122 protein-coding genes, 1 tRNA gene, 1 other RNA gene and 1 riboswitch (2 of these 125 only partly in view) are annotated in these 109,886 nt (G+C 58.8%); of the genes, 50 read left to right on the top strand and 74 right to left on the bottom strand.

Annotation, left to right across the window (positions count from 1 at the left end; genetic code table 11):
- The 5 genes in view from murE to mraZ are tightly spaced (at most 3 nt apart) and all read right to left on the bottom strand, a layout consistent with a single transcriptional unit that may run on beyond the window.
- Window positions 1-676 carry the start of a UDP-N-acetylmuramoyl-L-alanyl-D-glutamate--2,6-diaminopimelate ligase gene (gene murE, locus I6L40_RS04465; protein WP_216995408.1) on the bottom strand. The gene continues 809 nt to the left of window position 1, outside the view, so 676 of the gene's 1,485 nt are visible here — the first part of the coding sequence; its start codon is at window positions 674-676; its stop codon lies beyond the left edge, outside the window.
- Window positions 657-2,411, bottom strand: a complete 1,755-nt coding sequence (locus I6L40_RS04460) for a penicillin-binding transpeptidase domain-containing protein (RefSeq protein WP_033115391.1) — start codon at window positions 2,409-2,411, stop codon at window positions 657-659. Before I6L40_RS04460 ends, murE begins: the two co-directional genes overlap by 20 nt.
- Complete coding sequence (ftsL, locus tag I6L40_RS04455) at window positions 2,408-2,722, bottom strand: cell division protein FtsL (protein WP_005341708.1); 315 nt, start codon at window positions 2,720-2,722, stop codon at window positions 2,408-2,410. The genes I6L40_RS04460 and ftsL overlap by 4 nt, the downstream gene beginning before the upstream one ends.
- 3 nt (window positions 2,723-2,725) lie before the next feature.
- Complete coding sequence (rsmH, locus tag I6L40_RS04450; RefSeq protein ID WP_071913386.1) at window positions 2,726-3,664, bottom strand: 16S rRNA (cytosine(1402)-N(4))-methyltransferase RsmH; 939 nt, start codon at window positions 3,662-3,664, stop codon at window positions 2,726-2,728.
- Window positions 3,665-4,123: a division/cell wall cluster transcriptional repressor MraZ gene (mraZ, locus tag I6L40_RS04445; RefSeq protein ID WP_033115394.1), complete on the bottom strand. Its 459-nt coding sequence runs from the start codon at window positions 4,121-4,123 to the stop codon at window positions 3,665-3,667.
- A 159-nt stretch (window positions 4,124-4,282) separates the two neighbouring features.
- Between mraZ and I6L40_RS04440 the strand changes: the two genes are divergently transcribed.
- Both I6L40_RS04440 and I6L40_RS04435 read left to right on the top strand, forming a co-directional pair.
- Window positions 4,283-4,603, top strand: a complete 321-nt coding sequence (locus I6L40_RS04440; RefSeq protein ID WP_185430657.1) for a hypothetical protein — start codon at window positions 4,283-4,285, stop codon at window positions 4,601-4,603.
- 164 nt (window positions 4,604-4,767) lie between these two features.
- Window positions 4,768-5,778 carry a lytic transglycosylase domain-containing protein gene (locus tag I6L40_RS04435; protein ID WP_239693833.1) on the top strand — a complete coding sequence of 337 codons (1,011 nt, stop codon included), beginning with the start codon at window positions 4,768-4,770 and terminating at the stop codon, window positions 5,776-5,778.
- Between the two features lie 380 nt (window positions 5,779-6,158).
- On the opposite strand, the gene lafU is transcribed toward I6L40_RS04435, so the two are convergent.
- The 9 genes from lafU to lafA form a co-directional block, all read right to left on the bottom strand.
- Window positions 6,159-7,106, bottom strand: a complete 948-nt coding sequence (lafU, locus tag I6L40_RS04430) for a lateral flagellar motor protein LafU (RefSeq protein ID WP_071913382.1) — start codon at window positions 7,104-7,106, stop codon at window positions 6,159-6,161.
- The gene (lafT, locus tag I6L40_RS04425; RefSeq protein ID WP_216995038.1) at window positions 7,106-7,963 is read right to left on the bottom strand and encodes a lateral flagellar motor stator protein LafT; all 858 of its coding nucleotides are present in this window, start codon (window positions 7,961-7,963) and stop codon (window positions 7,106-7,108) included. Before lafT ends, lafU begins: the two co-directional genes overlap by 1 nt.
- A gap of 47 nt (window positions 7,964-8,010) precedes the next feature.
- The gene (gene lafS / locus I6L40_RS04420; protein WP_216995037.1) at window positions 8,011-8,721 is read right to left on the bottom strand and encodes a lateral flagellar system RNA polymerase sigma factor LafS; all 711 of its coding nucleotides are present in this window, start codon (window positions 8,719-8,721) and stop codon (window positions 8,011-8,013) included.
- 7 nt (window positions 8,722-8,728) lie between these two features.
- Window positions 8,729-9,187, bottom strand: coding sequence for a lateral flagellar basal body-associated protein LafF (lafF, locus tag I6L40_RS04415; protein ID WP_042030211.1), 459 nt, complete (start codon window positions 9,185-9,187; stop codon window positions 8,729-8,731).
- A gap of 35 nt (window positions 9,188-9,222) precedes the next feature.
- Window positions 9,223-10,311, bottom strand: coding sequence for a flagellar hook-length control protein FliK (locus I6L40_RS04410; RefSeq protein WP_302054911.1), 1,089 nt, complete (start codon window positions 10,309-10,311; stop codon window positions 9,223-9,225).
- Complete coding sequence (locus I6L40_RS04405) at window positions 10,308-10,646, bottom strand: LafX (RefSeq protein ID WP_156853730.1); 339 nt, start codon at window positions 10,644-10,646, stop codon at window positions 10,308-10,310. The genes I6L40_RS04410 and I6L40_RS04405 overlap by 4 nt, the downstream gene beginning before the upstream one ends.
- Window positions 10,647-10,767: 121 nt before the next feature.
- Window positions 10,768-11,160: a lateral flagellar export chaperone LafC gene (gene lafC, locus I6L40_RS04400; protein ID WP_043851611.1), complete on the bottom strand. Its 393-nt coding sequence runs from the start codon at window positions 11,158-11,160 to the stop codon at window positions 10,768-10,770.
- Between the two features lie 46 nt (window positions 11,161-11,206).
- Window positions 11,207-12,490, bottom strand: coding sequence for a lateral flagellar capping protein LafB (gene lafB / locus I6L40_RS04395; RefSeq protein ID WP_071913441.1), 1,284 nt, complete (start codon window positions 12,488-12,490; stop codon window positions 11,207-11,209).
- 113 nt (window positions 12,491-12,603) lie between these two features.
- Window positions 12,604-13,470 (bottom strand): lateral flagellin LafA, encoded by an 867-nt coding sequence (lafA, locus tag I6L40_RS04390; RefSeq protein WP_071913369.1) that lies wholly within the window; start codon window positions 13,468-13,470, stop codon window positions 12,604-12,606.
- A gap of 156 nt (window positions 13,471-13,626) precedes the next feature.
- Here lafA and fliB point away from each other — a divergent pair, with 156 nt between their 5' ends.
- On the top strand, window positions 13,627-14,835 hold the full coding sequence (gene fliB, locus I6L40_RS04385) for a flagellin lysine-N-methylase (protein ID WP_338430059.1): 1,209 nt from the start codon (window positions 13,627-13,629) through the stop codon (window positions 14,833-14,835).
- Between the two features lie 70 nt (window positions 14,836-14,905).
- Here fliB and I6L40_RS04380 read toward each other — a convergent pair whose 3' ends face one another.
- From I6L40_RS04380 to lfgB, 12 genes are all read right to left on the bottom strand, one after another.
- Window positions 14,906-15,907, bottom strand: coding sequence for a hypothetical protein (locus tag I6L40_RS04380; RefSeq protein WP_071913366.1), 1,002 nt, complete (start codon window positions 15,905-15,907; stop codon window positions 14,906-14,908).
- A gap of 21 nt (window positions 15,908-15,928) precedes the next feature.
- On the bottom strand, window positions 15,929-16,828 hold the full coding sequence (gene lfgL, locus I6L40_RS04375) for a lateral flagellar hook-associated protein LfgL (RefSeq protein ID WP_041210158.1): 900 nt from the start codon (window positions 16,826-16,828) through the stop codon (window positions 15,929-15,931).
- Between the two features lie 10 nt (window positions 16,829-16,838).
- Entirely contained in the window at window positions 16,839-18,158 is a 1,320-nt protein-coding gene (gene lfgK / locus I6L40_RS04370) for a lateral flagellar hook-associated protein LfgK (protein ID WP_216995035.1), read from the bottom strand.
- Window positions 18,158-18,556, bottom strand: a complete 399-nt coding sequence (locus tag I6L40_RS04365) for a rod-binding protein (protein ID WP_042030092.1) — start codon at window positions 18,554-18,556, stop codon at window positions 18,158-18,160. The genes lfgK and I6L40_RS04365 overlap by 1 nt, the downstream gene beginning before the upstream one ends.
- Before the next feature lie 8 nt (window positions 18,557-18,564).
- A complete protein-coding gene (gene fgIL, locus I6L40_RS04360; protein ID WP_071913361.1) occupies window positions 18,565-19,671 on the bottom strand; it encodes a lateral flagellar basal body P-ring FlgIL in 1,107 nt (368 codons plus the stop codon).
- An 8-nt stretch (window positions 19,672-19,679) separates the two neighbouring features.
- Complete coding sequence (gene flgH, locus I6L40_RS04355; protein ID WP_033115411.1) at window positions 19,680-20,351, bottom strand: flagellar basal body L-ring protein FlgH; 672 nt, start codon at window positions 20,349-20,351, stop codon at window positions 19,680-19,682.
- Window positions 20,351-21,136: a lateral flagellar basal-body rod protein LfgG gene (lfgG, locus tag I6L40_RS04350; RefSeq protein ID WP_033115412.1), complete on the bottom strand. Its 786-nt coding sequence runs from the start codon at window positions 21,134-21,136 to the stop codon at window positions 20,351-20,353. The genes flgH and lfgG overlap by 1 nt, the downstream gene beginning before the upstream one ends.
- 82 nt (window positions 21,137-21,218) lie before the next feature.
- Window positions 21,219-21,953: a lateral flagellar basal-body rod protein LfgF gene (lfgF, locus tag I6L40_RS04345; protein ID WP_216995034.1), complete on the bottom strand. Its 735-nt coding sequence runs from the start codon at window positions 21,951-21,953 to the stop codon at window positions 21,219-21,221.
- A 10-nt stretch (window positions 21,954-21,963) separates the two neighbouring features.
- Complete coding sequence (gene flgEL, locus I6L40_RS04340; protein WP_041210154.1) at window positions 21,964-23,172, bottom strand: lateral flagellar hook protein FlgEL; 1,209 nt, start codon at window positions 23,170-23,172, stop codon at window positions 21,964-21,966.
- Between the two features lie 18 nt (window positions 23,173-23,190).
- Window positions 23,191-23,898 (bottom strand): flagellar hook assembly protein FlgD, encoded by a 708-nt coding sequence (locus tag I6L40_RS04335; protein WP_041210153.1) that lies wholly within the window; start codon window positions 23,896-23,898, stop codon window positions 23,191-23,193.
- A gap of 3 nt (window positions 23,899-23,901) precedes the next feature.
- Window positions 23,902-24,327, bottom strand: coding sequence for a lateral flagellar basal body rod protein FlgCL (flgCL, locus tag I6L40_RS04330; RefSeq protein WP_033115416.1), 426 nt, complete (start codon window positions 24,325-24,327; stop codon window positions 23,902-23,904).
- 2 nt (window positions 24,328-24,329) lie between these two features.
- Complete coding sequence (lfgB, locus tag I6L40_RS04325; protein ID WP_041210152.1) at window positions 24,330-24,719, bottom strand: lateral flagellar basal body rod protein LfgB; 390 nt, start codon at window positions 24,717-24,719, stop codon at window positions 24,330-24,332.
- A gap of 60 nt (window positions 24,720-24,779) precedes the next feature.
- Here lfgB and lfgA point away from each other — a divergent pair, with 60 nt between their 5' ends.
- The 3 genes from lfgA to lfgN all read left to right on the top strand — a co-directional run bounded on the left by lfgA (window position 24,780) and on the right by lfgN (window position 26,364).
- Window positions 24,780-25,571 (top strand): lateral flagellar basal body P-ring formation protein LfgA, encoded by a 792-nt coding sequence (lfgA, locus tag I6L40_RS04320; RefSeq protein WP_071913359.1) that lies wholly within the window; start codon window positions 24,780-24,782, stop codon window positions 25,569-25,571.
- A 77-nt stretch (window positions 25,572-25,648) separates the two neighbouring features.
- Window positions 25,649-25,924 (top strand): flagellar biosynthesis anti-sigma factor FlgM, encoded by a 276-nt coding sequence (gene flgM, locus I6L40_RS04315; protein ID WP_033115419.1) that lies wholly within the window; start codon window positions 25,649-25,651, stop codon window positions 25,922-25,924.
- Entirely contained in the window at window positions 25,921-26,364 is a 444-nt protein-coding gene (lfgN, locus tag I6L40_RS04310; protein WP_071913357.1) for a lateral flagellar protein LfgN, read from the top strand. The genes flgM and lfgN overlap by 4 nt, the downstream gene beginning before the upstream one ends.
- On the opposite strand, the gene lfiJ is transcribed toward lfgN, so the two are convergent.
- The 16 genes from lfiJ to rsmI form a co-directional block, all read right to left on the bottom strand.
- Window positions 26,361-26,780 (bottom strand): lateral flagellar protein LfiJ, encoded by a 420-nt coding sequence (gene lfiJ, locus I6L40_RS04305; RefSeq protein WP_041210149.1) that lies wholly within the window; start codon window positions 26,778-26,780, stop codon window positions 26,361-26,363. The two genes, lfgN and lfiJ, sit on opposite strands and share 4 nt — an antisense overlap.
- A 12-nt stretch (window positions 26,781-26,792) precedes the next feature.
- Window positions 26,793-28,121: a lateral flagellar FliI-like assembly ATPase LfiI gene (lfiI, locus tag I6L40_RS04300; protein ID WP_041210148.1), complete on the bottom strand. Its 1,329-nt coding sequence runs from the start codon at window positions 28,119-28,121 to the stop codon at window positions 26,793-26,795.
- A complete protein-coding gene (gene lfiH, locus I6L40_RS04295; RefSeq protein ID WP_071913355.1) occupies window positions 28,114-28,806 on the bottom strand; it encodes a lateral flagellar assembly protein FliH in 693 nt (230 codons plus the stop codon). The genes lfiI and lfiH overlap by 8 nt, the downstream gene beginning before the upstream one ends.
- A 12-nt stretch (window positions 28,807-28,818) precedes the next feature.
- A complete protein-coding gene (gene fliGL, locus I6L40_RS04290; RefSeq protein ID WP_033115424.1) occupies window positions 28,819-29,847 on the bottom strand; it encodes a lateral flagellar motor switch protein FliGL in 1,029 nt (342 codons plus the stop codon).
- Entirely contained in the window at window positions 29,834-31,582 is a 1,749-nt protein-coding gene (fliFL, locus tag I6L40_RS04285) for a lateral flagellar M-ring protein FliFL (protein ID WP_071913440.1), read from the bottom strand. The genes fliGL and fliFL overlap by 14 nt, the downstream gene beginning before the upstream one ends.
- A gap of 17 nt (window positions 31,583-31,599) precedes the next feature.
- Window positions 31,600-31,926 (bottom strand): lateral flagellar hook-basal body complex protein LfiE, encoded by a 327-nt coding sequence (lfiE, locus tag I6L40_RS04280; protein ID WP_082035417.1) that lies wholly within the window; start codon window positions 31,924-31,926, stop codon window positions 31,600-31,602.
- Window positions 31,927-31,937: 11 nt separating this feature from the next.
- The gene (lafK, locus tag I6L40_RS04275) at window positions 31,938-33,200 is read right to left on the bottom strand and encodes a lateral flagellar response regulator transcription factor LafK (protein ID WP_269747690.1); all 1,263 of its coding nucleotides are present in this window, start codon (window positions 33,198-33,200) and stop codon (window positions 31,938-31,940) included.
- Between the two features lie 249 nt (window positions 33,201-33,449).
- A riboswitch (cyclic di-GMP riboswitch) is annotated at window positions 33,450-33,537 on the bottom strand.
- A 197-nt stretch (window positions 33,538-33,734) separates the two neighbouring features.
- Complete coding sequence (lfhA, locus tag I6L40_RS04270) at window positions 33,735-35,810, bottom strand: lateral flagellar biosynthesis protein LfhA (protein WP_033115427.1); 2,076 nt, start codon at window positions 35,808-35,810, stop codon at window positions 33,735-33,737.
- 3 nt (window positions 35,811-35,813) lie between these two features.
- Window positions 35,814-36,950 (bottom strand): flagellar biosynthesis protein FlhB, encoded by a 1,137-nt coding sequence (gene flhB / locus I6L40_RS04265; RefSeq protein ID WP_071913351.1) that lies wholly within the window; start codon window positions 36,948-36,950, stop codon window positions 35,814-35,816.
- Window positions 36,947-37,729, bottom strand: coding sequence for a lateral flagellar biosynthetic protein LfiR (gene lfiR / locus I6L40_RS04260; protein ID WP_071913349.1), 783 nt, complete (start codon window positions 37,727-37,729; stop codon window positions 36,947-36,949). Before lfiR ends, flhB begins: the two co-directional genes overlap by 4 nt.
- On the bottom strand, window positions 37,726-37,995 hold the full coding sequence (gene lfiQ, locus I6L40_RS04255; protein WP_041210142.1) for a lateral flagellar biosynthetic protein LfiQ: 270 nt from the start codon (window positions 37,993-37,995) through the stop codon (window positions 37,726-37,728). The genes lfiR and lfiQ overlap by 4 nt, the downstream gene beginning before the upstream one ends.
- A 1-nt stretch (window position 37,996) precedes the next feature.
- Complete coding sequence (gene fliP, locus I6L40_RS04250) at window positions 37,997-38,731, bottom strand: flagellar type III secretion system pore protein FliP (protein WP_033115431.1); 735 nt, start codon at window positions 38,729-38,731, stop codon at window positions 37,997-37,999.
- Complete coding sequence (gene lfiN, locus I6L40_RS04245; RefSeq protein WP_033115432.1) at window positions 38,731-39,108, bottom strand: lateral flagellar motor switch protein LfiN; 378 nt, start codon at window positions 39,106-39,108, stop codon at window positions 38,731-38,733. The genes fliP and lfiN overlap by 1 nt, the downstream gene beginning before the upstream one ends.
- Before the next feature lie 8 nt (window positions 39,109-39,116).
- Complete coding sequence (gene lfiM / locus I6L40_RS04240) at window positions 39,117-39,989, bottom strand: lateral flagellar motor switch protein LfiM (RefSeq protein WP_192849747.1); 873 nt, start codon at window positions 39,987-39,989, stop codon at window positions 39,117-39,119.
- A gap of 225 nt (window positions 39,990-40,214) precedes the next feature.
- An RNA gene (gene rnpB / locus I6L40_RS04235) (RNase P RNA component class A) lies at window positions 40,215-40,601 on the bottom strand.
- A gap of 62 nt (window positions 40,602-40,663) precedes the next feature.
- Window positions 40,664-41,497: a 16S rRNA (cytidine(1402)-2'-O)-methyltransferase gene (gene rsmI, locus I6L40_RS04230; RefSeq protein ID WP_071913347.1), complete on the bottom strand. Its 834-nt coding sequence runs from the start codon at window positions 41,495-41,497 to the stop codon at window positions 40,664-40,666.
- A 199-nt stretch (window positions 41,498-41,696) separates the two neighbouring features.
- On the opposite strand from rsmI, the gene I6L40_RS04225 reads away from it, so the two are divergent.
- The 4 genes from I6L40_RS04225 to dolP are packed head-to-tail and all read left to right on the top strand — an operon-like array spanning window position 41,697 to window position 44,983.
- Window positions 41,697-43,487: a penicillin-binding protein activator gene (locus tag I6L40_RS04225; RefSeq protein WP_071913345.1), complete on the top strand. Its 1,791-nt coding sequence runs from the start codon at window positions 41,697-41,699 to the stop codon at window positions 43,485-43,487.
- Entirely contained in the window at window positions 43,429-43,800 is a 372-nt protein-coding gene (locus I6L40_RS04220) for a YraN family protein (RefSeq protein ID WP_071913343.1), read from the top strand. The genes I6L40_RS04225 and I6L40_RS04220 overlap by 59 nt, the downstream gene beginning before the upstream one ends.
- Window positions 43,801-43,809: 9 nt before the next feature.
- Complete coding sequence (locus I6L40_RS04215; RefSeq protein ID WP_005336275.1) at window positions 43,810-44,400, top strand: SIS domain-containing protein; 591 nt, start codon at window positions 43,810-43,812, stop codon at window positions 44,398-44,400.
- A gap of 4 nt (window positions 44,401-44,404) precedes the next feature.
- Entirely contained in the window at window positions 44,405-44,983 is a 579-nt protein-coding gene (gene dolP, locus I6L40_RS04210) for a division/outer membrane stress-associated lipid-binding lipoprotein (RefSeq protein ID WP_033115436.1), read from the top strand.
- Between the two features lie 47 nt (window positions 44,984-45,030).
- On the opposite strand, the gene I6L40_RS04205 is transcribed toward dolP, so the two are convergent.
- From I6L40_RS04205 to zapE, 8 genes are all read right to left on the bottom strand, one after another.
- Window positions 45,031-45,456 carry a ClpXP protease specificity-enhancing factor gene (locus I6L40_RS04205; RefSeq protein ID WP_033115437.1) on the bottom strand — a complete coding sequence of 142 codons (426 nt, stop codon included), beginning with the start codon at window positions 45,454-45,456 and terminating at the stop codon, window positions 45,031-45,033.
- Window positions 45,453-46,082, bottom strand: a complete 630-nt coding sequence (gene sspA, locus I6L40_RS04200) for a stringent starvation protein SspA (protein ID WP_033115438.1) — start codon at window positions 46,080-46,082, stop codon at window positions 45,453-45,455. Before sspA ends, I6L40_RS04205 begins: the two co-directional genes overlap by 4 nt.
- An 88-nt stretch (window positions 46,083-46,170) precedes the next feature.
- Entirely contained in the window at window positions 46,171-46,905 is a 735-nt protein-coding gene (locus I6L40_RS04195; protein WP_033115439.1) for a cytochrome c1, read from the bottom strand.
- Window positions 46,902-48,119: a cytochrome bc complex cytochrome b subunit gene (locus I6L40_RS04190; RefSeq protein WP_041210137.1), complete on the bottom strand. Its 1,218-nt coding sequence runs from the start codon at window positions 48,117-48,119 to the stop codon at window positions 46,902-46,904. The genes I6L40_RS04195 and I6L40_RS04190 overlap by 4 nt, the downstream gene beginning before the upstream one ends.
- Before the next feature lie 2 nt (window positions 48,120-48,121).
- A complete protein-coding gene (gene petA, locus I6L40_RS04185; protein ID WP_041210136.1) occupies window positions 48,122-48,712 on the bottom strand; it encodes a ubiquinol-cytochrome c reductase iron-sulfur subunit in 591 nt (196 codons plus the stop codon).
- Window positions 48,713-49,006: 294 nt separating this feature from the next.
- The gene (gene rpsI, locus I6L40_RS04180) at window positions 49,007-49,399 is read right to left on the bottom strand and encodes a 30S ribosomal protein S9 (protein ID WP_005336286.1); all 393 of its coding nucleotides are present in this window, start codon (window positions 49,397-49,399) and stop codon (window positions 49,007-49,009) included.
- 15 nt (window positions 49,400-49,414) lie between these two features.
- Window positions 49,415-49,843, bottom strand: coding sequence for a 50S ribosomal protein L13 (gene rplM / locus I6L40_RS04175; RefSeq protein WP_005341737.1), 429 nt, complete (start codon window positions 49,841-49,843; stop codon window positions 49,415-49,417).
- Window positions 49,844-50,109: 266 nt separating this feature from the next.
- Window positions 50,110-51,204, bottom strand: a complete 1,095-nt coding sequence (gene zapE / locus I6L40_RS04170) for a cell division protein ZapE (protein ID WP_071913341.1) — start codon at window positions 51,202-51,204, stop codon at window positions 50,110-50,112.
- 140 nt (window positions 51,205-51,344) lie between these two features.
- Here zapE and I6L40_RS04165 point away from each other — a divergent pair, with 140 nt between their 5' ends.
- The 12 genes from I6L40_RS04165 to I6L40_RS04110 all read left to right on the top strand — a co-directional run bounded on the left by I6L40_RS04165 (window position 51,345) and on the right by I6L40_RS04110 (window position 62,232).
- Window positions 51,345-51,713, top strand: a complete 369-nt coding sequence (locus I6L40_RS04165) for a YhcB family protein (RefSeq protein ID WP_071913339.1) — start codon at window positions 51,345-51,347, stop codon at window positions 51,711-51,713.
- A gap of 90 nt (window positions 51,714-51,803) precedes the next feature.
- Window positions 51,804-53,165: a Do family serine endopeptidase gene (locus I6L40_RS04160; protein ID WP_041210133.1), complete on the top strand. Its 1,362-nt coding sequence runs from the start codon at window positions 51,804-51,806 to the stop codon at window positions 53,163-53,165.
- An 89-nt stretch (window positions 53,166-53,254) separates the two neighbouring features.
- Window positions 53,255-54,376, top strand: a complete 1,122-nt coding sequence (gene degS, locus I6L40_RS04155) for an outer membrane-stress sensor serine endopeptidase DegS (RefSeq protein ID WP_139393890.1) — start codon at window positions 53,255-53,257, stop codon at window positions 54,374-54,376.
- 320 nt (window positions 54,377-54,696) lie between these two features.
- Window positions 54,697-55,059 (top strand): transcriptional regulator, encoded by a 363-nt coding sequence (locus tag I6L40_RS04150; protein WP_042030112.1) that lies wholly within the window; start codon window positions 54,697-54,699, stop codon window positions 55,057-55,059.
- Entirely contained in the window at window positions 55,060-55,425 is a 366-nt protein-coding gene (locus I6L40_RS04145; protein WP_033115447.1) for an SFCGS family glycine-rich protein, read from the top strand.
- Window positions 55,425-55,721, top strand: a complete 297-nt coding sequence (locus I6L40_RS04140; RefSeq protein ID WP_033115448.1) for a DUF4312 family protein — start codon at window positions 55,425-55,427, stop codon at window positions 55,719-55,721. The genes I6L40_RS04145 and I6L40_RS04140 overlap by 1 nt, the downstream gene beginning before the upstream one ends.
- A 39-nt stretch (window positions 55,722-55,760) precedes the next feature.
- Window positions 55,761-56,537, top strand: a complete 777-nt coding sequence (locus I6L40_RS04135; RefSeq protein WP_005341754.1) for a DUF4311 domain-containing protein — start codon at window positions 55,761-55,763, stop codon at window positions 56,535-56,537.
- Between the two features lie 11 nt (window positions 56,538-56,548).
- On the top strand, window positions 56,549-57,199 hold the full coding sequence (locus I6L40_RS04130; protein WP_005355144.1) for a DUF4310 family protein: 651 nt from the start codon (window positions 56,549-56,551) through the stop codon (window positions 57,197-57,199).
- Between the two features lie 42 nt (window positions 57,200-57,241).
- Window positions 57,242-58,381: an amidohydrolase/deacetylase family metallohydrolase gene (locus I6L40_RS04125; RefSeq protein ID WP_216995033.1), complete on the top strand. Its 1,140-nt coding sequence runs from the start codon at window positions 57,242-57,244 to the stop codon at window positions 58,379-58,381.
- A complete protein-coding gene (locus I6L40_RS04120; RefSeq protein ID WP_182926379.1) occupies window positions 58,365-59,480 on the top strand; it encodes a DgaE family pyridoxal phosphate-dependent ammonia lyase in 1,116 nt (371 codons plus the stop codon). Before I6L40_RS04125 ends, I6L40_RS04120 begins: the two co-directional genes overlap by 17 nt.
- Complete coding sequence (locus tag I6L40_RS04115) at window positions 59,480-60,220, top strand: KDGP aldolase family protein (RefSeq protein WP_201968057.1); 741 nt, start codon at window positions 59,480-59,482, stop codon at window positions 60,218-60,220. The genes I6L40_RS04120 and I6L40_RS04115 overlap by 1 nt, the downstream gene beginning before the upstream one ends.
- A 107-nt stretch (window positions 60,221-60,327) precedes the next feature.
- Complete coding sequence (locus I6L40_RS04110; protein WP_216995032.1) at window positions 60,328-62,232, top strand: transcription antiterminator; 1,905 nt, start codon at window positions 60,328-60,330, stop codon at window positions 62,230-62,232.
- Between the two features lie 9 nt (window positions 62,233-62,241).
- Here the strand turns inward: I6L40_RS04110 and npr are convergent, their stop codons facing one another.
- The 10 genes from npr to I6L40_RS04060 all read right to left on the bottom strand — a co-directional run bounded on the left by npr (window position 62,242) and on the right by I6L40_RS04060 (window position 69,057).
- Window positions 62,242-62,514, bottom strand: a complete 273-nt coding sequence (gene npr / locus I6L40_RS04105) for a PTS phosphocarrier protein NPr (RefSeq protein ID WP_033115454.1) — start codon at window positions 62,512-62,514, stop codon at window positions 62,242-62,244.
- 20 nt (window positions 62,515-62,534) lie between these two features.
- Entirely contained in the window at window positions 62,535-63,401 is an 867-nt protein-coding gene (gene rapZ, locus I6L40_RS04100; protein WP_071913325.1) for an RNase adapter RapZ, read from the bottom strand.
- A 45-nt stretch (window positions 63,402-63,446) separates the two neighbouring features.
- Window positions 63,447-63,893: a PTS IIA-like nitrogen regulatory protein PtsN gene (gene ptsN / locus I6L40_RS04095; RefSeq protein ID WP_005336322.1), complete on the bottom strand. Its 447-nt coding sequence runs from the start codon at window positions 63,891-63,893 to the stop codon at window positions 63,447-63,449.
- Between the two features lie 2 nt (window positions 63,894-63,895).
- Window positions 63,896-64,183 carry a ribosome hibernation promoting factor gene (gene hpf / locus I6L40_RS04090; RefSeq protein WP_005336323.1) on the bottom strand — a complete coding sequence of 96 codons (288 nt, stop codon included), beginning with the start codon at window positions 64,181-64,183 and terminating at the stop codon, window positions 63,896-63,898.
- 21 nt (window positions 64,184-64,204) lie between these two features.
- A complete protein-coding gene (locus I6L40_RS04085) occupies window positions 64,205-65,644 on the bottom strand; it encodes an RNA polymerase factor sigma-54 (RefSeq protein ID WP_071913324.1) in 1,440 nt (479 codons plus the stop codon).
- 63 nt (window positions 65,645-65,707) lie between these two features.
- Window positions 65,708-66,433 (bottom strand): LPS export ABC transporter ATP-binding protein, encoded by a 726-nt coding sequence (lptB, locus tag I6L40_RS04080; RefSeq protein WP_033115458.1) that lies wholly within the window; start codon window positions 66,431-66,433, stop codon window positions 65,708-65,710.
- Window positions 66,434-66,436: 3 nt separating this feature from the next.
- Complete coding sequence (lptA, locus tag I6L40_RS04075) at window positions 66,437-66,964, bottom strand: lipopolysaccharide transport periplasmic protein LptA (protein WP_041210123.1); 528 nt, start codon at window positions 66,962-66,964, stop codon at window positions 66,437-66,439.
- A complete protein-coding gene (gene lptC / locus I6L40_RS04070; protein WP_071913323.1) occupies window positions 66,951-67,511 on the bottom strand; it encodes an LPS export ABC transporter periplasmic protein LptC in 561 nt (186 codons plus the stop codon). The genes lptA and lptC overlap by 14 nt, the downstream gene beginning before the upstream one ends.
- On the bottom strand, window positions 67,508-68,062 hold the full coding sequence (gene kdsC / locus I6L40_RS04065; RefSeq protein ID WP_033115461.1) for a 3-deoxy-manno-octulosonate-8-phosphatase KdsC: 555 nt from the start codon (window positions 68,060-68,062) through the stop codon (window positions 67,508-67,510). The genes lptC and kdsC overlap by 4 nt, the downstream gene beginning before the upstream one ends.
- Window positions 68,062-69,057: a KpsF/GutQ family sugar-phosphate isomerase gene (locus I6L40_RS04060; RefSeq protein ID WP_041210120.1), complete on the bottom strand. Its 996-nt coding sequence runs from the start codon at window positions 69,055-69,057 to the stop codon at window positions 68,062-68,064. The genes kdsC and I6L40_RS04060 overlap by 1 nt, the downstream gene beginning before the upstream one ends.
- A 207-nt stretch (window positions 69,058-69,264) precedes the next feature.
- Here I6L40_RS04060 and mlaF point away from each other — a divergent pair, with 207 nt between their 5' ends.
- The 7 genes from mlaF to murA are packed head-to-tail and all read left to right on the top strand — an operon-like array spanning window position 69,265 to window position 73,789.
- Window positions 69,265-70,065, top strand: coding sequence for a phospholipid ABC transporter ATP-binding protein MlaF (gene mlaF, locus I6L40_RS04055; RefSeq protein WP_216995031.1), 801 nt, complete (start codon window positions 69,265-69,267; stop codon window positions 70,063-70,065).
- Window positions 70,065-70,844: a lipid asymmetry maintenance ABC transporter permease subunit MlaE gene (mlaE, locus tag I6L40_RS04050; protein WP_033115464.1), complete on the top strand. Its 780-nt coding sequence runs from the start codon at window positions 70,065-70,067 to the stop codon at window positions 70,842-70,844. Before mlaF ends, mlaE begins: the two co-directional genes overlap by 1 nt.
- A gap of 7 nt (window positions 70,845-70,851) precedes the next feature.
- Window positions 70,852-71,352, top strand: coding sequence for an outer membrane lipid asymmetry maintenance protein MlaD (gene mlaD / locus I6L40_RS04045; RefSeq protein WP_033115465.1), 501 nt, complete (start codon window positions 70,852-70,854; stop codon window positions 71,350-71,352).
- A 2-nt stretch (window positions 71,353-71,354) separates the two neighbouring features.
- Window positions 71,355-71,987, top strand: a complete 633-nt coding sequence (mlaC, locus tag I6L40_RS04040) for a phospholipid-binding protein MlaC (protein WP_216995030.1) — start codon at window positions 71,355-71,357, stop codon at window positions 71,985-71,987.
- Window positions 71,984-72,256 (top strand): lipid asymmetry maintenance protein MlaB, encoded by a 273-nt coding sequence (locus I6L40_RS04035; protein WP_216995029.1) that lies wholly within the window; start codon window positions 71,984-71,986, stop codon window positions 72,254-72,256. Before mlaC ends, I6L40_RS04035 begins: the two co-directional genes overlap by 4 nt.
- On the top strand, window positions 72,256-72,513 hold the full coding sequence (gene ibaG / locus I6L40_RS04030; RefSeq protein ID WP_033115468.1) for a BolA family iron metabolism protein IbaG: 258 nt from the start codon (window positions 72,256-72,258) through the stop codon (window positions 72,511-72,513). The genes I6L40_RS04035 and ibaG overlap by 1 nt, the downstream gene beginning before the upstream one ends.
- A 19-nt stretch (window positions 72,514-72,532) precedes the next feature.
- Window positions 72,533-73,789, top strand: a complete 1,257-nt coding sequence (gene murA, locus I6L40_RS04025) for a UDP-N-acetylglucosamine 1-carboxyvinyltransferase (RefSeq protein ID WP_216995028.1) — start codon at window positions 72,533-72,535, stop codon at window positions 73,787-73,789.
- Window positions 73,790-73,876: 87 nt separating this feature from the next.
- Here the strand turns inward: murA and pmbA are convergent, their stop codons facing one another.
- A complete protein-coding gene (gene pmbA / locus I6L40_RS04020) occupies window positions 73,877-75,220 on the bottom strand; it encodes a metalloprotease PmbA (protein ID WP_216995027.1) in 1,344 nt (447 codons plus the stop codon).
- A 113-nt stretch (window positions 75,221-75,333) separates the two neighbouring features.
- Between pmbA and yjgA the strand changes: the two genes are divergently transcribed.
- Window positions 75,334-75,858, top strand: a complete 525-nt coding sequence (gene yjgA, locus I6L40_RS04015) for a ribosome biogenesis factor YjgA (RefSeq protein WP_041210114.1) — start codon at window positions 75,334-75,336, stop codon at window positions 75,856-75,858.
- A 394-nt stretch (window positions 75,859-76,252) separates the two neighbouring features.
- Complete coding sequence (locus I6L40_RS04010; RefSeq protein ID WP_216995026.1) at window positions 76,253-77,035, top strand: gamma-glutamyl-gamma-aminobutyrate hydrolase family protein; 783 nt, start codon at window positions 76,253-76,255, stop codon at window positions 77,033-77,035.
- Here the strand turns inward: I6L40_RS04010 and I6L40_RS04005 are convergent, their stop codons facing one another.
- The gene (locus I6L40_RS04005; RefSeq protein ID WP_041210163.1) at window positions 77,036-77,419 is read right to left on the bottom strand and encodes a hypothetical protein; all 384 of its coding nucleotides are present in this window, start codon (window positions 77,417-77,419) and stop codon (window positions 77,036-77,038) included.
- 143 nt (window positions 77,420-77,562) lie between these two features.
- Between I6L40_RS04005 and I6L40_RS04000 the strand changes: the two genes are divergently transcribed.
- On the top strand, window positions 77,563-79,089 hold the full coding sequence (locus I6L40_RS04000; protein ID WP_033115474.1) for a cyclic nucleotide-binding domain-containing protein: 1,527 nt from the start codon (window positions 77,563-77,565) through the stop codon (window positions 79,087-79,089).
- A 75-nt stretch (window positions 79,090-79,164) separates the two neighbouring features.
- Here I6L40_RS04000 and I6L40_RS03995 read toward each other — a convergent pair whose 3' ends face one another.
- The 6 genes from I6L40_RS03995 to I6L40_RS03970 form a co-directional block, all read right to left on the bottom strand.
- The gene (locus I6L40_RS03995; RefSeq protein ID WP_209297336.1) at window positions 79,165-79,875 is read right to left on the bottom strand and encodes an HAD-IA family hydrolase; all 711 of its coding nucleotides are present in this window, start codon (window positions 79,873-79,875) and stop codon (window positions 79,165-79,167) included.
- A 33-nt stretch (window positions 79,876-79,908) separates the two neighbouring features.
- Entirely contained in the window at window positions 79,909-80,874 is a 966-nt protein-coding gene (gene xerC / locus I6L40_RS03990; protein ID WP_071913308.1) for a tyrosine recombinase XerC, read from the bottom strand.
- Window positions 80,867-81,547 carry a DUF484 family protein gene (locus I6L40_RS03985; RefSeq protein ID WP_041210109.1) on the bottom strand — a complete coding sequence of 227 codons (681 nt, stop codon included), beginning with the start codon at window positions 81,545-81,547 and terminating at the stop codon, window positions 80,867-80,869. Before I6L40_RS03985 ends, xerC begins: the two co-directional genes overlap by 8 nt.
- 100 nt (window positions 81,548-81,647) lie before the next feature.
- On the bottom strand, window positions 81,648-82,478 hold the full coding sequence (gene dapF, locus I6L40_RS03980; RefSeq protein ID WP_033115478.1) for a diaminopimelate epimerase: 831 nt from the start codon (window positions 82,476-82,478) through the stop codon (window positions 81,648-81,650).
- Window positions 82,479-82,527: 49 nt separating this feature from the next.
- The gene (lysA, locus tag I6L40_RS03975) at window positions 82,528-83,778 is read right to left on the bottom strand and encodes a diaminopimelate decarboxylase (RefSeq protein WP_071913306.1); all 1,251 of its coding nucleotides are present in this window, start codon (window positions 83,776-83,778) and stop codon (window positions 82,528-82,530) included.
- A gap of 32 nt (window positions 83,779-83,810) precedes the next feature.
- On the bottom strand, window positions 83,811-83,987 hold the full coding sequence (locus I6L40_RS03970) for a lipoprotein (RefSeq protein WP_071913304.1): 177 nt from the start codon (window positions 83,985-83,987) through the stop codon (window positions 83,811-83,813).
- Between the two features lie 73 nt (window positions 83,988-84,060).
- Between I6L40_RS03970 and cyaY the strand changes: the two genes are divergently transcribed.
- Window positions 84,061-84,375: an iron donor protein CyaY gene (cyaY, locus tag I6L40_RS03965; RefSeq protein ID WP_033115480.1), complete on the top strand. Its 315-nt coding sequence runs from the start codon at window positions 84,061-84,063 to the stop codon at window positions 84,373-84,375.
- Window positions 84,372-85,025 (top strand): alpha/beta hydrolase, encoded by a 654-nt coding sequence (locus tag I6L40_RS03960; protein WP_071913302.1) that lies wholly within the window; start codon window positions 84,372-84,374, stop codon window positions 85,023-85,025. The genes cyaY and I6L40_RS03960 overlap by 4 nt, the downstream gene beginning before the upstream one ends.
- Window positions 85,026-85,100: 75 nt before the next feature.
- Here I6L40_RS03960 and I6L40_RS03955 read toward each other — a convergent pair whose 3' ends face one another.
- A complete protein-coding gene (locus tag I6L40_RS03955; RefSeq protein WP_043850949.1) occupies window positions 85,101-87,620 on the bottom strand; it encodes a class I adenylate cyclase in 2,520 nt (839 codons plus the stop codon).
- 323 nt (window positions 87,621-87,943) lie between these two features.
- Here I6L40_RS03955 and hemC point away from each other — a divergent pair, with 323 nt between their 5' ends.
- The 4 genes from hemC to I6L40_RS03935 are packed head-to-tail and all read left to right on the top strand — an operon-like array spanning window position 87,944 to window position 91,823.
- Window positions 87,944-88,873: a hydroxymethylbilane synthase gene (hemC, locus tag I6L40_RS03950; protein ID WP_143241798.1), complete on the top strand. Its 930-nt coding sequence runs from the start codon at window positions 87,944-87,946 to the stop codon at window positions 88,871-88,873.
- Window positions 88,870-89,604 (top strand): uroporphyrinogen-III synthase, encoded by a 735-nt coding sequence (locus tag I6L40_RS03945; protein WP_071913296.1) that lies wholly within the window; start codon window positions 88,870-88,872, stop codon window positions 89,602-89,604. Before hemC ends, I6L40_RS03945 begins: the two co-directional genes overlap by 4 nt.
- Entirely contained in the window at window positions 89,601-90,650 is a 1,050-nt protein-coding gene (locus I6L40_RS03940; protein WP_033115485.1) for a uroporphyrinogen-III C-methyltransferase, read from the top strand. The genes I6L40_RS03945 and I6L40_RS03940 overlap by 4 nt, the downstream gene beginning before the upstream one ends.
- Window positions 90,651-90,659: 9 nt before the next feature.
- Window positions 90,660-91,823, top strand: a complete 1,164-nt coding sequence (locus I6L40_RS03935) for a heme biosynthesis HemY N-terminal domain-containing protein (RefSeq protein WP_216995025.1) — start codon at window positions 90,660-90,662, stop codon at window positions 91,821-91,823.
- A 76-nt stretch (window positions 91,824-91,899) separates the two neighbouring features.
- On the opposite strand, the gene I6L40_RS03930 is transcribed toward I6L40_RS03935, so the two are convergent.
- Window positions 91,900-92,151 carry a YkgJ family cysteine cluster protein gene (locus I6L40_RS03930; protein ID WP_033115487.1) on the bottom strand — a complete coding sequence of 84 codons (252 nt, stop codon included), beginning with the start codon at window positions 92,149-92,151 and terminating at the stop codon, window positions 91,900-91,902.
- A 153-nt stretch (window positions 92,152-92,304) separates the two neighbouring features.
- Window positions 92,305-93,315 (bottom strand): class II fructose-bisphosphatase, encoded by a 1,011-nt coding sequence (gene glpX / locus I6L40_RS03925; RefSeq protein WP_071913290.1) that lies wholly within the window; start codon window positions 93,313-93,315, stop codon window positions 92,305-92,307.
- A gap of 218 nt (window positions 93,316-93,533) precedes the next feature.
- Here glpX and I6L40_RS03920 point away from each other — a divergent pair, with 218 nt between their 5' ends.
- From I6L40_RS03920 to I6L40_RS03885, 8 genes are all read left to right on the top strand, one after another.
- The gene (locus I6L40_RS03920; protein WP_216995024.1) at window positions 93,534-94,595 is read left to right on the top strand and encodes a porin; all 1,062 of its coding nucleotides are present in this window, start codon (window positions 93,534-93,536) and stop codon (window positions 94,593-94,595) included.
- Window positions 94,596-94,711: 116 nt separating this feature from the next.
- The gene (locus tag I6L40_RS03915; protein WP_216995023.1) at window positions 94,712-95,614 is read left to right on the top strand and encodes an ABC transporter substrate-binding protein; all 903 of its coding nucleotides are present in this window, start codon (window positions 94,712-94,714) and stop codon (window positions 95,612-95,614) included.
- Window positions 95,615-95,706: 92 nt separating this feature from the next.
- On the top strand, window positions 95,707-96,546 hold the full coding sequence (locus I6L40_RS03910; RefSeq protein ID WP_198037994.1) for a DMT family transporter: 840 nt from the start codon (window positions 95,707-95,709) through the stop codon (window positions 96,544-96,546).
- Window positions 96,547-96,960: 414 nt separating this feature from the next.
- The gene (gene yjeM, locus I6L40_RS03905; protein ID WP_216995022.1) at window positions 96,961-98,427 is read left to right on the top strand and encodes a glutamate/gamma-aminobutyrate family transporter YjeM; all 1,467 of its coding nucleotides are present in this window, start codon (window positions 96,961-96,963) and stop codon (window positions 98,425-98,427) included.
- Window positions 98,428-98,662: 235 nt separating this feature from the next.
- On the top strand, window positions 98,663-99,565 hold the full coding sequence (locus I6L40_RS03900) for a serine hydrolase (RefSeq protein ID WP_041210094.1): 903 nt from the start codon (window positions 98,663-98,665) through the stop codon (window positions 99,563-99,565).
- A gap of 226 nt (window positions 99,566-99,791) precedes the next feature.
- Window positions 99,792-100,829, top strand: a complete 1,038-nt coding sequence (locus tag I6L40_RS03895; RefSeq protein WP_216995021.1) for an acyltransferase — start codon at window positions 99,792-99,794, stop codon at window positions 100,827-100,829.
- Between the two features lie 217 nt (window positions 100,830-101,046).
- The gene (locus I6L40_RS03890) at window positions 101,047-103,089 is read left to right on the top strand and encodes a TonB-dependent siderophore receptor (protein ID WP_071913279.1); all 2,043 of its coding nucleotides are present in this window, start codon (window positions 101,047-101,049) and stop codon (window positions 103,087-103,089) included.
- Window positions 103,090-103,153: 64 nt separating this feature from the next.
- Window positions 103,154-103,777, top strand: coding sequence for a PepSY-associated TM helix domain-containing protein (locus I6L40_RS03885; RefSeq protein ID WP_041210161.1), 624 nt, complete (start codon window positions 103,154-103,156; stop codon window positions 103,775-103,777).
- Between the two features lie 202 nt (window positions 103,778-103,979).
- Here the strand turns inward: I6L40_RS03885 and I6L40_RS03880 are convergent.
- Window positions 103,980-104,065 (bottom strand) — tRNA-Leu (locus tag I6L40_RS03880).
- Between the two features lie 143 nt (window positions 104,066-104,208).
- On the opposite strand from I6L40_RS03880, the gene I6L40_RS03875 reads away from it, so the two are divergent.
- Complete coding sequence (locus I6L40_RS03875; RefSeq protein WP_071913277.1) at window positions 104,209-104,742, top strand: RDD family protein; 534 nt, start codon at window positions 104,209-104,211, stop codon at window positions 104,740-104,742.
- A gap of 61 nt (window positions 104,743-104,803) precedes the next feature.
- On the opposite strand, the gene lptG is transcribed toward I6L40_RS03875, so the two are convergent.
- A complete protein-coding gene (gene lptG / locus I6L40_RS03870) occupies window positions 104,804-105,874 on the bottom strand; it encodes an LPS export ABC transporter permease LptG (RefSeq protein ID WP_033115497.1) in 1,071 nt (356 codons plus the stop codon).
- A 25-nt stretch (window positions 105,875-105,899) separates the two neighbouring features.
- A complete protein-coding gene (lptF, locus tag I6L40_RS03865) occupies window positions 105,900-107,012 on the bottom strand; it encodes an LPS export ABC transporter permease LptF (protein ID WP_216995020.1) in 1,113 nt (370 codons plus the stop codon).
- Between the two features lie 172 nt (window positions 107,013-107,184).
- Here lptF and pepA point away from each other — a divergent pair, with 172 nt between their 5' ends.
- The 3 genes from pepA to I6L40_RS03850 all read left to right on the top strand — a co-directional run.
- Window positions 107,185-108,693: a leucyl aminopeptidase gene (gene pepA, locus I6L40_RS03860; RefSeq protein ID WP_033115499.1), complete on the top strand. Its 1,509-nt coding sequence runs from the start codon at window positions 107,185-107,187 to the stop codon at window positions 108,691-108,693.
- A 175-nt stretch (window positions 108,694-108,868) separates the two neighbouring features.
- Window positions 108,869-109,324 (top strand): DNA polymerase III subunit chi, encoded by a 456-nt coding sequence (locus I6L40_RS03855; protein ID WP_156853806.1) that lies wholly within the window; start codon window positions 108,869-108,871, stop codon window positions 109,322-109,324.
- A gap of 65 nt (window positions 109,325-109,389) precedes the next feature.
- A protein-coding gene (locus tag I6L40_RS03850) for a valine--tRNA ligase (RefSeq protein ID WP_216995019.1) crosses the window boundary here: on the top strand, window positions 109,390-109,886 show its 5' portion. The gene runs 2,356 nt beyond the window's last position; only the first 497 of its 2,853 coding nucleotides appear in the window; the start codon lies at window positions 109,390-109,392; its stop codon lies beyond the right edge, outside the window.

Raw genomic sequence — 109,886 nt, 5'->3', positions numbered from 1 at the left:
GCAACAGTTGCTCCTTGGCGGCGCCATAGGCCTCCATGGTGCCGTGGTAGTCGAGGTGATCCCGACTCAGGTTGGTGAAGACCGCGGCAGCAAACGGCAAGGCTGCAACCCGATGCTGCACCAGACCGTGGCTGGAGACCTCCATCGCCACCAGATCCGCCCCCTGCTCTTGCAGGGCAGCCAGATTGGCTTGCACCTGAACGGCGCTGCCAGTGGTGTTTTCCGCTTCGATCAGGTTGCCAAACAGACCGTTACCTATGGTGCCCATCACGCCAGCCTTGCCACCCAGCAGGGTGCGCCAGTTGGCGACCAGCAGCGCTGTAGTGCTCTTGCCGTTGGTCCCTGTGATCCCCACCAGCTCCAGTTTTTTGGCTGGCTGATCGTAGAAATAGCCTGCGAGGGCGGAGAGATGAGCAGGCAAATCGCGCATTCCGATGCAGGGAACGGAAACCGCTGGCGCGATAAATTCACCGTCCTCCTCAAACACAACAGCGGTCGCCCCCTGAGCCACCGCCTGTTCGATAAACCGTCTGCCGTCCACCTGATGGCCGCGAATGGCCACGAAGAGAGAGCCGGGGCCGACCCGCCGGCTATCCAGCTGGATATCGGTCAGGGCAAGCGCCGGCGCCGTAATGCCGAAGGGGCGCAGTAATGAATCAAGTGCGCGGTGCAACAGGAGCCTCCGTACTGGCGAGTTTGGTGGGTACCGAAGGGGGTACCGCATCCGGACGAATATTGAAGAGTTGCAGTACCCCGCCCATGGCCTCTGCAAACGGCGGGGTCGCCACGGCGCCACCATAGTAGGCGCTGCCTTTTGGCTCGTTGATTACCACCACCATGACAAAACGGGGATCACTGGCCGGGGCGAAGCCGGCAAACCAGGCCATGTAATCCTTGCCATAGCCACCTGCGACGGCAACCTTGGCGGTACCACTCTTGCCACCCACCCGGTAGCCCGGGATCTTGGCCTTGGGAATGGCATTGTCGACCACGTATTCCAGCGCCTGCAGCATGGCGGAGGCGTTGTTGTGGTCGATAACCTGCTCACCCTTGGGCGGCGTGGTGACCTTGACGATGGAGATGGGCACCCGCTTGCCCTTGTTGGCCAGGGTGGCGTAGGCGGAAGCCAGTTGCAGCGGGGTAACCCGCAGACCATAACCAAATGAAAGGGTCGCCCGCTCGATATCGGACCAGCGGCGACGCTGGGGCAGCATGCCGCTGCTCTCGCCCATCAGGCCGCTACCGGTATCCATGCCGAAGCCAAACATGCTGAGGGTGTTGATCATCTCTTGCGCCGGCATCCGCAGCGCGATGCGCGACATACCGATGTTGGAGGAGTAGCGCAGAATGTCGTAGAGGTTGGTCGCCCGGTGGATACTGACGTCCTTGATCTGCTTTGCGCCGATAAAGAGCGGCCCGCCCTGAATGAAGTCTTTCCAGCTGGTGACACCGGCTTGCAAGGCACTGAGCAAAATCAATGGTTTGACAGTGGAGCCCGGCTCGTAGGTATCGGTGACCACCCGGTTGCGCACCCGGAAGCTCTGATACTGACCGCGGTTGTTCGGGTTGTAGGAGGGTGTGTTGACCATAGCGAGCACTTCGCCGGTCTTGATATCCAGCATCACCATGGAGCCAGATGTCGCCTTGTTCTCGTCGGTGGCCCGCTTGAGCGCACGATAAGCCAGCGCCTGTACCCGTTGATCGATACTGAGCTGCAGATCGTTGGCGTTCTTGCCCTCCTTGACGATGCCAAGGCGTTCGATGACCCGCCCCTGACGATCCTTGCGCACCCGCATCTCGCCCGGTGTTGCGGTCAGCCACTCGTCATAGCTACGCTCGATACCTTCGATACCGTGGCCATCGATGTTGGTCACCCCAACCAGATGGGCACTGATCTCGCCGGTCGGATAGAAACGGCGCGACTCGGGACGCAGATAGACACCACCCAGCTTGAGCCCCTTGATATATTCCGAAACGGCAGGGGTTACCTGACGCTGCAGATAGACAAAACGCTTGCTGGGATTGGCAATCCGTTGTTTGAGGGTATTTATGTCGATCTTGAGCACGGCAGAGAGCGCCATCCAGGCTCGCTCGTTGTGAATCGCGCCAGACTCGTGCACCGTCTTGGGGTCTGCCCAGACCGCTTCGACCGGCACGGATACCGCCAGCTGTTCACCGTTGCGATCGGTGATCATGCCGCGCACCGCCTGAGTGGAGGTGGTACGCAGGGAGCGCATGTCCCCCTCCTGGCGCAGGCGGTCAGGGTTGATCACCTGGATCCAGGCCAGACGCAGAATCAGCCCAACAAATGCGATGCCGATGAATACGACCAGCGTGCGAAAGCGCCACGGATAGATCGAGGGCGCTTTGACGTTCGCTTTGGCAGCTTTGGCTGTAGCCTTGCGTTTCATGGCAGGGTAATTACCTTCTCGGTGGTCACCAGAGGGCGACCCATTTGTAACTTATCCATCGCCAGAGTGGCCACCCGGGAGTGTTCCGCCAGGGTGCCCTGCTCCAGCAGGAGGTGACGCCATTCGATATTGAGGCGATCCTCTTCGGCCATCAGGTCGTTCTGTTTGGCAGTCAGGCCGCGCGTCATGTTGGTCACCAGGATCACGGCAAATGCAGTCACCAGCACGGCGACTGACAACAGGATCTGCAGCTTGTGCCGCCAGAGATCCGCAACGATCTCCTTGGCAAGGTGGACACGCACTTCGCTCATCGCTTACTCCGCCAGACGCTCGGCGACCCGCAGAACAGAGCTGCGCGACCGGGTGTTTTCCGACACTTCATGATCAGAAGGCTTGAGAGCCTTGCCGACCGACTTCAATTTGCGACCGCCAGCCAGCTGGGCCTCGGTCAACGGAATGCCATAGGGTACTTCCGGCCCCTTCTCGTGCTTGCGAATAAAATGCTTCACCAAGCGGTCTTCCAGCGAATGGAAGCTGATCACCGACAGACGACCGTGCGGAGCCAGCACCTCCAGCGCGCCGTTGAGCGCGGTCTCGATCTCGTCCAGCTCACTGTTGATGTAGATGCGGATAGCCTGGAAGCTGCGGGTCGCCGCATGCTTGCCCTTCTCCTTGCTCGGATTGACCCGGGCAATCATCTCGGCCAGCTGGCGGGTGCGCACGTAAGGCTCGGTAACCCGGTCGTGCACGATGGCGCGGGCAATCTTCTTGGCAAAACGCTCCTCACCGAAGGTCTTCAATACCCAGGCGATATCGTCTACATCAGCCTTGGCCAGCCACTCGGCGGCGCTCTGACCGGAAGTGGGATCCATCCGCATATCGAGCGGACCGTCTTTCATAAAGCTGAAGCCACGTTCGGCATCATCCAGCTGGGGAGATGAAACCCCCAGATCGAGCAGGAAACCATCCACCTTGCCCAGCAAACCGCGCTCGCTCAGATAACTGGTAATACCGGAGAAGGGGCCATGCACAATCTCGAAACGCGGATCCTGGATCTTGGCGGCCTCGGCGATCGCCTGCGGATCGCGATCGATGGCGATCAAACGGCCGTTAGGGCCAAGGTGTTGCAGGATCAGACGAGAATGACCACCACGGCCAAAAGTGCCATCGACATAGATACCGTCCGGCTTGATGGCCAGACCTTCGACGGCTTCGTGCAGCAGCACTGTGATGTGTTCAGCGGCTTGGGTCATTTATAAAGAGAAATCCTGTAGTCGTGGTGAGCTTGCCCAATCGTCCCCGGGCAGACCCAAGATGTCGTCATTGACCTGTTGCTGCCAGCGGGCTTCATCCCACAGCTCAAATTTGTTGAGCTGGCCCACCAGCATGATCTTCTTGTCCAGCCCCGCATGGTTGCGCAGTGGCTGGCTGAGCAGCAGACGGCCATTGCCATCCAGCTCGCATTCGGTTGCATGCCCGAGCAACAGCCGCTGCAAACGGCGTTCGGCGGGATTCATGCTGGAAAGGGTCTTGAGCTTGCGTTCGACCTCTTCCCACTCGTTCAGGGGGTAAAGCAGCAGACAGGGGTGGGCAATATCGATGGTGCAGACCAGCTGGCCGTCGCTTTCATCGCGCAGCCAGTCACGAAACTTGGTCGGAATCGCCAGTCGCCCTTTGCTGTCCAGGCTGATGGCGTGAGCGCCACGCAACAAATTTCTGTCCCTGAAGGTGAGTAAACGGGCGAATCGCCCCTTTTAAAACCACTTTGATCCACTTTTCCCCACCTTGAAGTTTAAGGACGTGGAGGGGGCTTTTCAAGCAAGGAGATCGGCCAGAGGGTACATATTGACGCAGCATTTGCGGGTTACGGATTGAGTGGGTTGATTTTCCACGAGTTATTTGTGGCGACAGAAAATACGATTAATAAAAAAGCTGTAGGTGAGCAGTTACTATCTGGGAGAGATGATGAAACGGAACAGCACAACGGCGCAGAGCAAAATACTGACGCAGATCACCGGATAGATGATATAGCCATCTTTGGAACGGCGGGCACGCAAAGAGACCAGATGACAAAGCAGCAGGTTGTAAATTATCAGCAGCGTAGTCAGCAGGATATTGACGGCAAAGGTCAGCTCGTGGGCAAACGCGATGTAAAGCCCCATGAGAATAAAATTGGCGAGGATCAGATATAGCAAAAACTTCTGGATTGCTTTACCTGCATTTGGGCTCTTTTTTACTCGTGTTATCATGCTTGCCACGTCCTGGATTACACATGATCAGACGACCCTAAATTCAGAAAACTGTTGAGATACATGATGTTTTTATTATTGTGCGATCCTTGTTCAACAAATTCACAATGACCAGGTTCATTTTCTTTTTACTAAGCGCGATGTTAATAACATCTACATCTTGTCACGCTTATAACAATTATCAATGGCAAACCGGCTTCCCTCCCCCGATACGTGGAGAGGGGGCCGAGCTGGTTAGTCAACAGCAAGCCTTTCTGCTTGCCCAGCGCCCCTATCTGCAACAACGTCTTGCCGAAACCCAACCCATCATCCGCTGGATCTCGGAACAGGTGCAGGAACGCAAACTTCCGCCCCTGCTGGCTTTTGTCCCTTTGCTGGAAAGCAGCTACCGCCTCGATGTTGTCTCTGCCGCTGGCGCAGCAGGCCCCTGGCAACTCATGCCCGATACGGCCAGGCGCTTTGCCGTGCCTATCAATAGTTCATTCGATGGCCGTTATTCACTGCCATTGGCAACCGACGCAGCTCTGACTTACCTTGGCTGGCTCTCTCGTTTCTTTGGCGGGGACTGGTTGCTGGCGCTGGCTGCTTATAACGCTGGAGAAGGGCGAGTGCTGAATGCGGTATTGAAAGCTGGCACCCGAAATATCTGGGCTCTGGATCTGCCGGCGGAAACCCGGGTTTACGTTGCCCGCTTTATTGCCCTTGCCAGAGTGCTCGACATGGCAAGCACCCACCATTTCCAGTTGCCGCCATGGAAAAGTGGCAACGACCTGAAGGTTTTTCGCAATCCGGAAGGCTGTTCGCTGCCTGCCTGGGCTCAGGCCAAAGGTGTATCCATGAATGACGCCAGCCGCTGGAATCCGGCATGGCAGCTCCCGGTACCGGCAGGAATAACCAATTGCCCGGTTGTTTACAGCAAAGCAAAAGCCCCGGTCACGACACCACAGCGGAGCAGCGGCAAGCTCATCTTCAAAGCTGTTTCACTCGAGAGCCTGCATGACCCGCTGCTGCTGAAGACAGCCAGAGGTCTTGATATGAGCCGTGGTGAGCTCAGGCTGGAACGTCAGCCAGATCCTCTTGGGATGACTCTGAAGCGGCCGTTGATTGCGGTACCCTGAAGCTGTGCCGCCAATGGCTCAATACCGGCGCAAGGTCAATTTGCTCCGGATGTGACCAGCGCGCCCCATAAAAACAGAGATGCTGGCCAATGGGACGGCGATGGGTGATGCGGCATGTCAGTGTAATGCGTGGCAACAGAGAAAGGGTTACTGTCTCGGGCAAAATGAATCGGGCAGGAGCAAGAAAGCCCACCCCACCCGGCCCGATATCCTTGATGACGGCCCGGCCAATGCTCTTGTCAAACAGCAAACCGGATATCAACAGGCGAGCTGCAATACCACAACTCTGCGATTCGAAGGGTGTAGCGCCATCATGGAGATACCAGCGAGGCACCTTTCTTCTCGGGTCATTGTGTGCGGTATGGAACAGAAACTCTGTTTCAGGGGCGTCCATTAACTGTCTTTTCCTTGGCTTGAGTGGCTGCTGCTTTGGTCTCGGCACTGAACAGCTGCTCCAGATTCTGTTCCGCTCTGGTCGTCATAATCAGCAACTCGATACGACGGTTCCGGCTACCCTGGGGATTTTCGCTATCTTCCAGCATGGTGTCAGACATGGCCACTACCTGAGCAATACGCTCTGGCGGCATGCCCCCCGCCAGCAACACCCGTCTCGCCATCATGGCGCGATCCGATGAAAGCTCCCAGTTGCTGTAGTTTTCACCCGCGAAAGGGGTGCTGTCGGTATGACCCGAGATCATGACCCGGTTTTCCACCCGCTGAAAAATCGGGGCAAGCGCCATCAGCATATGACGAAAGAAGGGGCTAATACGGGCACTGCCGCGGCTATACATTTCGCGATCGGCGTCATCACGGATCAGGATGCGCAAACCTTGCGGCACAATCTGAATCTCCAGATTGTTCTTGGCCTGCATTTGCTCCGCAAGATTACCGATAAACCCGGCAAGCTGCTTCATCTGATGCTCACCTTCCAGCTTGCCGACCAGTAGCTGCTCGTACCCACCACCGGGCCCCTCAGAAAAGATGCTCTGATTGCGATCCATATGTCTGGGGGTCAGCTGTCCCTTCTGATTAAACTTGGGATTGAGCTCATCGATGACCGAAGGATTGCCGCCCAGATCGACCGGATAGGGGCTATTGCGGATATCAAACGGGTTGGCCTCGTTATCCATGATGCTGTAATCGCGCAAGCGGCTGGCTACCATCTCCCGCTCCTCCTGGTTGGAGACCGCCAGGATCCAGAGCACCATGAAAAAGGCCATCATGGCCAGAGTAAAGTCGGCAAATGCCACTTTCCACGCCCCTCCGCTTTTGGGGGAGCTGTTACGCCTCTGCTGGCGCTTGACGATGATCTGTTCGTGGTTGCGCATTACATCGCCCTGTTGGTCACCCAGTCTTCCAGTTCCAGGAAGCTGGGTTTGACATCAGGTTCGAGAATCTTCCGGCCGGAATCGACCGCCAGCAGAGGCGTCTTGCCACGTAGCTGGGCAATCAGAATGGATTTGATGCACATCAGCAGACCGACCCGGCGTTTGACCATCTCTTCCATGGCGTTGCTGATGGGTTCGAGCAGACAGTAGCAGAGGAAAATACCGATAAAGGTACCCACCAACGCCGCCGCCACATGCACCCCGATATTGCTCAGAGGGCCATCGAGTTGCTGCATGGTGATAATGATCCCCATGACAGCCGCCAAAATACCGAAGCCGGGGCAAGCCTCGCCGGTTTTGTGAAGTGCATGGGCAGGCTTGAGCATATCCTCCTCAATCGCCATGATCTCCTGCTCCAGGATGGTATCGAGCTCATGAGGAGTGATCTTGCCCATCCCCAGCAGACGAAGGTTGTCGATGATAAAACCGAGTAACTGGGGATCTTCCGAAACTTGCGGATACATCAGAAACACCGAGCTTTGCTGGGGGTTTTCAATATGCTCGTCCAGCGCTTTCATCCCCTTGTTGCGCGTCTCCTCCAGCAGTTGGTGCATCAGCGTCAGCAACTCGCGATAGACCTCGCGCTCTTCCTTGTTGGGCTTGAAGCACATCTTCAATTGCGCCCACATCTCGTGCATCACCTCTTTCGAGTTGCCAAGAAACATGGAACCAGCAGCAGCACCCACAATAATGATCAGCTCGGCTGGCTGCCATAAAGCCGCAAGGTTGCCACCTGCCATCATGAAGCCACCCAGCACGCATATTAATATGACGCCGATGCCAATCTGTTTTTGCATGAATGCTCCCGAATTCTACAACCACCCCCACGAATCATGGGGCACTACTATATGGAGTCGACCAATCGCTGCTTGAGCTGAAGTACACATTGCTTGTGCAATTGGCAAACCCGCGACTCGGTCAGCCCCAGCACCAGCGCAATCTCTTTCATATTCAGCTCCTGCTGATAGTAGAGAGAGAGCAGCAGCTGTTCCCGCTTGTCGAGGAGAGTCAGCGCCTTGCTGATGGTCATGGCCATATCGACATCATCAGATTCAGTTGCAGGCGCCCTTCCACCGTTCTCCAGCCACTCTTCAAGGCTCTGCAAAGCCTCAGCCTGGCTGGCATACGCCAGCTGGCGTACCTCTTCGATGGTGCAGTTCAACGCAGCGGCAAGCTCTTGTTCGGTTGGCGCCCGGCCCAACCGGTTATGCAGGTCTCGCTGGACTTGATTGTGGCTATGTACCTGCTGGCGCAGTTGACGAGGCCGCCAGTCGAGTCGACGCAATTCATCGAGCATGGCGCCCCGGATCCGCTTGAAGGCATAGCTCTCGAACTGGACATCCGGTTCGCTACCGTAACGACGCCAAGCCTCCAGCAACCCCATCATGCCGACCTGCTCCATATCCTCCTGATCAAAGCTGGCGGAAACCTGGCTGCGCAGGTGGCTGGCTGCTCGCTTAACCAGCGGCAGATAGCGGGTCAGAATGGCCTGCTCGCCGGTACGGGGCGGAGAAGAAGTGAACTCGTGAGGGGCATCCCAGTCGACATCGATCATATCTGTCTTATTGCACCAGAACCTTGGTGATCAGCACTTCGTCGAGGTAGGTCTTGTAACCGTAACCTTGCAAGGTGGTGACCAGTTTGGCGAGCAGGGAACCCTGCAAAGAGGTGATATTCTGCAGCTCTTTTTTCACGTCATCGTGGGTACGGTGACTGAAATACTGCACCATGGCGTTCCGGATAAGTGGTGTCAGCTCGTTCAACGTGTTCAGATGCGCCTTGTTGTGAGTCACCAGAGCCAGCTCAAGTACCAGATAGTGAGACTCAACCCCGCCATCGAGACTGATGACGAAGCGCTCCATCGGCTTGAACAACGGGGTGGCACTCAACTCTGGCTTGGGCTCTTCAAGACCGAGCCAGACCGCAATGGTATCGCGCTTGAGATAGGCACCATAAGCAAGCACAAGCAACAGGCAAAGAGCCATGACAACCAACATTAACCACTTCATGATACGGCGCATCATTTTGATTTCACTCTCGATTTAGCCGGTTTAGGTCACACCAGGGTGTTGAGCCATGCACGCTCATCCTGCCCGGCAGTTTCAAATTCATCTTGCCATTGGCGACGGCCCGCCAGGATTTTCTCCTGTTGCCACTTTCCTTGCGCATCGCCTTGTCCCCCGCCCTGCCCGACGTTGACTTCAACTCCACCGGCATGGTGAGGAGCCAAACTCATGCGCAACCGCTCCATCGACTGGATCAGCGCGTCCCTAACAGCCGGGTTGGTCACATTGAGTTGAACATTGAGCCGGTCACCCTCGACCCGAACAGTCAGTTCGAGTCGACCCAGCTCGGGAGGGTCCAGGCGAATATGAGCCTGCTTGATCTGCTGGTTCACCTGCAGCTCGACCTTGTCCTTGAGCACATCGACCAGCTGCTGCCCCCACTGCACCTGGGTTTCAGGCAGTTTGACCGGAGCCCACTGATACTCGGCAACTTTCGGTGCAGGCACTGATATCTGATTGCTCACAATACCTTTGAGGTCAGGAACACCAGACTCCCGTTCCCCTGCACGCTCAACACCCAGCAGGCTCTGCAAGCTGGCTATCGTCTTCTCGCGTATGGCTGCGTCATCACTGCGCGCCGAGGGACGAGCCAGCATTGAACTGGAAAAATCAGTAGCTGCGCGATCGACTCGCTCCTTGTTGCCAGAGACAGGCGTCTCCATGACAGGCTGACTCTTGTCCGTTTCCGGCTGCTTGTACGCAGATAGCGCCCGCAGGGCGGCAGAGACAGAGGGTGTGCTACCCTGCACATCCTCGCCGGACTCTACATTGCCAGCAGTGGCAGCAGCCGCGTCGGAAGAGACGATTGCAGCTCTCGTGCTGGCTTCATGCAAAAGGAATGGGGGAGGCATATTACTGAATGCGTCCAGCCGAGCCGCAACATTATCAGCGACCTCGTCCGGTTCATCCTGTTCTACTTCTTCCTTTACTTCTTCGGTCGCAGGAGCAAAAGCTCCCTCTTCCAGCAACAGGTCAAGTGGTGGAAATAATCCCCCCTGATCCTCCGGCTGACGAGCAAGACGGGTAAAACCGCTCTGTTCTGGAATCGCCAATGCCTCGGGACCGGAAAACTGAATCATGCCCACTCCTGCACCTCTCCGTATGCTTGCAAACCTTCTCTCTTCCGGGACAGCTCCTGCCATTCGCGCTCACGCAAGGTCACCTCTTGCCGGCACAGCTGTTGTGCCTCTTGATGCCAACTGCGAACCTGCGCTCGCGCAGCAGACAATGAGGCCCACAGCTCAGGCTCTTTGGCCATGAGCTCGGCAAATCTGGCCAGCTTGCTATCGGATAAACGAACGGCATCCCACTGACCGGCATGAGCCTGCTGCAAAATCAGGCGGCCCAGGCCAAGCAGTTGACGCTGGCGTTTATCCAGCTCGGCTGGAAGGTGGGTTGACCCAATCAGTGGCATGCTATTGCTCCCAAAGAAAACAGCTCAGCCAACTAGCAAGGAGCAGGCCATATATGGAACTCGGGTATTTCGGAGCGCACTGGCGGTTTTCGCCTGCATGAGAGGAAGAGGGACTTCCGCCTTAGCGCGGATGACGCGCCATCGCTTCCCAGCCCTCTTTCAGCTCCAGCAGGATGCGGCGCACTTCGGTAAAACCGGCAATATCGTTGGAGACGCTGATCTCGAACAGACGCTGACCGCAGTAGTCATAGAGACGATGCAGATTGCTAGCGAGTTCACCGCCCTTCTCCATGTCCAGTGCGCTGTCGAGCCCCCCCAGGATCTGCAAACACTTGCTGATTGCCTGTCCTTTGCGTTCAAACTGACGGGCTTGAATATGCCCCTCTGCTCTGGCCATTTCGTCGAGCAGGCCATCCATCAGCATCAACACCAACTGATGTGGATCCGCACTCGCAGCCTTGGCCTGAGTTGCCGCAAACTGGTAGGCATCATAGCCATCTTGATGTTCAAACATGTAAAACTCGCTTGCTCCGGATGAGGCAGCCAAATAGCAAGACCCCTTACAGGTTGCCCATGGTCTGCATCATCTGATTCATGGTGGTAAATTGGTTGAGGTAGCGCTTATACGCGGAATTCATACGGCGATCCAGCGCTTCCATTCGCTCATTCACCCGCTTTTCACCGGCCTCCAAGCTGCTTTTGCGTCCTTTGAGAGCACCATCACGTTTGGTATAGGGATCCAGAGAATCACTCATCCGTTTGAGCAGACCGTTATCCCCCATCAATGCCTTGCCCAGCAGCTCGGGATCCTTCTCCAGCGCCTTGTTGAAGTCAGTCTCGCTGAAAGAGAGCTTGCCTGTTTTGTCAGTCTTTATGCCTAGGCTACCCAGACTAAGTCCGTTGGGCAGATCGCGCACACTGTTGGCAAGCGCGCTTTTGAGGCTGCGGACACCACTATCGGAAGATAGCGCCCCGGGAGCCTTGGGATCGCTGGACGTCATCTTGGCCAGTTCGTCGACCAGCTCGTTATAGCTGTCTACAAACTTCTTGAGAGAGCCGGTCACCGCCTCTTTATCCTGTTCGACAGTCACCTGCAGAGGAGCATCACCGCTTTTCTGGGCCTTGGTAAGTTGGAGGGTCAGGCCATCGACCACATTTTCAATCTTGTTACTGGCCGAGGTGATAGTTAAGGGATTGTCTCCCCCCATCTGCAACTCGGCATCCTGAGCTTTGGTTATCTCGCTCTTGTTGGTAACAGCGATACCCAAAGACGAGTTCAAATCACCGCTGTAATTCACAGTGATAGCATTCTCTTTACCACTATCCTTGCTGGTCAACACCATATTGACCTTGCCGTCGGTCCTAACCAGTGTGGCTTTAACACCAGGGTTATCCTTGGCATTATTGATATGGGAAACCAGATCCTTCACTGTCGACCCAGCAGGTAGGGTGGCCAGATCGATATCCACACTCTTGCCTTTGACCGTCAAAGAGAATACGCCATCTGCAGGCAGAGGAGTGGTTTCGCTATCCAAGCTCAGGCCAACCTGATGAGACTGAGCGAGTTGCTTAACGAAGAAGTTGTATTGACCGGAGCTGGCCTTGCCATTGCTCGTCACCGTCATGATCCCTTCCTGAGACATAACCGCCTTCTGGGCTTGCAGGTTGGATGCTTTGTTCAGATCCTTGAGCATGGTCTGAAAACTCGACAGCTTGGTCGTGAGCGTGCTGATTGCACTCTGTTGTCCCTTGATACTGTCCATCTGCTTTTTCAGCAGCTTGTCCATATTCTGGCGCTCGATAGCTACCAGTTGCATTGCCATGCTGGCCGGATCTACTTGCATCATTACACCCTTATTCTGTGGCATGCCTGTTGGAAAATACTTTATAAGCCCTTTCCAACCAACACGTATCGACTAAACAAAAGGCCGCCCGACAAGGGCGGCCAAACAACCTGTTAACGCAGCAGGGAAGTGACCATGCCGGTCATCTGGTTGGAGTTGGACAGCACAGACATGCCAGCCTGCATCAACATCTGGTTTTTGGTCATGTTGGTGCTCTCCTGAGCGAAGTCGGCATCCATGATTCGGCCGTTCGCCATGTCAGTGTTCTCTTTCATATTGGAGAGGTTGTTGACGGTGTGCTCCAGACGGTTGATGTTGGCACCGAAAGAAGAACGAGCTTGTCCAATATCTGCCAACAAATCGTCCATCTTCTTGATCTGACCCTGCATACCCGCTTGGCCCAAATCAGTCTTTTCTGCATCTTTCAAATCTGTATCTGCAGCATCGGTGATCTTTTTATTAACACCGTCTTTCACGATCTTGGACACGTCTACATCCAGCTTCTCTGCTGCAGTGCCGCCAATCTGGAATGTAACCTTGCCAGCACCAAACTTCCCTGCATCGGCGATAATTGCTTCGCCAGCAAAAGTAGTATTGTCCCGAATGTTTTTCAGCTCGGCTGACAGCTCTTTCATCTCGGCACCAATCGCAAGACGGTCTTTATCGTTAGTTGTACCGTTAGCCCCCTGAGTCGCCAAATCCTTCATACGCTGAACAATGTTGGTCATCTCGTCCATCGCACCTTCAGCAGTCTGCATCATGGAAACAGCATCCTGAGCATTGCGCATGCCAACCTTCTGGCCATTTGACTGTGCCTGAAGACGGGTAGCCATCTGCAGACCAGCTGCGTCATCGGCTGCAGAGTTAATGCGCAAACCGGTGCCCAGACGCTGCATGGCAGTGCCCAGCATCTTGTTGGTGGAGTTCAGTTGGTTTTGAGTGGTCAGAGAAGCAAAATTGGTATGAATGGACAAGCCCATGATCTATTCCTCGAGTTAAATGCTGCACAGCAGCTTGTTAGGTTGACATCAGATATAGACGACCTCTTTGCCGCTAAAATTAAATTCTATTGAGCATATTTCTATCTTTTGGCCGCTCTCATTACTGAATATCCTCGCCACATCCATTCATACGGCATGCGAATTGCTTCAAGTCGTCACCCTTCACTATCGGAAAGCGACATGACTGCATTTCTATATACCCCTCGGTTTGTCACGCAATTTCAATGCATTGGAGATGGCTGCAAAGACAACTGCTGTCATAGCTGGACCATCAGTATTGATAAAGCGACGTTCCGCAGTTACGAAAAACACCCGGATCCCGTAATACGGTCGTTGAGCAAACAACACATCCGCAAAGTTAAGAACAGCAGTGAACAATGGGGGGTCATAAAGCTTGACGAGCAGGATGCCTGCCCTTTTCTTGACGAAAAGCGATTGTGTCAGATCCACGGCAAGGCAGGGCCTGATGCACTGAGCCAGACTTGCAAGACCTACCCCAGAACCCAAACCCGGCTCGCCAACCAGCTCAAGAAATCGCTGGTTCTCTCCTGCCCCGAGGTTTGTCGGCACCTGTTGCTAGACCCAATGGCAATGCAGACTGAGGAGACCCAGCTCAGGCAGCCTCTCCCCTTTACCACCCCGCCATCCACTGCCATGGCAACCTTGCATAGTCTTAGCCTCCACGTCCTGACAGCCACCGATCTCCCGGTCGAACTGCGCCTATGGCTCATCGGATTACTGCTTCATCGGGATGCAACCTCCTTGTCGCACGAAGCATTTCTCGAACAGGTTGCGGTAATGGCCAAGCAGGGTGAGCTCTACGCCATGTTCGAACAACTGCCCTCCATACCCACATTGCAGTGGTGGGGGCTGAGAACAATTACCCATCAGCTGGTTGCATATTCACAGGGAAGACGTGGCCGCCAGACCATGCAATGCTGCCTCGACAAAATAAATCTGGTACTAGAGGGCGTTTATGACGAAGGCAAGCTGGCATTGTTGCAACAAACCTGGAACAACAAGGTAGCTCCCTTTCTGGCAACCAGGCCTCACATTCTCAACAACTACCTGCTCTATTACGTCTACAACAACAACTTCCCACTGCAGCAGACCACCCCGTTCCAGGCCTATCAGCTCCTGGTGATCGATTACTTCCTGCTGCGCAACTACCTCTGTCTGCTGGCCATGGACAAGGAGTTGGAAGAACAGGATGTCATCGATCTTTTCTACAGCTATCACACCATACGCCAGCACAACCGGAACTTTCTCAAGACTATAGAAGAGGGACTCAGTGCCTCCGGTTTTTCCTCCGATCTCACTCTGTACGCCTTGCTGAAACCCTGAAAAAAGAGACCGCCAGCATGTTGCTGGCGGTCTCTTTTTTCATCTTGGCGTTGATGTAGCGCGTCGCCCTTTACGTCAGAAGTGCTACCACATTCTGGCGCGATACATTGGCCTGAGCCAGCAGACCAGACATGGTTCCCATGAAACCGCCATCCTTTAGCTGTTCACTGAGCTTGCCCTGAAGCTGCTCAAGCTCCTGCTGCTTCATGTTCTGGCTACGCGCCTTGACCCGATCGAGCTGCTTGACCATCCGCTGGCGGAACTGCTTCAGCTCCCGTACGGATTGTTCGATTTCCCCAAGCAATCTTCTCAGGCGCTGTTGCTCCTGTCGCAACTCCCCCTTGTCGATACCTTCGCCCAGCTGGGTCAACTGCCCTGGTTTTGCCTTGAATTGTACCGGAACAGGGTTTCCGGCCGGAATGCGAATGCCTTCCCCACTAAGCAGAACAGGCTCGTCCAGTTTGCGCCGATGCAACTCCGGAACGCTCAGTTCCAGCTTGCCCAACTCGTTGAGACGCGCCTGAATGTGCTCTTTGCGCAGCGCCCGATCGAGCCTGGATGCGACATCTGCCTCATTGGCTCCTGCGGGCAGGGTCACCTCGACGGCACTGGCGGTTTGCGGGAAAGAGAACACCAGACGCTCGGCACTTGCCTTGGGACTTAGCAGATCGAGCCGATCGGCACTGTAATGAACCCGGCTCTCGGCGGCCGAGGTCAACAGGCGCGGCTTCAACTCCGAGGTCAGGGGGGCCTGTGGTCGGGTGAGCTTGTCTTCCAGCTGCTTGAGACGGGTCACCAGATCACCGCCGGCCTCACGATGCTGACCCAGCTGTTGTTCCAGCCGTTTCAACTCGCCCCAGACCTGGCTCAATGCCAGCTCACCACCTTGAGCGTGGGCAATCCGCTGCTGGGCTGTCCCGATCAGTGCCCAGCGGTCGAGCCGGACAATATTGGGCTGGCGCTCAACTTTTTTTGCCGGTCTGGATGTGTCCTGAGCAGTCAAGCGTCCGTGCAGCCGGGGCTGAGCGGGCGTCTCGGCCACACCGCCCGGACGGGTTTGCTGAATCTGCATCATGACTCCTTGCGCCTGACGTTATGGCATGTAGTTGAAGAGGCTCAATCCGTTGACCTTGGCAAATGCCTGTTGCTGCACTTGCAAGGCCATCAGCACATGGGCCTGCTGGGTAACAGCACTGGCATAGTCGAGGGACTCTATCTGATTGCTCACTTCCTTGCTATAGGTCCCCTTCTCGGTATGCCCCTCATCGACCTGATCAAGCAGGTTCATGCGAGCGCCGATGGTACTCACCATCTGGCTGATATCGTCCTGCAGCACCTTGCTGCGATCCAGCATGCTGCGCGCCTGATCGGCCGCATCGGGTGCTCCGCTCTCAATCGCGGCAACCATGGTATCGAGCTGCTTGAAGAAATCACCGTTATCGATGAACAGCTTGTCTGCCGTCTGGTTAAGACCGACCGTGACCCCCTTGGCGATGCTGACCTCACGCACCAGAGCATCACCCTGATAGACGTAATCACCGCTGGCATTTTTCACGAGTGTGGTCTGATTGACCTGGCTACCCGCAAACAGGCTGGAGCCACTCTCGTTGCGTGCATTGGCCAGATCGAACAGCCCCTCCTTGATGACTCCGACTTCAGTCGCGATGGCGCGGCGATCATCTTCTGACAAGGAGCCGGTTGCCGCAGTCTGGGTCAGTTCGCGCAGCCGCATCAACATATTGGTCATGGACTCCAGCTGGATTTCACCCTGAGAGAGCTGGCTTTTAGCGTTGGCGATGTTCTTCTGATACTGCTCCATCGCCACCTGCTCTTTCTTGAGTCCAAGCAGTTGCACGCTGCCCACCGGATCATCCGAAGGCTGCAGAATGCGCTTGTTTGAGGAGATCTGGCGATCGAGGCGAGCATACTCGCCGAAACCGTATTGCAGGTTATCGAGCATGCTGAGCTGGATCTGGTTGGTACTGATGCGCATGGTCACTCCGTCAGAACATGTTCAGGATGGAATTGAAGAGCTGATCCGAGGTACTAATCACCTTGGCATTGGCCTGATAGACCTTGGTGTATGCCATGATTTTGATCCCCTCTTCATCGGTGTTGACCCCGCTGACACTGCTCAGCTTGGTAGCCAGCTGCTTCTCCATATTGGCATCAGCCTGCATGGTCGCCTTGGCCTGTCCGCTCTGCACCGCTATCCGGCCAAGCAGGGCGCTGTAGGCGTCATACTGGCCATCTTTGATGGTGATGATCTCCTGCAGATTGCGGTTGTCGCCCTGCCCGCCCCCGGCCTTGGCAAAAGCGAGATGATCGCCGGTAAAGCCATCGGCAATCTTCAGGGTCCCGGAAGGGTTGAGCGGGTCGTAACTGAACAGGGGTTTGCCCGGGTCACCATTAAGGTCAACACCACCGGCCTGCTTGGCATTGAAGTCGTCGGCCAGTTTCTTTGCCATCTGGTTGAGTTCGTCGCGCAGCGGGCGCAGCACATTGGCACGGTAATCCATCACCCCGGCCAGAGTACCGCCATGCAGAGCGGGTACTTCGAAGGTCTGCGGGCCAAAACTGAGGCTGAGCTTGTCACCGGCCAGCGAGAGCGTACTGCTGCTGCCAGCCAGTACCAGCGGCTGCCCCTGAGGCAGACTTAGCGAGAAAGAACCATCGCTCTGCCGGTTGACCCTCACTTCCATATAAGCGGAAAGCTCGCGCACGATCTGCTCACGACTGTCTTCCAGAGCCGATGTATTGACCCCCTTGGAGGCCTGCTCGCTGATCTGCGTATTGAGTTCGGCAACCTGCTTGAGATAGCTGTTGACCTGAGAAACCGTGCTGTTCAGCTGATCGTCGATCTGCTTCTCCTGGGTCATCATGCTCTCGTTCAACTGACCATAGCGGTTCGCCAACGCGCCGGCAGAGCTCACTATCTGGCTACGCTGGGCCGGTGTTTCCGGGCTGTCGAGGGCTGCGCTCAGTGAGGCGAAGAAGCTGTCCAGCCCCTTGGCGATGTTCATCGACTCGCTGCCCAGAAGCTGCTCGGTGGTATTGATGTACTGATGGAACGAGTAGGAGGCCCCGGTCGCAGAGCGGCTGCGCCAATGCTGGGAAACCAGATACTCATCCGTGATCCTGCGAACACCGGTTACCTCTACCCCCTGGCCATTATCCAGCCGGCCAAAACCCGACAGGCTGCCCATCATGGCCTCCTGACGGCTATAGCCGATGGTATTGACGTTGGCGATATTCTGGGCGGTCACATTCAACGCGATCTGTGCCGCGTTGAGTCCGCTAAAACCGATATTGAGCAGAGACATCAGTCACCTTTCCTCATTTTTGCCGTGTTCAGAGGCTGACTGAAGGCAGCCAGGGTCTGTGATTCTGAAGCGACCGCCTGGTCGGCATTCTTTAATGTCGGTGCCAACTGACTGACCATCTGCTCTTTAAGGCCGATCCCGCCGCGCTTGACCAGGCTCATCGCCAGCTGGCTGTCATACATATCGCGATAGAGATCCTGCCCCTTGATGAGCTTGTCATCCTCATCCTGCAGGGCATCACTGGCCGAGCGCATATGCTTGAGCACGGTCTGCAGAAAGCTCACTTCGAACTGACCGGCTACGGCATCGAGCGCGGCACGCTGATCCGGGTTGCTCTTGATCTGCTGAAGTTCATTGAGATCCTGATAGAAACCAGGTTCCGAAGTTATTCGGGTCATAGAGATCCTTAGATGACCACCAGCTCTCCCTCGAGGGCACCAGCCTCATCGAGCGCCTGCAAAATGGCCATAACATCATCGGGCGTAGCCCCAAGCGAGTTGACGGCCTTGACGATCACCTCAAGAGAAGTGCCATCAGGCCAGACAAACATGTTGTTTCGTTCGCGATCCACCTGGATCTTCGAGTTGGGGGTCGTGGTGGTCTGTCCGTTGGAGAAGGCATTGGGCTGGCTGACGGTCTGGCTCTCGCCAATGGTCACCGTCAGGCTGCCGTGGCTGACCGCCGCCTTGTGCACCTTGACCCCCTGCCCCATTACCACGGTACCAGTACGGCTGTTGAACACAACCTTGGGTCGCTCCTGCCCCATGTCGACCTGCACGTCCTGCAGCAATGCCATGAACGAGATGCGCTGGCTTTCGTCACGGGGGGCTGCAATCTGAATGCGTCCGGCACTGACCGCTTTGGCAACCGGCCCCAGCTGGTGATTGATGGCCCGCTCCACATTGCGGGCCGTCTTGAAGTTGGGCTGATGCAGATTGAGCGTCACTTCAGGTTTGTCGGCAAAATTGCTGGCCACTTCCCGCTCAATGATGGCGCCATTGGGAATGATCCCCGCCGTCGGTACGTTGATGGTCACCGAAGAGCCGGACTGCCCCTCGGCCTTGATCCCGGCCACCACCAGATTGCCCTGGGCCACCGCATACACTTCACCATCGATACCACGCAAGGGAGTCAACAACAGCGAGCCGCCACGCAGACTCTTGGCATCGCCAATCGAGGTGACGGTTACATCCACCAGCTGCCCCTTGCCAGCCAGTGCCGGCAGGGTTGCCTGCACAGATACCGCAGCGACGTTCTTGAGCTTGGGATCGATATCATCCGGCAGTTGCACGCCAAACTGCTTGAGCATGTTGGCCATCGACTGACCGGTAAACTTCACCTGGCTCTTGTCGCCGGTGCCGGACAAACCCACCACCAGACCGTAACCAACCAGCTGGTTGGTTCGCATCCCCTGCACGTCGGCAATATCAAGCAGTGACCGCTTGGCGGCAGGAGCGGCATTCGCCCACCATGGCAGGCAGAGGCAAAGCAGGGCGATAACCCATCTGTTCATGTAAGACCTCAAAACGGTGCAAATGCGGAGCTGAAGAAGCGCCCCAGCCAACCCATCTGGTTGCTGTCGGCAAGCGCACCACGGCCGGCATAAGTGATGCGGGCATCGGCGATGCGCTGGGACGAGATGCGGTTGCTCTGGTCGATATCCTCAACCCGCACCATGCCGCCCAGACGGATATACTCATCACCCTGATTGAGACGGATCCACTTCTCGCCACGGATACCGAGCACGCCGTTGGGCATCACTTCGGCCACCGTCACCGTGATGGAACCGGCCAGGGTATTCTGCTGGCTGGATGTCGCTCCACCATCAAAATCCCGGTCGGCACTGAGGGTTGCCCCCCAGTCAGGACGCAGTTTGCCACCGATGGAAGGGGCTGGCACATTCATGCTGCTGTTCTTGCTCATGCTGGTGTTGGCTTTCTTGCTCGACTGGGTACGCTCTTCCAGCACCACGGTCAGAATGTCACCGATACGATAGGCGCGACGATCCTGAAACAGGGTCATCATGTAGTCGCCACGATAGAGACTGCCATCTTCCCCCCGGGCCGAGGCAGACTGCATGGGCCGTGAAGGCGCCCACTTCTCCTCGCCCGGCTCCGGAGCCTTGAGCTCATAGGTCGCGCATCCACCCAGCAACAGCACGACCCACAGGTAACGCCACATCATCTTCATCATCACAGCGCTTGAGTGACAAACTTGAGCATCTGGTCGGCGGAAGAGACCACCTTGGCATTCATCTCGTAGGCTCGCTGGGTGGTGATCATGTCCACCATCTCCTCCACCACGTTGACGTTGGAGCTCTCCAGCGTGAACTGCTTGATGGCCCCCATCGCCTCTTCGCCGGGCACCCCTTCGATGGCTTCACCGGATGCACCGGTCGCGCGATAGAGGTTGCCACCGAGCGCCTCGAGACCGGCCGGGTTGGAGAAGTTGGTCAGGGTGATGCGTCCCAGCTCCACATTTTCCTGCTGACCCGGCAAGGTGGCACTCACGGTACCATCGGTACCGATAGAGATCTTGGTAGCGTTGTCCGGGATCTGGATCTGCGGCTGCATCGGCAGACCATCGGCATTGACCAGCATCCCTTCCGCATTGCGATGCCACTGACCATTGCGGGTGTAGGCGGTCTCGCCATCGGGGCGCTCGACACTGAAGAAGCCGGCGCCGACCACGGCCATATCCAGCTCCTGGTTGGTGTTCTGGAACTGACCCGGGGTAAAGACCTTCTGGGTACCGACCACACGCACACCGTTACCCATCTGGATGCCGATGGGCGAGAGGTTCTGCTGATCCTGTTGTGCCCCCGGCTGACGCTGCACCTGATAGAACAGATCTTCAAAGGCAACCCGATCACGCTTGAAACCAACCGTGTTGACGTTGGCCAGGTTGTTGGAAATGCTGGCCATCTTGGCATCTTGGGCCGACAGACCCGTTTTGCTTACCCAAAGTGCTGCATGCATCTTTGTCTCTCCACCTGATTCATTCGGATGCCGAAGCACCTCTCAGCGGGACGATGCACCAAACTGCTCGTCCCGTTCATGATTAACCCTGACCGGAAATCAGCCGGGCTCCTTGTCTGGCCTGCTCGTCCGCTGTCTTCATCAGCTTGACCTGCAGCTCGAAGTTGCGGGTCAGCGACATGCTGCTGATCAGCTCGTCAACCGCATTCACGTTCGCCCCCTCCAGAAAACCGGAAGCCAGTACGACCTGCTCGCTGGTCTCGGCATCCCCCCCCTGTCGCAGGCGGAAGAGGCCATCCTGCCCCTTGACCAGCTCGGCGGGATCCGGGTTGACCAGCTTGAGGCGTCCCACGTCGAGACGGGCACCGCCGCCGGGCGGCGTGATGCTGAGCGAACCATCCTTGCCAAAACTGAGATCCCGATAGGCAGGAAGTACCATTTCCCCACCATCGCCCAGCACGGGGCGACCGTTGAGGGTCAACAGCCCGTCTGCATCGCTCTCCAGATTGCCGGCCCGGGTGTAGGCCTCTTTGCCATCTGCGGTCTGCACCGTGATAAAGCCTTCACCGCGAATGGCCACGTCCAGCCTGCGCCCGGTCTGCATCAGCGCGCCCGGCTTGAAGTCGGTGCCGGCCATCTCTTCGCGAGCCATGACCCGGCTGGGGTAACCATCACCGCTCAGGGCATAGGCCGACACCCGCTCGAAGTCAGCACGAAAGCCGGCGGTGTTGACGTTGGCCAGGTTATTGGCCCGGATTTGCTGGGCCATCAGGGTATGTTGCGCCCCTGACATGGCGGTATAGATAAGCTTTTCCACGGGTCAGCCCTTAGAAGGAGTTGAAGAGAACCTGGGTCATCTTGTCAGCTGAGCTGATGGTCTTGGCGTTGGCCTGATAGTTGCGCTGGGAGGTCATCAGGCTGACCAGCTCACCGGTCAGGTCGACGTTGGAGCTCTCGTAGGCCCCAGCAGTCAGCTGACCCATGGTGCCGGTTCCCGGCGCCCCCAGCACCGGTTGACCCGAGCTGAAGGACTGCTGCCAGGTGGTGTTGTTGGTCTGCAGCAGACCGTTGGGATTGGCGAAGTTCGCCATCACCACCTGACCCTGCTTCAGGCTCTGGCCGTTGGTAAAGGTGGCGAAGACGCCGCCATCGGCATCAACCCGTACACCGGTCAAATCGCCCGCGGTATAGCCGTTGGACTGGTTGCGAGTGGCATTGAAATCGGAGGCGTACTGACTGACTCGGCTCATATCCAGTTGCAGAGCAATTGGAGAGGCGCCCGCGGGTGCCAGCGCCAAATTGGCTGGAATGGTCGAAGCCCCCGTATCCAGCTTGCCATCAGCGGTGAATTTCATCGTGGCCCCGCCAGCAGGGGTGATATCAGTGCCATTGAATGTGTAATGCACGGCCCACTCATTGGGTGCCGTTTTGACAAAATACTGGGTGACGGTGTGCTCAACCCCGAGCGAGTCATAGACCTTGCTGGACTGTGAATAACTAAAAGTTTCCGATTTCTTAGGATCAAAATTGTAAGGAGGTTTGGTATCAATCACACTGGCATCAGCCTTCAGATTGGCGACGAACTCCAGCTTGTCGGATGCCTTGGCAGGCAGGCTGCCGGCTTTGACCTGAATGTCACCGATCACGCCGGATTGCAGCTCACCGGCATCATTGGTGGTATAGCCCTGCAAACGGGTACCGTTGGCGGTCGTAAGGTAGTTGTTCGGGTCACGCTGGAACATGCCGGCTCTGGTGTAGGAGGTCTGGCCGTTGCTGTCCTTGAGCACGAAGAAACCGCTGCCGGAGATGGCCAGATCCAGACCACGGCCGGTACGCATCACGTCGCCATTGCGGTCAAAGTTCTGGGATACGTTGTTCATCTCCACCCCGCCCGCCTGACCGCCACCATAAATGGCAGCAAACTCGGCACGGCTGGACTTGAAGCCTGCGGTACTGGCGTTGGCCACGTTGTTGCTGATAACGCTCAATTCCTGGTTTACGGCGCGCAGGCCGCTCAATCCGATACTGAAAGACACAATTTCGCTCCTGTTTGATTACGCCGATTTGCCGAACTGAATGGCACTGAAGAGGGGGACGTCACCCACGCCAGCGACCTGCAACATGATCTCGCCGGTGCCGGGCAGGGTGACGCGATCCACCTTGCTGGCGACATAGTTTTTGGACGTGGTGGCAACTCCGTTTAGGGATGCCTTGACCTCGAAGCTGTACTCGCCGGCCGGCAGCTCCGGCAGCTCATAATCCAGCCCGCCAGCCTTGCTTTCCCCCCAGCTCTTGGTCGCCACCAGGGTGCCATGCTCGTCATACACCTTGAGCTCGACCTGATCGGCTGCGCCCGCCAGCTCGACCTGACCGCGAATGGCTTTGTCATCGCTCTTGGTCAGGGTCTTGCTCGGTACCATCACCTCTTTATCGATAAGGTCGGTACTCTGCAGGACCTGCTGGGTATCCATCATGTTGATGGACTTCTGCTGCAGCAGTTTCAGGCTCTCGACCCCTTCCACCATGCTGAACTGGGCCAGCTGGGTGACATATTGGGCGCCATCCAGCGGGTTGGTGGGATCCTGGTTCTGGATCTGGGCCACCATCATCTGCAGAAATTCGTTGCGCAGTTGCATGCCGCTCTGGGCACTCTGGCCAGTGGCAGAGCCCGCCGCCGCATTGTTGGGGGCGATATCCGGAGTGGCAGAGCGCTGGCTGGCACCGCGGGCCGTATCAAGGGTGCTTACCTGAGGCAGACTCACGGCTTAGACCCCCTGACCAAGACGCAGCAGACCTTGCTGCATGCTGTTGATGCGATTGATCACCTCGACCGAGGTTTCGAAGCCGCGGGAGGCACTCATCATGTCGGCCATCTCCTCCACCGCATTGACGTTGGAGTAGTAAACAAAACCGTCTTTATCGGCGATCGGGTTGGTCGGTTCGAGACGCTTCTCGACCTGACGATCGGACTGCACTATGCCGGCGATCTGAACCTGTGCAGACCCAAGCGCCTCTGCATCCTGCACGCGCTGGTAGAGAGTGGAGAAAACCGGCTTGATGGCGCGAAACGCGGCATCTTCACTGCCGGCGGCACTGTCCACGTTCGCCAGGTTGGAGGCGACGGTATCGAGTCGCACGGTTTGCGCCCGCATGGCACTGCCGGCGATGTCATAGATTCGGTTGAACGACATGATTAACGCCCCTCGATCGCTTTGGCGATCCCGGTGATTTTCATATTCAGGAAGGTCAGGCTGGTCTGGAAATCCGTGGCATTGTTGGCAAACTTGCTCTGCTCGACGCTGAGCTCAGCGGTATTGCCATCCATGGATGCCTGATAGGGGATGCGATAGAGCGGATGCTGCATATCGTCAGCCATGGTGCCCTGACTGATGGCAGCGCTCTCATCGCCTGCCGCAACTTGCTGTGCGACACGGCCAAGAATCGTCTTATAATCGACGTCCCGGGCCAGATAGCCAGGGGTATCCACATTGGCCAGATTCCCGGCCAGAATACGCGCCCGGTCAGCCCGGATATCAAGGGCATAAGGGTGTACGCCAAGAGCGCTGTCAAATGAGATACTCATGCTTCATCCTTTTATGAATCAGTCAGACCGGTGCACTCGTTATCAAGACTCATGCCAATCATGAAGATCCCTTATTTGCGCCGGATGCAGCGCTGCCCCTGGCTGACCACATTGATAAAAGGGGAAGTACCGTTTCCCGTATGGAAGCGATCAGGCCTCTTCTGGCTGCTGATGCTGGCAAGCCCGCTGCACGCTGAACCCGGCGAACTGTCGCAACAGGTCGGTGCCCGCCTCAGGGAGGATGCAAGTCAGACCCTGCATGCCTACCTGCAACAACAGGGCTGGGCAATCCCGGAGGTGGACTATCAGGTGTGGATCTCTCCGGCGGTGGAACACCTTCCTCCCTGCCAGCAAGAGATCCGCTTGCAGGCGGGGGGCCAATATCGCCAGCCGTGGGGTCGTCGCCCCTACCTGGTCGAGTGTGCCAACCCCTCCTGGCAACTGAGAGCCCGGGTCGAGGTCACGCTCATGCTGCCAGTCTGGATGACGGCCCGGGAGATCCGGAAAGGCCAGACCATTCAGGCAGCGGACCTCGTCGAGGAATCGCTGGATGTCAGCAGACTGCAGCGAGGCTTCATTCCCGTCTCCGAGTCGCTGACAGGCAGCAAGGCCAATCGCAATCTCAGGATGGGGCAGTTGATTGGCGAACTGGACCTGCAGAAGGCCTGGGCGGTGAAGGAGGGTGAAGGGGTGTTGATCCGGGCCGGTCAGGGCGGATTCTCGGCCACAACCCGCGGCACGGCATTGGCAAGCGGCGCCATCGGCGATGGCATCAAGGTACGCAACAGCAGCTCAGGCAAAGAGATCCAGGCCTGGGTCATCGCAAAAGGGGAAGTCGAAACCCGTTTTTGAACCCGTATAAGGGTTTTTATTCAAGTTAGGCCGACCTTGGGTCGCTTTGCAGAGATAGACCACCAGGAATTGACGTTATGAAAATCACACGCACCGACCCGCTCTACGTTCAGACCCAGTTGCAACGCAAGCAGGATGGCGCGCCAGCCCAAGTCGAGGCGCGCGCTACCAAGGCTGACGCCCAGATCAGCAGCACGGCACAGGTTGTCAATCAGGCGAGAGCCCAGCTTGCTACCACATCCGACGTGGATATGGAAAAAGTGAACCGGATCCGTCAGGCCATCAGCGAAGGAAAACTGGAGCTCGATATGGATGCACTGGGTCAGGCCATTCTGGACATGCATCGCCGATGAGCATGGAGCCGAAACAGCGGATCAAGGAGCTGATCCTGGGCATCCAGCAAGATTGCAGCCGCTACGCCGAGCTGCAGAGCCTGTTGCTGCGCCAGCACAGCTTGCTGGCAGCGCACGATGTCGATGGGCTGGCAACCCACAACCAGCAGCAGACAAGGCTGATGGCCGATGTGCAAAAACAGGCGCAGCAACGTTGCCACCATCTGCTCGCTCTGGGACTGAAACCGGATGAAAAGGGGATGGCGACCCTGATTGCCAAACTGCCTGCCACCATGCAGCCAAAAGTCTCTAGCCAGTGGCAACAACTCGAACTGCTGTTGCAGCAGTGTCTGCGCCAGAACGATCTCAACGGTCGTCTGCTGGCTGGGCAGATAGAGACCATCAACACGCTGCTGGGTCAGGATCATGCTTACGGCCAGCTGGAGCGTTTTCCCGACTAGTTCCCCTCTTTGAGTTGACGGTGGCGCAAGCCGGAAAGCTCGTCGAGCTGGCGCTGATCCCGCAGCTCCCGCTGCTGGCTGATGGCTCGCTCACGCTTGTCCAGCAGGTGCTCCAGCCCCTTGACCCGGCCAAACTGCCTGACCACCTCCCCTTCATGGCGCTCCAGATCGAGCTTGGCAAGTGCCGATTGCTGAACCTGATGGGCCAGCAGATGACGCAACTGGCGATCCATCTGCTGCTTGTTCTGCCACAGCAAGGGATGGAAAGTGGCCGAACCGGGACTCAACGAGCCGATCACCTCCTGCAACCGCAAGGCTCTCTGCTCTTCCCTTATCGCCTCTTCCCGCAAACGCTGACGCTCCTTGCCGAGCGCCTCCAGCGCCTCCTGCTGCAAGCCGAGATAGGATTTCAACATGGCGACCTCTGATTACCTGCCCAGAACCTGCTTGAGCCCAGCCACGACCTGAGCCAGCGGGGTCTCTTCATGGATCCCCTGCTGCAGGAAGGCGGCAATGGCCGGGTAACGTTGTACCGCTTCGTCCATCTGGGGATCTGCCCCCGGTTGATAGCCACCGAGCGGCAGCAATTCACGCACCTGCTGATAGCGCCCCCACAACTGACGCAAGGTGACCGCCAGCTGCTGCCAGTCAGTCGGCACCACTTGCGGCATCACCCGGCTCACCGAAGCGCCGATGTCGATGGCCGGGTAGTGTCCCTCTTCCGCCAGACGACGGGTCAGCACTATGTGACCATCCAGAATGGCACGGGCCGAGTCGACCACCGGGTCCTGCTGATCATCCCCTTCCGCCAACACGGTGTAAAAGGCACTCAGGCTGCCATCAGGGTGGGTACCGTTGCCGGCCCGTTCCACCAGCTGGGTCAGCATGCTGAACACCGATGGCGGGTAGCCGCGCGTCGCCGGCGGCTCACCGATAGCCAGTGCGATTTCGCGCTGGGCCTGGGCGTAGCGGGTGAGGGAGTCCATCAATAGCAGTACATCCTGGCCCCGCTCACGAAAATATTCGGCAAGACGATGGCAGAGCTGGGCGGCACGCAACCGCATCAGAGGAGATTGATCCGCAGGAGCGGCCACCACCACCGAGCGGGCCAGACCTTCCGCACCGAGACTGTGTTCGATGAACTCGCGGACTTCACGACCCCGTTCACCAATCAGCCCCACGATGACGATCTGTGCCGTGGTGTTGCGGGTCATCATGCCGAGCAACATGCTCTTGCCCACGCCGGAACCGGCAAACAGGCCCAGTCGCTGCCCCTTGCCAACCGTCAGCAAGCCATTGATGGCACGGATACCCACATCAAGAGGTTCACGGATCGGCGTGCGCAATAGCGGATTGGGCGGAGAAGAGAAGAGCGCAACGCGCTCCCCCTCGTCACGAAGAGGACGGCCATCCAGCGGCTGCAACAGACCATCGACAACCCGCCCCAGCAGATGCTCGCCGACCCTGATTGTCTCTTCGCCATCGATTGGCAGCACCCGGGCTCCGGCATAAAGCCCTCCCATGGGCTGCAGTGGCATCAGATAGGAGATCTCCCGGTTGAAACCCACCACCTCTGCCAACAGAGACTCGCCGGATGCCGTATCGACCCGGCAGCGCTGCCCCATCACCAGCTGGCAGCCGATTACCTCAAGGGTCAGCCCCGTTACGCGAACCAGTCGGCCATAGCGGCGAAAACCGGGCACCTCGTCAAAGCAGTCGAGCGCCGAGGTGAGCGCCTGTTGCAGAGCTTCATGCATGCTGCGGCAGTTCCAGCGTGCTGTTCAGCTGCTCGATGCAGGAGGCAAGGCGCTCGCCGGTATTGACCTCGATCACCGCAGCCCGAGTCTCGATGCGGGCATCGCCAATGGCCAGATTGGGGTCTACCTGCAACGGCCACCCTTCGCAACGGGTGACTCCCTGTTCGGCCAGACGCTGGCGATCCCCCTCATTGAGATAGATGACCAGCTCTTCCGAAGCGGTAGGCAGAGTCGCCAGCGCCTGTTCCACCTGATTGAGTACCTGCTGGGGATTGAGAGTAAATTCGGCCTGGATAACCCGCTTGGCCACCTGGGCCACCAGCTGGGCAATCAGCGCTTTCTGCTCCTGCATCTTTACCCGGGTCAGGGATTCCCACTGCTCCTGCAGCTTGGCAAAGGGCACCATGGCCTGATCGAAAGAGGCGCGCCCCTCCGCCAACCCCTGAGCGAAGCCGCGGGTTTGTCCCTGCTGCAGCCCCTTGGCCTCCCCTTCCACCAGACCGCTGGTCAGTCCCTGCTGATATCCGGATTGATACCCTTCGTCGTGACCTTGCTCCAGCCCCTGCTGATAACCAAACTCGAACTGCTCCTGCTGACTCTGGGCCTCTTCCCCGCTCTGCCCCAAGGCCGGAAAGCGGTAGAGCCGGGTCGGGCCGGGCATCAACTTGCGCACATAGTGACTCATCAATGCCCCCTGTTAGCTGACCGTCGGTTCTTCGAACAGCTGGAACTCGATCTCGCCCTGCTCCACCAATTCGCGGACCAGTTGCATGATCTCCTCTCGGGCCTGCTCGACCTTGCGCAGGGAGACGCTGCCCTGATGCTGGATCTGATCTTCCAGTGCCTGAGCCATCCGCTTCGGCATGGCGCCGAGCACCACCTTGCGGAAACTGGTCTCGGTATTCTTGAGGGCCAGCGCCAGCAGCTCGCTCGGGATCTCCTGCACCAGACGCTGCAGTGTTTCGTCGCTCTGGCGACGCAACGTCATGAAGTCGAACATGTTCTTTTCGATTTCCAGCGCCATGTCACCATCGTGTTCACGCAGCAGCGAGAGCATCTGCTCCTTGTCGCCCTGATAGCGGTTGAGGATATCGGCAACCTGCCGCACGCCATTCACCTTGGCTCCGGACTGGTCAGCAACATAGGCCAGACAGCGATCCAGCGTCAGCCTGAGTTCACCCAGAACATGCTCGCTGACGCTGCTGAGGCTGGCGACCCGCACCAGCAGATCGTCGTGCACCGAGCCGGGCAGCTCATCCAGTACCGCGGAAGCGGTCTGGGGTGGCAGGAACGCCAGCAGCACCGCCTGCATCTGCGGGTGCTCATTGCGGAAGAAACGGGCCAGCACATCGGCAGGTACCCACTGCAACCGCTGGATATCCTGACTCATCACATCACCGTAGAGGCTGTCGAGCAGGCTGCGGGAGAGACGCTGACCAAGGGCCAGGTCGAGAGTCTGTTCCAGATATTCGCGGGAGGCGCTGCCGATCCCGCTCTGTTCACGATACTGGTTGAAGAACTGCTGCAAGGTCCATCGGGCTTCCATCGAACTGACGCCGGAGAGACCCGCCATCTTGGAGATAAGGCGCTGCACTTCATCGCGGGAGAGCTTTTGCATCACCTTGGCAGCAGCCTCAGTCCCCATGCTCAACAGCAGGATGGCCGCTTTCTCAAGGTTGTCGATATCGATATCGACGGCTTTCTGGTTCAGGTTAACGTTGTTCATTGCCACTTACCCATGCTCTCACCACTTCCGCTACCCGAGCGGTATCTTTGTCAACCAGCAACTGCAGATGCTTGAGTTGTACTTCCAGCTCGGAACCCGGCTCCGGCAATGCCTCCAGATCCAGAGAAGAGAAGTGCGGCTCCCGCTCGTTGTCGGAACGGATCAGACCATTGCTCATCGGCGGCGCCGTCAGGGCAACATCATCATCCCGCCGCATGGAGAGACCCACGGTCGGCTCCAGCTCATCATCCAGCTCGTCAGAGAGCGTCTCTTCATCCGGCGCCTGCTGGGTGCGAACCAGATGCTTCACCAACGGGCGGATACCGAAGAAGACCAGCGTCAGGCCAAGCAGACCGCCCACCAGATAACGGAGCGAATCCTGCCAGTAAGGGGTTTCCCACCAGCTCGATTCGGGCGGAGCAATCGGCGCAGCGCCGGTGAAGTCGAACACTTGCAGGCTGATCTGGTCTCCACGAGACTCATCAAAGCCCACCGAACGCTCGACCATCTGCCGGATCTGCGCCAGCTGCTCATCATTCCAGCCACCTTTCGGGGCGCTCTGATGATTGAGCAGTACGGAGACGTTCATCTTCTCGAGCCGCCCCTGCTGATAGCGGGTGTGTACTATGGTGCGGCTGTTTTCGTACTGCTTGCTGACCTCCTGCCGCTCGGTGCGGGAGTCATTTTTCTGATTTTCCGTGGTGGCTGCCGTGGTCTGATTCTGGGTCGCAGGATCACTTTTGGGCGCCGTTTCGGGAGGACGATTGGACAGAGCGCCGGGGATACCCAGTGCCAGCGCATCGATGGTTTTGTCCGATTTGCTCGACTCCTTGGTCACCACCCCTTGTGGATCCAGCTGCTGCTGGGTCTCCTCCACCGCATTGAAGTTGACGTCTGCGGCGATCTGCACCCGGAAGTTGCCGGTGCCCAGCATGGGATAGAGCATGTCGCTGGCACGCTGACGAATGTACTGCTCCAGCTTGCGCACATACTCCATCTGCTGCACGCTCTGCTTGCCAAACCCGGCCTTGTCGCCGAGTTCGGCACTCAACAGCTGGCCAGCCTGATCGACAATGGTGACCGCTCCCGGTTTCATGCCGGAGATACTGCCTGCCACCAGGTTGGCAATGGCCTCGACCTGGCCGGGCTCCATGGCCTGACCGGGCTGCAGATCGAGCATGACGGATGCACTTGGCTTCTCCTCGTCACGACCGACAAAGAGAGTGCGTTTGGGAATGGCGAGATGGACGCGGGCACTGCGCACCGCATCCAGCGAAATGATGGTGCGCGCCAGTTCGCCTTCCAGCGCATGGCGATAGCGGGCTCCTTCCATAAACTCACTGGTGCCAAGGCCGGTGACATTGTCCAGCCCCTCCAGACCCGCCGGCATGGCCGCTCTCACCCCTCTGGCCGCCAAGGCCATACGAACATGAGCCAGCTGACTCTCCGGCACCAGGATCTGGCCAGAGCTCTTCTCCAGCCGGAACGGCACCTGCTCCTTCTCCAACATCTCCATGATGTTGGCGGTATCGTAGAGCTCCTGCTTGCCGTACAGGGGGACGTAGTTTTTGCTGGACGTCCACAGAATGACGACGATTGTGCCGGCAACGATGGCAGCCAGCAGAGCAATAGTGAGGATCGATTTATTGTCACGGGAGAGGCTGCGCCAGTTGCGAAGGCCCTCCTGCACGCGTGTTCTGAAGGAATCCGAAGCCCCTTGCGGGGACGTTACCAGTTCAGTCATCACTTACCTCAGAGCGGCATGCGCATAATGTCGTCAAAACCGGTCATCAGCTTGTTGCGCACCTGCATCAGGGCTGAAAAGCTGAGACCCGCTTTCTGACTGGCCACCATGGCCCCGACCAGATCATCGCTCTGGCCGGCATCAACAGCCGTCATCATGGCTGAAGCCATGTTCTGCTGCTCGTTGACTCTGCCGACAACGTCGCGCATGGCGTCGCTGAATGACACATTCGAGAGATCATTGGATTCGATGGAAGGAGCCTGAGTGGCAACTCGTTGCATCTCCTGCATCTGCTGCAGAAGCGTTGCCTGTGATGACATCATTTCAATCTTCACGCCGTTATCCCTTAGTTTTGAAGCTGCTGCTCGATATCAATGCCCTGCTCACGCATCGCCGCCAGCTTGTATCTCAGAGCCCGGGTGGTCATCCCGAGCGCTTCTGCCGTGCGGGTACGATGGCCACGGAAGCGGCGCAAGGTCTCTAGTACAAATTGAAATTCTGCGTGCCGACGCGTCTCGCTCAACCCTTCCGGGGCGGAAAGGACTTCCGCCAATCCATGTTCGGGTTCCGCGACATAGCTGGGCAGCATCAAATCGACCGCTTGAATATGCAATCCGCGAGCCATGATTAATGAACGTTGAATGACGTTATCGAGCTCCCTGACGTTGCCCGGCCACTGATAAGCCAGCAGTTGCTTGCGGGCACTCTCGCTCAGGCGATACCCCTGCTGGGGCGCATAGCGTTCGATGAAATATTCAGCCAGCGGCAATATGTCGTCGGGACGCTCGCGCAGTGCTGGCCAGTTCATCGGCAACACATCGAGGCGATAGAAGAGGTCTTCCCTGAACTGGCCGGCAGCCACCAGGGTGCGCAGATCCTTGTTGCTGGCGGCGATGATCCGCACATCCAGCGCGATGGTCTGATGGCTACCGAGGCGCTCCACCTCACGCTCCTGCAAAACCCGCAACAACTTTGCCTGCAGTGACAGGGGCAACTCGGAGATTTCGTCGAGCATCAGGGTTCCGCCCTGCGCCTGCTCGAACTTGCCGGGCTGCGAACCCGTTGCGCCGGTGAAGGCCCCCTTGTTGTGGCCAAACAGAATGGATTCGAGCATGGACTCGGGAATGGCGGCGCAGTTGATGGCGACAAACGGCTTGTGAGCACGGCTGGACATCTCGTGGATGTAACGCGCCAGACGCTCCTTGCCCGTTCCCGACTCACCTCCGATAAGAATGGTGGCTGCCGTTTTGGCTGCCCGGCGAGCAAGCTGCAACACTTGCAGGCTCATGGTCGAGACGGCGATCAGGTCTGGAATGGCCTGCCGCAGACGCAGTGCCCCCTTCACCACATCCAGCATCTGCTGCCCCCCGAAGGGCTTGATGATGTAGTCAATGGCACCGGCCCGCATCGCTTCTGCCGCAAGATAGGCCTGACGCTCATTAACCAGGATCACGCAATCAATGCCGCTAAAATCATGCACCAATTGAGGACCTACTTCGGTCATGAGATCCATGTCGAGCAGGATTAAATCAACGGAACGACTGCCGAGAATTAATTTCGACTTGCGAATAGAGTCACAGCGGGAAACAGCATATCCCTGTGCTGCCAATATTCCTTCAATATCGTTCCCATCGGCCATAGATGAGCTGATTAACAATAAATGGGGATCTTTCCCAAGACTGGCCGGTCTTGAGCTTTTTTTGATAGATACATCCGAAAGCATATGAACCCGAACCCGTGATTGTGGATAAAACAATCAACAGAACTGAAATGCCGAAATAAAAGACGCACAGGTACGCTGGCGCTTCTAACGAGCACCTAGATCAAACCAGTGTTATATCAAGGCGGTAACAATGGCCTTGGCAACCCCGCTATCATGAGCATTCCTGCTTTTAGACCGGAGGCTTTGCGTCCTGACTTTTCAGTTCAGTTTGCCTTTTTCATGCGACTGCCCGTATTTGGACAAGACAGCACCAAATTAGTGGTGACTGCTGAGTGACACATGTGAATTGTTATATTTGTTATTTATCTTTGACGACCGAATGCGTCAAAAACAGTCACATCATAACGGCTTACAATTACAATTCAAGTAGATAGGCGGAATATATTCTTCCCATTTGCCTATTAACATGGCAGCCCTGTTTCAGCCTAGCGTGCCAATAACCTCCACTCTCAACTCTTCCGGTATTTCATTATATGAGAGCACTTTGAGACCTTTTGCAAAAGATCGGGCATAACGCGCGATCAAGGGTCTAAGTTGCGGCATCACGACCAGTACCGGGGCATATCCTTGCTGCTGCAGCTGCTCTTTAACCAGCGGCATATTTTGCTGCAACTGTGCCAGCAGTTGCGGATCAACCGGAAAACTGTCCAGCTGGATTTTCCCCTGCTGCTGCGACTGGTTCATGGCCGCCAGCAAGGTCTGCTCAAGGCGGTCATCGAGCGTGAAGGTGGCAAGCACATCACGGCTGCCAATCGCCTGTCTCACAATCTGGCGCTTCAAGGCACAACGAACATCGGAAGCAAGCAGCACGGGATCCTTGGTCAGCTCGCTGGCATCAAGCAGGGTCGTCGCCACCGTGCGTATATCGGTCAGGCTGACCTGTTCCTTTAGCAATTGCCGAAAAACTCGCAACTGCTGCATCTGGGTCAGGGCCAGATTGAGCTCCTCCGCCAGACGGGGCGACTGGGCTGCAAGATGTTGCCCCAGCTTGCCCACCTCGTCATGACCAAAGAGGGCATCAAGCTGTTCACGCAGCAGCTTGCTGGCGTGGGTCGCGATCACCGTTGCCGAATCAACCACCGAATAACCCAGATTGAGGGCTTTGGCTTTGTTTTCCGGTGAAATCCAGACTGCGCTCATACCATATGCAGGATCCTGGGTCAGCTCCCCATCCAGCGAACCATAGGTCTCGCCGCTGCTGATGGCCATCAGACGCTGGCAATCAACATTGCCGGACGCCAGTGCCACACCGGAGAGCTTGATCCGGTACTGATCGGGTTGCAGCTGCAAATTGTCGCGAACCCGGATCTCGGGCAGCAGAAAACCGTACTGCTCCGATAGGGTTTTGCGAATACCGCGCACCCGGGCCAGCAGCTCGGCGCCTTTGTCAGCTTCCGCCAGCGGCACCAACCGATAGCCCAGTTCGATAGCAACGGTATCGACCGGCGGCAGATCCTGCCACTCCAGCCCTTGTGGTTCCGGCTGGGCAATCTGGCGGGCCAGCTCCTGCGCGGCATCCAGATCCGGGGTATTGACCGCCCGCTTGCTCACGCTCCAGCCAGTCCAGGCCAGCACGGCGGCAAAGCTGAGGAAGGCCAGCATCGGCATGCCCGGCACCAGCCCCAGTACCAGCATGATGGCAGCGGCAGTGTAGATGACGCGGGGGGAAGCAAGGATCTGGTCACCCACCTGATCCGCCATCTCACCTTCATCGCTGACCCGGGTCACAATGATGGCGGCAGCGGTAGACATCAGCAGCGAGGGGATCTGGGCCACCAGACCGTCACCGATGGTCAGCAGGGCATAGCGCTGGAAGGCTTCGGCAACCGGCAGGGCATGCTGGAAAATACCGATGGCAAGGCCGCCCACCAGGTTGATGATAAGCACCAGCATGCCGGCAATCGCATCACCGCGCACAAACTTGGAGGCACCATCCATCGCCCCGTAGAAGTCGGCTTCACGGGCAATCTCGTCCCGTCGTGCCCGCGCCTGGTGCTGATCCATTGTGCCGGCATTGAGGTCAGCATCGATGGCCATCTGCTTGCCCGGCATCGCATCCAGGGTAAAGCGGGCAGACACCTCGGAGATCCGCTCCCCACCCTTGGTGATCACCACAAAGTTGATGATCATCAGGATCACGAAGACCACCAGACCCACGACATAGTTGCCGCCGATCACCACCTCGCCAAACGCCTGAATCACCTTGCCCGCCGCTTCATGGCCCTCATGGCCATGCAGCAGCACCACGCGGGTCGAGGCCACGTTGAGCGACAGCCGCATCAGGGTTGCCACCAGCAACACCGTGGGGAAGACGGAGAAGTCGAGAGGGCGACGCGCCGATACGGAGACCAGCAGCACCAGTACCGCCAACACAATGTTGAAGGTAAAGAGGGCATCCAGCAGCCAGCCCGGCAGCGGCAATATCATCATGGCCAGAATGGCCAGCAGCATCATCGGGATCGCGGTATAGGATTGGGTCAATACACGCCAGTTCACAACTTACCTCTCAGGTTGACGTAATTCGGGCGGCACATGCAAAGGAGCAAGCGGGTTTGGCTTTCGCCCCTTGCCGGCCTGATACGCCCTCAACTGCAATACATGATTCAAGACATAAGCCACCGCGGTATAGAGACCCGCCGGCACTTCCTGATCTATCCGGGTGGAGTAGTAGATGGCACGAGTCAGCTCCGGCAGACTCATCACCATCTTGTCGTGCTGTTTGGCCACCTGACGGATCCGCTCAGCCATGCCATCCACCCCCTTGGCAATCACGAACGGGGCATTGGCACGCAGGGGATCATATTTGATGGCCACCGCGTAGTGAGTCGGGTTGACGATGATCACATCAGCCTGTGGTACGCGCTGCTCGATACGGGCGCGAGCCAGCATGGCCTGCACCTGACGGATCCGAGCCTTGATTTCCGGGCGACCTTCGCTGTTCTTGTGCTCATCCTTGACCTCCTGCTTGGTCATCCGCAACTGCTTGTTCAGCGACCAGCGCTGATAGGGCACATCCAGCACGGCGATCAGCATCTGCACGCCACCAAGCAAGATGAATGCCTGAGATAGGATCCGCAGCGCCTGCTCCATGGCGGCCTGGGGTGGCATCCGATTCATCATCAGCAACGTGGGCCACTGATGCTGGAGCAGCAGCGCCAGCGTAGAGCCAATCAGCAGAATTTTCAGTACCGACTTCAGCAGCTCCATCAGGCTGTGGCTCGAGAACATCCGCTTGAGCCCCTTGAGTGGGTTCAGCTTCTCGGCACTGGGGAAGATCTTCTTCCAGGTCAGTACCATGCCCCCCGGCAACGAGCTGAGCAGGACCAGCATCAGAGCCAGAAAAGCAAACAGCGGCAGCAGCACCCACAACATGTTGAGCAAGGCTTCCGCCGTCCAGTGCACCATCATTTGCGGATCCCTGGCTCCTTGCCAGTCGAACCGTTGTGGCCGTTTCATCAACTCGGCGAAGAAGCGACCAAAGCTGGGCACCATCCACTGCATGGCAAAGCCGCCGAGCAGCAATAGGCCCGCCGAACTGAGCTCCTTGGAGCGCGCGATCTGACCCTCTTCCCGTGCCTTGCGCAGTTTTTGGGAAGAGGCCTCTTCGGTTTTATCCTGGGCGCTGTTCTGGCTCATGAGGGGGTCAGGGCTCTCAGTTGTTCCAGCACGTGAGTCACCAGCTCAAGGTAACGGGAAGGGACTCCGCTGATTGAGATAGCCATGGTGAGCAGCCCGAGCAGCAGCGTCATGGGGAAACCAAGCGAGAAGATGTTCAGCGAAGGGGCCGTCCGATTCATGACGCCAAAGGTCAGGTTGACCATCAACATGGCAACCACGGCAGGCAGGGTGAGGATCAGTGCCGCGCCGATACACCAGCCGAACAGACCGACCACCCCTTTCATGTCGAGCAGGTCGAGGGAAGAGCCGGGTGGCCAGCTGCGCAGGCTCTGCACCAGCACATCCAGCGTCACCAGATGGCCATTCAGACCAAGAAACAGCAGTGAGCAGAAGACCAGCATCAACTGGCTGACGATGGGCGCGGTGTCACCATTGCTGGGGTCATTCATCACCGCCATCGCCAACCCCATCTGCATGGAGAGGATCTGGCCAGCCATGGTCATGATCATGAACAGCATCTGGACGCAGAGCCCGAACAGCAGCCCGAACAGCAGCTGCTCAACAGCCAATACCAGAGCACCGGTGCTGAAGGGGTCAACGACAGGCATTCCCTTGAGCATGGGGGCAATCAGCAGGCTGACGATCAGCGCCAGCAGCAGACGAACTTGTGGCGGCACCCGACCGTCACCGAATACCGGCATGACCCAGAAGGCGGAACCAATCCGCAGAAATGGCCACCACCACTGCCCCAGCCAGGCCGTCAGATCGGCAGCACTGAGGGACAAGAGGGAGTTCATCCGATGAGTCCGGGTATCTTCAAAAACAAGTCGTGGAACAGGGTTGTGATCTGCGATAGCAGCCAGTTTCCGGTGAAGATGAGTGTCATCAGGGTCACCAGAAAACGGGGTAAAAAGCTGAGGGTCTGCTCCTGGATCTGGGTCGCCGCCTGAAACACACTGACGACCAAACCCACAATCAGCCCCGGCACAATCAGCACGGAGACCATCACCACGACGAGATTGACGGCGCCGCCAACCAGCGCCACGCTCTGCTCCGGCGTCATGTCAGCCTCCTCCACCAAAACTGGCGGCAAGGGTTCCGACCGTCATCGACCAGCCATCGACCAGTACAAAAACCATCAGCTTGAATGGCAAGGAGATGATCAGCGGCGAGAGCATCATCATCCCCATCGCCATCAGCACGCTGGCCACCACCAGATCGATCACCAGAAACGGAATAAACAGCATAAAGCCGATCTGAAATGCGGTATTCAACTCACTCAATACAAACGCAGGCAACAGCACCCCGAAAGGCACATCCTTCTTGGCCACCGTTGTTGGTTCACCGGAGATGCGCAGCATCTGTTCCAGATCCGGCTCGCGGGTCTGCGCCAGCATAAAGGTACGCAGCGGTTTCTCTGCGCGAGCAACCCCTTCCGACAAGGTGATCTCATCCCTGTCAAACGGGACAAAAGCATTCTGGTATATGTCGGTCCAGACCGGACGCATGATAACCAGAGTCAGGATGAGGCTGATCCCGATCAGCACCCGGTTGGGAGGACTCTGCTGCAAACCGAGCGCCTGCCGCAAGATGGCCAGCACTATGATGATCCGGGTAAAACTGGTCATCATCAGCAACAGGGTTGGCAACAACCCCAGCACAGTCATGAAGAAGAGGATCTGCAACTTGATGTTGTAATCCTCGCCACCTGCAGCCCCCGGAGCGACCGAGAACAGGGTCATGTCAGCCCCCCAGCCAGGCAGGGAGAAGAGCAGCAGGGTCAGCAGCAGGTAACGCATCAGTCGTCCATGCCACCCAGCAGTTTGGCATCGATTACATCAACCAGACGCAAGCCATACTTGCCGTTGACGACGACCACTTCCCCCTTGGCAAGCAGGCGGCCATTGACCCGAACATCCAGCGGCTCGCCCGCCAGTTTGTCCAGCTCAATCACGGCGCCCTCTTCTACCCGCATCAGGTCACCCAGAGGCACTTCGGTACTGGCAACCTCGAGGGTCACCTTGACCGGGATCTGGCGGAAGAAAGAGAGATCCCGCTGCTTGCTGCTACTGGTCGGCGCCATGTAGTCGGCGGCACTGGGCATGCTGATATCGTCACCAAACAGTTGATCCAGTCCATCCAGATCCAGCGGGTCATTCATATTGTGCTCGCTCATGATTCGATTTACTCCTCTACCACAGTCGCAACCTGGTAGACCAGACTGCCTTTATGTTCTGCTATGCGCCCGTTGAAGCAGGGGCGGTTACCAATCAGGGCGGGCACCATCTCCGGCAGATCCAGCGACAGCACATCTCCCACCTTGAGGCACTCCAGATCGGCCAGCGTCATCGACAGCTGCCCCATGACCACCCGCAGCCGGACCGGAACATGGCTCAATACCTGTTCCAGCTCTCCCTCGGGCAAGGCAATCCCTTCCTGAGAGTCGGATTCTTCGGACGGAAGCAACCACATCTGCCACTGGTGGGTGCAATTGCCGGCTTGCAGGGTGGCACGGGTAGTCCACAGCTGACGGGTCGGCATGGCATCCTGCGGGATGATATTGATCTGCCACTCCAGATCTCCCAGCCCGAGGCAGGAGCACCAGATATCGACCTGATAGTGACAGAGTCTTTGCAGTAGGCGCTGTTCCGTATCAGTCACCCCTTTACCGGCAGGAAGTGCCTCCTCTTTCTGATGGAGCGTGCCACCAAAAAAGAGGACGGCCAGACGGTAGATCACCAGAGGAGAGATGGAAAAATAGACTGCGCGCTGGGGATCAACCCGGGAGGTGGCCTCGACCCAGAGTTGTGGCTCGGCAACATCGGCGACGCTGGAGGCGGTGAACTCGCCATAGGCCAGCTCGCAATCAGCACTGTTGAAAAGTTGGGCCATGCAGCCGGCGACCTGCAGAGAAAAGGTGCTCAACTGGGCGTTAACCTGCTTGAGACGAGTGCGGTTTACCCGATCGATACCCAGCAGATCATAACGAGGAAGGGCTTTGCCTTGCTCGGCTCCGAGCAGGCGGGAAGGTGTGTGCACTGCACCGCTTGATGACATTAAAAATCCACCCTGACCATTTCATCTTCCCTTGCCGTCAGCCCCTTCGGTGGGGGATGCAGCATGATAGATACAACTCATCCAACCGGGTCATAGCGACCAAAAAGAGGCCGAACTTTATTACAAATTCAAAAATGCTGCCACGCGCCACATCATGTTGTGACATGTAAAAAATCCCGGTGCCGCTAAGCACCGGGATTTATCGTGACGGGTCACGCAGAATTGGGTCGGAGTCGGCCTGTAAGCCGGGTTCTGTACCGGGTTGCCCCGGGTAGCAATCATTCCTCTAGGCCAGCAATCGCTCGCTGGCTCAAGCAACCTACCCGCCCCCAACGCGGGCCGCGCCAATAGGGGCCTATTTGGTCTTGCTTCGGGTGGAGTTTACCGTGCCACGAACTGTTGCCAGTCGCGCGGTGCGCTCTTACCGCACCCTTTCACCCTTACCTGATCCCTTGCGGGCCATCGGCGGTCTGCTCTCTGTTGCACTGGTCGTAGGCTCGCGCCCCCCAGGCGTTACCTGGCACCCTGCCCTGTGAAGCCCGGACTTTCCTCCCCTCCGCCCGTCTGTCCCGAGGGACACAACGACGAAGCAGCGATTGCCCAGCCAACTCCGAGGCGCGGATTATAGCCTCGTGATGCGGGCGGGGTAAACCGGCAATTCCCGTTTACGGCAATTAATAGTGCTCGAGACCGTACTTGTAGAGGGCATTCTTCTTCACGCCGTGGATCTCGGCGGTCAGTGCGGCTGCTTTTTTGAGCGGCAACTCGGCAACCAGCAGACCCAGAGTACGGATCGCCTCGGCCGGCAGTTCCTCTTCCTCTTTGTTGGCGCCGGCAACCACCAGCACGATTTCGCCGCGGCAGCGGTTTTCATCTTCGCCAAGCCAGGTCAACATCTCGGAAGCGGGCAAGCCGTGGATGGATTCGAACGTTTTGGTCAGCTCACGGCACACAACCACCTGACGCTCGCCAAGGATGCGAGCGATCGCTTCCACCGTATCCTGCACCCGGCGCGGGGATTCGTAGAACACCAGCGAACGTGTATCTTCGATAACGGCTTGCAGGCGATCATCACGCCCTTTGCTCTTGGCCGGCAGGAAACCTTCGAAAGCAAACCGGTCGGTGGGCAGGCCAGCAGCGCTGAGCGCCGTGATGGCGGCACAGGGGCCTGGCAGTGGCACCACCTTGACCCCGGCTTCGCGACAGCGGGTGACCAGATGATAACCGGGGTCGCTGATGAGCGGGGTACCCGCATCGGAGACCAGAGCGACACTCTTGCCCTCTTTGATCCGGCCGATCAGCACATCGGCTTTCTGCTGCTCGTTGTGATCGTGCAGCGCGAAGGTCGGCACCGAGATTTGGTAGTGGCTGAGCAGAATGCCGGTGTGGCGGGTATCTTCGGCGGCGACCAGGTCGACGCTGCGCAGAATATCCAGCGCACGCTGGGTGATGTCAGCCAGATTGCCGATCGGAGTGGGAACTATATACAGGGTTGGGATGTCACTCATGGGATCTCCGAGTGCCCCGACAATTGTGTCGCCATATTGCCCCGTTTACACTATGGGGAATTTCAACACTGGTCGGGGAATGAACTTGAACCGGGTTACAAAGCAGCTAAGTGTATCACGACTCTTCGGCATCCTACTCGCGGCAATCCTGCTGGCCGCCTGTGCGTCGGAGCCCAATCAACCTTCGGGGCAGTCTGGCATGCCGTCAGCCTTCTCGGATTTGACCAAGAATGCCCAGTGGTATCTGGAGCAAGTCGATCCCGCCAAACCGGCAGAAGCCTTTACCTGGCAGATGCTGGCAGCACGCAGCTATCTGGCGCTCGGTCAGGCCAAACCGGCCTCGGCACTGTTCCAGCAATTGCAAAAGCAGGCCAAGGAGCCAGCCCAGAAGGCGCAGTTGCAGCTGCTGCAAGCCCACCTGCTGCTGGCACAAGGCCATGCCAATCAGGCGCTGATCCTGCTGGAGGGCAAGCCTGAGGTTGCGCTGGATGCCGATACCCAGAAGGATTGGTATCGTCAGCGCGTGGTACTGCAGCTCGACATCAACAACAAATTTGGTGCCGCCAAGTCCCTGATTGCGCTGGAGCCCTACCTCAACCAGAGCGAGCAGGCTACCAACCATCAGCAGATCTGGTCGCTGCTCAAGAGCATGACCCCTTCCACCCTGCAGGCGCTGGAAGAGGCACCGGCCCCTGACGTAACCACCGGCTGGCTGCGTCTGGCGGCACTGGTCAACGAGTTCGGTGCCCAGCCCAATCTGCTGGCGCGCCAGCTGGCAGGCTGGAAGCGCGACTTCCCCAACCATCCGGCCCAGAAAGACATGCCGGCGGGCCTTGGCGATCTGACTGCCACTGCTGCCAGCACCTCGGTGCAGCAGATTGCGGTGCTGCTCCCCCTATCCGGTAATCTGGAGCCGCAGGGCGCCGCCATCCGCAACGGTATGCTGATGTCCTACAAGGAGAATCAGGGTCAATTTACCCTGAACTTCTACGACACCCAGAGCAAACCGACCATCGACCTCTACAAGCAGGCGATTCAGGAAGGGGCGGACATGATCATCGGCCCGCTGCTCAAAGACCGGGTCGAGGAGCTGCTCAAGGCCAACCCGACTGTGCCGGTTCTGGCGCTCAACGAGCTGGACAAGCCGATCGTCAACGACAGCACCTACTACTTCTCCCTCTCTGCCGCAGCAGATGCCGCGCAGGCTGCTCAGTACCTCTATACCCAGGGCTATCGCAAGCCGCTGCTGATCGCCGCCCAGGGGCGTATCGGCTACAGCAGCATCAAGGCCTTTGAACAGGCCTGGGCAACCGTGAGCCAGGATAAGCCGGTAGTCGCCACCTTTGGCGGTCGCAACGAAGTTCAAGGCATGGTTAAAAACGCTCTGAGCGGCCGTTCTACTGCCCGTGCCGGCCAGGTTGTCCAGCTTTCCGACGCCGCACCGCGCAGCATTGATGTGGTCTACATCGTGGCCAACCCGCTGGAAACCCGGATGATCAAGCCCTACGTGGATGTCTCCGTCAATCCGATGGGCAGCCTGCCAATCTTCACCGGCCCGCGCGGCTATGACAGCGCTGCGACCGAAGTGACCTCCGAACTCAACGGCATGCGTATCGCCGATATGCCGCTGCTGCTCGGTGGTTACGAGAAGCAGCGCGAGCAAATTGCCCTGCTCTGGCCGCAGACCCAGGGCGACCTGCTGCGCCTGTTTGCCATGGGCTACGACGCCGTTGCACTGGCGGAAAATCTGCAACAGATGCGCAAAGTAGGCGGCATGCAGCAGTCCGGCATGAGTGGCCAGCTGAGCGTCGATGCCCAGGGCAATATCGTGCGGATGCTGAGCTGGGCCACCTACCAGAACGGCAAGCTGGTCGACGAGAATGCAGTCCAGCAGCTGGAGGAGCCAGCCAATGAAGGAGCTGTTAGCACGGATGCGCCAGCAATTGCAGAACCTGTTCCCGCTCCCGTCGAACAAGGGACAGCACTTTGAGCTAGTGGCTGAACGCTGGCTGCAGGCCCAGGGTCTGCAGCCGGTGACCCGCAACTACCGCTGCCGGGGTGGCGAAATCGATCTCATCATGCACCAGGGCCAGACCCTGGTGTTTGTTGAGGTGAGGTACCGGGCCTCTGCCAGCCATGGTGGAGCAGCCAGTTCGGTCACCCGGGCAAAACAGCGCAAGATCATGCTGGCAGCGCGCCACTATTTGAAGCAACATGCCATCAACGAGGCCAGCCAGGCCTGCCGATTCGATGTGATCGCGTTCGAGGGGGACCAGCCAGACTGGATCCGGAACGCATTTTAAGAGGACCCTATGACAGACCGCATCAAAGAGAACTACACCGAAAGCATCCAGACCAAGATTGCAGCCGCCGAGGCGCTGCCGGATGCCATCCATACTGCAGCCCAGATGATCACCATCTGCCTGCTCAATGGCCACAAGGTGCTGGCATGCGGTAACGGTCCTTCTGCCGCACTGGCGCAGCTGTTTATCTCCGAGCTGGTCAACTGCTACGAAACCCAGCGCCCCTCCCTGCCCGGCATGGCGCTGACCCCCGACATGGCGACCATCAGCGCCATTGCCACCGATCACGGCTTTGAAGAAGTCTACGCCAAGCAGATCCGCGCACTGGGTCAGCCGGGTGACATTCTGGTGGTGATCACCACCTCGGGTCACAGCCGCAGCCTGATCAAGGCGGCGGAAGCTGCGCTCTCCCGCGACATGACCATAGTGGTACTCAGTGGTGGTGACGGTGGCGAGATGGCCGGCCTGCTGGGCCCGAACGATGTGGAGATCCGCGTACCATCCGCCCGTCGGCCTCGCATTCTGGAAGTGAACCTGTTGACCCTGCACTGCCTGTGTGATCTCATCGACCAGACTCTTTTCCCGCAACAGGAAGATTGAAACCATGAACAAGCAGATCCTCATTCTTGGCCTGCTGGCCGGTTCCCTGCTGCTGCAAGGCTGTGCGGCTGTAGTAGTTGGCGGCGCAGCCGGTACTGCCAAGGCCTCCGGCGATCGCCGTACCCTGGGCGCTCAGTGGGATGATCAGGCCATCGAGCTCAAAGCAGCCAACCTGCTGGCCGACAACAAACCGCTCAGCGCGGCCAGCAAAATTAGCGTCTACAGCAACAATGGCCGCGTGTTGCTGGTCGGCCAGACACCTTCTGACGTGTACAAACTGGAGGCAGGCAAAATCGTCGGCCGCATCGAAGGGGTTCGCCACGTCTATAACGAGTTGCGCCTAGGTCAACCAGCCAGCTTCACCACCCGCAGCAATGACTCCTGGATCACCTCCAAGGTGAAAGCCGATATGTTCGGCACCAAGAACTTTGACAGCACCAAGGTGAAGGTCGTGACCGAAGATAGCGAGGTATTCCTGATCGGTCTGGTTACGCGCCAGGAGGGGGAACAAGCCGTCGAGATCGCTCGCCACGTCAACGGCGTTAAGCGCGTAATCAAAGCCTTCGAGTACGCTCAGAACTGATGATGCGAAGCGGATATAAAAAAACGCAGCCAACCGGCTGCGTTTTTTTATTTGATAACTTTCAGGGTCGGACGACCGCTTGGACGCGGCGGTTCCGGCTCTGGCTCCACCGGCGCCTCGGCCTGCTCCAGCCAGATGTCATAGCCAGGCTCGGGCGGGAACATGGTGCCCACACCGTTTTCCCTGGCATGAATGGCCAGCACGGCCGCCATCGGGATGTAAACCTGCTGGGAGACACCGCCAAAGCGGGCACTGAAGCTGATCGCTTCGTTATCCATGTGATACTGCACCACGGCACGTGGCGCTATGTTCAGCACAATCTGCCCATCCTGAGCGAACTGCATCGGTACCATCACATGGGGGATGTTGACGTTGACCACCAGATGGGGGGTCAGGTCATTGTCCAGCAACCAGTCATAAAACGCCCGTAACAAGTACGGGCGGCTCGGGGTCATTGTCGGTTCCATGCTCATACGCCGGCACGGATCTCGCGCTCGGCCTCGGTCAGAGAAGCCTGGAAGGACTCACGCTCGAACAGACGAACCATGTAGGCCTTCAGCTCTTTGGCACCACGACCGGTCAGGTCGATGCCAAGGCTCGGCAGACGCCACAACAGCGGGGCCATGTAGCAATCCACCAGACCAAACTCTTCGCTCATGAAGTAGGGCATCTCACCGAAGATCGGGGCGATGGCCAGCAGGTTGTCCCGCAGCTCGTTGCGCGCAGCATCGGCATCGGTGCCAGCCATGATCTTGTCGGCCAGCGAGTACCAGTCCAGCTCGATACGGTGCATCATCAGACGGCTGTTACCACGGGCTACCGGGTAGACAGGCATCAGGGGCGGATGCGGGAAACGCTCGTCCAGATACTCCATGATGATGCGCGAGGTGTAGAGTGCCAGCTCGCGATCAACCAGGGTCGGTACAGAGTTGTAGGGGTTCAGCTCAGCCAGTTCATCCGGCAAGTTGGCAGGGTCAACCTGGCAAATATCCACGCTAACACCCTTCTCCGCCAGGACAATACGCACCTGATGGCTGAACATATCGTTGGCACCGGAAAACAGCGTCATTACCGAACGCTTATTGGCAGCTACAGCCATTGAACCCTCCCGTCATTTAAAAGCAGAAACGGCAATGAAGCCTCTATGGTCTTCATTGCCGTGCATTATATTACCCGGATCTGGTCGCTTAGTGAACGTCGCGCCAGAATTCCTTCTTCAACAGCACAGTGAAGATGAAGAAGATCACGATGAAACCAAGTACCCAGAAGCCCATGCGTTCGCGCTCCTGTTTGACCGGTTCAGCCGAGTAGACCAAGAAGTTTACCAGATCCAGCACCGTCTGATCATACTCTTCGTTATTCATTTCACCATTGCCGTCAGATTTGATGCTGACAACCTGCTGGGTCTCGACTCCATCGACCGTGTGGGTGGCGAACTCGGCGCGCGGAGTGCCCTGCAGCGGCTCCAGCACGTGCGGCATGCCCACGGACGGGAACACCACGTTGTTCACGCCAAACGGACGGGTCGGATCCACGTAGAACGAGCGCAGATAGGTGTAGATCCAGTCCGCACCACGCACACGGGCAACCAGCGTCAGATCGGGTGGCGCCGCACCAAACCACTTGGCCGCATCCTTGTCGTGCACCGAGTTTTCCATCAGGTCACCGATCTTGGCGCCGTTGACGATGAGATTGGACGCCATCAGATCGGCCGGGATCCCCAGATCCTCGGCCACCCGGTTGTAACGCTGATACTGGGTGCTGTGGCACCCGAAGCAGTAGTTCATGAACGTGGCCGCACCACGCTGCAGTGACGCCTTGTCACTCAGGTCGTAGTTGGCCTTATCCAGATGCACGGCTCCGGTATTGGCAAACACCAGAGATGGCAGCAGGGTCAGCACTGCAAATATTATTTTTTTCATTTAAATGTCACCCTTTCTGGCAGCGGCTTGGTGCTTTCGTTCTTGCTATAGAAGAACAGCAGGACAAAGAAACCGAAGTAACCCAAGGTACACACCTGAGCGATCAGGGTCAGGGTCGGGGTCGACGGCAGCACCCCCAGAACACCCAGGATGATGAAGCAGACCACGAACTGGGCGATGTTCAGCTTGTGCAGCTTGCTGCGATAGCGCACCGAACGCACCTTGCAGCGATCCAGCCAGGGCAGCAGGAACAGCACCACGATGGAGAGACCCATCATGATAACGCCCAGCAGCTTGTCGGGTACGGCACGCAAAATCGCGTAGAAGGGAGTGAAGTACCACACAGGCGCAATGTGGGCCGGGGTCTTCAGGCCGTTGGCCACTTCAAAGTTCGGCTTCTCGAGGAAGTAACCCCACATGTCCGGTTTGAAGAAGATGATGGCGCAGAAGAAGAACAGGAAGCCGGCGACGCCGATCATGTCCTTGACGGTGAAGTAAGGGTGGAATGCCACCGCATCCAGCGGCCAGCCGTTCTCGTCCTTGTGCTTCTTGATGTCGATGCCGTCCGGGTTGTTGGAGCCCACTTCATGCAGCGCCAGGATGTGCATTGCAACCAGCATCACCAGCACCAGCGGCAACGCAATGACGTGCAGCGCGAAGAAGCGGTTCAGGGTGGCGCCGGAGATGACGTAGTCACCGCGGATCCACAGAGTCAGATCGTCGCCGATAACCGGAATGGCACCGAACAGCGAGATGATGACCTGAGCCCCCCAGAAGGACATCTGACCCCACGGCAGCAGATAGCCCATGAAGGCTTCCGCCATCAGGCAGAGGAAGATCAGCATGCCGAAGATCCAGAGCAGCTCGCGCGGCTTCTGGTAGGAGCCGTAGATCATGCCGCGGAACATGTGCAGATAGACCACGATGAAGAACGCAGATGCGCCGGTTGAGTGCATGTAGCGCAGCAGCCAGCCGTAATCCACATCCCGCATGATGTACTCGACGGAGGCAAAGGCGCCTTCCGCAGAGGGGTTGTAGTTCATGGTCAGCCAGATACCGGTGATGATCTGGTTGACCAGCACCAGCATGGCGAGGGAGCCGAAAAAGTACCAGAAGTTCAGGTTTTTCGGTGCCGGATACTTGGCCATGTGGTCGTTGTACATGGCAGTGAGCGGGAACCGGTAGTCGATCCAGCCCATCAGTTTGCTCAACATGATCAGGCCTCCTTGCCGTCGGCACCGACCAGGATGGTGGTGTCGTTGATGAATTTGTATGGCGGAATGACCAGATTCAGTGGTGCAGGCACCCCCTGGAATACCCGGCCAGCCATATCGAACTTGGAGCCATGGCACGGGCAGAAGAAGCCGGATGTGACCCCTTGCACCTGCTCGCCAAAGCTGTCCGGCAAATAGGAAGGCGAACACCCGAGGTGGGTGCAGATGCCAACCGCCACGAAGATTTCCGGCTTGATGGATCTATACCCGTTGTGGGCATAGTCAGGCTGTTGCGGCTCTTCGGATGAGGGATCCCGCAGCTTGTCGTCATGCGCAGAGAGCGCATCCAGCGTCTGCTTGGTGCGGTTCACCACCCAGACCGGCTTGCCTCGCCACTCGACACGGATGAGCTGACCCGGTTCCAACTTGCTGATATCGACTTCAACCGGGGCACCAGCGGCTTTGGCCTTGGCACTCGGGTTCCATGATTTTATAAACGGCACTGCGGTAAACGCAGCTCCTACCCCGCCAACGGCAACCGTTGACCAGGTAAGAAATCTGCGGCGACCGGTATCAACTGGCGCATTGCTCATCCAAAAACTCTCCCATGTGGACTCCGCACATTCTTATTGTGTCCCTGTTCCCCTTTTCCCGTGACAACAGCGGCGGAAGCTGGAGTTACAATTGCCACAGAAAAACCGAGGAAATTTTAAAGAAAAGATAACAACTTGACAAGAAAGAGAGGTAGTCCCAGAAAACAATAAATATACAATTTTTTGTCTTTTGTGACGTATGGTTAGCATTGCGGCAGGAAAGATCACCAATAAAAAAAGCCTGGCAGTTGCCAGGCTTTTTTGACACTCGAAAGAGTGAGTACCAGAAGCGAATTAACGCTTGGAGTACTGCGGACGCTTACGAGCTTTGTGCAGACCGACTTTCTTACGCTCAACCTTACGGGCATCACGAGTAACAAAGCCAGCTTTACGCAGTTCGGAACGCAGGGTTTCGTCGTACTGCATCAGAGCACGAGTGATACCGTGGCGGATCGCACCAGCTTGACCGGAGATGCCACCACCGTTAACGGTGATGTACAGATCCAGTTTCTCGGTCATCTCAACCAGTTCCAGCGGCTGACGAACTACCATGCGGGCAGTCGGACGGCCGAAGTACTGCTCCAGGGAGCGCTGGTTGATTACGATCTTACCGCTACCCGCTTTGATAAATACGCGAGCAGTGGAGCTTTTGCGACGGCCGGTACCGTAGTATTGATTTTCTGCCATGTTGCCAGTTCCCGATTAGATATCCAGTACTTGAGGTTGCTGAGCAGCGTGAGCGTGCTCGGCGCCTGCGTAAACTTTCAGTTTACGGAACATGGCACGGCCCAGAGGACCTTTCGGCAGCATGCCTTTAACAGCAGCTTCGATTACCATTTCCGGTTTACGCTGAATCAGCTTGTCGAAGCTGATGGACTTGATACCACCCGGGAAACCGGAGTGAGCGTGGTACATTTTGTCGGTAGTTTTCTTACCGGTAACACGTACCTTCTCAGCGTTTACAACGATGATGTAATCACCGGTGTCAACGTGCGGAGTGTATTCAGCTTTGTGCTTACCACGCAGACGAGCAGCGATCTCGGTTGCGATACGACCCAGAGTTTTACCTTCTGCGTCCACAATGTACCAGTCACGTTTTACGGTTTCTGGCTTGGCAACGAAAGTTTTCATTAAGTTAAACCCAATTACCTGTTACAGACCCAATTGTTTATGGGGGCTCTCCCACAAACAACAAACGATGGCCTACCTGTACCCCTTCGAATACAAGTAAAGCTTAAAGTGTTGCTGTCTTATCGACAGCTGTAACGTGGGCCGGGCGATTATAAGTGAAGTTGCCTTAAATATCACCTGCTAATTTCACTGCCATGAAGCTAGCAAATGTCGCCCGGCCCTACCTGCCGCAGATGCCCATCCGACTGGCAGGCGCGGTATTGTGACTAAGGAAGGTGCACTCTGGCAAGGTATTCGTGCGATTGCATTTCCTGAAGCCGTGAAAGACAGCGCTGGAATTCGAAATTCAGCAGCCCTTCACCATAGAGTTCCGTCATGGGCACGGCGGCCGACATGATGAGTTTGACATGCCGTTCATAGAACTCGTCGACCATGGCAATGAAGCGGCGAGCCGCGTCATCCGTGCCTCTGCCCATTGGTTGAACATTGGCCAGCAACACGGTGTGGAACAGCCGGGCCAACTCGATATAGTCGTTCTGGGAGCGGGGAGTACAGCAAAGTTGCTCGAAATCCATATAGAGCACCCCTTCTCCCATCCCCAGCGACGTCAGTTGACGATGATTGACCTCGAAACGCCCCCCGGAGGCCTCGTGCCCCCCGGTTAATTGCTGAAAATAGCGATCGAGATTCGTTTTTGCCTGCAGATCCAGCGGGCAGTGATAAATCTCGGCCTGCTCCAGTGTACGCAGGCGATAGTCGATGCCACCGTCCACGTTAAGTATTTCGCAATGGCGCTCGATAAGCTCGATAGCTGGCAGAAAACGGGCTCGCTGCAAGCCGTTGCGGTAAAGATCCTTTGGCGGAATGTTTGAGGTTGCCACCAATACGACTCCGTGACCGAACAACTCCTGAAACAGCGTGCCCAACAACATGGCATCTGTAATGTCCGAGACGAAAAATTCGTCGAAGCAGATGATGTCCGTCTCGCCGGCCAGCTTGGCAGCGACCAGCTTGAGCGGGTCAGCCTGACCGCTCAACGCCTTGAGTTCATCGTGGATCCGTTGCATGAAGCGATGGAAGTGACAGCGCATTTTGCGCGTCCCCGGCAGGCTGTCGAAAAAAGTATCCATCAGCCAGGTCTTGCCTCTGCCCACTCCACCCCACATATAGATCCCCAGGATGGGCTCCTGCACCCTGGGCTTTTGCAACCAGCCAAACAGCCCGCGGGATCTGGTCGGAGTCGGGCGATGCAGCAAATCCTGATAGAGTCGCTCCAGCCTGCTGATGGCCATCCCCTGAGCGGGGTCGGCATGTACGCCGGGTCGTAGCAGGTCCTGCTGGTATTTTTGCTGCGGTGTCATCCTTGAGGGCCTCTCCAACTCCCTGAATAGAGGACAAAATGGTATCACGCCCTCAGGACGCACGGTATAGTGCCATCAAGGCATGGCGGCTCATCCAGCCGCATGAACACACACTGTTTTAGCTGTAACAAGGAGCATCTATGAGTCTGTCAATTGGGATCCTGCTGGCTGTCGCAGCCTTGATCGTCGGTATCATCATCGGCCGTTTTTCGGTTCGCAGCCGTGACGCCGGTCGTCTGGAACAGGAGCTGAAAAAGGCCCATAAAGAGCTCGAAAACTATCAGGGCCAGATCAATACCCACTTTGCCGACAGTGCGGCACTGATGGAGCAGCTGGCCGAGCAGTATCAAACCCTCTATCGCCACATGGCAGAGCAAAGCAAGTTCCTGGCCAAGGCTCAGGAGCCGCTGTTCCGCGAAGTCCTGGTGGAAGAAGAGACCAAGACCGAAGCCGAGCCGGGCGTGCCGCCTCGCGACTATGCCGGCGCCTCTTCCGGTCTGCTCAAGTAAGCGGGTCAGTCCCTTGCGGAACTAATCGGGAACGTCTGTGGTCTGACCTTGACGATTGCAATGCAACTTTTTCTGGGAGCTGTTTTTCATATGCGTAAACCTCTTTCCATGCTCAGTGTGCTAGCCCTCAGTGTCGGTATCGCCATGTCTGCGGCCCCTGCTCAGGCTGCACTGCCTTCCCTGTTAGGCTCCAACCAGGAGATGCCGAGTCTGGCACCTGTTCTGGAGCAGGTCACTCCGGCCGTGGTCAACATTTCTGTCTCTGGCAAGAAAGTGACCCGTCAGCGCCTGCCCGAGCAGTTTCGCTTCTTCTTTGGCCCCAACATGCCTGACGAACAGGTGAGCGAGCAGCCCTTCCAGGCGCTCGGCTCCGGCGTCATCATCGATGCCAAGAAGGGCTACGTGATCACCAACGCCCACGTGGTTCACGAGGCGGACGAGATCAAGGTCAACCTGAAAGATGGTCGCGAGTATGCGGCCAAGAAGATCGGTGAGGACAAACAGTCCGACATCGCTCTGCTGCAAATCAAGGCGGAAGATCTGGTGCAGATCAAGTTCGCCGACTCCGACGAGCTGCGGGTCGGTGACTATGCGCTGGCCATCGGCAACCCCTTTGGTCTGGGTCAGACCGTTACCTCCGGTATTGTCAGTGCGCTGGGCCGTAGCGGCCTCAACATCGAAAATCTGGAGAACTTCATCCAGACCGATGCGGCCATCAACTCCGGTAACTCCGGCGGCGCCCTGCTCAACCTGCGTGGCGAGCTGATCGGTATCAACACCGCCATTCTGGGCCCCAACGGTGGCAACATCGGCATCGGCTTCGCCATCCCCTCCAACATGGTGCGGGATCTGGCCGACCAGATCGTCAAGTACGGTGAAGTACGTCGTGGCCAGCTGGGTATTACCGGCACCGAGCTCACCTCCGACATCGCCAAGACCTTCGGTTACAACAAGAAGGATGGCGCCTTCGTCAACCAGGTGATGCCGGACTCTGCGGCCGACAAGGCGGGCATCAAGGCGGGCGATATCATCGTCAGCATTGATGGCAAGCCGGTTCGCTCCTTCGGCGAGCTGCGTGCCAAGATCGCCACCATGGGCGCCGGTAAGCAGGTCGAGCTGGGGCTGATCCGTGATGGCAAGGCCCAGAGCGCCAAGGTCACCCTGAAGCAGGCCGATGACAGCGAAGTGCGCGCCAGCGCCCTGCACCCGGCACTGGAAGGGGCAAAGTTGAGCACCACTACCGACCCGGTCTCCGGTGTCGCGGTGGCCGATATCGACCCCCGCTCCGCAGCAGCCGCTTCCGGCCTGCAGAAGGGCGATATCATCATCGGGGTCAACCGGGTGCGCATCAACACCCTGGGTGAACTGACCAAAGCGCTCAAGAGCAAGCCGGACGTACTGGCCCTCAACATCCAGCGCGGCGACTCTTCCCTCTATCTGGTAATCCGTTAATCCCCCATCACCCGCGGCACTCGCCGCGGGTGATTTTTATCCATTGATAGTGTTATTCTCTGCCCGCAGCCAGCACGGATGAGAATGACATGAAAATCCCCTCTTTAGTCAGTTACTTGGGCAAGTCTATCGGTTTCGGTTTGACCGTCGCCGCACTGCTGTTGCTGCTGTTTCCCAATTTCCGTGGCGGGGCTCAACTGCCCGGCCTGATCACCAATGCCCGCGAACTGAGTTTCTCTTACGCCGCTCACCGCGCCGGCCCGGCAGTCGTCAACATCTATACCCGCAGCTTTGCCTCCAATCAGGGCAATCGCGGACAGCTGCAGCCACAGGGGCTGGGCTCAGGCGTCATCATGAACCAGCGCGGCTATGTGCTGACCAACTACCACGTCATCGCCGATGCCGATCAGATCATCGTCGCCCTGCAGGATGGCCGCGTCTTCAGCGCCGAACTGGTCGGCACCGATCAGCTCACCGATCTGGCGGTGCTCTACATCGAATCGGACAACCTGCCGGTGATCCCGCAGGACCAGAACAACCAGCCCGAGGTGGGCGATGTGGTACTTGCCATCGGCAACCCCTACAACGTCGGCCAGACCATCACCCAGGGGATCATCAGTGCCACCGGTCGCACCGGTCTCTCCAGCATGGGGCCGGACAGCAATGGCCGGCAGGATCTGCTGCAAACCGATGCCGCCATCAATGCCGGCAACTCGGGGGGGGCACTGGTCAACGGCCGGGGCGATCTGGTGGGCATCAACACCGCCACCTATCACCTCAACGGCAATCAGGAGAGCTACGGCATCAGCTTCGCCATCCCCTACCGGCTGGCCAAGCGGATCATGGACGAGCTGATCGCCAACGGCCGCGTCATTCGCGGCTATCTCGGCATCTCCAGCGTCGAGATCAACCCCATCGTCGCCCGCATGATGAATCTGGGTGAACTGCGCGGCCTCATCGTCGAGAGTCTGGATCCGGTCGGTCCAGCGGCCAAAGGCGGCCTGCAACGGGGTGACGTGCTGCTCAAGATCAACGGTGAAGCGATCACCGGGGTACGTGCCGCCATGGACAAGATCGTCGAGAGTCGCCCCGGCACCAAGCTCTCCATCTCGGTCTTCCGCGATGGCAAGCCGCTCGAGGTGGTAGTGACCATCGAAGAGGATCTGCGCTACCAGAACCGGGCTGCCGCCAGCTCGGCAGGCGCCAGCTAACCTCGACCTCATCTCATCGTTCAGGGGCGGGCAACCGCCCTTTTTCTTGCCTGCTGTTTCATAAATACGCCCCGCCTGCGTGAGGCGATTCACACTTTTCGCCAAGGCTCAGCTGCCAGCTGAAAACGGAAAAGTGCGCCGCTGCTCACACTAATCCAGCCTCGTTCAGACCTTTTTTACTCTCTTTTGCCAATAAAGGGCCCGTTTTGAACCCGAATGACTGGAATTTCCGCTTCGAATCGGAAAAAAGCTGCCTCCTCTCTCCATCCGTGTCGGCTTAGGGTAGAACCATCCCTTCTGCCAGCCTTGGAGAGCAGACATTGCAAACAGAGACCCACGACCAGACCCTGACCCCGGACAGCCCGGCGCTGCTGCGCCAGACCGACCAGATCCTGGCACGCATTCATATTCTGCTGGGCGATCAGGGTATCCGCCCCAACGAGGTACAGCAGCAGATGCTGGCCTCCCACGTCAAAGCCATGGTGTGGCGATCCCACAGCGGCGAACCGCTGCCGGAAGTTGACCTCAGCCTGTTTGAGGAGATCTCTCCCCTCTCCCTGCGTCTCGCCGAGCAGGTTGTCAGCTGGCTGGAGCGACTCGCCTACGAAGAGGCACACCTCTTGTCCGTCCATTTTGAAGTAGCCAAAGAAAACGAACTCAGCTCAGTAACAGGAGATAACTAAATGACTGCCATCAAACTCGTGATTGGAGATCGTCTCGGCAAGGGTCAGAAAGTGGGTGCAGGCGCGGAAGCCGCCGGCGCCAGCGTGACCATCATCCCCGGCATGGCCGCCGACATGAAGCTCGGCGATGTGATGAACAAGGAGCAGGCGGATCTGGGGATCTCCTTCTGCGGCAGCGGCGGCGCCGGTGCCATCACCGCCCAGACCAAGTACGGCTACAAGTGCCGTTACGGCATGCGCTCCATCGAAGAGGGCGTCACCGCCATCAACGAAGGCTGCGTCGTGCTGGGTTTTGGCTTCATGGACAAGGAAGAGCTGGGCCAGAAACTGGTCGAAGCCTTCGCCAAGAAACACGGACACGCCTGATGAAAGAGAACTTCACCACCAAGGTCACCGTCAGCGGCAAGGGAACAACCCGTCAGCAGGCGTTTGCCTCCGCCCTCAGCCAGGTGCAACCAACACTGCTCAAGGACAACCAGCAGGTACTGCTGCGCATTGAGCCGGTCGATGTACAGGTGCTCAAAGCCGAGGAGTCGGTCCGGGTGGAGAAGTTCCTGTTCTTCTTCCTGCCGCGCCAGCGCCGCGAATACCGCGTCCAGCTGGAGATCACGGTTCAGGTCACCAGTCTCGACGTCGCCAGGGTGACGTTCACCCAGGTGTGATCTCCTGACCGGCACCACCCCACAAGAAGGATACGTTGGATGTTTCTAATCATATTTATCAAGTCTCTCATCATTGGCGGCCTGGTTGGCGTCGGGGTGGGGGCCGGCGCGGCGCGGATGTTCCACGCCCCGACCGTACAGGGCATGGGTGCCTTCCGCACCCTGGGCGAACTCAACTCCTGTGAAGGGGATCCCGCTTCCCACTTCTCGTTTGGTCTCGGCTTCTTCTTCAACGCCTGGGCCTCCACCGTGGCAGCCGGCGCCTTCACCCAGGATGTGGATCACCGCATCATTCCACACTGGGCCACGGCGGCACTGCTGTTCAAGAACCGGGATCTCGCCACCACCCTGCACGACCCGAAAAAGATGGCCATCGCCGGCGGCATCATAGGTGCCATCGTGGTCGCCTTCCTCAACAGCACGGCCGCCGCCGTACCGGCCGCCCTGCAGGTCACTGCGGTCAAGGTGCTGGTACCGGCCGCCAACCTGCTGGTCAATACCGTCATGCCGGTGATCTTCTGGCTGGCAGCCATTGAGGCGGGCAAGAAGTCCGGTTTCTGGGCCACCATCTTCGGCGGTCTGGCCCAGCTCATCATGGGCAACGCGGTACCGGGTCTGGTGCTCGGCATCCTGATCGGCAAGGGCGTGGAAGAGAGCGGCTGGAACCACGTCACCAAGGTGATGATGGCGGCCATCGTCCTGCTGTTCGTGCTGAGCGGCTTCTTCCGCGGCTTCGACATGAAACTGATTGAATCCTTCCATATGGGTGTCCCCCTGTGGCTGGAAAACGTCCATAACCTGCTGAGCGGCAAATAAGGGGTCACACCATGGATGAGAAATTGAAAAACAACTTCTGGTATGCCGACTGGTCATTCCCCATCTTCGTCGGCCTGCTCTCGGCCGGGGTCTTTGCCGGTACCCACATGTTCTATCTGTACGGGGTCGGTGCCTTCAACGAGGTAGCCTTCGTCGCCATGCTGAAAGCGGGAATGGACACGGGCGCCTACGGCGCGGTAGCCGCGTTCGGTGCCAGCTTCCTGTTCGCCCGCATCATCGAAGGCTCCCTGGTGGGGATCCTGGATATCGGCGGCGCCATCCAGACCGGAGTCGGCCTCGGAGTGCCAGCCCTGCTGCTGGGAGCCGGCATCGTCTATCCGGTGGAAAACTTCGGAGCCTCGCTGGCAACCGGCATGGGGATTGGTCTGGCCATCGGCTACGTCATCATTCTGGCGCGCAAGTTCACCATCAACCAGAGCAACTCCACTTACGGCGCTGACGTGATGATGGGAGCTGGCAACAGCTCTGGCCGCTTCCTCGGCCCCCTCATCATCCTCTCCGCCATGGGTGCCTCCATCCCCATCGGTATCGGTTCCCTGCTGGGTGCCCTGCTGTTCTACGTCTGGGGCAAGCCCATCACCGGCGGTGCCATCCTGGGAGCCATGCTGCTGGGCACCTTCTTCCCGGTCGCCCTTGTGTAAGTACCAGCCGCCCTGCGGGGCGGCTCGCCAGAGGTCATCTGCATGTACGACATCATCATCAAAGCGGGACGCCAGGGAGATGGCCAGCTCGTCGATATCGCCATCAGGGAGGGAAAAATCGCCGCCATCGGCTCCCTGCCGGGGACGGCAACGGCGCGGCAGACACTGGAGCTCGGCGGCCGGGTGCATGTGAGCGCCGGCTGGATCGACGGCCACACCCACTGCTACCCAGCCTCCCCCATCTATCACGATGAGCCGGACAAGGTCGGGGTCGAATCAGGCGTCACCACCGTGATCGATGCCGGCAGCACCGGGGCCGACGATGTGGATGACTTCCAGCAGATCGCTGCGGGTTGCAAGACCCGGGTGCACGCCCTGCTCAACATCTCCCGCATCGGTCTGCTGCGCCAGAACGAGCTGGCCGACAGCCGGGACCTCGACATGGATCTCGCCTCGGCAGCCATTCGTCGCCACCCCGATTTTATTGTCGGCATCAAGGCACGGATGAGCGGCAGCGTGGTGGGTGAGAACGGCCTGCAACCGCTGCGCATGGCCAAGGTGCTGCAACAGGCCCACGACCAGCTACCGCTGATGGTGCACGTGGGCAACACGCCGCCGGATCTGGACGAGATAGTTGCCTTGCTGGGGGATGGCGATCTGCTGACCCACTGCTTCAACGGCAAGCCCAACCGCATCCTGACCCCGGCTGGCGAGTTGCGTCAGGCGGTGCGCGAGGCGATGCAGCGGGGCCTCTTGCTCGACATCGGCCACGGCGGTGCCAGCTTCAGCTTCGAGGTGGCGGAGCTGGCTATCCGGCAGGGGATCCTGCCCCGCACCATCAGCTCAGACATCTACTGCAAGAACCGCATCAAGGGGCCGGTCTACAGTCTGGCCCACGTGATGTCGAAGTTTCTCGCCATCGGCATGACGCTGGAGCAGGTGCTCGCATGCGTCACCCATCAGGCCGCCGATGCCCTGCGCCTTTCCGGCAAGGGGCGGCTTGAGGTGGGCGCCGATGCCGATCTGACCCTGTTCGAGGTCGCCAGCGGCCCGACCCTGTTTATGGATACCGAAGCCCAGTCTCGCAGCGGTAACCAACAACTGCAGCCTCTCGCCGTCCTGGTCGGTGGCGAACTGGTTCTGACTCACTATGGGAAATCACACCATGCCTTCTGTTTATGAGAAATATCAGCTCAAACCGGTGATCAACGCCTCCGGGCGCATGACCATTCTCGGCGTCTCCACCCCCGAGCAGGAGGTGGTCGATGCGGTCAACTTCGGCCTCGGCCACTACTTCGAGGTCAAGGATCTGGTCAACAAGACCGGCGCCTACCTGGCTGACCTGCTGGGAGTGGAAGATGCAGTGGTCATTTCGTGTGCCAGCGCTGGCATCGCCCAGTCAGTGGCCGCCGTGATAGTGCGCGGCGACCCCTACCGCCTTGAGCACCTGCATGCCCACCCCCATGACGTGCCAAGCGAAATCGTGCTGCCCAAGGGACACAACGTCAACTTTGGCGCCCCGGTCGGCACCATGGTCAATCTGGGTGGCGGCAAAGTTATAGAGGCCGGTTACGCCAACGAATGTTCCCCGGCTCAGCTGGCCGCCGCCATCAATGCCAACACAGCAGCCATCCTCTACATCAAATCCCACCACTGCGTGCAGAAGAGCATTCTGTCGGTGGCAGAGGCCGCCGAGGTCGCCAGGGCCCACGGACTCCCGCTCATCGTTGATGCGGCCGCCGAGGAGGATCTGCGCCTCTACTACAGCCAGGGTGCAGATCTAGTCATCTACAGCGGCGCCAAGGCCATTGAAGGGCCCACCAGCGGACTGGTAGTTGGCAAGCGTCAGTACGTGGAGTGGGTCAAGCAGCAAGCCAACGGCATCGGCCGCGCCATGAAGGTGGGCAAGGAGGGGATCCTCGGCCTGACCCACGCCATCGAACGCTATCTGGCCAAAGAGAAAGAGAGCGGCGCCGTCATGGTCGCCAAGATGACCCCCTTCATCGAGCGCCTCAATCAGCTGCCCGGCGTCACCGCCAAAGTGGTGTGGGACAGCGCAGGGCGCGACATCGCCCGCACCGATATCGCCTTCGACCACCAGCAGATCGGCATGACCACTGTGCAGGTCGTCAGCCGTCTGCAACAGGGCACACCTGCCATCTACTGCCGTGGCTACAAGGCCAACGAGGGGCATATCGAGATCGATGTGCGCAGCGTCACCGTGCCCCAGCTCGACCAAATCCACTCCGCCATTGCCAACCTCGTTCAGGAGAATCGCTGATGTCCCTTACCCCCAACTACTACCGAGATCGGGTCTGTCTCAACGTGCTGGCAGGTTCCAAGGAGAATGCCGTCGAGGTATACGACGCAGCCGAAGGCCACGTGCTGGTCGGTGTGCTCTCCAAAAACTACCCGGATATCCCCTCCGCGGTGGCCGACATGCGGGCTTACGCCAAGCTTATCGATAACGCTCTCTCCATCGGGCTGGGGGCCGGTGATCCGCGCCAGTCCGCCATGGTGGCCGAGCTGGCCTGCCAGCTGCAGCCCCAGCACGTCAACCAGGTGTTCACTGGCGTTGGCGCCAGCAGGGCGCTGCTCGGCCAGTCGGAAACGCTGGTCAACGGCCTGATCTCCCCCACCGGCATGCCGGGCATGGTGAAGATCTCCACCGGCCCGCTCAGCGCCGGACAGCCGGATGGCATCGTCCCCATCGATACCGCCATCGCCCTGCTCAAGGACATGGGTGGCAGCTCGGTCAAATTCTTCCCCATGGGCGGACTGGCCTGCCGTGACGAGTATCAGGCGGTGGCCGAGGCTTGTGCTCGCCACGGCTTCTGGCTGGAGCCGACCGGTGGTATCGATCTGGAGAACTTCGAGGAGATAGTGCGGATTGCTCTGGATGCCGGGGTCGAGAAGGTGATCCCCCACGTCTACAGCTCCATCATCGACAGCGCGAGCGGTCAGACCCGTCCTGATGACGTACGGACTCTGCTGGCCACGGTGAAACGACTGTTGGCGTGATGGCAGTCACGGGCACCGGTTTAATCACTGACCGGTGCCTGGCCTGCTGGTGACATGCTTGTTAACATCGGTCCTTTTATCGTGCAACAGGAGACGCTCATCCCCACATGATCAAGCTGCCCCACCCGAGACTGCACCAGCTGCTGACCCAACTTCATGCCGAACCCCTGCCGCAGGAGGAGCTGGCACGCCGCCTCAATGTCTCCACCCGCACGGTGCGCACCGATGTGGCGACCCTCAACGAACTGATTGCCACTCACGGTGCCCACCTGATCCACCAGCGTGGCAGCGGCTACCAGCTGAAGATCTACAACCAGACGCTGTTTGAGGCATTGCTGGCAGCGCAGGGACAGGAGAGTACCTTGCCGCGTACCAGTCGCGAGCGGGTGCTGCATCTGCAGATCCTGCTGCTGACGGCAGAGCAGGGGATCAAGCTCGATGAGCTGGCCGATACCTGGTACCTGAGCCGGACGGCGCTACAGGGCGATATGGCGGAAGTGCGGGAACAGCTGGCTCACTTTGGCCTCATGGTCGAGAGCAAACCAAGGGTGGGCATGCGGGTACAGGGGAGTGAGACGGCCATCCGCGCCTGCCTGACCCAGCTGCTCTGTCAGGAGCTGCTCAACAACCATCCCCTGCAGAGCCTGCTGCCCAACCTCTGCCCCTGCAAAACTCTGGAGGTAGTGGGCAATCACATTCACGCCCAGTTGAGCCGTCATCAGCTACGTCTGGCCGACGAGAGTTTGCAGCAGCTTGCCATCTACTGCGCCGTCGCCCTGCTGCGTCAGGCCGCTGGCCACGAGCTACGCCAATTCGCCAGCGAGGATCTCACGGCCCCCCTGCTGACAGTCGCCCGTGACATCTATGGCGAACTGCCGACCCTCACCCCGCCGAGAGAAGAGGAGATAGCCTGCCTCGCCATCCAGATCCAGGCGCGCCTGATTGCCGAAACGCCTCAGCTTAGCCCGGCCATGGCGGCCGAGAGCGAACAGCTGGTGGAACATCTGCTCACGTACATCCACCAGCACTACCCCTATGATCTGCGGGGTGACCAGCAGCTGCGAGCCGACCTGCAGACCCACATCAGCGCCATGCTGCTGCGGGTCAAGTACCAGATCGGCAGCCACAATCCGCTGGCAGACCACATCAAGCAGTACTACCCCCTCGCCTACGACATCACACTGGCAGCCATCTCGGAGTGGATCAGGCAGACTCCTTACCGGCTGACTCACCACGAGATCGGCTATCTGGTGATCCATATCGGGGTCGGGCTGGAGCGCCACTACGATATCGGCTACACCAGACGCCCGCAGGCACTGCTGCTGTGCGATGCGGGCAACGCCACCTTCCGCGTGCTGGAAGCGCGCATCAAGCGAGAGTATCCCCAGTTGCAGCTGACCACACTTGAATCGGTACGGGATTACGAAGGGCTGGCGCAGATCAAACAGGATTTTGTCATCAGTACCGCTAAGGTGAGCGAAAAGGATGTGCCGGTGGTGCAGGTCGACCCCTTCCCGACCCAGTACCAGCTGGAGCAACTTGGCAAGCTGGTGCTGATCGACCGCACCCGTCCCTATATGCTCGACAAGTACTTCGATGCAGACCATTTCATGGTGGTCAACGAGCCGATTACCCAGGCGGAACTATTTGATCGCATTTGCAGCCAGCTGGAGGCGGAGGATCTGGTAGAGAGCGGCTTCAGGGCCTCCCTGCAGGAGCGGGAGCGAATAGTCTCCACCATGCTGGGCGAGGGTATCGCCCTGCCCCACTCCCTCGGCCTGCTGGCTCGCCGGACGCTGGCCTATACCGTACTGGCACCGCAGGGGATCGACTGGGGCAATGGCGAAAACGCCACCCTCATCTTCGTGCTGGCCATCAGCAAGGCTGACTACGAGGAGGCGATGGGGCTCTACGATCTTTTTCTGGCGCTGATGAATGAAAAAGCCAGCAGAAGTCTGCTGGCTTGTCGCGATTTTGCCGATTTCAAAGCGCTGGCAAGAGTAGCGCCATGAGCGTCGCCACTACTCCTCGTTGAAACCCGAGGTGAACAGCTCAACTACGGCGGCAAGGGCCTCAACCTCTTCGGGGCCCTCAACCTGCACTTCCACCTGCTTTCCCTGAGCGGAGTCCAGCATCAGCAGGCCTATCACGCTGTCAGCATCGGCCTCGACCCCATCTTCATTACGCAGCAACACATGGGCATCGAATCCCTGTACCAGCTCGAACAGCATCATGGCCGGTCTGGCGTGAATGCCCAGCTTGTTTTTCACTTCAACCGAAGCAGAGACTGTCATTTGGCCGTCCTATTGCGTCATCAGGAGTGGGATGGGTTCTTGTCGAGGGTCCGGTGGCGGAGCTGCACGTTCTTGCCCTGCGCTCTGAAGGCCGCTGCCAGCCGCTCCGCGATAAAGACCGAACGGTGCTGACCGCCGGTACAACCGATACCGACCGTCACATAGCTGCGATTGTTGCGCTCAAGATGGGGCAACCAGGTCGCCAGCATGTTTTCGATCTGCTGGGTAAACAGCATCACATCCGCTTGCGCCGCGAGGTAGTCGGCGACCGGTTCATCCTTGCCGGTAAAAGGCTTGAGTTCCGGGATCCAGTGCGGGTTGGGCAGGAAGCGGGCATCAAACACGAAGTCGGCATCCTTGGGAATGCCGTACTTGAAACCGAAAGATTCAAACACCAGCACCAGCTCGTTCTCTTTCTTGCCGAGCACCCGGGTCTTGATGAGCTCGCTCAGGTCGTGAATGCTGAGGTTGGTGGTATCGATACGCAGATCGGCAGTAGAGGAGAGCGGCGCCAGCAGGTGGGTCTCCTGACGGATCGCCTCATCCAGCGACAGCTTGTTGCGCGACAGGGGGTGCAGGCGGCGGCTCTCGCCATAGCGCTTGAGCAGGGTGCCATTGTCGGCATCGAAGAAGAAGCTGGCGAATTCAACCCGCCCTTCGTTGCGAACCTGAGCCAGCAGATTCTCCAGTTTTTCCGGGTCACCGGGCAGGTTGCGCACGTCGATGCTGACCGCCAGCTTGTCGTACTGGCTCTCGACCGAGACGATCAGCTGGGGCAACAGGTTGACCGGCAGGTTATCTACACAGTAGTAACCCAAGTCCTCCAGCACACGCAGGGCTACCGTCTTGCCGGAGCCCGAACGTCCACTCACCACGATTAACTGCATCTTGTTCCCTCACGCCAAAACGGGTGTGTCATCAGGGCCTGCACATCAGGCCGAGGTCATGATCTGATAGAGCTCTTCGTCACTGGTAGCCTGACGCAACTGGCGGCAGACCGCCTTGTCGCCCAGCTTGGAAGCCATCAGGGAAAGGGTCTTGAGATGCTGTTTGCACTCGCTCTCCGGTACCAGCAAGGCAAACAGCAGGTCAACCGGTTGATTGTCGATGGAGTCGAAAGGGATGGGGTCGGCAAAGGTCATCAGGATCGCGGTTGGCGGGAACTCATCGTCAATTCGACCGTGGGGGATCGCAATACCGGCACCGATCCCGGTACTACCCATTTTCTCGCGGGCCAGCAAGCATTCGAACAACGCCTGGCGGGAGGTGCCGAGGCGTTCGGCAGCCAGCTCGCTGATGATTTCAAGGGCGCGTTTCTTGCTGGTACATGGGACTGCACTCTTGGTGCAGTCCCGACTCAGTATGTGTTCAAGTTGCATAGTTATTTTTTATTTAACTTATCTTTGTGCTTGATGATCTGCCTGTCCAGCTTGTCGAGCAAGGTATCAATCGCGGCATACATATCGGCATGCTCGGAGTTGGCGAACACCTCGCCACCGCTGACGTGCAGTTTGGCTTCGGCAATCTGGTTCAGTTTCTCTACGCTAAGCACCACATGCACGTTGTTGATGTGGTCAAAATGACGCTCGAGTTTGGCAAATTTGTTATTCACATAATCACGCAGAGCTTCGGTGATCTCGACATGGTGTCCGGTCAGGTTAATTTGCATAACATCATCCTTTTGTTTTGCCTAAACCAGGCGTTTGCGCTGATTGGAAGGTGGGATAAACAAGGATTCGCGATACTTAGCGATCGTGCGTCTAGCCACCATAATACCCTGTTCGGCCAGCAAATCCGCGATCTTGCTATCACTTAACGGTTTGGCAGGATTCTCTGCCGTCACCAGCTTTTTGATGAGCGCGCGAATTGCGGTCGATGAGCACTCTCCTCCTCCTTCGGTGTTCACATGGCTGGAGAAAAAAAACTTCAATTCGAAGATACCACGGGGGGTATGCATGTATTTCTGGGTGGTCACCCGGGAGATGGTCGACTCATGCATCTCCACCGCTTCGGCGATGTCGTTGAGCACCATCGGCTTCATCGCCTCTTCACCATACTCGAAAAAGCCCTGCTGCTGCTCGACAATACAGCTGGCTACTTTCAGCAGGGTATCGTTGCGGCTCTCAAGGCTCTTGATGAACCACTTTGCTTCCTGCAAATGGGAGCGGATGAACTGGGTATCCGTGCTGCTGCGGGCATTGCGGGCCATGGCGGCATAGGTCTCGTTGACCCGGATGCGCGGGGCGGAATCGGGGTTGAGCTCCACCACCCAGCGGTTCTGGCGCTTTACCACCGAAACATCGGGGATCACATACTGGGAGTCGCTCTGGATAATGCCATTGCCGGGGCGCGGCTCCAGAAGCTGGATCAGATCCAGCACCTCCTTGAGGTCGCTCTCCTTGAGGCGGGTTTTGCGGGCCAGAGTACGATAATCGCGGTTGCCGAGCAGATCCATGTGCTCGAGGATCACCTCTTTGGCTTCGTTGAGCCAGGGGGTCTCGGGGGCATACTGCTCCAGCTGGATAAGCAGGCACTCCTGCACCGAACGGGCGGCGATACCGACCGGGTCAAAATGCTGCACCCGCTTGAGGACAGCCTCCACCTCGTCGAGCTCGACCTCAACCTCGTCACTGCTGACGGCGGTCTGGATATCCTCCAGCGCTACGGTCAGATAACCGGATTCGTCGATGGCATCGATGATGGCGAGCGCGATGGCGGCATCGACATCGCTAAACGGCGTGAGCCGCATCTGCCACAGCAGATAGTCCTGCAGGTTTTCGGTGGTCTCGCCCTGATAGACGCTGTCTTCACCGTCGTGGATCGGGCCTGCGCTCTGGGCGGTACCGGCGGAGTAAACCTCGTCCCAAGTGGTATCAACCGGCAACTCGTCCGGCATCTGCTCCTGAGCCATGGCATCGCTGGAGTCGAGCTGGCTGGCATCGATGGCCTCTTGCGGGGCAGTCTCCTGCACTTCGCTCTCTTCCTGCTCCAGCAGAGGATTGCTTTCGAGCGCTTGCTGAATTTCCTGCTGGAGTTCCAGAGAGGAGAGCTGGAGCAGACGAATCGCTTGTTGTAATTGCGGCGTCATGGTCAGGGACTGACCGAGACGCAACTGTAATGTCGGCTTCATCTACGTCGGGATATCCTTATGTTCAGCGAGGCACTGTCACAGAGAATGAAGGCTGCCCCCTTACTATAGACTGAATTGATCGCCCAAATAGACGCGCTTGACCTGTTCATCGGCGAGGATATCGGCCGGAGCCCCCTCGGCAATCATCTGGCCGTGGCTGACGATATAAGCCTTCTCGCATACGTCCAGAGTCTCTCTGACGTTGTGGTCGGTAATCAAGACGCCAAGACCCCTATCTTTCAGGTGCTGGATGATCTTCTTGATGTCTATCACAGAAATCGGGTCGACCCCTGCAAAGGGTTCATCCAGCAGGATAAAGCGCGGCTCTGCTGCCAGCGCCCGGGCAATCTCGACCCGGCGCCGCTCACCACCGGAGAGGCTTTGCCCCAGGTTGTCGCGGATATGGGTGATGTTGAACTCTTCCAGCAGTTGCTGAACCTTGTCCTCCCGCTCTTCGCGACTCAACTCCTTGCGCGTCTGCATCACACCCATCAGGTTTTCATACACAGTGAGGCGGCGGAAGATGGAAGCTTCCTGCGGCAGGTAACCGATACCGTTACGGGCACGCACGTGCATGGGCTGCAGGCTGATGTCCTGATCATCGATGGTGATGAGACCGGCATCGCGCTGTACCAGCCCGACGATCATGTAAAACGACGTGGTCTTGCCGGCACCGTTGGGACCGAGCAGGCCGACGATCTGGCCGGTTCCTACCTCAAGGCTCACGTCGCTAACCACCATGCGACGCTTGTAACTCTTCTGCAGGCCGACTGCTTTCAATACTGCCATGGCTTATTTTCCCTGCTTCTTCTGGTCGGCGGGCTTGTCGAAATTCTCGACCTGATCGGGCAGGAACACCGTCTTGACCCGCTGATTCGGGGTCTTGCTCTCGGCAATCATCTTCTGTTTAACGATGTCGTAACGGATCAGGTCGCCGTTGACCTGGCTATCTTCCTGCTTGAGCTGGCCGTTACCGGTGATAGTCACCAGACGCTTTTTCAGCTCATAACGAATGCTGTCACCATGGGCGTTAACCGGCTTGCCGTTATCCAGGATCTGGAAGAAGGTGGCGGGTTTGCCATAGGCTGTCATTACCTCGGCCCCTTTCTCGCCGGAACGGGTTACCACAACCTTGTCAGCCTTGATCCTGATGGTGCCCTGATTGATGGTCACATCCTGCTCGAAGGTGATGCGGTTGTCCTGCATCTCGGCCACCTGCTTGATGGCGTCGACATAGACCTTCTCGGTGAAGTCGGACTCCTTGGCGTTGACTGTGCCGCAGAGCATCAGAGCGGCGAGTGCCAGATTAGCGTTTTTCATTGAAATAGATGGCATGACCTTGATCCAGTAGCTCAAAATATTTGCGGTCCAGATGGCCCTTGAGGCCAACCCCTTCGGTCTGGAAATCCTGACCCAAAATGTTCACTTGCCGATTGCTGCGTACGTCCTGTGTCACCAGATCCAGTTCCATATAGGGCGTATCCAGCTTGGAGATAAAGGAGTCCGGCAGCAACCCGTCCAGATGCACCTTGTCCCGCAGGATCACGTTGTCATCGGTATTGAGTACGCCGGTCTCGGCCGTCACCTTCCACTCGGCCTGTCCCTGCTCGTCAAACATGTAGACTACCGGTTTTTCGAAGGTAGCCTGCTCGAGGATCTGGAAATACTCAGCATATCGGGACTCCAGCCGCTCGGTACGCTTGCCGTTGACATCGAACCGGGTGATCACCAGATCTCTGGCGACAAAATCCGGCTGATAGTGCTCGGTTTTTACCTTGGCCTCGGGCACCAGCTCCACCTTGCCAAGCTGCCAGGCCACCAGAGCGACCAGAAACAGCAGGCCAAACAACAGGGTTTGTCTGCTCATGCCGATACCTCGGGCTGATAATCGTCATGGCCCTGTGCCTGCAGGATGAGATCGCACACTTCGCGCACAGCCCCCATACCGCCGCCAAGCCGGGTCACCATATCGGCACGGCTCAGCACCAGCGGATGGGCATCGGCAACCGCAATGCCGAGGCCACAGGCCTCCATCACCGGCAGGTCGATGGTGTCGTCTCCCATGTAGGCTGCCTGTTCGGGTGTCAGTCCCAGCTTGGTCAGCAGGGCTTCAAAATGAGGCAACTTCTTGTCCGCCCCCTGTACCACATGGGCCACCCCCAGGCTCTTCATCCGATCGCTGACGATACGGGAGTTGCGCCCGGTAATGATGGCGATCTCGATCCCGGCATTGAGCAGTGCCCGCATGCCGGCGCCGTCGCGGGTACAGAAAGTTTTCAGCTCTTCGCCGTTGTTCCCCATGTAGATGAGGCCATTGGAGAGGACCCCGTCCACATCGCACACCAGCAGGCGAATTTGCGCCGCCTTGTCGAACTGGCTGCGCGTCACCGGACCATAGAGGGTCGGTACGTTTTGCATCAAATAACTCCGGCTTTCAGCAGGTCATGCATGTTGAAGGCACCCAGTGGGCGCTTGTCGCCATCCACAACCAGTAATCCGTTGATTTTTCTCGTTTCCATCAGTTTGACGGCTTCTGCCGCCATCATCTCGGGCCCTACGGTAACACAGTTGGCCGTCATGACGCGGCTGATGGGGGTGCGATGAATATCGACCTGCTGGTCAAGAATGCGGCGCAGGTCGCCATCAGTGAAGAGTCCCGCCAACAGCCCGTGCTGGTCAACCACTGCGGTCATGCCGAGCCCTTTGCGGCTAACTTCCAGCAGCGCTTCGCTGATGGTGGCATCGATCCCCACCCGGGGCAACAGCTCGCCACTGTGCATCAAATCGCCCACTCGCAACAGCAACCGCTTGCCGAGCGAACCACCCGGGTGAGAGAGGGCGAAATCGTCGGCGGTAAAGCCGCGCGCTTCCAGCAGGGCGACCGCCAGCGCATCACCCATCACCAGGGTCGCCGTGGTGCTGGAGGTGGGCGCCAACCCGAGCGGACAGGCCTCTTTCTCCACCTTGATGCACAGATGCACGTTGGCCTCTTTGGCCATGGTGGAGGCCGGGTTGCCGGTCATGCAGATGAGCGGGATACCGCGACGCTTGAGCACCGGCAGCAGGGCCAGGATCTCGTCGCTCTCGCCGGAATTGGAGATGGCAATGATGAGATCCCCTGCCGAAATCATTCCCAGATCGCCGTGGCTGGCCTCACCCGGGTGCAGGAAAAAGGCCGGCGTACCGGTACTGGCGAGGGTGGCGGCAATCTTGCTGCCGATATGGCCCGACTTGCCCATCCCGGTGACCACTATCTTGCCACCACAACGGAGCACCATCTCGCACGCCTTGTCGAAGGCGTCGTTCAGATACTGATAGAGTCCATCAATCGCTTGCTTTTCTGTGTCCAGCACCGCGCGGGCACTGCGACGGAAATCGAACAGTTCAGACACTTTCTCGGGGGTTGCAGACATAAAGAGACAGCTCCGGGGCGAATTTAGCTGCGGGATTATAAAAAAGTCTGCTCTGATAAGCGAATCGGATGGCAAATCCCGTAACACATGACGCAGTTTGTTACATAAAACTGTCGCGCAAACCGCGCTGAAGGCTGCTCAATAGTTGTTCCTTGCTGTTGCTTAGACCTAGACTAGCCCATAAAATTCGCACCTCATTTACACCGAATGGACAATTGTTTGAACAATGACCTGATCACCGTCTCCGATCTGACCTTCAGTCACGGAGACAGGCTGCTGTATGACGGAATCAACCTGACCATTCCCCGTGGCAAGGTCACCGCCGTCATGGGCCCGAGCGGCATCGGCAAAACGACCCTGCTGCGCCTGATCGGTGGCCAGCTCAAACCCGAGTCCGGTCATATCCTGTTTGACGGGGAAGATATCCCCGCACTCTCCCGCTCGCGCCTCTACGAGGTACGCAAGCGGATGAGCATGCTGTTCCAGAGCGGTGCCCTCTTTACCGGCATGACGGTCTACGACAACGTGGCCTTCCCGTTGCGGGAGCACTCAGGTCTGCCGGAAGAGCTGATCCACACCATTGTCATGATGAAGCTGCAGGCTGTAGGTCTGCGCGGCGCGGCAAAACTGATGCCTTCCGAGCTCTCCGGCGGCATGGCCCGCCGGGCGGCACTGGCTCGCGCCATCGCGCTGGATCCGGATCTCATCATGTATGACGAGCCGTTTGTCGGCCAGGATCCCATCACCATGGCGGTGCTGGTCAAGCTGATAAAGGATTTGAACGATGCCCTTGGTATCACCTCCGTCATCGTCACCCACGACGTGAAAGAGGTGCTCAGCATCGCCGATTACGCCTACATCATCGCCAACCGCAAGGTGGTAGCGCACGGTACGCCGGCACAGCTGCGCGAGGAGCATAACCCCGAAGTCGAGCAGTTCCTCAAAGGATTGCCCGATGGTCCTGTTCCGTTTCACTTTCCGGCAGGCGACCTGCTACAGGATCTCTGATGTTGATAAGTCAAATAAGCAAGCTGGGGCGGGTCGGCATTCGTGCCATCACCTCCCTGGGTCGGGCAGCCATCATGCTGTTCCATGCGCTGGCTGGCAAACCCGAGCCACGCAAGCACTTCCCGTTGCTGGTGCAGCAGCTCTATGTAGTCGGAGTGCAGTCCGTCGCCATCATTCTGGTGTCGGGGCTGTTCATCGGTATGGTGCTCTCGCTGCAGGGCTACAACGTACTGAAGGATTTTGGGGCCGAGCAGAGTCTGGGCCCGCTGGTCTCTCTCTCCCTGTTGCGGGAGCTGGGCCCCGTGGTGACCGCGCTGCTGTTTGCCGGTCGCGCCGGTTCAGCCCTCACGGCCGAGATCGGCCTGATGAAGGCGACCGAGCAGCTTTCGAGCCTCGAGATGATGGCAGTCGATCCGCTGCGCCGGGTGGTGGCGCCCCGCTTCTGGGCCGGGGTCATCAGCATGCCGCTGCTGGCCTTCATGTTCAGCCTGATCGGTATCTTTGGCGGCAAGCTGGTCGGGGTTGACTGGCTTGGCGTCGACGAAGGGGGCTTCTGGTCTGCCATGCAGGCCTCGGTCGACTGGCATGAAGATATCATGCAGGGTGCCATCAAGAGCCTGATCTTTGCTCTGGTGGTCACCTGGATAGCCCTCTTCAACGGCTATGATGCCAAGCCGACTTCGGCCGGGATCAGTCAGGCCACGACTCGTACCGTGGTTCACTCGTCCCTCGCCGTACTCGGCCTGGATTTTATTCTCACTGCAGTCATGTTTGGATAAGGTAAAGATGAAGTTCAGCAAAGTAGAATTCCTGGTTGGCACCTTCATGCTGGCCGGCATCGGTGCCATTCTGGCGTTGGCACTGCAAGTGGCCGGTTTGAGCTTCAAACCGGAAGGAGAAACCTATACCCTGCGCGCGCATTTCGATAATATCGGCGGCCTGAAAGTCCGTTCGCCGGTCAAGGTCGGCGGCGTGGTGGTTGGCCGGGTCAGCGACATCGTGCTCGACCCGAAAACCCAGGTTCCCGAGGTCACCCTGCAGATGGAAAAGAGTGCCGGCGAGTTCTCCGAGACCAGCACCCTCTCCATCCTCACTTCCGGTCTGCTCGGCGAGCAGTACATCGGTCTGGCCCCCGGCTTTACCGACGAGGAGATGGGGACCAGCATGCTCAAGGATGGCGACCTGATTGAAGACACCAAATCCGCCATCGTGCTGGAAGATCTGATTGGCAAGTTCCTCTATAGCAGCCAGTCCTCCGACAGCAAGTCAGACAGCAAGAAGGAGTAACCATGTTCAAGAAAATCGCCCTGCTGCTGGGTCTGATGACCAGCATGTTCTTTTCCTTGTCCGCTCAGGCGCTGGATGCAACCGATCCCTACGCGCTGGTGGATCAGGCAGCCAAACAGACCTTTGCCCGCCTGAAAGCCGATCAGGCTGAGGTCAAAAGCAATCCGGATCACCTGCGGGTGATCATCCGCGAAGAGCTGCTGCCCTATGTGGACAACCGCTTCGCCGCTTACAAGGTGCTGGGCAACCAGATCAAGGAGACCACTCCGGCCCAGCGTGACGCCTTCGTCGCCGCCTTTACCGAGTACATGGTGAGCTCCTATGCCGACGCGCTGGCCCACTTCGACAAGCAGGCCGTCAAGGTCGAGCCGGGCAAGGCACCGGGCACCAGCAACATCACCGCAGTCAACGTCAGTGTGAAAGAGGCCGGCAAGCCGGACATCTTCCTCGAGTTCAAGCTGCGCAAGAACAACAAGACTGGCGAGTGGAAAGCCTTCGACATGGTGGCAGAGGGGATCAGCCTGCTCTCCGCCAAGCAGAGCGAGCTGGGCGGCCTCATCCGCCAGAATGGCATCGACGCCGTGATCAAGCAGCTCAACGAGCACAATGCCAAACCGCTGGTACTCAAGAAATGATCCTGCGCGGTGATCTGCAAGCGCCACAGGTCAAGGACCTGTGGCAACGCCGCGACGAGTGGTGGCAGGATGACCGGCTCGAGCTGGGCGGGGTCACCACCCTCGACTCCGCCGGGCTGGCACTGCTGGTCAAATGGGCTAAAGCCGCTCTCGCACGAGGCGCCACACCGCAACTGGTGGGCGCCTCCAGTGATTTCTATACCCTGGCCAACCTCTACGGGGTGGCCGGTTTGTTTCAGTCAACTCCGCTCACAACTGAGGACGCATAATGCAAGTCTCTGAAATTGAAGCGATACTCCTCGAGGCTCTGCCATTGTCCGAAGTCCATGTCAAAGGGGACGGTAGTCACTATCAGGTGATCGCCGTTGGTGACATGTTTGACGGCATGAGCCGGGTCAAGAAACAGCAGGCCATCTATGCCCCGCTGATGGACAAGATCGCCAGCAACGCCATTCACGCCCTCTCCATCAAGGCGTTCACCGACGCCGAGTGGAAACGCGAACGTAAATTCCTAATGCCCTCCTGATTTGGTAACCAAGTAGAAAATGGACAAATTCAAAATCGATGGTCGTTGTACTCTCAACGGCGAAGTGACCATCTCCGGCGCCAAAAACGCCGCGCTGCCGATCCTGTTCGCAACCCTGCTCTGTGATGAAGAGGTTCACCTCTCCAACGTGCCGCGCCTGAAAGACGTGGGCACCACAATCAAGCTGCTGGAGATGCTGGGCGCCACCACCAAGGTCAACGGCAATGTGACCGTGCTGACCGGTGCCGTGAACAACCACGTTGCCCCCTACGAGCTGGTGAAGACCATGCGCGCCTCCATTCTGGCGCTGGGCCCGCTGGCCGCCCGTTTCGGTGCTGCCGACGTCTCCCTGCCCGGCGGCTGCGCCATCGGTGCCCGTCCGGTCAACCTGCACGTCCACGGTCTGGAGCTGATGGGTGCCAAGATCACCATCGAGGATGGCTACATCAAGGCCCGCGTTGACGGTCGCCTGAAGGGTGCCCACATCCTGATGGACATGGTCTCCGTCACCGGTACCGAAAACCTGATGATGGCCGCCACCCTGGCTGAAGGCCGTACCGTGATCGAAAACGCCGCGCGCGAGCCGGAAGTGGTCGATCTGGCCCACTTCCTCAACGCGCTGGGCGCCAAGATCCAGGGCGCAGGCACCGACACCCTGATCATCGACGGCGTCGAGCGTCTGCACGGCGGCAGCTACAGCGTCCAGCCTGACCGTATCGAAACCGGTACCTTCCTTGTTGGCGCAGCGGTTACTGGCGGCAAGATCACCTGCCGCAACACCGACCCGACCCTGCTGGAAGCGGTACTGGTCAAGCTGGAAGAGGCTGGCGCTCTGATTGAGAAGGGTGAAGACTGGATAACCCTCGACATGACTGGCCGCACGCTCAAGCCGGTCACCATCAAGACTGCCCCCTACCCGGCATTCCCGACCGACATGCAGGCCCAGTTCACCGTGCTGAACGCGGTGGCCCAAGGCACCGGCATGATCACCGAGACCATCTTCGAGAACCGCTTTATGCACGTTCCCGAGCTGGTACGGATGGGCGCCGACATCGAGTTGCAGGGCAACGTGGCCATCTGCCGTGACACCACTCAGCTCAAGGGTGCCCAGGTGATGGCGACCGATCTGCGCGCCTCTGCCAGCCTGGTTCTGGCTGGCTTCGTGGCTGAAGGCTCCACCATCGTCGACCGCATCTACCACATCGACCGTGGCTACGAGAACATCGAGCAGAAGCTGCAAGGTCTGGGTGGCCGCATCGAGCGCATCAAAGGCTGATTGCCGCCCCTGAGCACTGGCTAACAAAAAGGCCCCTCGCACTGCGAGGGGCCTTTTGCATTCTTTCTGCTCGGCAGAACCGGGGGATCAGTGACCCGCCAGCTTCATGCTCTCCACCAGTACCGAGCCGGTCTTGAGGCTGGAGCGCTCATCTTCATCGCTACCCACCGCCACTATGTGGCCGAACATCTCGGCCAGATTGCCGGCAATGGTGATCTCCTCGACCGGATAGGCGATCTCGCCATTCTCGACCCAGAAACCGGCGGCACCGCGGGAGTAGTCGCCATTGACGATGTTGACCCCCTGCCCCATCAGCTCGGTCACCAGCAGACCGGTGCCCATCTCCTTGAGCATGCCATTGAAGTCCTGACCTGTGCTGGAGACCTGCCAGTTATGGATGCCACCGGCGTGGCCGGTGCTGGTCAGCCCCAGCTTGCGGGCGGAGTAGGAGGTGAGTAGCCAGCTCATCAGCTCGCCATTGCGCACTATGTCCATATCGCGGGTGCGCACCCCTTCGCCATCAAACGGGGTACTGGCCAGACCGCCCAGTAGATGTGGAAACTCTTGAATGGTCAGCCACTCGGGCAGGATCTGCTTGCCCAGCTTGTCCAGCAGGAAGCTCGACTTGCGATAGAGGTTGCCCCCGCTGATCGCCATCACCAGATGACCCCACAGGCCAGAGGCGGTATCGGGGTGGAACATTACCGGAGCCTGACAGGTCGCAATCTTGCGGGCGCCAAGGCGGGAGAGGGTACGCTCCACCGCTTCATCGGCAATGCGCTGCGGGCTCCAGATCCCTTCGAGGGTTCGGCTGGAGGAGTAGCCATAATCGCGCTGCATGTCGCCATCCTGCTCGCCAATCAGCACGCAGCTCAGGGAGTTGCGCGAGGCTGCATAGCCTTTGACGAAGCCGTGGCTGTTGCCATAGACCTTGATGCCGAGGTGGCTGGAGAAGCCAGCCCCGTCTGAGTGCTTGATGCGGGCATCGCGCCCCAGCGCCAGGCGCTCGCACTCGGTAGCCAGCTCGATCCCATATTGGGGATCCAGCGCCACCGGGTGGCACAGCTGCAGATCGGGCGCATCCCAGGCCAGCAGTTCGGCATCCGCCAGACCGGCACAGGCATCCGGTGAGGTGTGGCGGGCAATCTCCATCGCCGCTTCAACGGCGGCACGGATGGCGGGACGGCTCAGGTCGGTAGTGGAAGAGGAGCCTTTGCAGCCATCGCGATAGACAGCGATACCGAGCGCGCCGTCCTTGTTGAATTCAATGCTTTCCAGTTCACAACCGCGGGTGTTGACCGACAGTCCGGTCTGCTTGCTGATGGAGACTTCGGCCAGCGAAGCGCCCAGTCCTTTGGCAATATCCAGAGCCTCGGCAACCACGGCCTCGAGATGGGCTTGATCCTGGCGGATTTGGTCTTGCTGATCCATAACTCACATCTGTATGAAGGAAGGAAAGGGGCTAAGCATATCAGACCCCTGCGCCCAGCGGGAGAAGCTGGTAACATATCCACCAAATGTGAATGACAGGAATCAAGAGACCGATGAGTCACCATCAAGACGACAACGAGTGGGAAGATTGGGGCCCCAGCAAGAGCCAGCTCAAGCGCGATGCCGAAGCACTGCAGAAGATGGGGGAAGAGATTGTCTCCCTCAGCCACAGCGAGCTGGAGAAGATCCCGCTGGATGAAGAGCTGGCAGAAGCGGTCGAGCTGGGCCGCAAGCTCAAGCCGAAGAAGGATGAGTCCTTCCGCCGTCACCTGCAGTTCATCGGCCGCCTGATGCGCAGCCGGGATGTAGAGCCGATCGCCGAAGCGCTCTCCATCATCAAGAACCGCCACTCCACCGTGAATGCCCGCCTGCACCGGCTGGAGCAGTGGCGCGAGCGGCTGATCAGCGAGGGAGACAGCGCCCTCAACGAGCTGATGTCCCAGTTCCACGAACTGGATCGCCAGAAGCTGCGCCAGCTGATCCGCAGCGCCAACAAGGAGCGGGAGCTGAACAAGCCGCCGGTCGCCTATCGCGAGATGTACCAGTATCTGCGCGGCGAGATTGAAGACCTGCTGTGATCCCCGAAAACGCCTCCCCTTGGGAGGCGTTTTTTTATGCACGCACCGCTACTCCCGCCCGCATCACAACATGACCTTGTTTAATATATCCACCACAAAGCAGCAGTTTTATGCAAAGCGATGGCTTGGAATGGCCACAAACAGGCTATTTGGCGAAGATGAAAGTCACAACCATTAACATTTTTGCATCATTTTGTTTGACATATTGAACGGCCTTGGCAGACTGGAAGCAGGATCCAGGCTGTCGTTGCCGAGGCTGACCGACGATTCTGCCCCCGGGCCGACACGGGATCCCTTGACCATGCCTTGAGGCATGCCCTTGTCCGGTTTATGTGCAAGGGTCTGCCCAAGGCGCAGGATGCGAATTCAACGCCAAGGATAACTCAGGTGCCCTATGTCAACGCCTTCACTCCCTCCCAACCGTAAACCCGTCGTATTGATGACCATGGGCGCCCAGCCCCGCAACGGCCACGCCTATCAGGTGATGACCCACAAATACATCACACCGCTGGTCGAAATCAGCCACTGCGTCCCGCTCTTGGTGCCCACCTGTTGCGGCACAGCCGATCTGGAGCAGTATCTGGATCTGGCGGATGGCGTCTACCTGAGCGGGGCGGGTTCCAACATAGACCCCGCCCTCTATGGTCAGGAGAATCTCACTCCGGAGAAGCAACAGGATCGGGATCGCGATCTGTTCGATCTGCCGCTCATCAAGGGGGCGCTGGCGCGCGGACTACCGATCCTCGGCATCTGCCGCGGCATGCAGGAGATCAACGTGGCGCTGGGTGGAGATATCCACCAGAAGGTCTATACCGAGCCGGGATATGACGATCATCGGGAGGATTCGGACGATCCGGTAGACGAGCAGTATGGCGAGAGCCACCAGATTCATCTGGTCTCCGGCAGCTGGTTTGCCGACCTGATGGGCGAAGAGAGCATTGCGGTCAACTCGTTGCACGGACAGGGGATCAAGACGCTGGGCAGCGGGCTGGAACCGCTGGCCCACGCCGAAGATGGCCTGATCGAGGCGATCCACGCCCCTGTCATCTCCCCCTTCCTGCTGGCAGTGCAGTGGCATCCGGAGTGGAAAGCGAGGGAAAACACCTACTCCATCAAGATCTTCGAGGCTTTTGGCGATGCCTGCCGCAAGCGCCAGGCGGTCACCAGCAAGACCTAATCACTCACCAAACCCGCGCGCCTTGAGCTTGGGCATTCCCCCTCGCTCGAGGCGCAAGCCACGACAGGCATCCAGTCCTTTCAGGCCGCGCTGGATATGATCCGGCGACTGGCCGAATACCATGCCATTGCTGCGATAGAGATTGTTGTCATCCAGCTCGAACTTCTCCCCTCCAATCAACAGCTGCTCACGGCCATTCACCTTGTCGCCACGCTTGATGGGTACCGTCATGTCGCTCAGCACCTCGCCAGTCGCACATCCCTCGCGCCAGCGTGCCTCGCTGGAGAAGGGGGTAATGGCAATCTCGCGCCAGGATCCATCCCTGAACTCGACCCGATAGCGATCCACCAGCAGGTCACAGCCAGCCAACGGCAAGAGCGCCATCAAGCAGATGATTTTCTTTGAAAATTGCACTGGAAGCCCTCCCTGAAGCTATTGAGTGCAGCATAAATAAAATGGCGCATCGGCGCACCATTTCTCCGCCGTGGAACAGCTATGCTGGAGGTAAACAATGCCAAGGGGCTGCTATGTTTGGCGATAATCTCACTGCGCTACCGACCCTGCTCTGGATCGGTGAACACCCGTTCTGGACCCTGCTCACCCTGTCGCTGATGCTGGTGCACTTCTGGCGCCGTCCCGGTGAACGGCGAGAGCTCCTCTCCGAGCTTGGCTTCGTGATGATGAGCATAGTGGTCATCGTCCTGATCCAGCTGGAAGGCGGCTGGTTCAAGCTGCCGCTCCCTCACCATCTGCTGGTTGAAATCTCCACCCTGCTGGCAGGGTTGGTAATGGTGAAGATCTGGGGGATCCTGCTATTCGAATTCCTGCTGCCGCTCTGTCACGTGAAGATCCCGCGGATCATCGCCGACATCGTCATCACCATCGGCTACATCGGCTGGGGGCTGTTTCGCCTCTACGCTTCCGGCATGGCGCTCGGGGAGATAGTCACCACCTCGGCGGTGATCACCGCCGTCATCGCCTTTGCCATGCAGGACACCCTTGGCAACCTGCTGGCTGGCGTATCGATCCAGCTCGACAGCTCCATCTCCATCGGTGACTGGCTGCAGGTGGACACCACCCAGGGGCGCGTCGTCGAGATCAACTGGCGCGCCACCACCATCGAGACCCGCAACTGGGAGACAGTGGTCATCCCCAACAGCCACCTGCTCAAACAGCGTTTCACTGTACTCGGCCGTCGCCGTGGCGAACCGCTCCAGTGGCGACGCTGGGTCTGGTTCGATCTGACGCTGGATACCCTGCCGACCCAGATTATCGCGCTGATCGAGAAGTCCCTGCGGGAGACCAAACTGCCCTGCGTCGCCAAGCACCCGCAACCGGACTGCCTGCTGATGAACGTCGAAGGGGGCATTGCCCGCTATGCGGTGCGCTACTGGCTGACCGACCTGGCCCGCGATGACCCCACCGACTCCATGGTACGCAGCCTCATAGATGCCGCCTTGCGTCGCAATGACAGGCGCCTCACTCCGCCGATCTTCAACGTCTTTATGGCCAAAGAGAAGCAACATCTGGATGCACGCCACAAACGCCACACCGCCGAGCGTACCGACACGTTGCGCAAGCTGCCGCTGTTTGCCATGTTGCAGGAGAACGAGCTGCTTCAGCTGGCCGATCAGGTAAAATTTGCCCCCTTTGTCAGCGGTGACGTCATGCTGGAGCAGGGGGAGGTATCAAGCTGGCTCTTCGTGCTGGTCAAGGGCGAGGCCGAGATGCTGGTCAATGCGGAGGGAAAAGAGTTAAAACTCGGCACGCTCGGGGCGGGTGACTTCTTTGGCGAGCTGAGCCTGCTCACCGGCGAGCCCAGCACCTTCACGGTACGGGCGCTCGCCACGGTCGAGACCTATCGCATCAATCAGGCGATGTTTCAGGCGCTGGTTGCCCAACGCGAATCGCTGGTCGAGCCCCTTTATCGGGTGCTGAGCGATCGTCAGCAGGAGCAGCAGGCGCTGCTGGATCGCGAGGCAGAGTCCATGAAGCATCCACCACAACAGCTGGATCTGCTCGACAAGCTGATGAAGCTGTTTGGCGGCAGATAAGGCAACCTCTGGCGGAGTTGCTACTACAGCTCCGCCATACTACTCCCCCTCATTCCCTCACCAGCCCGGCAACCTTCACAACAGCAGCTCGGCCAGCTCTCCCAACGCACTCAGCTCTACATCCGGCAGTTGCTGCAACTGCTGCCATGGCTGCTGTCGCTCGTTGAGCCAGGCGGCGCGAAAGCCGTGGAAGCGAGCCCCCAGCACATCGGTCTCGGGATGATCCCCCACATGGAGGATCCGCTCCGCAGGCAGTTTGAGGGCGCTGCGGGTCTGCTCAAACATATCCGGTGCCGGCTTCATTCTGGCATTCATCCCCGCCTTGCAGACCAGAGTGAAATAGGGCTCAAGCCCTGCCTGCACCAAATCCAGATTGCCATTGGTGATGACCACCAGCGGATAGCGTGCCGCCAGCCGGGCCAGCAGGTCATGAGTCGCATCGCTCACCTCGATTTTCGAGCGCTCGGCCAGAAACGCTGCAAATACCTCTTCGGCCACGCGCCCGGCCTGCGCCGCCAGCATCCCCCCCTCCATCATGGCGGCACAGATAGTCTGCTGGCGCGCCAGACTGACATCATGGCGCAGCTCTGGCCGGGCCAGCAGCACAGCGCGTTTGAGCTCCAGCCAACGCGGCTTGTCGAGCATGGCGGTGGCCAGATATTCGCTGCGCAGGTGGCTCAACATCCACTGCTCGGCCCGCTCGATGGCCGGGCCGTTGTCATAGAGGGTATCGTCGAGATCAAACGAGATGGCGGCAACCGGCTGCCAGCGGCGATAGAAGTGCATGGACTCTCCTCTGCAACGGGGGCGCACGGCCCGTTATTCATCTTCCTGCGATTCGGGATCCCGCTTGGCCCTCGGGTGAGCGCTGTCGTAGACCTTGGCCAGATGCTGGAAGTCGAGGTGGGTATAAATCTGGGTAGTTGACAGGTCGGCATGGCCCAGCAGCTCCTGCACCGCCCGCAGATCGCCGGATGACTCCAGCATATGGGTGGCAAAGCTGTGGCGCAGCTTGTGGGGATGGACATGGGCATTGAGCGCCTGCTTGTTGCCCCAGCCATCGAGGCGGGCCTGTACCGAGCGAGGCGACAGCCGCTGCTGACGGCTCGATACAAACAGCGCCTCACTCTCGGTGCCCGCCAGCAGGGGTCGCACCTTGAGCCACTTGTGCAGCCACTCCACCGCCATCCGACCGATGGGCAGCACCCGCTCGCGGGAGCCCTTGCCGGTAACCCTGAGCTGACGATCGTCGAGTTTCACATCCACCAGATTGAGCCCCACCAGCTCGGCAAGGCGCAAGCCGGAAGAGTACATCAGCTCCATGATGGCGCGATCCCGCACCGCCAGCGGATCCTGCTCATCGGTGATGTTGAGCAGCTGGTGCATCTCGTCCACATCGAGGTTCTTTGGCAGTGGCCGCCCCTGCTTGGGGGTCACAATACCGCGGGCCGGATTGGCCACCAACCGCCCCTGGCGCACCTGCCAGTCACAGAAGCTGCGCAGGGCGGAGACCTTGGTCGCGAGCGAACGGGGCGCCAGCCCCTCTTTGTGCATCCGGGTCACCAGAGTCCGAACCTGACTCGCCTCAAGCCGGCTCCACGTTTCGAGCCCCAGCTTCACCAGCGCGGCGGTCATCGCCTCCAGATGGGCCTGATAGTTGCTGCGGGTGTGAGGGCTGAGCTGGCGCTCGACCCTCAGATATTCGATGAATGCCGCCAGATCGTCAGCCAATCCAGACGGCAGTGGCTCGGCAACAGGAGGCGCCTTGGCGGGCCCCCTAGCCATGCGCCAGCTCTGGCAGCCGCAGTTGCAGCAGTCGGCCCAGCTGGCCCAGCAACAGGGTGTCGTTGTGCGGGGTGAAGTGGCTGGGATCCGAGCTGGCAAAGGCCAACACGCCGAGATCGCCAAGCCGCATCAGGGCGACCGAGTTGACCAGCACGTCGTGCCCGAACAGCGCCTGCTTCTCGCTCTGGTTCAGGCGGCCGAAGTAGTAATCCTGCCCCGGCAAACGTTGGCCCAGCAGTTGCTCCAGCTGTTTGCCCTCGGCCAGAAAGCGCGATTCGGGGCCGCTTAACTGAAACTTTTTCGGATTGAGCCAGAGCCGCAGACCGGTCAGCCGCAGCCGCTGCACGAAGGCCTTGCCCATCACGGCACTCACCTCGAACAGGGTCTGGCAGCCATAGAGCTCGCCATAGAGATCGGCATAGACCCGGAAGATCCGCTCGTTCTCGCTGGCGATCCCCATCAGTTCGGTGATCTCCTGCTCCAGCTGTTCGATCCGCTCGCGCTGGCGATCCAGCTGGCGTTCGACCAGCGAGACCGAGCCTTTACGCTCGTGAGGAATGCGGATCCTGTCCAGCACGGCACCGTGGCGCTGGAAAAACTCGGGGTAACGGGCCAGGTACTCCAGCACGGCGGCTTCGTCCACCAGTTGCTCCTGCCGTTTGAGTTCACTCATAACTTGGTTGATCCATCAGAGAAAGGGGACTGGCCCCGACATCATGGGCTGCGGGAGTATGGCTCCTGCCGCCGAACCGCTATCAATCGGAATAACTGCTTTATACGTCGATCTGGCCGTCAAAGACATGCTCGGCCGGCCCGGTCATATAGACTGGCTGACCCGGCCCTTTCCAGGCGATGGTCAGTTTGCCGCCCGGCAGGCTGACGGTGACCCGCTCCTTGAGCTTGCCCTGACTCATGCCGATGACCGCAGCCGCGCAGGCGCCGGTACCACAGGCGAGAGTCTCCCCTACCCCGCGTTCGAACACCCGCAGCTTGATCTCGGTGGCGTTGACCATCTCCATGAAGCCGACGTTGACCCGCTCGGGAAAACGCTCGTGACGCTCCATGATGGGCCCCAGTGTCGCCACCGGAGCATCGGCCACCGACGGTACCTCGATGACGCAGTGGGGGTTGCCCATGGAGACGGCACCACACATCACGGTATGTTCCTGCGCCCGCAGCAGATAGGTCTTCTCTGCCTTCTGGGCCCGAAACGGGATCTTGCCCGGCTCGAACTGGGGCACTCCCATGTTGACCGTGACCTGATTCTCCCCTTCCAGCTGCAACACGATGCGACCGCGCGCCGTGCTGACCGCGATGCGATCGCGGTTGATCAACCCCTTGAGACGCACGAAACGGGCGAAACAGCGGGCGCCATTGCCGCACTGCTCCACCTCGCTGCCATCGGCATTGAAGATACGGTAGTGAAAATCAAGCTCGGGGTCATAGGGGGGCTCCACCAGCAGCAGCTGGTCAAAACCGACCCCGAAGTGGCGATCCGCCAGCTTCTTGATGACGTCGTTGCTGAAAAAGATCTTCTGGGTGACACCGTCCACCACCATGAAGTCGTTTCCCAGCCCGTGCATCTTGGAAAAATCTATCAACATCGTGCGTTCCTGTTTTTGGGCGCGCGCTCAAGGCACTTTTAAAGGCAGCTTAAGGCAGCAAGTGCTCACCGCGCCAGAGATCGGTCAACTGCTCGCGCTCTCTGATGAGGAACGATTGCGTACCGTCCACCAGCACTTCGGCGGCACGGGGACGGGTGTTGTAGTTGGATGACATGGTAAAGCCGTAGGCACCGGCCGAGCGCACCGCCAGCAGCGACCCCTCGGCGATGGCCAGAATGCGCTCCTTGCCGAGGAAATCCCCGGTCTCGCACACCGGGCCCACCACGTCATAGAGCGCAGGGGTATGGCCAGCACGGCTATCCACCTCGATGATGTTCATCCAGGCGCCATAGAGCGAGGGGCGCAGCATGTCGTTCATGCCGGCATCGATCAGCGCGAAGTTGCGGGTCTCGCCCGGCTTCAGATACTCAACCCGGGTCAGCAGCACGCCGGCATTGGCGACGATGGCGCGGCCCGGTTCGAACAGCAGGGTCAGATCCCGGCCCGCCAACTTCTGCTTGAGCGCTTCGGCATACTCTGTCGGGTGCGGTGGCTGCTCGGAACCGTAGTTGACCCCAAGGCCGCCACCCACATCCAGATGGTGGATATGAATACCTTCCGCCGCCAGACCATCGATCAGCCGCAGCAGCTTGTCCGCCGCTTCCATGAAAGGATTCAATTCTGTGAGTTGCGAGCCGATATGGCAATCCACCCCGACGATCTCGATATGTTCCATCGCCGCCGCCTTGCGATAGATAGCGGGAGCCAGCTCGATGGGGATGCCGAACTTGTTCTGCTTGAGGCCGGTGGAGATATAGGGGTGGGTACCTGCATCGATATCCGGATTGACCCGTACCGATACCGGCGCCTTCTTGCCCATGCTGCCCGCCACCCGGTTGAGGCGCTCCAGCTCGGCTTCCGACTCCAGATTGAAGCAGAGGATCTCTTTTTCCAGCGCGAGGCGCATCTCGGCCTCGCTCTTGGCCACCCCGGAGAAGACCACTTTGCGCGGATCACCGCCCGCCGCCAGCACCCGTGACAACTCGCCACCGGAGACGATATCGAACCCTGATCCCAGTCGGGCCAGCAGGTTGAGCAGCGCCAGGTTGGAGTTGGCCTTGACCGCATAGCAGATCAGGTGGGGAATATCGCCCGCGGCCTTGTCAAAGGCGTGCCAGTGACGTTCGAGGGTGGCACGGGAGTAGACATAAAGCGGGGTACCGTACTGCTCGGCAAGCTGTTGCAGCGAGGTTTGCTCGGCCTGAAGCTGGCCAGCGGCATCGTAGTTAAAGTGATCCAAAGGGGCGGTTCCTTCCTAGAATGGGTGCGGCATTATTGCGGCGCGGCCTCGTTGGGTGCCGCAGGGGTCGCAGGCTGTGCCGCTTGCGGTGTACTCTGGCTCTGGGGTTGCTCGGGAGGCGGCATATAAAGCGGCCCCTTCAGACCGCAGGCGGCCAACCCGAGGGAAAGAAGAGTAGCAAGCAGACACTTGGTGAACTGGGTAATCATAATGGTTCGCTGCGAAAAAAATTTTGGCCCTCTATAATCGCACTCACATTGTTAAAAGCAACAGGATAAACCGATGAAGGATCACGAGTATCACGCCCTGACCGACGCCTTTTTCCAGTACGTGGAGGACACGCTCGACGAGGGGTATCCGGATATCGACTGCGAGCGCAACGGGGGTGTCCTGACCCTCGTGTTCGAGAACAAGACCAAGGTCATCATCAACAAGCAGGAGCCGCTGCACCAGATTTGGGTCGCCACCCGCGAGAACGGCTTCCACTTCGAACTGCAGGGTGAAACTTGGATCGACAACCGTTTCGGCCATGAGCTCAAGGCTCTGCTGAGCAAGTCCTGCACTGCTCAAGCTGGTGAACCCGTGGTATTCCCATGATTGACCTCTATCCACAGGGCGCCCGTCACGCAGTGATCTGGCTGCACGGGCTGGGGGATTCAGGCGCCGGCCTAGCCCCGCTGGTGGATGCGCTGGATCTGCCCGCCGACTTGCCGGTGCGTCACCTGCTGCCGGATGCGCCGGAGCGCCCCATCACCATCAACATGGGCTACAAGATGCGCGGCTGGTACGACATCAAGAGCTTCGAGGATCCCGCCGAGCGGGCCGTGGAGTCCCATGTCCGTGAATCAGCCAGCCAGATCAGCGCCCTGCTGGATCAGCTGGTCGCCGAAGGGTTTGCCCCCGAACAGATCGTGCTGGCGGGCTTCTCTCAGGGCGGCGTCATAGCCTCCTTCACCTCGCTGCGCTATCAGGCAACGCTGGCGGGCCTGCTCTGCATGTCCACCTACCTGGCCGCTCCCGACAAGCTGGCAGACGAAATGAGCGAGGCCGCTCGCTCCCTGCCCATCTGCTACATGCACGGCATCTATGACGATGTGGTGAGTCTGTCACTCGGTTGGGATGCCAAGAACCGGCTGGAAGAGATAGGGCTCGCCCCCGAGTGGCACGAGTACCCGATGCGCCACGAGATCTGCCGCCCTCAGCTGGGCGACATTCGCAGCTGGCTGCTGGCCCGCCTCGGCGGCTGAGCAACCGCAAAAGCAAACGGCCTGCAACTGCAGGCCGTTTTTATTGCTGTGTTCTCAGGATGCGTACCGCAGCGGCTAACCCACATCGCGGGTCGGCGGCACCTGTTCACGCCCCGCCCCCTGGCTGCGGTAGGGAATAACCGCCAGCTCGCCATTGTGCTGCACTATCTCGTAGTACTGGGGCAGGTTGAAGTTGATGAACTGACCGTCATCGCTGAAGCGCTCGTGATTCGAGGTGTAGAAGCGGTTCACGCCGGAGACCAGCTCATCCTTGTTGCCGGCAAAATGCTGGTAGATCTCGACCCGGTTCGCCTCATCGAGGATATAGATGTTGGTGCCCGCATCCCGGGTATCGAAGAAGAACTGCACCAACCCCTCGCTGGCGTAGGCATCGACGATGCTCGGCAGATGCTGGCTGTGGGTCTTGTCGAGCCGCAGCGGCAGGTGATCCAGCTTGTTGTGGGAGATGTGGCGGTAAAAATCGATGGCGTTCTCCAGCTTCTTCACCGACACCCCGCGCCGCTCAAAGAAGATGCCGTACTTCTCCTTACCGAGCGCCATGGTCTTGACCAGCTGCTGCTTGTCGCGGGCCAGGCGCAGATCGATACACTCGGCCACCAGCGTCTGGAAGCGGGAGCGAACCAGAGAGCGGAAGTGCTGGCTGTAGCAGAACACCTCGATCATCTCGGGGGCTGCGGCATCCTGATGCATCTTGCCGAGGATGGTGGTGAGGGCATCGACCACAGCCTCGTCCCCCTGAAAATGGAGGGTACGGATCTCGCTCCAGGAGTTGCGATAGACCAGATCCACCGAACCGACCAGACACTCCTGATTGCGACCAAACGAAAATACATCCACGGTATTGGCGTCGAATTCGATCACCTGCCCGACCCAGTGGCTGGTCGGATCCATCTCCAGGTTGAGGAAGATGGAGAGCTGACGGATCTCGCACGGCCGGCTGAGCGCCAGGTTGGTGGCGAGCGGGTACTTCTCGGGGAAGCAGCCGGAGAGATCGCGACAGAACTGGTGCAGATTGTCGATGTGCAGATCCGACCCCTGATTGAAGAGGTGCACCCGCGACTGGGGCGTCAGCAGATCGTTGAAATAGGCCCAGGAGACCAGCTTGCTGATGTAGCCGTTGAACTCGAGCGGTGCACGGCCAATGATGTCCACCGGCTCCAGCGAATGCTTGTAGAGATACCAGCCGGCGCGGTTGAGGCGACCGTGCGGCACCTGCACGAAGCTGAGATCCGGCTCGCTCAGATCCGGCGCTATCTTGAGGTTCACCCGCTGCACCTTGCCCGGCAGGCTCTCGAAAGCGGCATAGAGCTTGCGCGACAAGATACCGATATCTTCCGGGTTGATCGACTCGCTGATGTTGTTGCGACGGGCGAACTGGATCAGGTTGCGGTAGCTCTGCATCAGAGCTTCCAGCAACTCGGCATGGGCGATCTTCACCTCCTCGACCTTCCACTCGTGGCGGTGATCGAGATGGTACAACTTCTCTTGACTCCAGCCCCAGTAAGAGACCAGCTGGCTCATCTGCTCGCGGCGCCACTCGGGAGAGTGATCGTCCTTCGGGTGGCTGAGGCCATCGCACACCTTGAGGTAGAAGCAGCGGCGCACCAGATCGAGTCGCGCCATGTCCCCGATGGACTTGAGGTAGTTGGTCACCTTGTCCAGCATCAGGCAGTAGTTGTCGAGCCGGTAGTGCATCCCCTCGTTGTGCTGGAACCAGTCGCGGCCAATCATCGACAGCAGGCGGGTATTGGGGTACTCGTGGGAGTAGGCTTCCATCAGCACCGACTTGAGCACGGCTTTATAGGGAGAGTCGATCCCCTTGTAGAGCTGCCACAGTGCCGAGCCGAAATACTCCTCGGCCGGGATCCGGTTAAAACTGCCCAGATCGAGCCAGTCATCCTGATCGAGCTGACCGCTCTCGAACAGCCCGTTCACATATTCGTCGTAGTGGTCGTCATATTCGACAGGCACCAGATACCAGATGAGCCGCTTGCCGGCGATATGCATGGCGCTGCGGTAGAACTCGTCGAGCAGCAGCAGATGCTGGGCGCTGCCGCAGCTCTCCCCCTGCATCTCGGCATCGTTGGTCTGGCGGAACTTGTCTTCCGGGATCAGGAAGAAGTTGAGATCAACCCCGCGCTGTTCCGCCCACTTGGAGAGTTGCTGGCACTTCTGCTCCAGCAGATCGAGCCGCGTCTGCGACAAGCCGGCCACGTGGCAGACCCAGATATCGAGATCCGAGTGACAGCACTGGCCGATGGAGGAGGTGCTGCCCATGGAGTAAAGCCCTTGAATGGCTCGGTCATGGGTGGCAAGCCCGTTGAGGCAATTGGCATTCTGGCAGAGGTCATCAATGAAGGCTTGCTGTTCCGGGGTGGTGCTGAAACTCCAGATGCCATGAGGGACATCACCGGAAACATAGCCAGGCAACAGGGGATGATTGAAGTGCAGCATGACCGGCAGCAGTTGAAATACCTGCTGCCCGTAGCGACTCATGAGGCCCAGCGCCCGTTGCGTCTTGAGACGGGTAATCCCGTCATAACGCGCAACCAGCGTGTCGAGTTTTTCCAGCAATGCCCTGCCTATCACCAAGGTGAAAATGACGCACCAAAAGCGGGATACGTCAAAAAAGTGTGATCATGTTAACAATGCAAACAGCAGTGGTAAACAAGCCGACAGCGAATCACCGGATTATTTCTGGTACGACCACAACAAGTATCAGGGGAAACGGTTAAATTTCAATAATTTCAATGAATTAATCAATCACCTCGACTTAATGAAAATCATTTTCAGCCTCCATTTTTGAGCTTGAGCCCGCTTTTGCCGGCTCCGCCATGAAAGCCCGGGCAAAGGGTGGTAATATCGATTTCCTTCTAAAAATGAAACAACTGATTGATATGGCAGCCCGAACCCTGAAAATTGCCACTCGCAAGAGCCCGCTGGCCCTGTGGCAGGCCAACTTTGTAAAAGACCAGCTTGAAGCCCTGCATCCAGAGTTGCAGGTCGAACTGGTACCGATGAGCACTCAGGGTGACAAGATCCTCGATACCCCGCTGGCCAAAGTGGGCGGCAAGGGGTTGTTCGTCAAGGAGCTGGAGACCGCCATGCTGGAAGGACGCGCCGACATCGCCGTTCACTCCATGAAAGACGTGCCGGTGGAGTTCCCCGAGGGGCTCGGTCTGCACACCATCTGCGTGCGGGAAGATCCGCGCGATGCCTTCGTCTCCAACCGCTTCAAGGCCATTGCCGAGCTGCCGCAAGGGGCCGTGGTCGGCACCTCCAGCCTGCGTCGCCAGTGCCAGCTGCGTGCAGCCCGCCCCGACCTGGTGATCCGGGATCTGCGCGGCAACGTCAACACTCGCCTCGCCAAGCTGGATGCTGGTGAATATGACGCCATCATCCTCGCCGCCGCCGGTCTGAAACGACTGGAGATGGCGCACCGCATCACCGCCTTTATCGAGCCGGAGCAGAGCCTGCCAGCCAACGGTCAGGGGGCTGTCGGCATCGAATGCCGCCTCGACGATCACGAGCTGCACGCCCTGCTGGCGCCGCTGGAGCACGCCGAGACCCGCGCCCGGGTATTGACCGAGCGAGCCATGAACCGTGCCCTGCAAGGGGGATGTCAGGTGCCTATCGGTGCCTATGCACTGGTCGAGGGCAAACAGATCTGGCTACGCGGTCTGGTGGGCAGCCCGGATGGCACCCGTGTCATCCGCGACGAAATCCGCGGCCCGGTGAGCGAAGGCGAAACGCTGGGAGAGACGCTGGCACAGCGCCTGCTGGCGGCTGGCGCCGACGAGATCCTGGCCGAGGTCTACCGCGCATGATCCCGCTAGTGGTGCGTCCGGCCGCTCAGGCCACCGAGCTGGCGCAGTTGCTGCGCCGGCACGGTCATGCACCACTCTGCTGCCCACTGCTGGAAACGGTCGCGGGCAGCGACCTCACCCGCTTGGCCGACATGCTGCAAGATGCCGACATCGTTATCGCCGTCAGCATCCATGCCGTTCATTTTGCACACGATTTTCTGTTGCAAACTGGTCTGACCTGGCCACATATTGAGTACTTCGCAGTGGGTCAGGCGAGTGCCGATGCCTTTGCCGAAGTGGGCGTGCGGGCGATCTGCCCGGACGACCCGCGCAGCGAGGGACTGCTGGCCCTGCCCGAACTGCAGCAGGTGAGCGGCAAGCGGGTGGTGATCCTGCGCGGCAATGGCGGGCGGGATCTCATCGCCAGCACGCTGGCCTCACGCGGTGCTCTGGTGCACTATTGTGCCGCCTATGAGCGCCACTACCCCGAGTTTGACGGGGAAGCATTGACCCGCCACTGGCAGGCAGCCGGACTCGACAGCCTGCTTGTCACCAGTGGTGAACTGTTGCAACGGCTGCTGGAGCTGGTTCCAGCCAGCCAGCAGCCCTGGCTTTTTGACCGCCTGCTGGTGGTCCCCAGTCCGCGCGTGGCCGAGATGGCCAGCGCTGCGGGCTTTATCCATATCACGATTGCCCAAGGTGCATCCAACCAGGCCCTGATGGCCGCACTGGAACTGAGGAAGATGGAATGACAGCACAACAAGAATCCCAGGTCACACCCCAGCCGACCACGGTGGTCAATGGCAGCAAGAGCCGCTCCGGTGCCGTTCTGGGAGGGGTCGCCATCCTGCTGGCCCTTGGCCTGACCGGTGGTCTCTATCTGCATGGTCACAAGAATGCGGTGGCCCAGCAGGCCGAACTGGCCCAACTCAAGCAGCAGCTGGCCAGCGCCATGAGCAAGATTGACCAGAGCAACAGCAAGGATGCCGAACAACTGGCCGCGCTGGGCCAGACCCAGCAACGGCTGCAGGGCGAGATGCAGGGGCTGCAGAACCGGGTACTGGATCTCAACGACAAGCGCCCCAACGACTGGATGCTGGCCGAATCCGAGTATCTGGTGCGCATGGCGGGCCGCAAGCTGTGGCTGGAGCATGACCTTGTCTCTGCCATCACCCTGCTCGGCAACGCCGACGAGCGCATTGCCGCCCTCAACGACCCCAGCCTGATGCCGATCCGCAAGGCACTGGCCGAAGATATCACCAAGCTCAAAGGGATGCCGCGCATCGACCGCGAAGGACTGACCCTCAAGCTGGCCGCCCTCGAAGACCAGATCGAGCTGCTCCCGCTTTCCGCCGTCAACATGCCGGAAGCCAAACAAGAGCAGGATCAGGCGGTCAGCACCAATCCCGACGAGTGGGAGAGCAACCTGAAGAAGAACTGGGTCAAGTTCACCGAGAACTTCATCACCATCCGTCGCCGCGATGGCGCCGTCGAGGCCCTGCTCTCACCGCAGCAGGAATTTTTCCTGCGCGAAAACCTCAAGACCAAGCTGCTGCAGGCGCAACTAGCCGTCTATCGCGAACAGCAGTCCCTCTATGAGGACAGCATCGACAAGGCGCAGCGCTGGCTGACCCAGTACTTCGATACCGACAACAGCGCCACCCACTACATGCAGGGTGAGCTCGACAAGCTCAAGGGCGAGCAGATCCAGATCAGCTATCCGGAGCAGTTCAAGACCCAGGCGATGCTGGAGCAGGTGCTGACCGAACGCCTGCAACGCATTCTGGCCAGCAGCTAAGGGGGCACCATGATCCGCATTATCATTCTGGTTGCCGTCATGGTCGCAGGGCTGATCTTTGGCCCGCAGGCCTCAGGCAACAAGGGCTATGTCCTGATTGCGCTCGGCAACTACACTATCGAATCTTCCGTCACCAGCGCGGTGATCCTGGCCGTGCTGTTCTATGGCGCTCTGCTGATCGTCGAGTGGCTGCTGGGCCGGGTGTTCGGCCTGCGCCGCAAGACCCTCGGCTGGTACGGCTCCCGTCGCCGCCGCAAGGCCAATCAGCAGACCGTGGCCGCCACTCTGGCGATGGCCGAAGGGCACTACAGCCAGGCTGAAAAGCTGATGCTCAAGGGCGCCAGCAACAGCGACACCCCGCTGCTCAACTATCTGAGCGCCGCCAAGGCGGCCCAGGCGCGCGGTGACGATGTCCGCCGGGATCAATACCTGCAAAAGGCGCAGGAGGAGAACCCCAAGGCCGAGCTGGCACTCACCCTGACCCAGACCCAGCTACAGATCGAGCAGGGCCAGTACGATACGGCGCTGGCGATGCTGGAGTCGGTCTACGCCCTCAACCCGCGCCATCCCATGGTGCTGGATCAGCTGCGTCAGGTACATCTGGCCCGCCACGACTGGGCAGCCCTGTGCGACCTTATCCCCACCCTGCACAAGGTGGGCAAGCTGACCCCGAAACAGGAAGAGGAGCTGCTGCAACAGGCGTGGAATGGTCGTCTGCAGCAGGCGGCAAGCAATCTGGAGACCCTCAAGGCGGTGTGGCAGGAGCTGCCGCGCAAACTGCGGCTTGAGCCGGAGCTGCTGGCCAGCTACGGCGATCTGCTGCGCGGGCTGGGTGCCGACAGCGAAGCGGCCAATCTCTGGCAGGAGGCGCTGCGCAAGCAAGCCATGCCGCAGCTGCTGAGCCGTCTGCCCAAGCTGAAACTCGACAACTACCAGCCGCTGCTGGCGCTGCTGCAAAAACAGCAGGGGCAGCCGGAGGTCGACAACGCAATGGCCCAGCTCTATCTGCTGGCCGGCCAGCTCGACGAAGCCCAGAAGCTGCTGGAACAGCAGGTGGAGAAGGCGCCCAGTGCAGCCGTCTACCACGCGCTCGGTCAGGTGATGGACAAGCGCCGCCTTACCAACAAGGCCAACGAGTACTACCGTCAGGCGCTGGAGCTGGCAGGGATTTGATCCTCAGACTGCAAACAGCAAAAAGAGAAGAGGCCGCACAATGCGGCCTCTTTTTTATCTCTTTGTTCTGCTCTCGTCAGGTGGTGAGCCGCTCCAGCTCGCCAATCAGCCAGATGGCCTCGGCGCGGTGGCTACCGCACACATCCGCCATCGGACGAAAGCCGCCACATACCGCCGGCCGTTCTGGCTGACCGAAGATCTTGCAGCCAAGGCGCGCATCAAGCTGGATGCAGGGGACGCCAGCCGGTTTGCCATCGGGCATGCCGGGGATGGCACTGCTGATACTGGGAGCGATGCAACAGGCACCGCAACCGGAACGACACTCCATACAACCCACTCCTGTCACAGGATCAACCTGCACTGTCGGACTCTCTGCCACCATAGCCCAGGCCAGATGACAAACGTAGAGGGCAGGCAGCAAAAAGCCCGACCGCGAGGCGATCGGGCTTGATTCACTACCGCAGGGCGGGCAGAGCCATCATCACAGGATGATGTCGCGCACTACGCTATCTTTGCGCTCAAGGTAATGGATCGACTTGATGCGGCGGATGGTACGGGATTTACCACGGATCAGCAGGGTCTCGGTGGTCGCCATCACACCATCGCTAGTGATGCCGTCCAGCAGATCACCCTTGGTGATGCCGGTGGCGGAGAAGATGACGTTGTCATTCTTCGCCATGTCTTCCAGCTTGAGCACCTTGTTGACGTCGATGCCGAGCGCTTCACAGCGGGCAATCTCCTGCTCACCCAGCGCGATCACCTCGGGGCTGTCGCCCTTGACCCGGTGACGCGGCACCAGACGGGCCTGCATGTCGCCATCCAGCGCGCGGATCACCGCAGCGGAGATCACCCCTTCCGGTGCGCCGCCAATGCCGTACAGCATGTCCACTTCGCTGTCCGGCAGACAGGTGAGGATGGAGGCTGCGACGTCACCATCGGGAATGGCGAAAACGCGCACGCCCAGCCCCTGCATCTCCTTGATCGCCTTGTCATGACGCGGCTTGGCCAGGGTAATGACGGTCAGACGGGAGAGCGGCTTGCCCAGCGCCTTGGCCACGGCCTTGAGGTTCAGCTCGAGAGCCTGATTCAGGTCGATGGCGCCTTTGGCTTTGGGGCCGACGATCAGCTTTTCCATGTACATGTCGGGCGCTTTCAGGAAGGAGCCCTTGTCGCCCACCGCCAGCACTGCCAACGCGTTGGCCTGACCCATGGCGGTCATGCGGGTACCCTCGATGGGATCGACCGCGATATCCACCGCGTCGCCGTGTCCGGTACCGACCTTCTCGCCGATATAGAGCATCGGCGCTTCATCAATTTCACCTTCGCCGATCACAATCTCACCATCGATCTCGATCTGGTTGAGAATGTGGCGCATGGCCGCAACGGCCGCCCCATCGGCGATATTCTTGTCACCACGTCCGAGCCACTTGTAGCCAGCCAGTGCAGCCGCTTCCGTCACTCGGGAAAACTCGATTGCCAGTTCACGTCTCATCGCATATCCAACCTATGGAGCTCGAAAACGGGCGGCATTCTACCACAAGGGCAAACCTTTGCGCACAAAAGTAGCTGGCAGGCGCATAAATGTAGCCAATTCATCCAATTGCAATCCAACTGCCATCGACTCTTCATCCAACTGTCACCCCGCTGTCATCCGCCCTCCCTAGGATGGCCCCGTCTTCCAAACAAAAGCTTGCAACACAAGGGATTAAGATGAAAAAGCTGACTGTAGTGGCACTGGCGCTGACTGCCGCCTTCCAGGCTCAAGCCGTTGAAGTGTATAAAAACGACACCTCTTTGCTGGATCTCTATGGCCGCATCTATGCCGGTCAATTCTTCGGTGACAAGAAAGAAAACGTCGATGCCACCCACCCGAACGGCACTCAGGACTACAGTGCCAAGCAGGGCGCCAACCAGTTTGTCCGCTTCGGCGCCAAAGCCGAGACCCAGATCCAGAGCGGTCTGAAAGCGCTGGCCCAGTATGAAGTACAGATGTATATCAACGACAGCGAGAAGACCATCAGCGAGAACTCCGACAACCTGCGCACCCGCCTGGCCTTTGCCGGTGTGGGCGCAGACTGGGGTAGCGTCACCTTCGGTCGTCAGAAAGGGGCTCCCGGCTTCCTGGCTGACTGGACTGATGTCGCCCTTTCCGATGGCTACGGCAACGATGCGCTGGGTGCCAAGACCGACACCTTCGCCACCAACCGCGCCGGCTCCGTGCTGAAATATTCAGGCCTGTTCAACGGCTTCCAGCTCGATACCAGCTACAAGTTCGACGGCGGCGATACCGAACAGACCACCAGCAAGGATAGCGATGCCGCCTACGGTGCTGCCGTGGCCTATACCTTCCCGTTCAATCTCTCGCTGGGTACCGCCTACAACGTCGGCATCCGCGACAAGAGCGGCGAGAGTGATGCCAAGCTGTGGATCATCTCTGCCAAGTACGACAACAAGGCCGCCTACGCCGCCCTGAGCTACGCCGATGGCAGCGACTTCCTGGCCACCGGCACCGACCACACCGGCTGGGAAGCCGCGCTGGGCTACAACTTCGAGAATGGCTTCGGTCTGATGGCGCTGTGGAACAAGCAGGAGCAGGACAAGGCGGGCGTCAAGAAGGACAATGTGGACTACTACACCCTGGGCGCCCAGTACAAGTTCAACAAGAACCTGCGCGTTATCGGCGAGTACCGCATCAACAATCTGGACAGCGTTCCATCTGCTGCGACTGCCAACAAGGATGACTTCCAGCTGGCTGCCCGTTACGACTTCTAATCGGGTCAGGATGGATACCAAAAGCGCGATGGCATGCCATCGCGCTTTTTGCTTTGTTCACGTAGCGGCAAACTGGCCTAGGCTCAACAGGTGATGTTTGCACGACACGAGGCTGGATGATGTTGAAACAGCTTGCTGCACTCCTGCTTTTGCTGGCTCTGCCGGCACATGCACTCTCGATCGCCATGGTGCTCTGGCGCGGCGAGACTGCGGCCGAAGCCGGTTTTCGCGAAGAGCTGCTGCGCCTTGGCTATCAACCCACCTTCACCACCTTCGATGCAGCGCAGGATCGCGCTACGCTTGCGGCCATGCTGCGCCAGCAAATTGAGCCCAAGCTGGCCAGCTACGACTACATCTACACCTTCGGCACCACTGCTACCGCCATGACCAAGAGTCTGCTGGCCGATCGCAAGCCCCTCATCTTCAGCGTGGTCTCGGATCCGGCAGGTGCCGGTTTTCTGGCAAAGGATAAAAACCTGAACAAGATGGTGGCAGGCACCAGCAACATGGTGCCGATGGCTCTGCAGCTGGCCAATGCCAGCAAGTACCTGCCCGCCGGCAAACGGCTCCTCGTCCCCTTCAACCCGCGGGAGCAGAACACCCGCCTCGTCACCGACATGCTCATCTCCGAGGCCAGACGCTACGGCTGGCAGGTGGTCCCCTGGCGGATTGCCCCGGATCCCAAGCGGCTCGATGGCGAACTGAAGCGATTGCAGCAGGATGCCAGCAACGACATCGTCTTTCTGGCGGCAGACAGCTACCTGCTCTCCATCGCTCCCCGTCTGCTGAGCGCCCTGAACGACGCGGGCATCCCCACCATCTGCAGCGCCGAGCTCTTCGTCCAGCACGGCTGCACGGTCGGTACCATCAGCAGTTACAAGCTGCTGGGCAAGATGGCCGCCGACATCATCCACCTCAACCAGCAGGGCATCCCGCTGCAGGATATCGCTCTGAAGTTCGATGCCAACCCAAAGCTGGTACTGGGCCCCCTCGGTAAACTGCGCCAAAGCGGGCAATAACAGAGCCCGCCCAACCAATCCCTTGATAGAGATCCCGGCACGACAAGTGCCGGTCGGGTATGATATCGGCTTCCGGATTCGAGGCGCCTCCCATGAGTACCACCGTCTTCTTTGCCGTGCTGCTGGCAGCCCTGCTCCATGCCAGCTGGAATGCCCTTGTCAAAATCGGTGAGGAGCGACTGGTCGGCATTTCGCTGGTAGCCCTCTTCTCCGGGTTGATTGCCGCAGTCGCCCTGCTGCCGCTGGGATTGCCATCACAGGCTGAACTGCCCTGGCTAGGCCTCTCGATTTTGCTCCACACCGGTTACTGCCTCTTTCTCAGTCATGCCTACAATCAGGGCGACTTTGGCCAGATCTATCCGCTCGCCCGCGGCAGCGCCCCGCTGCTCGCCATGGTGTTAAGTGCCATGCTGCTCGGTGACTACCCGGGCTACGGCGGTATCGTCGGCGCCTGCGTGCTGATCATGGGAGTCTTGCTGATGGCCTGGCGGGGTGGGCAGCAACGCCTTGGCAGCAAAGCAGTTCGGGCGGCGCTGATCACCGCCATGTTTACCGCGACTTATACCCTCTCCGATGGGGCCGGCGCCCGGGCTGGCGGCGAGCCGGTACGCTATACCCTCTGGCTGTTCGCCTGTACCGGTCTGGTGATGTTGCTGGTACTGATCGCCCATCAGAAGCGCAACACCTGGCGCCAGATCCGCCGGCATGCTGCAGCAGGCGCGACAGGAGGAGCCATGTCCCTGATCGCCTACGGCATCGTCATCTGGGCCATGACCCAGGCTCCCATCGGCGTGGTTGCCGCCCTGCGCGAAAGCAGCGTGTTGTTTGCCATGCTGCTCTCGGTCTGGCTGCTGAAAGAACCGCTGGGGAGAGCCCGCCTGACCGCAGCCGCCATTATTACCGGTGGCGTGCTGTTGACTCGCCTTGGATAAGGGAATCAATTTTCATTTGCTTTTAAATCTGTCGACAAACTATGCGTTTATCTATTCACGGATATCGAGCTAAAAATAGATGAGCCAGAATCGTAAATGATTACATCCGCAACGTATGAAATAACTGGCATTGCTATTTCGAACTAATTGAGAACCATATGGCTAACTTACCAATTCGATGCCGTTAATGGTAAAATCGCGTCCATTCAATGCTTGGCAGCACCACCCCCTCTCTCCATGGCATTCGCCATGCAGGTTCGTCAAACAGTGATTTGCGGCCACCAAACGATCCGTGGCTGAACGTTTGTGTCTGTCGCACCGCGACAGGCTGATGCACTCCGGATAATTAATTTATCCCGCTTGATATGTTTAATTTTTGATTATTTAAAATGCTGCACCAGCAGGGAGTTTTATATGTCAGCAAAAAAGCTGAAATTGGGAGCCTTTATATTGATGATACTCACATCGGTATTTGGCGTTACTAATATCGGGATCGGTTTCTACCGCATGGGATATGCCGCCATTCCGATGTTCGTGGTCGGCGGTCTGTTCTTTTTCATCCCCTTCATCTTGATGATGATTGAGTTCGGTACCGGTTTTCGCAAAGAGGCTGGCGGCATCTTTACCTGGATGCGCCACTCGGTCTCGACCCGTTACGCCTTTATCGGGCTGACCATGTGGTTCGCCTCCTACGTCATCTGGATGTTCGGCAAGGCGCTCTCCATGTGGGTGCCCCTCTCCTTCATGCTGTTTGGCCGCGACATCACTGTTATCCCGGTCACCCTGGGCACCGGTATCGACTTTGGCCCCTTCATTCTGGGCGTCGTCGCCATCGCACTGGTGGCCATTGTGACCAAACTCATCACCTTCGGCAGCGCTCGCTTCGCCAAGGTAGCGGCCATCGGCGGCCTCTCCGTCGTAGCCCTCAACGTGCTGTTGCTGGTTGGCGGCGTCCTGACCTTCGCCGTGAGCGGCATGACTCTGCAGGAGCCCTTCACCGAGGCATCGCTGACCTCTTCTCCCAATGCCGCCTTCAACGACATCATCCCCTTCCTCGGCTTCATGGTATTCGCCATCTTCGCCTACGGCGGTGTCGAAGCGATGGCCGGTGTGGCTGACGAACTGGAAGATCCCGAGCGCGATCTCAAGCGCGGCATCTTCCTCTCTGGCGCCTTCATCGTGCTCTGCTACATCATCGGCTTTCTGGCGGTCGGCTCCATCATGCGCTGGAGCAATTTCCCGGCCGAGGGGATCACCTCCCTCTCAGCTCTCTTCATCATCATGCTGGAGCTGGGTCGTCATCTGGGTGGCGAGTGGCTGGGCCAGATCTTCATGCGCTTTGCCGGCCTTGGCATGTTCCTGAGCTATCTGGGCGCCTTCATCGCCCTCTCCTACGCACCGCTGCGCCAGTTTATCACCGGCACCCCCAGCTACTTCTGGCCGGAGCGCTTCCAGCGTGAAAACCAGAATGGCGTTCGCGTCGAGGCCCTCAAGGTTCAGGCCTGGGTGGTCTGCATCTTCATCGCGGCCAAATCCATCTTCACTCTGATCAACCCGGAAGGGGCTGCCGCCCTCTATGAACTGATCATCACCATGACCAACGTCGGCATGACCCTGCCCTACATGTTCCTCATCTACGCCTGGTATCGCTATCGTCACAACCCGGCACTGGAGAAGGATCTGATCTTCTTCAAGAGTTCGGGCTCGGTACTGCTGGCCACCATCGTCAGCCTGATCCTGGTGGCATTCGGCAACGTCTTTACCGTGGTCGCCCCCTTTATCTCCGGTGACATCTCGACCGGCGTCTGGACCATCATAGGTCCGGTACTGTTCGTCATCATCGCCATGCGGTTCAAAATCAAGCAGGAAGATGCCCACTGATCGGCTATTTCATCCTGATAGTCAGCGGGGCCTTCGGGCCCCGTTTTTTCCTTTAACATCAGCTAAAACGGCCTGTTAAAAGACTTCAAAGAGACCTTTTTGGATACTCAGATCAGGGCCTTAACGGTTACAACGCAGCAAATTATCAATATCAAGGTGAGAATCATTGTGAAGCGCCAATTCACGACATATAACTTACCGAGATATCCCTGTTTTTTGTCCGGTAGAGCAGATCATGATGATGCGTTCCCTTCTCCCCCTGTTGCTTGGCGCAGTAATGCTGCCGGCCGCTATGGACAGTGCCCACGCCAACCCCTTTTCCGCCAGCAGCAATCACAGCTTTCTGGAGCGAAGGGATATTCCCAACCTCAATTCGGCCGCTTTCGTGGTCGCCAACCACAGAACCGGCGAAGTGCTCTCCGAGCACAACGGCAATCGGGTGATGCCCATCGCCTCTCTCACCAAGCTGATGACCGCGCTGGTGGTACTGGACGCCAACCAGCGCCTCAATGAAACCCTCACCGTCACCAATGCGGATGTTGATCGTATCAAGGGCACAGGTTCACGTCTGGCCATCGGTTCGAAACTGAGCCGGGCCGAGATGCTCCATATCGCCCTGATGTCGTCGGAAAACCGCGCCGCCTCTGCGCTGGGACGCAACTACCCGGGCGGTCTGCGCGCCTTCGTCGAGGCGATGAATGCCAAGGCTCGCATGCTGGGGATGTGGAACACCCACTATGCCGACAGCACCGGCCTCAACCCGCGCAATGTCTCTACCGCTCAGGACTTGGCCAAGCTTGCAGCTGCCGCTGCTGCCTATCCACTGATCCGCCAATACTCCACCGACGATCAGAGCTATGTGCGAACCAACAAGAGCCAGCTTCACTATCGCAACTCCAACCGGCTGGTACGCGAGGGTCAGTGGGAATTTACCCTCTCCAAAACCGGCTATATCCGCGAAGCAGGCCGTTGTCTGGTGCTGGGTACCAGAGTGAACAACGAGCCGGTGATCATGGTGCTGCTGAACGCCGAAACCACCAACGACCGGGTGGCCGATGCCAAGCGGATCAAGACCTGGCTGGAGAGCTCTGGCAGAACAACCCTGGCAGCCAACCAGAGCGCCATGTTGCGCGAGTAATCAACTCTGCAAACTAAAAAAGCGAGGCTCCTGCCTCGCTTTTTTCATGCTGGCCATGGCCATCGCAAATGGGGGCCAGATCACACCTAAAGTAACCCTCTCCGCCACCCCGTTACGAAATGTAACCGCTCAATAGAGTGATTCACATTAACGGAATCAATGAGTTGTAAATCAAACACCACACTTTTAGCGTGCTGGCTCAACCCTGTAACCTCGAGCCAGCAATATGCGCATATCCAGTATCGAGTGTGGGCGGGTAATAGCCATATTGGCCGTGATGACCATTCACGTATCCCCTTTCGCTCACCCCTTCGACTCCACGCTGTGGGGTAGCGAGAGCTACCTCTGGCTCAGCGGCATCATCAACCAGCTCTGCCGCTTTGCCGTACCGCTGTTTTTCCTCTGTGCCGGCTACTTTCTGCAACCCAAGCTGAGTGCTGGAGCACCGATGAGCGTGGCATGGCGTTACTGCCGCCCCATGCTCCAGCTCTGGCTGGTCTGGAGCCTCGTCTACCTGCTGGTGCCCTTGAATCCGCTGAATGCCATCGAACAGGGTTATCTGAACTCCCTCAACGCACAGTGGCAGTTCCAGCTCGGAGATACCGTCAATCGCTGGCTGGTCGGCGGCATGATCCACCTCTGGTTTCTGCCGGCACTGATCCTGGCGGTCACTCTGCAGGCGTTTTGCCAGTGGCTTGGCAAGCCGGGATTCGCCCTCATGCTGGGTGCCGGGCTCTACCTGCTGGCGCTGCTCGGTGGTTCCTATGCCAAGCCATTGCTGGGAGAGGAGTGGCTATTGCTCACCCGCAACGGCCCCTTCTTCTCCCTGCTGTTTGTGGCGATGGGGGCCCGCTTGCGACAGCAGCAGTGGCAACCGTCGGCCCGCAGCGGATGGTGGCTACTGCTGGGTGGCCTCGCGCTCTATGGGCTGGAAGCCTGCGTTCTGCGCGCTTTTGCCGGTATCCCGCTGACTCGCCACGATTTTCTGCTCGGTTCCGTACCCTGGGCTGTCGGCCTCTTTGGCCTGTTGCTGGCCCATCCTGACTGGGGCAAGGGAAGCTGGCTCGCCCGCCAATCCCCCAAGGTGCTGGGCCTTTACTGTCTGCACATGATGCTGGTGGTATGGATCTTCACCTTTGGCCCACAGAGCGCTTCCATTCTATGGGAGTTGGTCAAGGTGCCACTGCTGCTGGGTGCCTCTCTGCTTGCTTATCGCCTGCTGGCTACCTTGCCTGCGACCCGCTGGTTGCTGCGTACCCAGTAATTCCGTTCTCCGGCCCGCCCCTTGCGGGCCAGTCTCCTCGCACAACTCGCCACCCAATCACCCGCGCTTATCTTCCTCTACACACCTCCATTTTCGCCTTGCCATACAAATGAAAATCAATATCATTGGCATCCCGATTTTTTCGGGTCGGATACTAATTACAATTAAATCAACAAGTTCAGGCCATCAGGCCGCACCTTCAAGAGTCAAATTGAATATGCAGCACCCTCACTTTCGCAGAACCCTCATCTCGCTGGCACTGTGCGGTACAGCCCTTCACGCCCAGGCAGCCGATGAAACCATGACGGTCGTCGGCAAGCGCAGCCAGCACGAGGAGGTCGCGACAGCGACCCGCACCAGCACGCCGGCAAAACTGGTGCCGCAAGCCATCGACAGCGTCAAGGCAAGCGAGCTGACTGCCTTCGGCCAACCCACCCTGAGCGAAGCGCTGGCCGGCATTCCCGGGGTCAACGCCAGCGGTGATACCCGCTTCGACGGGGTCAATATCCGCGGCTTCAGCGCCAGCAACGACTTCTATCTCGACGGATTTCGCGATGACATGCAGTACACCCGCGATCTCGGCAATATCGAGCGGGTCGAGGTATTGAAAGGGCCGGCAGCCGTGCTCTACGGCCGTGGCAGCACGGGTGGCATAGTGAACCGGGTCAGCAAGACACCGCAAAAGGGACAAGCCTCCAGCGTCACAGCCCGGGTTGGCAGTTTCGACACTCAGCGGCTGGCCGCAGACCTCAATGGTGAAGCGAGCGAGCAGCTGCAACTGCGCCTCAACATGGCGCAGGAGGACAAAGGGAGTTTCCGCAACGGAGTAACCGGCAAGCGCACCCTGCTGGCACCATCAGCCAACTGGGAGATCAGCGACAGCCTCAACTGGCTGGTGCAGTTCGAGCGCAACGAGCACAACCGTATGCCGGATCGCGGTATTCCCGGCGTCAATGGCCGACCGGCAGATGTGCCACGAGAGTATGTTTACAGCGACACCAGCCGCGACTTCATCGACGATGTGGCGCAGTCGACCCGCTCCCGCCTCTCCTGTGATATCAACGATCAGTGGCAACTGCGCCAGCAGCTCGCTTACACCACCCTCGACAGCCAGTTCGACAACACCTATGTCACCAGCGTGAAAGGGGACAAGGTAACCCGCTCTCGCTGGCAGCAGGATTTGAAGGCCAAAAACCTGATCAGCAACACCGAGGTAGAAGGTCAGCTGCAAAGCGGCCCCGTCGAGCATCGTCTGCTCATAGGTTTGGAACAGGATTGGCAGGCACGCACGCCCAAGCTCTATCAGAATGCCGCCCCCATTGCACCCGGCAACCTCTATGACCCGGGTTCGCTGCCCAGCTACAACGGCCCGATGAAGCTATCCAGCGATGCCAACCACAAGGTACGTGGTAACGGCATCTATCTGCAGGATCAGCTCAGCCTGGGCGACTGGCATCTGGTGGGTGGGCTGCGTCGCGACGACTTCACCGTCACCAGCCGCCGCAACGACCTCAACAAGGAGGAGACCCTTTCGGTCACCAGCCTGAGCCCGCGCCTCGGCCTGGTATGGAATCCCCTTGAGGAGCATGCGTTCTACGCCTCCTACAGCAAGACCTTTACCCCGGTGGGCGGCGAGCTGATCGGGTTCACTCCGGGAGATCCCAACAACCATCTGGAACCGCAGCACACCCGTCTCTACGAAGGGGGCGTCAAGAGCGACTGGCTGAATGGCCGGCTGGCGACCACTCTCTCTGTCTACCGGCTGGAGATGTACAACAAGCGTAGCAAGGATCCGCTGGATCCCACCAAGGTGATCCTGACCGGATTGCAGCGTACCGACGGGGTCGAGCTGAGCGCCCGCGCCCAGCTGACCGACGAGCTCTATCTGCGTGGCGGTATCGCCATTCAGGATGCCGAGCAGGTCAAGGCGGATGCCGATCTGCAGGGCAAACGGCCGATGAACGTCTCTCGCCAGAATGGCCAGCTGTTTGCCGGTTACCAGAGCGGCAAGCAGGGCTGGTTTGGCGAGGCGGGAATGACTGCGGTGGGCGATCGCTTTGCCGACAACGCCAACACCACAGTGTTGCCCGGCTACGCCCGCTTCGATGCCCGTGCCGGTTACCGCTGGCAGCAGTGGGAAGCCGAGCTGAGCGCGGAGAACCTGACCGACCACGAGTATTTCGTCAGCGCCACCGGCGTCACCCAGATCATGCCGGGAACGCCCCGTCAGCTGATGCTGACCGGCAGCTACCGCTTCTGAACCCTGTAACCGACCATCCTCACTGGCCAGCCCTTGCTGGCCAGTTTTTTATGAAACACAGATGATGAAACGCAAAAGAATTCCCCTTCACAACAACAAATGGGTGCGCCGCCTCCACGCCTGGGCCGGATTTTTCACCCTTACCCTGATGCTGCTCTATGGCATTACCGGGCTCTGGTTGCAGCACAGAGCCGTATTGCCGCTACCCGGCCCCCATACCGTCAAGTCGAGCGAAGAGATAGCGCTGGCCGCACCGCTGGCCAGCCCCGATGAGCTGAAGAGTCTGCTGCAGCAACGCTACGCGGACGGATTCGAGGATGGGCGTGCCATGATCACCCCAGCCCAGCGACTGCCGACACCATCCGGTGAACTCACCCTGCCCGCCCGCTGGGAGATGCGTGGCGTCACCCTCACCCACAGCGTGGCCGCCAGCTATGTGGAAGGCACCCTGCTGGTACGCACCGACTTGCAGCAGGCGAACTTTGCCGCCAGCCTCAACCGGCTGCATCGCGGCATGGGAACTGGCCTTGGTTGGCAACTGTTTGGCGATCTCGCCGCGCTGGCACTACTGTTGCTCGCCCTCACCAGCCTCTTTATGTGGACCAAGCTGCACGGCTCACCCAAAGCCGTCGCCCTGATGCTCTTTGGCGGTGCTTTTGGCACCTTGCTATTTGCCCTGTGGGGATAAGTTTCTTTTTCATAACAGGCTATTACGCTCGAACGGGCGGAATACTGGCATAAAAAGAAGCTTTCTGGCGGCAAGAAAAGAGAGGGATAAGCGGGCGAGTTAAAAGAGGAAAAAGCCGCTCCAGCCATGCAGAGCGCCGAGAAATAAAAAGCGGAAAAAACAAAAGGCCATCATTGCTGATGGCCTTTTGTCATGAATTTGATGGTGCCCGGGGTCGGACTCGAACCGACACGGTTATTCACCGGCGGATTTTGAATCCGCTGCGTCTACCGATTTCGCCACCCGGGCAACTGCGAGGGATTATACGAATGGCGCGAGGCCATGCAAGGTGTTTTTCGATTGAACACTCCTGTTTGTTCATTTATTCAACGCCTTGCCGACACCGGATCAGTTACATAGAATGCCGCCATCCTTTTAATGGAATAAAAAAGATGGCCAAGCATAAAAAAGTCCAACAAACCCCCTCCAAGCCTGCGGCAGAGCAACACCCGTCAGCAGGTCTGCTGCGTCGCCTGGGAGCCCTCATCTACGACTATCTGGTCGTCACTTCGCTGCTCGTCATTGCCGGTTTTATCGGCATGGGCGTCGCCAAGCTGCTGCTGGTCACCGGCATGGCCAGCGTGCCGGCGGGTGAAGATACCGTCTGGTTGCTGACCCGCCATCCCCTGAGCCTGATCTATACCCTGTGGCTCGCCTTTGTCATCTGCGGTTTCTACACCTGGTTCTGGACTCGCGCCGGCCAAACCATCGGCATGCGGGCCTGGCGGCTGCGCATCCAGAACGAAGATGGCAGCAATATCCGCATCACTCAGGCGCTGATCCGGCTCGCCACAGCCGCCTTCGGCCTTGGCAATCTGATGTGCCTCTTTAATCGCAAGGCACCGCGCGCGTTTCAGGATATCTGGGCTGAGTGCCAGGTCGTGGTATTGAGCAAACAGGAAAATCTGGATCTGCTGAACAAGTAAGCCTTGCTCGACAGGAACGAAAAAGGGCACCGAAAGGTGCCCTTTTTACATTCCAGAACCACTACTGTTTGCGGCCGAGGATATAAAGCGATATGCCACCAAAAAGCAGGCTGGGGGCAATCGCCGCCAGGATCGGGGGAACCGAGTAGACCAGCGTAACGGGGCCAAATACCCGATCACTCACGTAGACAGCAAAGCCGGTCATGATCCCCATCAGCATCCGCGCGCCCATGCTCACCGAGCGCAGCGGGCCAAAGATAAACGAGGATGCCAGCAGGATCATGGCCACCACCGAGAGGGGGGCCAGCAACTTGCGCCACATCTCCAGCTTGTAGCGGCCGGCATCCTGCTTGTTGGCGTCCAGATAGCCGATGTAGTCGCGCAGGCCGGAGATCGAAAGGTTCTCCGGATCGATACTCACCACCCCAAGCTGTTTGGGTGTCAGTTCGGAGCTCCACTCCATCTGGGCATGCTGTTCGCTCTGCACCCGGGTCGGATCATCAAAGCGGGTGACCTGTACCTGCTTGAGCAGCCAGTGGTGCTGTTCAAACGTCCCCTCCTGCGCCTGAACCACATCGATCATCTTGCGCTCGGGGGTAAAGCGGTAGAGGGTGATACCGGTCAGCGCGCCATCGTTGCGCACCCCGTTGATATTGACGAAGTTGTTGCCATCGCGAGCCCACACCCCGTAGGCGGAGACGGTCAACCGCCCTTCTGAAATAGCGCCGGCACGAATATCATCCGCCATTCGCTTGGCAACGGGGGCCACATACTCCCCCATTAGCAACACCAGGATCATCAACGGGATCGCAGTCTTGAGCGCTGCCATCACGATACTGATCTTGGAGCGGCCCGCCGCCTGCATCACCACCAGCTCGGAGCTGGTCGCCAGCTGACCCAGACCGATCAGGCCACCCAGAAGGGCCGCCAGCGGGAAGAAGAGTACTGCCTCTTTCGGCATCGAAAGCAGCACATAGTAGAGGGCATTGATCATGTCGTAGTTGCCCTCACCGACCGAGCGCAGCTGCTCCACGTACTTGATAAGACCCGCAAGGCCAACCAGCGTGATCTCACACAGCAGGATCGACATAAAGATGACCCGGCCGATATATCTGTCGAGAATGCCAAACATCAGCAGAAGTTCCTATGTTGCAGCATCATGCTGATTTTCTGTTGAAATAACGCCCTTTCACCCCGTTCCACCAGCTGGAGCCCTGCAGGTTGAGGGGCAAACCGATGAAAAGCAGGTAACCGAGCGGAACCAGGAACATCCCCGGCCAGTAGGGCAACCGGCCGCTGTCGATGGCCGAACGGGCGGCGCTGAGCAGCAGGAAGTAAGAGAGATAGAGCATGATGGCAGGCAGCAGCTTGGCGTAACGGCCCTGACGGGGATTGACCCGCGCCAGCGGCACCACCAGCAGGGTCAGCACCGGAATCGAAAGCGGCAACGAGAGACGCCACTGCAGCTCCGCCATCATGGAGTTGTCCTGGGTACCGAAAAGTTCGATGGTCGGTTTGGCTGCCGCCTTGCGGTTGGAGCGCTCCATCTCCTGCTGGCGAATGATCAGGCCGTACTCGCGAAAATCGGAGACCTGGAACTGCTTGCCGGAGAAGTTGCCCTCGTAACGGGAGCCATCGGTCAGGGTCAGCCACTGCAAACCGTTGGCATCAACCGTCACCACCCCTTCGGATGCCACCACCACAGAGGGAGGATTGTTCCCTTCGGGTCGCTGCAGCACGAAGATTTTGTGCAGTTTGGAGCCGTTATCATTCAAATCCTGGATGTAGGCAACCAGACGCCCCTTGTCGAGCTCCATAAAGCGACCCGCCTGCAGGAAGGAGATACCGGGATCAGCCTTGAACTCGTCGATCACCTGATACTCGCGCTCCTTCGCCTGCGGGGCGATCCAGCCAGTATTGAAGGCTGCGACAGCGGCGGTGAGCAGCGCCAGAAACATGGCATTGCGCATCACGAAACGGTGGCTGAAACCAACCGCATGCATCACCGTCATCTCGCTTTCGGCATAGAGGCGCCCGTGAGCGAACAAGATGGCCAAAAACAGGCTGATTGGCAGCATCAACAACGCCATGTTGGGCAGGTTGAGCAGCAACAGGGTAGAGACCAGACGTGTCGGTACCTCGCCGTCGGCAGCGTCGCCAATAATCTGGATAAATTGCTGGCTGACAAAGATAAGCAGCAACACGAATAACACTGCCAGCTGGGTTTTCAGGGTTTCCCTGAACAAATATCGGAAAACGATCACAGTCATTCCCAAGTAAACTTGTGTTTTTAGTCGAATGCCTGAAAAATAGGGCCGTATATTGGATTTTTACCAGTTTAAACTGCGGAGCCAGTGGCTGTTCGCTCCGCCTCTGATACCCCAACAAGCACCGCATTATTCAATAAAAGGTGCCTTTTGTCTTTAGGATGTAGGAGATTCCATGGAGTTCAGTGTAAAGAGTGGCAGTCCTGAGAAGCAACGGAGCGCCTGCGTCGTAGTCGGCGTATTTGAGCCTCGTCGCCTCTCTCCGGTTGCCGAACAACTGGACAAGATCAGCGATGGCTATATCAGTTCGCTGCTGCGCCGTGGCGACCTGGAAGGGAAACCAGGTCAGATGCTGCTGCTGCATCAAGTACCGGGCGTGCTCAGCGAGCGCGTACTGCTGGTCGGATGCGGCAAGGAGCGGGAACTCGACGAACGCCAGTACAAGCAGATCATCAACAAGACCATCACCACCCTGAACGAAACCGGCTCCATGGAAGCGGTCTGCTTCCTGACCGAGCTGCACGTCAAGGGTCGGGATACCTATTGGAAGGTGCGTCAGGCGGTAGAAACCACCAAGGCGGGCCTCTACAGCTTTGACCAGTTCAAGACCAACAAGGCCGAGCCACGTCGCCCGCTGCGCAAGCTGGTATTCAACGTGCCGACGCGTCGGGAACTGACCATTGGTGAAAAAGCCATCGCTCACGGTCTGGCTGTGGCCAAGGGTGTGCGGGTCTGCCGCGACGTGGCCAACATGCCGCCCAACGTCTGCAATCCTGCCTATCTCGCCTCTCAGGCCCGTCGTCTGGCCGATGCCTACGACAACATCACCACCAAGGTGGTGGGTGAGCAGGAGATGGCCGAGCTCGGCATGAACTCCTATCTGGCGGTGGCTCGCGGCTCCGACAACGAAGCCATGATGGCCATCATCGAGTACAAGGGTCATCCGGATGCCAAGCCCATCGTGCTGGTTGGCAAGGGTCTGACCTTTGATTCCGGCGGCATCTCCATCAAACCGGCCGACGGCATGGACGAGATGAAGTACGACATGGGTGGCGCCGCCTCCGTGCTCGGTACCATGCATGCGCTGGCCCTGTTGCAATTGCCGATCAACGTGGTTGGCGTGCTGGCAGGCTGCGAGAACATGCCGGGTGGCAACGCCTATCGTCCGGGTGACATCCTCACCTCCATGTCCGGCCAGACCATCGAAGTGCTCAACACCGATGCGGAAGGTCGTCTGGTGCTGTGCGATGCACTGACCTATGTGGACCGCTTCGAGCCGGATACCGTGATCGACGTGGCAACCCTGACCGGTGCCTGCGTCATCGCGCTGGGTCACCACACCTCGGGTCTGCTGGCCAACCACAACCCGCTGGCCCACGAGCTGCTCAACGCCTCCGAGCAGGCGGGTGATCGCGCATGGCGTCTGCCGCTGTTCGACGAGTATCAGGAGCAGATCGACAGCCCGTTCGCCGACATGGCCAACATCGGCGGTCGTCCGGCCGGTACCATTACTGCGGCCGCCTTCCTGTCACGCTTCACCAAGAAGTACAACTGGGCCCACCTGGATATCGCCGGGACCGCCTGGAAGAGTGGCAAGGATAAAGGCTCCACCGGTCGTCCGGTGCCCCTGCTGACCCAGTTCCTGCTGAACCGGGCTGGCGTGGATATCGAAGAGAAAGAGTAACTCTCCCACCCTGTCGGATGCGTGCATCAACGGGGTTGGCGTTACCCTGAATCACAAGGAAGAGGCCCGCCTCTTCCTTGTTTCATTCTTGAATCAGTGAGTTGTGAGCGGAGAAACACCCCGCGAGCCTCATGAGGCGGTCAATAGTCCGTCACTGCAACACGGGATCAACCTGATGAGCCAAGTGACCTTTTACCTGATGAGCGAACAGGATGACACGCAGGCGTCGGCCATCGAACGGCTCGCCTGCCAGCTCGTAGCCGATAGCTGGGGTGCGGGCCATATCTACCTGTTCTGCGACGATGAGGCTCAGGCTCTGCGCCTCGACGAGCTGCTGTGGCAGCTGCCGCCGGAGCGCTTCGTGCCACACCAGCTGCAGGGAGAAAGCGGCCAGGCACCGGTGGAGATCGGCCACCAGCCGCCACGCCGGCGCTACGCCCGCCTCATCAATCTGGCCAAACAGACACCTTTGTTTGCAGGACACTTCGCTCAAGTGGTAGATTTTGTCCCCACTGACGAAACACAAAAGCAGCAAGCCCGCGAGCGCTACAAGCACTATCGCCAGGCAGGCCATGCCCTCGAGATGAGGGATCAGCCCGTCCTTGCCGCACCGGATCTGGCGCAGCCCTGACTGCGCCGCCTGTGATCCACGACGAATCAACACCAGAATCCATCCATCCAGATTACGGCGAGACCATGGAAAAGACTTTTAATCACAACGCCATCGAACAGGCGCTCTACCAGCACTGGGAAGCTCAGGGCTACTTCAAGCCCCACGGCGACACCAGCAAAGACTCCTTCTGCATCATGATCCCGCCGCCGAACGTCACCGGCAGCCTGCACATGGGTCACGCCTTCCAGCAAACCCTGATGGATACCCTGATCCGCTACAACCGCATGCAGGGCAAGAACACCCTGTGGCAGGCAGGTACCGACCACGCCGGTATCGCCACCCAGATGGTGGTTGAGCGCAAGATCGCCGCAGAAGAGGGCAAAACTCGCCACGATTACGGCCGTGATGCCTTCATCGACAAGATTTGGCAGTGGAAGGAAGAGTCCGGCGGTACCATCACCCGCCAGATGCGCCGTCTGGGCGACTCCGTGGATTGGGAGTGCGAGCGCTTCACCATGGATGAGGGTCTCTCCGCCGCTGTGCAGGAAGTGTTCGTCCGTCTCTACGAAGATGGCCTGAT

The sequence above is a fragment of the Aeromonas sp. FDAARGOS 1410 genome (assembly GCF_019048745.1).
Classification (GTDB): domain Bacteria; phylum Pseudomonadota; class Gammaproteobacteria; order Enterobacterales; family Aeromonadaceae; genus Aeromonas; species Aeromonas jandaei.
Note: the sequence above shows the minus strand (reverse complement) of the source record. Positions and strands in the feature narration are given on the sequence as shown.

What these genes read in the sequence shown, in the direction of transcription:
- I6L40_RS04460 (WP_033115391.1), bottom strand. Translation starts at nt 2,411, where the DNA reads ATGAAACGCAAGGCTACAGCCAAAGCTGCCAAAGCGAACGTCAAAGCG.
- ftsL (WP_005341708.1), bottom strand. Translation starts at nt 2,722, where the DNA reads ATGAGCGAAGTGCGTGTCCACCTTGCCAAGGAGATCGTTGCGGATCTC.
- rsmH (WP_071913386.1), bottom strand. Translation starts at nt 3,664, where the DNA reads ATGACCCAAGCCGCTGAACACATCACAGTGCTGCTGCACGAAGCCGTC.
- I6L40_RS04435 (WP_239693833.1), top strand. Translation starts at nt 4,768, where the DNA reads ATGACCAGGTTCATTTTCTTTTTACTAAGCGCGATGTTAATAACATCT.
- lafU (WP_071913382.1), bottom strand. Translation starts at nt 7,106, where the DNA reads ATGCGCAACCACGAACAGATCATCGTCAAGCGCCAGCAGAGGCGTAAC.
- lafT (WP_216995038.1), bottom strand. Translation starts at nt 7,963, where the DNA reads ATGCAAAAACAGATTGGCATCGGCGTCATATTAATATGCGTGCTGGGT.
- lafS (WP_216995037.1), bottom strand. Translation starts at nt 8,721, where the DNA reads ATGATCGATGTCGACTGGGATGCCCCTCACGAGTTCACTTCTTCTCCG.
- lafF (WP_042030211.1), bottom strand. Translation starts at nt 9,187, where the DNA reads ATGCGCCGTATCATGAAGTGGTTAATGTTGGTTGTCATGGCTCTTTGC.
- I6L40_RS04410 (WP_302054911.1), bottom strand. Translation starts at nt 10,311, where the DNA reads ATGATTCAGTTTTCCGGTCCCGAGGCATTGGCGATTCCAGAACAGAGC.
- I6L40_RS04405 (WP_156853730.1), bottom strand. Translation starts at nt 10,646, where the DNA reads ATGCCACTGATTGGGTCAACCCACCTTCCAGCCGAGCTGGATAAACGC.
- lafC (WP_043851611.1), bottom strand. Translation starts at nt 11,160, where the DNA reads ATGTTTGAACATCAAGATGGCTATGATGCCTACCAGTTTGCGGCAACT.
- lafB (WP_071913441.1), bottom strand. Translation starts at nt 12,490, where the DNA reads ATGCAAGTAGATCCGGCCAGCATGGCAATGCAACTGGTAGCTATCGAG.
- lafA (WP_071913369.1), bottom strand. Translation starts at nt 13,470, where the DNA reads ATGGGCTTGTCCATTCATACCAATTTTGCTTCTCTGACCACTCAAAAC.
- fliB (WP_338430059.1), top strand. Translation starts at nt 13,627, where the DNA reads ATGCGAATTGCTTCAAGTCGTCACCCTTCACTATCGGAAAGCGACATG.
- I6L40_RS04380 (WP_071913366.1), bottom strand. Translation starts at nt 15,907, where the DNA reads ATGCAGATTCAGCAAACCCGTCCGGGCGGTGTGGCCGAGACGCCCGCT.
- lfgL (WP_041210158.1), bottom strand. Translation starts at nt 16,828, where the DNA reads ATGCGCATCAGTACCAACCAGATCCAGCTCAGCATGCTCGATAACCTG.
- lfgK (WP_216995035.1), bottom strand. Translation starts at nt 18,158, where the DNA reads ATGTCTCTGCTCAATATCGGTTTTAGCGGACTCAACGCGGCACAGATC.
- I6L40_RS04365 (WP_042030092.1), bottom strand. Translation starts at nt 18,556, where the DNA reads ATGACCCGAATAACTTCGGAACCTGGTTTCTATCAGGATCTCAATGAA.
- fgIL (WP_071913361.1), bottom strand. Translation starts at nt 19,671, where the DNA reads ATGAACAGATGGGTTATCGCCCTGCTTTGCCTCTGCCTGCCATGGTGG.
- flgH (WP_033115411.1), bottom strand. Translation starts at nt 20,351, where the DNA reads ATGATGAAGATGATGTGGCGTTACCTGTGGGTCGTGCTGTTGCTGGGT.
- lfgG (WP_033115412.1), bottom strand. Translation starts at nt 21,136, where the DNA reads ATGCATGCAGCACTTTGGGTAAGCAAAACGGGTCTGTCGGCCCAAGAT.
- flgCL (WP_033115416.1), bottom strand. Translation starts at nt 24,327, where the DNA reads ATGTCGTTCAACCGAATCTATGACATCGCCGGCAGTGCCATGCGGGCG.
- lfgB (WP_041210152.1), bottom strand. Translation starts at nt 24,719, where the DNA reads ATGAGTATCTCATTTGACAGCGCTCTTGGCGTACACCCTTATGCCCTT.
- lfgA (WP_071913359.1), top strand. Translation starts at nt 24,780, where the DNA reads ATGAAGATCCCTTATTTGCGCCGGATGCAGCGCTGCCCCTGGCTGACC.
- flgM (WP_033115419.1), top strand. Translation starts at nt 25,649, where the DNA reads ATGAAAATCACACGCACCGACCCGCTCTACGTTCAGACCCAGTTGCAA.
- lfgN (WP_071913357.1), top strand. Translation starts at nt 25,921, where the DNA reads ATGAGCATGGAGCCGAAACAGCGGATCAAGGAGCTGATCCTGGGCATC.
- lfiJ (WP_041210149.1), bottom strand. Translation starts at nt 26,780, where the DNA reads ATGTTGAAATCCTATCTCGGCTTGCAGCAGGAGGCGCTGGAGGCGCTC.
- lfiI (WP_041210148.1), bottom strand. Translation starts at nt 28,121, where the DNA reads ATGCATGAAGCTCTGCAACAGGCGCTCACCTCGGCGCTCGACTGCTTT.
- lfiH (WP_071913355.1), bottom strand. Translation starts at nt 28,806, where the DNA reads ATGAGTCACTATGTGCGCAAGTTGATGCCCGGCCCGACCCGGCTCTAC.
- fliGL (WP_033115424.1), bottom strand. Translation starts at nt 29,847, where the DNA reads ATGAACAACGTTAACCTGAACCAGAAAGCCGTCGATATCGATATCGAC.
- flhB (WP_071913351.1), bottom strand. Translation starts at nt 36,950, where the DNA reads ATGAGCCAGAACAGCGCCCAGGATAAAACCGAAGAGGCCTCTTCCCAA.
- lfiR (WP_071913349.1), bottom strand. Translation starts at nt 37,729, where the DNA reads ATGAACTCCCTCTTGTCCCTCAGTGCTGCCGATCTGACGGCCTGGCTG.
- lfiQ (WP_041210142.1), bottom strand. Translation starts at nt 37,995, where the DNA reads ATGACGCCGGAGCAGAGCGTGGCGCTGGTTGGCGGCGCCGTCAATCTC.
- fliP (WP_033115431.1), bottom strand. Translation starts at nt 38,731, where the DNA reads ATGCGTTACCTGCTGCTGACCCTGCTGCTCTTCTCCCTGCCTGGCTGG.
- lfiN (WP_033115432.1), bottom strand. Translation starts at nt 39,108, where the DNA reads ATGAGCGAGCACAATATGAATGACCCGCTGGATCTGGATGGACTGGAT.
- lfiM (WP_192849747.1), bottom strand. Translation starts at nt 39,989, where the DNA reads ATGTCATCAAGCGGTGCAGTGCACACACCTTCCCGCCTGCTCGGAGCC.
- rsmI (WP_071913347.1), bottom strand. Translation starts at nt 41,497, where the DNA reads ATGAGTGACATCCCAACCCTGTATATAGTTCCCACTCCGATCGGCAAT.
- I6L40_RS04225 (WP_071913345.1), top strand. Translation starts at nt 41,697, where the DNA reads ATGCCGTCAGCCTTCTCGGATTTGACCAAGAATGCCCAGTGGTATCTG.
- I6L40_RS04220 (WP_071913343.1), top strand. Translation starts at nt 43,429, where the DNA reads ATGCGCCAGCAATTGCAGAACCTGTTCCCGCTCCCGTCGAACAAGGGA.
- I6L40_RS04215 (WP_005336275.1), top strand. Translation starts at nt 43,810, where the DNA reads ATGACAGACCGCATCAAAGAGAACTACACCGAAAGCATCCAGACCAAG.
- dolP (WP_033115436.1), top strand. Translation starts at nt 44,405, where the DNA reads ATGAACAAGCAGATCCTCATTCTTGGCCTGCTGGCCGGTTCCCTGCTG.
- I6L40_RS04205 (WP_033115437.1), bottom strand. Translation starts at nt 45,456, where the DNA reads ATGAGCATGGAACCGACAATGACCCCGAGCCGCCCGTACTTGTTACGG.
- sspA (WP_033115438.1), bottom strand. Translation starts at nt 46,082, where the DNA reads ATGGCTGTAGCTGCCAATAAGCGTTCGGTAATGACGCTGTTTTCCGGT.
- I6L40_RS04195 (WP_033115439.1), bottom strand. Translation starts at nt 46,905, where the DNA reads ATGAAAAAAATAATATTTGCAGTGCTGACCCTGCTGCCATCTCTGGTG.
- I6L40_RS04190 (WP_041210137.1), bottom strand. Translation starts at nt 48,119, where the DNA reads ATGTTGAGCAAACTGATGGGCTGGATCGACTACCGGTTCCCGCTCACT.
- petA (WP_041210136.1), bottom strand. Translation starts at nt 48,712, where the DNA reads ATGAGCAATGCGCCAGTTGATACCGGTCGCCGCAGATTTCTTACCTGG.
- rpsI (WP_005336286.1), bottom strand. Translation starts at nt 49,399, where the DNA reads ATGGCAGAAAATCAATACTACGGTACCGGCCGTCGCAAAAGCTCCACT.
- rplM (WP_005341737.1), bottom strand. Translation starts at nt 49,843, where the DNA reads ATGAAAACTTTCGTTGCCAAGCCAGAAACCGTAAAACGTGACTGGTAC.
- zapE (WP_071913341.1), bottom strand. Translation starts at nt 51,204, where the DNA reads ATGACACCGCAGCAAAAATACCAGCAGGACCTGCTACGACCCGGCGTA.
- I6L40_RS04165 (WP_071913339.1), top strand. Translation starts at nt 51,345, where the DNA reads ATGAGTCTGTCAATTGGGATCCTGCTGGCTGTCGCAGCCTTGATCGTC.
- I6L40_RS04160 (WP_041210133.1), top strand. Translation starts at nt 51,804, where the DNA reads ATGCGTAAACCTCTTTCCATGCTCAGTGTGCTAGCCCTCAGTGTCGGT.
- degS (WP_139393890.1), top strand. Translation starts at nt 53,255, where the DNA reads ATGAAAATCCCCTCTTTAGTCAGTTACTTGGGCAAGTCTATCGGTTTC.
- I6L40_RS04145 (WP_033115447.1), top strand. Translation starts at nt 55,060, where the DNA reads ATGACTGCCATCAAACTCGTGATTGGAGATCGTCTCGGCAAGGGTCAG.
- I6L40_RS04140 (WP_033115448.1), top strand. Translation starts at nt 55,425, where the DNA reads ATGAAAGAGAACTTCACCACCAAGGTCACCGTCAGCGGCAAGGGAACA.
- I6L40_RS04135 (WP_005341754.1), top strand. Translation starts at nt 55,761, where the DNA reads ATGTTTCTAATCATATTTATCAAGTCTCTCATCATTGGCGGCCTGGTT.
- I6L40_RS04130 (WP_005355144.1), top strand. Translation starts at nt 56,549, where the DNA reads ATGGATGAGAAATTGAAAAACAACTTCTGGTATGCCGACTGGTCATTC.
- I6L40_RS04125 (WP_216995033.1), top strand. Translation starts at nt 57,242, where the DNA reads ATGTACGACATCATCATCAAAGCGGGACGCCAGGGAGATGGCCAGCTC.
- I6L40_RS04120 (WP_182926379.1), top strand. Translation starts at nt 58,365, where the DNA reads ATGCCTTCTGTTTATGAGAAATATCAGCTCAAACCGGTGATCAACGCC.
- I6L40_RS04115 (WP_201968057.1), top strand. Translation starts at nt 59,480, where the DNA reads ATGTCCCTTACCCCCAACTACTACCGAGATCGGGTCTGTCTCAACGTG.
- I6L40_RS04110 (WP_216995032.1), top strand. Translation starts at nt 60,328, where the DNA reads ATGATCAAGCTGCCCCACCCGAGACTGCACCAGCTGCTGACCCAACTT.
- npr (WP_033115454.1), bottom strand. Translation starts at nt 62,514, where the DNA reads ATGACAGTCTCTGCTTCGGTTGAAGTGAAAAACAAGCTGGGCATTCAC.
- rapZ (WP_071913325.1), bottom strand. Translation starts at nt 63,401, where the DNA reads ATGCAGTTAATCGTGGTGAGTGGACGTTCGGGCTCCGGCAAGACGGTA.
- ptsN (WP_005336322.1), bottom strand. Translation starts at nt 63,893, where the DNA reads ATGCAACTTGAACACATACTGAGTCGGGACTGCACCAAGAGTGCAGTC.
- hpf (WP_005336323.1), bottom strand. Translation starts at nt 64,183, where the DNA reads ATGCAAATTAACCTGACCGGACACCATGTCGAGATCACCGAAGCTCTG.
- I6L40_RS04085 (WP_071913324.1), bottom strand. Translation starts at nt 65,644, where the DNA reads ATGAAGCCGACATTACAGTTGCGTCTCGGTCAGTCCCTGACCATGACG.
- lptB (WP_033115458.1), bottom strand. Translation starts at nt 66,433, where the DNA reads ATGGCAGTATTGAAAGCAGTCGGCCTGCAGAAGAGTTACAAGCGTCGC.
- lptA (WP_041210123.1), bottom strand. Translation starts at nt 66,964, where the DNA reads ATGAAAAACGCTAATCTGGCACTCGCCGCTCTGATGCTCTGCGGCACA.
- lptC (WP_071913323.1), bottom strand. Translation starts at nt 67,511, where the DNA reads ATGAGCAGACAAACCCTGTTGTTTGGCCTGCTGTTTCTGGTCGCTCTG.
- kdsC (WP_033115461.1), bottom strand. Translation starts at nt 68,062, where the DNA reads ATGCAAAACGTACCGACCCTCTATGGTCCGGTGACGCGCAGCCAGTTC.
- I6L40_RS04060 (WP_041210120.1), bottom strand. Translation starts at nt 69,057, where the DNA reads ATGTCTGCAACCCCCGAGAAAGTGTCTGAACTGTTCGATTTCCGTCGC.
- mlaF (WP_216995031.1), top strand. Translation starts at nt 69,265, where the DNA reads ATGGACAATTGTTTGAACAATGACCTGATCACCGTCTCCGATCTGACC.
- mlaE (WP_033115464.1), top strand. Translation starts at nt 70,065, where the DNA reads ATGTTGATAAGTCAAATAAGCAAGCTGGGGCGGGTCGGCATTCGTGCC.
- mlaD (WP_033115465.1), top strand. Translation starts at nt 70,852, where the DNA reads ATGAAGTTCAGCAAAGTAGAATTCCTGGTTGGCACCTTCATGCTGGCC.
- mlaC (WP_216995030.1), top strand. Translation starts at nt 71,355, where the DNA reads ATGTTCAAGAAAATCGCCCTGCTGCTGGGTCTGATGACCAGCATGTTC.
- I6L40_RS04035 (WP_216995029.1), top strand. Translation starts at nt 71,984, where the DNA reads ATGATCCTGCGCGGTGATCTGCAAGCGCCACAGGTCAAGGACCTGTGG.
- ibaG (WP_033115468.1), top strand. Translation starts at nt 72,256, where the DNA reads ATGCAAGTCTCTGAAATTGAAGCGATACTCCTCGAGGCTCTGCCATTG.
- murA (WP_216995028.1), top strand. Translation starts at nt 72,533, where the DNA reads ATGGACAAATTCAAAATCGATGGTCGTTGTACTCTCAACGGCGAAGTG.
- pmbA (WP_216995027.1), bottom strand. Translation starts at nt 75,220, where the DNA reads ATGGATCAGCAAGACCAAATCCGCCAGGATCAAGCCCATCTCGAGGCC.
- yjgA (WP_041210114.1), top strand. Translation starts at nt 75,334, where the DNA reads ATGAGTCACCATCAAGACGACAACGAGTGGGAAGATTGGGGCCCCAGC.
- I6L40_RS04010 (WP_216995026.1), top strand. Translation starts at nt 76,253, where the DNA reads ATGTCAACGCCTTCACTCCCTCCCAACCGTAAACCCGTCGTATTGATG.
- I6L40_RS04005 (WP_041210163.1), bottom strand. Translation starts at nt 77,419, where the DNA reads ATGGCGCTCTTGCCGTTGGCTGGCTGTGACCTGCTGGTGGATCGCTAT.
- I6L40_RS04000 (WP_033115474.1), top strand. Translation starts at nt 77,563, where the DNA reads ATGTTTGGCGATAATCTCACTGCGCTACCGACCCTGCTCTGGATCGGT.
- I6L40_RS03995 (WP_209297336.1), bottom strand. Translation starts at nt 79,875, where the DNA reads ATGCACTTCTATCGCCGCTGGCAGCCGGTTGCCGCCATCTCGTTTGAT.
- xerC (WP_071913308.1), bottom strand. Translation starts at nt 80,874, where the DNA reads ATGGCTAGGGGGCCCGCCAAGGCGCCTCCTGTTGCCGAGCCACTGCCG.
- I6L40_RS03985 (WP_041210109.1), bottom strand. Translation starts at nt 81,547, where the DNA reads ATGAGTGAACTCAAACGGCAGGAGCAACTGGTGGACGAAGCCGCCGTG.
- dapF (WP_033115478.1), bottom strand. Translation starts at nt 82,478, where the DNA reads ATGTTGATAGATTTTTCCAAGATGCACGGGCTGGGAAACGACTTCATG.
- I6L40_RS03970 (WP_071913304.1), bottom strand. Translation starts at nt 83,987, where the DNA reads ATGATTACCCAGTTCACCAAGTGTCTGCTTGCTACTCTTCTTTCCCTC.
- cyaY (WP_033115480.1), top strand. Translation starts at nt 84,061, where the DNA reads ATGAAGGATCACGAGTATCACGCCCTGACCGACGCCTTTTTCCAGTAC.
- I6L40_RS03960 (WP_071913302.1), top strand. Translation starts at nt 84,372, where the DNA reads ATGATTGACCTCTATCCACAGGGCGCCCGTCACGCAGTGATCTGGCTG.
- hemC (WP_143241798.1), top strand. Translation starts at nt 87,944, where the DNA reads ATGGCAGCCCGAACCCTGAAAATTGCCACTCGCAAGAGCCCGCTGGCC.
- I6L40_RS03945 (WP_071913296.1), top strand. Translation starts at nt 88,870, where the DNA reads ATGATCCCGCTAGTGGTGCGTCCGGCCGCTCAGGCCACCGAGCTGGCG.
- I6L40_RS03940 (WP_033115485.1), top strand. Translation starts at nt 89,601, where the DNA reads ATGACAGCACAACAAGAATCCCAGGTCACACCCCAGCCGACCACGGTG.
- I6L40_RS03935 (WP_216995025.1), top strand. Translation starts at nt 90,660, where the DNA reads ATGATCCGCATTATCATTCTGGTTGCCGTCATGGTCGCAGGGCTGATC.
- I6L40_RS03930 (WP_033115487.1), bottom strand. Translation starts at nt 92,151, where the DNA reads ATGGAGTGTCGTTCCGGTTGCGGTGCCTGTTGCATCGCTCCCAGTATC.
- glpX (WP_071913290.1), bottom strand. Translation starts at nt 93,315, where the DNA reads ATGAGACGTGAACTGGCAATCGAGTTTTCCCGAGTGACGGAAGCGGCT.
- I6L40_RS03920 (WP_216995024.1), top strand. Translation starts at nt 93,534, where the DNA reads ATGAAAAAGCTGACTGTAGTGGCACTGGCGCTGACTGCCGCCTTCCAG.
- I6L40_RS03915 (WP_216995023.1), top strand. Translation starts at nt 94,712, where the DNA reads ATGATGTTGAAACAGCTTGCTGCACTCCTGCTTTTGCTGGCTCTGCCG.
- I6L40_RS03910 (WP_198037994.1), top strand. Translation starts at nt 95,707, where the DNA reads ATGAGTACCACCGTCTTCTTTGCCGTGCTGCTGGCAGCCCTGCTCCAT.
- yjeM (WP_216995022.1), top strand. Translation starts at nt 96,961, where the DNA reads ATGTCAGCAAAAAAGCTGAAATTGGGAGCCTTTATATTGATGATACTC.
- I6L40_RS03900 (WP_041210094.1), top strand. Translation starts at nt 98,663, where the DNA reads ATGATGATGCGTTCCCTTCTCCCCCTGTTGCTTGGCGCAGTAATGCTG.
- I6L40_RS03895 (WP_216995021.1), top strand. Translation starts at nt 99,792, where the DNA reads ATGCGCATATCCAGTATCGAGTGTGGGCGGGTAATAGCCATATTGGCC.
- I6L40_RS03890 (WP_071913279.1), top strand. Translation starts at nt 101,047, where the DNA reads ATGCAGCACCCTCACTTTCGCAGAACCCTCATCTCGCTGGCACTGTGC.
- I6L40_RS03885 (WP_041210161.1), top strand. Translation starts at nt 103,154, where the DNA reads ATGAAACGCAAAAGAATTCCCCTTCACAACAACAAATGGGTGCGCCGC.
- I6L40_RS03875 (WP_071913277.1), top strand. Translation starts at nt 104,209, where the DNA reads ATGGCCAAGCATAAAAAAGTCCAACAAACCCCCTCCAAGCCTGCGGCA.
- lptG (WP_033115497.1), bottom strand. Translation starts at nt 105,874, where the DNA reads ATGTTTGGCATTCTCGACAGATATATCGGCCGGGTCATCTTTATGTCG.
- lptF (WP_216995020.1), bottom strand. Translation starts at nt 107,012, where the DNA reads ATGACTGTGATCGTTTTCCGATATTTGTTCAGGGAAACCCTGAAAACC.
- pepA (WP_033115499.1), top strand. Translation starts at nt 107,185, where the DNA reads ATGGAGTTCAGTGTAAAGAGTGGCAGTCCTGAGAAGCAACGGAGCGCC.
- I6L40_RS03855 (WP_156853806.1), top strand. Translation starts at nt 108,869, where the DNA reads ATGAGCCAAGTGACCTTTTACCTGATGAGCGAACAGGATGACACGCAG.